Origin of the sequence: Mycobacterium stomatepiae, from assembly GCF_010731715.1 — a bacterium.
Lineage (GTDB): Bacteria > Actinomycetota > Actinomycetes > Mycobacteriales > Mycobacteriaceae > Mycobacterium > Mycobacterium stomatepiae.
Window position 1 is genome coordinate 113,370 of the sequence record NZ_AP022587.1, and the last position, 112,596, is coordinate 225,965.

Sequence of the window (112,596 nt, forward strand, 5' to 3'; positions counted from 1 at the left end):
GACGGCGCCTACGGAGTGCTCGCGGCTGCGCACGCCGCAATTCGAGTCCAAGAGAGTTATCGGCGAACCGGCGCTCGCGCTGCGGCGAACATCGCCGTCGTGGACTGGTTCAACGAAGAGGGTTCGCGCTTTAAACCGGGCATGATGGGCAGTGCCGTCTTTACGGGAAAGCTGGACCTCGAAGACGCGCTGAACACGACCGACGAAGCGGGCGCCACTGTGCGCGCAGCGTTATCGGAAATCGGCGAGCTGGGGTTGACCGCCGTTGGCCTGGGGAGCGTAGTTGTCGCGGCCTACGTAGAGATCCACATTGAACAGGGCAAGGTTCTCGAAAAAGAAGCAAAAGATATTGGCCTGGTTGTGTCTACCTGGGCGGCGAATAAGTACGAGATTTCGGTGCTTGGCGCACAGGCGCATACGGGCACGACCGACATGGAAGACCGTCAGGACGCGCTATACGGCGCGGCACTGACGGTGACCGCCGTCCGCGAGGTCGCCGACATGTTTCCGGGACAGTTGCACAGCTCGTGCGGCCAGTTGACCGTGTTCCCGAATTCTCCCAACGTGGTTGCCGGCGAGGTCCATATGTACGTTGACCTACGCTCCTCCGACGATGCAATCCTGGTTGAGGCTGAAGAGATCCTGCGACAACAGTGCGCAGCTATTGAGGTCAAAGCCAACGTCAAAATCGAGAAACGACGCTCGCATAGCTGGTCGGCGAATTACTACCAACCCGAAGGCGTTGAACTCGCTCGCCGAACTGTTGAAGATCTGGGCCTCAGCCACGTTGAGATCCGCACCCGAGCCGGGCACGACTCAACCAATATGAAGGATCTGGTCCCCACGGTGATGTTGTTCATTCCCAGTGTTGGCGGAATCTCACACAGCGAACTGGAGTACACGGCCGACCCGGACCTGTGCAACGGAGTGACGCTAGTCGCCGAACTGCTTGCACGCCTTACTACCGGCGAACTCTCCAGCGCCGCCGGACAGCCCCCGGTCAGCACGCTATGCCGCTGACCTCAAATACGTAACGCGCCTTCATATCTCGGACAGTACAGCACAACGATAGGAGGTCCCGCGTGGTCACACAATGCCCCACGACGACGGCACCCAGGGACGTCCGCCGCGCACGCCAAGTCACCGTGGCGGCACTGATAGGCACGACTCTGGAATGGTACGACTTCTTCATCTTCGGAACCGCCGCGGCTTTGGTGTTCAATAAGCAATTCTTCGTTAGCAACGACCCGATCGTCGGCGTCCTTGCCTCGTTCGCAACTCTTGCTGTCGGCTTCGGCGCCCGCCCGATCGGAGGCCTCATCTTCGGTCGGCTTGGCGATCGAATCGGACGTCGCACGACCGTGCTGATCACCATCGGATTGATCGGTCTTGTGACTGGGTTGATCGGGGTACTGCCGAATTACAGATCGATCGGGGTATGGGCACCAGTTGCCTTGGTTGCCTTGCGACTCACTCAAGGCCTGGCGCTCGGTGGCGAGTGGAGCGGGGCCGTCGTCATGACCGGCGAACATGCGCCGTCACACCGTCGGGCTCTCTACACTGCGATTCCGTTGATCGGATCTCCGCTCGGCACTCTGCTGTCATCAGGTGCGTTTCTTGCAGTCGCCGCTCTTCCCGGCGAGTCATTCAATGCCTGGGGATGGCGTCTGCCGTTCCTCGCGGCGTTCCCAATGCTGCTGATTGCCCTTTACATACGGTGGAAGCTCGACGAGTCACCGGATTTTCGAGCGCTCGTAGAGTCCAGGTTTGTGGAAAAGTCGCCGGTGTCAACGGTTCTGCGATCGATGTATAGGCAGCTGTTAGCGGGCGCCGCAGCGTCTCTCATTGGAATGGGCGGGTTCTATTTGGTGACAACGTTTGTCATCAGCTACGGAACGCGTGTACTCCATCTCTCCCGATCGCTCCTGCTTTCGGCGACCCTGTTCGGCGCGGTGGCCGAGAGCGGAGTCCTTATCACTGCGGGATACCTGGCACTTCGTTATGGCGTTTACAAGGTCGCGGCCGTCGGCGGAATGCTCAGCATGTTAGTGGCGTGGCCGGTGTTTTTGGCCATCGATTCTCGCCAGCCTGTTGTGGTTGTCATCGCGATCGTCGTGGCGATCATCGCCCTCAACATCTCGTACGGAGTGTGCGGCACCCTGATGGCCGGTCTGTTTCCGGCACCACTGCGCTATACGGGAGTTGCTCTGGCATCGAACACCGCCGCGACCTTCTCGGGAGCGGTGCCGCTGCTCGCCACCTACTTCTCGACTCTTAGTGGCAACCAATCCTGGCCCAACGCTGCGCTCTTCGCGGCTATGGGTGCCATCACTACCCTTGGTGCGCTCAGGGCTCGGTCGCTTGCCGCTGATCCGCATGCCCCAACCCAGCACGCTCCCTTGATCGCTGCCGGCGACAGGCAATCTCTCGGGCATGTGGCCAATGCCGCCACCTCCTGACGCAGGCCTGCCCCTGGGCGGTGGCGGTGTCAACCTCGATTTTCCCCACGCTGCCCGACGCAGCGGCTGCGCACCGCGACGACGCGTGGTGACGCGGTCCCACGCGAGGAATTAGTCCTCCGGTCAGCAGTTCGAAACAGGCTGTCCCGAGAGCGATTCCAGCACATTTTGGCGTCGCATCACGACGTTACTCAGTTGGAATTTCGCAATCCGGAATACATCTTTCGCTGTTCGGATGACGGCCAACAGATGGAGAATGCCGGCGTACCATCTTGATATGCCGTCGGTCGGCGGCAATGCGATTGCCGGGCATAGCATCCTGCGACTGCCGGGAGGCGTTGGGATGAGCGAGGTCTACCTCACCTATCATTCTCGTTTGCCCTGCGGCAAAGCGCTCAACGGCCAACTTCTCGTGACAGAGACGGATCAGGCGGGCGGCCTAATTCCCCTGAATGTGCTGTGCGTCAACGACCGTGGCGAGCTCAACCGACAATCACCCGTTTCGACGCGCGTTGCGGACGCAGCCGCGACGTGCGCTCCACCTTCTCCAGCGACCTGTCCATCAGGAGCCTTTGTTGGGGCGCGCTGGGCCGGCAGGCGATCACACCTACGACGTATGTGATTATCCGAAGTCCGTACGGGGACGGACTCTTGAAGAACGGAAGTCCTCTCATGTCTACCCGCAGCACCAGATTCACCGGCATCACCAGCAAGGTCAGTATTCTGACCACCGCCATTGTATTCCTAAGTGGCGCTGCGACTTTGCGTGGCGGCGCAGCGATCGCCGACTCAAACGAGGACCATTTCCTCACACTGCTTGCTAGCGAAGACATTCCCGCACTCGAAGGTGTGCCCAGCCTGATCGACACGGCCCATAAAGTCTGTCACGCACTGGATACCGGCACGCCAGCGAACCGCGTAGTGGACGCGTTGGTCGACTATGCGGTGAGCAATGATCCGAGCGAGCGCCAATACGCCCCTGGCCGCCTCACGCGGACCGAGGCGCGATTCGTCCTTGCGGCAGTGGGGGCCTACTGCCCATACGATCAGAGCAAGCTCGCTGTCCTCGTCACGCGTCCCTCGTCCAGGAGCGAGCCGACCCACCCGGCGGCGAAGGAAATTCGCCTGTCGGACTTCGAGGTACACGCCACAACGCTCGCCTCGGTCATCGAAGCGACGCCCCCGGCGGGGATCACCGACCCCGACCCGCCGCAGATTCCGCCACCATCGCCGCCGGTGGGACATCTCCGGACTCCGCCCCTGCCGGTCGCGGCACCGCCTAGGCCGCAACAGTCGCCGGCTCGGCCACAGCAGCCGCCCATAGCGCCCCCGCCCGCAGCGCCTGCTCCGGTTGCGCCGCCGCCCGCGGCACCGGCCCCGGTTGCGCCGCCGCCTGCTGCGCCCGCACCGGTACCGCCACCCCCCGCCCCACCGGCGTCATCAGCGCCCCCCATGGCGCCGGGGTTCGTCAAGCTTGCACCCTGAGATGCAACGATGCCCACCGCGTCTAGCAGCTCGTTTTATTCAACGAGGTCTCCGGCGGGCGGTCGCACCACGGCCGTCTCGAAGACCGGCAGCAGCGGCGCGGCGTCTCCGTCCCAAGGCAGGGCCGACAACTGTCGGTGGCTGCGTCGTCCGCCGAAGGCGCGCAGCGCCTCGAAATCGCTGAGCTCAACCGCGACTTGGGCGGGCGCTTTAGCGGCGTCGCCGAGCTGAGTGGTTCCGGTCGTCGGGGTCGTCAACTGCAGGCACGGATGCGCATTGCGCCGGATGGTCCGGTCGGTCATCGTGGTCAAGAATCCGACGGCCACCGCGAACGCCGGATCGGCCGTGCGGGAACCGGGTTCGCCGAGGGCGCCGCGGATGTCGTGTTCGTGGGTCAGCGCGTCGAGAACCGATTGAGCACCAACGAGTTTCGGGCTGTTCGCCAAGAATTCGGCGACCGTCTCGGTGGCCGTTGCCCACAGGTCGAGGACCGCGTCGAGGGTGTGGTCGCCAAGACGGTCGAGCTGGGCCCGGGTCCATTCGTCGGTACCCGCATTGTCGAGGTTGGTCCCCACCAAGTCCTGGGCGGTGCCGGCCAGGTGGCACACCGTCTGCCGAATCGACCACTGTGGGCAGGCCGGCACGCTGCGCTCGCACTCGCCGACGCGGCCCCGCAGCAGGGCATCGACACGGCCCTGCACCGTGCGGTACGCCGCGGCGGCGTCGGCCCCGGAGCGCAGGTGGCGCCGCGCGCCGGTCGCGATCGCTTCGGTCATGGCCGACACACTACACAGATATTAAGAGAATAGTAAGAACGACTGATGGTGTCGGCGCGGCGCCAAACGGGGCGACTGTCGGTGGGTTCGCCGCCGGCGGCACTATGAATGCGTGAAGCCGTTTCGAATCGACGTTCCCGACGACGTACTCGATGATCTGCGCTCGCGCCTGGCGCGCACCCGATGGCCGGAAGCCGAGTGTGTGGACGACTGGAGTCAGGGCATTCCGCTGGCCTACACCCGTGAGGTGGCCGACTACTGGGCCAACGACTACGACTGGCGACCGCGTGAGGCCGCGCTCAACCGCTTCGACCAGTTCGTCACCGGCATCGACGGGCTGGACATCCATTTCATCCATCAGCGATCCCCGCACCCCGACGCCTTCCCGCTGGTGATCACGCACGGCTGGCCGGGCTCAATTGTGGAGTTCCACAAGGTGATCGAGCCGCTGACCAATCCGGCGTCCGGGCGCGACGAGGACGCCTTTCACGTGGTGTGTCCGTCGCTACCGGGCTACGGCTTCTCCGGCAAGCCCACCCACACCGGGTGGGGCGTGGAGAAGATCGCCGAGGCGTGGGAGCAGCTGATGCTTCGCCTCGGCTACGAGCGCTACGGCGCCCAGGGCGGCGACTGGGGCGCGGCGGTCACGACCCAGATCGGCCGCAACGGCGGGCACTGCGCGGGCATTCATCTGAACATGCCGATCGGCCGGCCGGGGAATCTGGACAACCCGACCGAGGAGGAGCAGGCGGCCCTGGCCAGTCTGTCCGAACACCAGAAGTGGGGCATGGGGTATTCCACCCAGCAGTCCACCCGGCCACAAACGCTGGGTTACGGCCTGGTCGATTCGCCGGCAGGACAACTGGCGTGGATCGTCGAAAAGTTTTGGGCTTGGGCGGATTGCGACGGCCACCCCGAAAACGCGCTCAGCCGAGACGAACTACTCGACAACGTGATGGTCTATTGGGTGACCGGCACCGCCGCGTCCTCGGCTCGTCTGTACTGGGAAAGCTTCCGGGTCTGGCGCGGCGGGGACCGCGTCGAATTGCCCACCGGCGTCGCCGCTTTCCCCGGCGAGCTGTTGAAGCCGCCGCGGAACTGGTGCGAGACGAGCTACAACATCACGCACTGGACAAAGATGCCGCGCGGCGGTCACTTCGCCGCGTTCGAACAACCCGAACTGTTCGTCGACGACGTGCGCGCATTTTTCGCCACGGTGCGCTGAGGCGTCACTCGGGAAGCGCGAAGAACTCCAACGCAATACCGTCGGGATCGCGGAAACTCAGCCCCGTGCCGTAGGGCGCTTCGACGAGGCCGCCGTGCTCGATCCCGAGCTCGTTCAGCCGCGCCGCCCAGCCTTCGAGCTCGGCACGGTCGGCGCAGCCGAAGCCGACATGGTCGAGACCGACGCGGTGCTCGCTGAATTTCTCGTCGGGCGCCTCGTGATCGTGCTGGTGGATGCCGAACACCGTGCCGCCCTGCAGCAGCCACACCTGGTGACGGAATCCGGCGTCGGTGTGTTCGTCCAGCATGGGATCGGTCCCGAGCAGTTTGCGATACCAGGGGCCGCTGACGGCGATGTCACGCACCGTGACCGCGACGTGGTTGAGGGCGGGGAAGGTCATGTCTTGCACGCTAGTCCGCTCGGCGCGCCCGGCCCAGCATCGGGCCGCCGGCCGAGTACCCGCCGTCGCCGGCCGGCGCGACGCCGGTGACGATGGCGACGTTGCCCTCCAGACGGCCCGTGCGACGGCCGGCGAATCGTCTAGTGTCGCGCGTCTGAAGCTTGTTTACGGGTGTGGGGCAGGATTTCTCCTGCGGTCTTGGTCCATAGGAACGGGCGGCAGCGTTGGTTCCAACCGTCGATGAATGCGGCGATGGCTGCCATGAGTTCTTTGACGCTGTCGAAGGAACCACGCCGGATCGCCTGGCGGGTGATGATCGAGAAGAACACCTCGACCAGGTTGAGCCACGATCCTGACGACGGGGTGAAATGCAGTGTCATACGTGGGTTCTTGACGAGCCACGCGTTGATGTCGGCGTGCTTGTGGGGGTGGTAGTTGTCGCACACCACGTGCAATCGGCGCCGTGGATAGGCCCGGGCGTAGTGTCGCGGCGATGATCACCGCGTCATCGACGCTCCTAGGCCGCCCACTGCGGGCCTCGTTGTCATGCCCGGCAATCCCGTTGGCCGCGTACCGGTCCCGCCACTTGATCACCGTCGGCCGCGACACCCCCACCATCCGCGCCGCACTCGAGTTGTCGACCCCATCAGCCACCACCAACACGCTCGACATGGCCGGCAGACACCGTCGAGGACCGATTCCACGACTCCAACGTCACACGATCGTCAGAACTGATCACCAGCGCAGAGACGGCATACACCAACATCCCACACCGTAAACTGATTAATAACGCAGAATACTAGATAGCGGGCACGAAATGTGTCGGTGGCGGACACGGTCTCCTACCGCTCCGTGTTGGGCGACTAAACGTTGTGGCCGGCGTCAAGAGACCGCAAAGGTCACTGCGATCGCAAAGCGGCGCTTGTAAGGTCTGCGTATGCACGCCGCGGATATCGTCGAAGAGTTCCCGGTGATCACCACTGACGCGGACTCGCTTGAAGCCGTCCGCATGATTGCCGAACAAAGTTTGCCCGGGATATTGGTCGTTGATGGGTCTGGCGGACCGTTTGCGGTGTTGCCTGCCTCGCAAGTCGTCCGGTTCATCGTGCCCCGCTACGTGCAGGACGATCCATTGCTAGCAGGGGTACTGAGCGAATCGGTTGCCGACCACGTCGCAGAGCGGTTGAACGGTAAGGTGGTTGGCGCCATGCTGCCCGAACACCTGGTCGACGTGCCGCCTGCCGATTTCGACGACACCATCCTCGAGGTGGCCGCAAAGATGGCGCGCCTGCGGACCCCGCTGATTCCGGTCGTCAAGGACGGGAAGCTGTTGGGAGTGATCACGGCATCCCGCCTGCTCGCTGCGGTATTGAAGTTGTGATCGCCGGCTAGATGAGCACCGCCTACGCCATTTATGCGACCACGATATTCGTGGTCGCATTCGTGTTGATCGCCACCGAACGCCTCAACAAGACGCTGGTGGCGCTCGGTGGCGCGACCGCGATGTTCGTACTGCCGGTGATCAATTCCCACGAGGTTTTCTACTCGGAAGAAACCGGCGTCGACTGGGACGTCATATTTTTGCTCCTGGGGATGATGATCATCGTCAGCGTTGTGCGCCAGACCGGGGTGTTCGAATACGTCGCGATCTGGGCGGCCAAGCGCGCCAAGGGTTCTCCGCTGCGGATCATGGTGTTCCTGTTGCTTGTGACCGCCGTCGGCTCCGCCTTCTTGGACAACGTCACCACCGTCCTGTTGATCGCACCCGTCACCCTGTTGGTTTGCGAGCGGCTGGGCATCGGCCCAGCACCATTTCTTCTCGCCGAAGCGTTCGCGGCCAACATTGGTGGCGCCGCGACGCTCGTCGGTGACCCGACGTCGATGATCATCGGCACCGCAGCGCAACTCAGCCTCGTCTCCTTCCTGGCGAATATGGCCCCCGCGGTAATCCTCGTTTTTTGCGCACTGGTCGCCCTGGTCCCGCGCTTGTTCCCGCAGGCATTCAGCGTCGATGCCGAGCGCATCGCCGATGTCATGTCGCTCGACGAGAACGAGGCGATCCGCAATCGTCGCCTGCTGGTCCAGTGCGGAATCGTCCTCCTCGCAGTATTCGCCGGTTTTGTTGCGCACAAACAGATCCACATGGAGCCGTCCTTGGTGGCGATGACCGGGGCGGGCATCCTGATCGTGATATCCAGACTGGGCCGTGAGTTCTACCTGTCCAGTGTGGAATGGGAGACGTTGCTGTTCTTCGCAGGACTGTTCGTGATGGTCGGGGCGTTGGTGCGGACCGGAGTCATGGACAAATTGGCCCACGCGGCAGGCAACGCGATCGGCAACAATGGCCTGGTGACGGTGATGGCCGTCCTCGTCCTGTCCTTCCTCATCAGCGGGACCGTCGACAACGTCCCCTATGCGGCCACGATGACGCCGATCGTCGCTCACCTGGCTGCCTCGGAGCACCAGCTGCACGATCCCACGGTGCTGTGGTGGGCGCTGATCTTGGGGACCGTCCTCGGAGGCAACCTCAGCGCGCTAGGCGCCAGTGCAAATGTCGTCGTCGTCGGGATCGCCAAGCGCGCCGGAAGTCCGATCTCTTTCTGGGACTTCGCCCGAAAAGGGGTGGTGGTGACCGCAGTGTCACTGGCGATCTCGGCGGGTTACCTCTGGGTACGTTATTTCCTGCTGGCGTAACGCGGGAAGGCCGTCAGCTCGCCAGGATTTCGGAGGGCAACGGCTGCGTATCTGCGTGGATCAAAGCCACTACCGCCTCGTATCGGCGGGACACGTCATTGCGATCTCCCGAGTCGGGCACCGTTTCGAGGTTCAATTTCTGGATTGCGTCGGCTTGCCGCATGAGCACCGTTCGCCGGCTGCGGTCGGATGTTTGTTCAATGATCTTCGCCAAGGCGTCGAGTTGGCGAATCATGATTGCGGGCATTCCTACTGCCGCCTGACGGATTGTGTCGAACGCTCTCTGCACAAGCCGCTCGAAATCGGGCTGGTAGGCGATGACGCGTATCTCGCCCTGGGGGTCGCGGCGGACCCGTTGTGGATGCCAAGAGCGAGAAATCCGGCAGAGCCCGTCGGCGATCCAGTCGACGCACGTCATACCAGTGAAGGTGTCGTTCACCGCGGGCGACAGTGCGCGTAGCGCGATCTCAACAAGTTGATCGACACCAAACGAAATATCCTGGGGGAGTGTCCGGTATGCGCCTGCGATATGACCGAAGTCCAGACTTTCCTGCACCGCGGCCGCGGCGCTGGCCGGCCACACTCGCGCCATCACCTGGCCCGCGACGAAGAAATGTCCTGGACGATAAGGCAACTCGATGACCGCGTTGGCCTTCGACGCCACCTTCACCAACTTTTCCATCCTGATTACTTGCAGATAGCCGCTGCGCGGCGTGCGGATAGGGGCGCCAGACTCGGCCAGCCGCAACAACAACTCTTGGCAAGGCGGTCCGACGGCGAGCCCTTTGGCTGTTGTGGCACCACGATTTTGTGCCTCGATCTCTGAGTTCAGGTTTTTGGCGATGGCTGCGATGACCACGGGGAGCTGAATCATCACGGCGACGTGGTTGAGAAAGTAAATCAGCACACCCACATTCGCCATGGTGAGCACCAACGCCACAGTGATCGACAGATGCGGAACAAAGTCGCCCTTGTCGCCGCCACCGACCGAGACCAGGGTGATCATCGTGTAACAGAACGTTGCGACGAACGCCCCGAGAGCCAGTTGTGTTCCCAAATCGCGCACGCAATTGCGTAGCATTCTCGGCCCGAATTGAGTCGAAGCGAGAGTCAGGACGACGATCGTAATCGAGAAGACGATGCCAATGACGGTGATGATTGCCGCGGCGATCGTGGTCAAGATGACTCGTGCCGTATCGGCCGTCCCGTTCAGCACCCATTCCGGGAAGTGAATGGCGCCGTCGTAGGCAGCGCGGTCCGCTGCGTAGGTGGCGACGAAAAGGACTGTTATCACCAATGTTTCCAGTACCGGAACAACCCATAGATTTGTTCTCAGGGCTTCCCGACGCCAATCGGCCTCGAGATAAGCGGAGCCGAACATCACAGCACCAGCATTCTTAGAAGACGCGGGCGGCGGTGGCGGATCTCATGAACCGTTGTAAATGACATCGCTTTTCATCGTGCAATCCTGTACTCAACCATTTGGGGTGACGGCATTGCCGAACCGGCTGACCGTGGCCGGTTGGGCATAGGCTCGGCCGGCCGAGGGTGCCCGGATACGGTAGCGATTTCATCCGCCCCGCGCGAGCCGCTGTTATTTGGGATTCGACGTCGAAGGCCACGATCTGCGCGCTTGCCCGGGAAATCCGGCTGACGATTCGTGCGATCCTATCGGCGGTGCGATCGTGGAGTAGCCGGCCTACCAAGGCGGAGTATGTCCTCCGCGGTAGCAGCACAGTCACTTTGGAGTCCGGATGGTCATCGAGAGTTTGCGATACCAACCCGTAGGCTGCTGAACCCAGCCGGCGGTCTGGGCACTCGACCATCTGCAGTGCCGTGTCGTGTTCGAACCGGTCCCAAAATTTTTGCAACAATTCGGCTCGACTCGGATCCAGGACGAAATGCACTGCGGTCAGCACCTCGGCGTGCAGACTCTTCGCGTAGCGCATCGCCTCGATTTCGGCGAGGTCGATCGAATCGACGAACACGAAAACCCGATGTTGCGGATAACTGTCAAAGCAGGGCTGTTCGGTGGCACACAGGTCTAGGACCGCGGCTTCGGCGCGGTACTGGCGATTGAGTCGGATCAGTATGATCACCAGGACCGGGAACACAACGACGATGAGCCAGGCGCCCTCGTTGAATTTGGCTACCGCAAAAATTCCCACGACGAGCGTGGATAGGATTCTCGCGGACACGTTGACCGTCAGCTTGCGGCGCCAACCGCGATCGCGGCGCTTCAGATGGTGTTTGGTCATTCCGAATCCGGCCATCGCAAAGGCACTGAATACGCCCATCGTGAACAGGGGCACCAGCGCGTTGACCGACCCACCCGTTGCCAGCAGGAGGATCAGTGCGAGGGCCGTCAAGACGATGATCGCATTCGAAAACACCAGACGGTGACCACGTTTCATCAGCGGTCGGGGCAAGAACCGATCTTCGGCAACAAAATTGGCGAGTGCAGGAAACCCGTTGAAGCTGGTGTTGGCGCCGTTGTAGAGGATGGCTGCGCTCGCAGCCTGCAAGAGGAAGTACAAGACATGGCCGACCGCTCCGTTGCCAAACACCGCACGGCCGATCTCAGAAAGCATGGACGGATATCCGGCAACGAACGGAGTGGCGTGCGTGACGTAAGCAAGCCAGGCGACGCCAGCCAACAGGAAACCCAGAATCCAAGCCATAATGGTGAGGGCTCGTCGTGCATTGATCCCCTGCGGTGGGTGAAACAGGTTGACAGTGCTAGAAATTGCTTCGACACCCGTCAGGGACGAGCCGCCATTGGCAAATGCTCGCAATATCACGAGCACGGTCGCACCCATGATCAGTCCGTTGCCCTGGTGGACCGGCACGGCACCATCAAGTTGATGCGGGTCGTAAATAGGTAAGCCCCAGAAGATCTCGCGAATAAGGCCGGCAACGACCATCAGCGAGAGCATGAAGATCAAAGCGTAGGTCGGTACAGCGAATGTTCGGCCCGCCTCGCGTAACCCGCGCAGGTTGGCCAGGGAAAAGACCAGCACAGCGGTGACCGTGATTTCTAAACTGTAGGGCCCCAACACCGGTATCGCGGACACCACCGCGACTGTGCCGGCGGCACACTGGATTGCGACGGTGACCACGTAGTCGATCAGGAGGGCGGCGGCGGCGACCTGCGCCACCCGCGGCCCGAAGTTGTCTCGGGCGACGATGTACGAGCCGCCGGCCCTTGTGTAGGTCATGACGACTTGGCGGTACGACCCAGCGACCAGCGCTAGGATCAACAGAATCACGCCGGTAATCGGAAGCAGTAAGGCGAAGGCGGCCATGCCCGCGGCGGGCAGCAGCTCCACCATGATCTGCTCGGGGCCATAAGCGGTCGACGAGATCGCATCCGGCGAAAGAGCACCGAGTGCCACGGCATTTGACAGTTTCTCGTGTTCCAGGTCGCTGGTGATCTTCGGTTTCCCAAGCAAGAGTCGTTTGCAGACGTCGGAAACCGAAGGGCTTATCGCCTGCTGGTCAGTTTGGCCAGTCATGGCTCATCCTAGCCCAAGGCGAGTGTTGGTGGCGTCTTCCTTAACGGAAACTTGACGGACCCTCCGCGTTACAACGATAACGGGTGTAATGTTTTGCGTGGCCGAAAGCGTCCCGCGAGCGAACAGAGTCCATCACGTGGTGTTTGCGGTGCCAGGGGACAGCTCGCCGAAGTGTCGCAGTTCTTCTCGGACTTGGGTTTTCGATTCCAAACCGTCGAGCTCGAAGGCGTAAGCCTGCTGATGCTGCTGGGCTGGGACGGCGGCGCCGAGCCGGTGAGCCTAGCGTTGGTTTCCGTCGTGTCGGGCCCCTAGCGAAGCGATGCGCGCAACGCGCATGTGAGACGCTGCCGAAGTGCCAGCGACACGGACCCGGATCGTCGGCGTACTGGTCGGGTTTTTCGCCGACCTCGCGCTGAGCGATCCGAAAAGAGGCCATCCCGTCGCGGCATTCGGCCGGGCCGCCGCCGAGCTCGAGCAGTTCACCTACCGCGACGCGAAGATTGCCGGCGCGTTGCAGGTGGGTCTCGCGGTTGGCGCGGTGGGGCTGATCGGCACGGCCGTGCAGCGGGCCGCCTCGCGTAACAGCCCGCTTCGGTCCGTTGCCGCCACCGCCGCGGCCACCTGGGTCGCCCTGGGCGGAACGTCGTTGGCGCGCACCGGCCTGCAGATGGCGCAGCTGCTCGACCGCGATGACATCGGCGCCGCGCGGCGACTGCTGCCGTCGCTGTGCGGGCGCGATCCGGCCGGGCTGGACGGCTCGGGGCTGACCCGCGCGGCGCTGGAATCCGTCGCGGAGAACACCTCCGACGCCCAGGTGGCACCGCTGCTGTGGGCAGCCGCCGGTGGGGTGCCCGCCGTGCTGGTGTACCGCGCGATCAACACCCTGGACGCGATGATCGGCCACCGCTCGCCCCGGTACATCCGATTTGGTTGGGCCGCAGCACGATTGGACGATGCGGCTAACTATGTCCCGGCTCGGGTGACCGCGGTGCTGGTAGTCGCGTGCGCGCCGCTGGTCGGCGGGTCGCTGGCGGGTGCGGCCAGGGCCTGGCGCCGCGACGCGGTCCGTCATCCCAGTCCCAACGCCGGTGTGGTCGAGGCGGCCTTCGCCGGGGCGCTGGGCGTGCGGCTGGGAGGGCCCACGCAGTATCACCACGAGCTGCAGATCCGCCCCACCCTCGGCGACGGGCGGGCGCCCACCGTGGCCGATCTGCGCCGCGCGGTGGCGCTGTCACGGATAGTGCAGCTGGGGGCCGCCGCGTTGCTGGCCGCTGCCGTGTCTCGTGCGCGCTGCCGGCGTTGAGTGTGCTCAGCGTCGACGGCCGTAGCGGTCGGCGAGCTTCTCTTCGATGGTCATCGGGGTTTCGGGTGCCTTCGCCTGCTTTTCCTGGCGCCTGATCCGGATCTCCGAGTAGGCGAAATAGCCCAGCCCGATCGGGGCCAGGATGCCGAACGAAATCCACTGGATGCCATAGGACAGAAACGGGCCGGCGTCGAGGTGCGGCACGCCGATCAGGCCGAGCCCCCCGGGCTGATTCTCGACCAGTTGAAGATACGACCCGGCCAGCGGAATCTTGGTCAGCACGGAGACCTGGTCGGTATTGATCGAATACACTTGCTGCACACCGTCTCTGGAGAACGGCTCCTTGTCCGCAAGCGCCGGTTCGGAATCGCGCAGCCGCGCGGTCAGCGTCACCGTATCCTGCGGCGGGCGGGGGATCGGTGGGACGTGCGAGCCGGGCAGGGGGCGCACGTAGCCGCGGTCGACGAGAACAGTCGGCCCGCCGTCGACGACGAACGGGGCCAGCACCTCGAAGGCCTGATCTCCCTCAACGACTCGCAGCCGCGCCAGCACCTCGACGTCGGGTAGGTAATGCCCGGTTGCGGTCACCCTGCGCCACTGCGCGTTCGGTGCCGACGAATCCTGCTGCGGCAACGGGGTTTGCAACGGTACCGGCGCGGTATTCAGGGAGTTCTCGATCTGGTGATTCTCCCGCGACGTGCGGGCATTCTTTCCGAGCTGCCACGGCGCGAGCACCATGAAACACAGGTAGGTGAAGGCGATCACCACCAGGATTAGCGCGATCCAGCCTGGTCGTAGCAGGAATGCCAAGCGGCGCATCAACCGTGCCCGTTTTGCGCTAGTTGCTCGTCGACCCAGTCGTGCAGGCCGGGCAATGCGGCCTCAATGACGGTCAGCACCTCTTCGAAATCAGCCTGATTGCCGTAGTAGGGATCCTCGACGTCGAGTGCGTGGGCGCCCGAGCGCGGGTCGAACGAGCGCAGCATCCTGATCCGGTCGTCGTCGACACCGAGTTGCTGCAGCATCCGAAGATGGTTGCGGCCCAAGGCCACCACCAGGTCGGCGCCCAGGTGCTCGTCGTCGACCTGCGCGGCGCGGTGATCGGTGGAGTAGCCGTGGGCCCGGAGCACCTTGGCCGCCCGCTCATCGGCGCTACTGCCGACGTGCCAGTTGCCGGTGCCGGCACTGGTGACGCGGACCGCGTCGCCCAGGCCACGCTGCCGCAGCTGGTCGGCGAACATCTTCTCGGCCATCGGCGAGCGGCAGATGTTGCCGCTGCAGACAAAGGTCACGTGCAACTCAGACACCCAGCGCCCTCCGCAGCTCGGCGACCGTGGCCGCATGCGTCACGCCGGTGACGGCGTAGCCGTCGGCGAAATCGGCTTTGCCGTAACCCCAGCCGACGACGACGGTGTCGATGCCGTGTGCGGCCGCGCCATCGACGTCGTGGCTGCGGTCGCCGACCATCAGCACTCGCTCGGGCAGCGGCTGCAGCTGGGCCAATGCATGTGCCAGTACGTCCTCCTTGTTCCGGCGGGTGCCATCGGGCAGTGCGCCGGCGATGACCTCGAAGTGGTGGTCGAGGTCGAAGTGGGCAAGGACGCGCCGTGCCGTCGGCTCCAGCTTGGAGGTGGCCACGGCCAGCCGTACCCCGGCGGCACGCAGATCGGCGAGCAGTGGCTCGATGCCGTCGAACAAGCTGTTGTTCGACCAGCCCCGAGCGCCATACTCCGCCCGGAACACAGCGAACGCCGCGTCGGCGTCCTCGCCGAGCATCAGCTGGAACGTTTCGTCCATGGGCGGGCCGACGATCTGCGCGGCCAGGTCACCCTCGGGCACCGTGGCGCCGACATGCTCGAGCGCGTGGGTGAAGCTGGCGACGATCCCCGCCGCGGAATCGGTCAGGGTGCCGTCGAGGTCGAAGATCACCAGCTGGGGCGCCTGCCCGTGGGCCGAAACTGCTCCTGTCACGTCACCATTCTTGTCGATGGCGCGCAATGCGGGATCGAGGGCCTGGCTGGAGATGCGCTCAGTTCGCTTCTGGGGGATTCTTACTCTGGCTGACAACAGTTTTCGTTGCCTACCGGTTTTGCCAGCGTTGCGATTCCGGAAGGAAACACATGGCCAGCACCACCACCGAGTGGGAAAAGGCGGAGATCAACAAAGCCAACGCTTCGGGGCTGACTCCGGTGGTGTTCGTGCACGGCCTCTGGCTGCTGTCCAGCAGCTGGCAACGCTGGCGCGAGTTGTTCGAAGCCAACGGCTACACGACGATCGCCCCGGGCTGGCTCGACGATCCGGCCAGCGTCGCCGAGGCGTTCGAGCGCCCAGAAGTGTTCGCCCACAAGAAGGTTCAAGCCGTCACCGATCACTATCTGGAAGCCATCGGGCAGCTGACGAAGAAACCCGCGGTCGTCGGGCACTCCTTCGGTGGCTTGATCTCCCAGAAGATCGCGGGCACCGGCGCGTCGGTGGCGACCGTGTCGATCGACAACGCCCCGTTCAGAGGGATTCTGCCGCTGCCGTTCTCGGCGCTGCGCTCGTCGTTCCCGGTGCTGGGTAATCCCGCCAACTACGGCAAGGCCGTGGCCCTGACCTTCGATCAGTTCAAGTACGGATGGGCGAACAACCTCGACGAGGCCGAGGCCAGGGAGTTGCACGAGACCTATCACGTGCCGGCGCCAGGCCTGCCGCTGTTTCAGGCGGCGATCTCGAACTTCAATCCGGCCAGCGAGACCAAGGTGAACTCCAAGAATCCTGACCGCGGCCCGCTGTTGATCATCGCGGGGGAGAACGACAACACCGTGCCGCTGGCGGTCACCGAGGCCACTTTCAAACTTCAGTCCAAGCACAACCCGGGCGTGACCGAGATCGAACGGATTCCCGCCCGGGGCCACTCCCTGGTCATCGACAGCGGCTGGAAGGAAGTCGCCGACGTCTCCGTAAAGTTCATCCAGCGCTTCACCTGATTTTCGCGTCGCGCTGAACGCGACCGACGGTCCGCGCTGAGCGCGACGAGCCGGGCTATGCTTCGTTGACCACGGGGGCTGAAGGGTGATCAACGCATGCGCCGATTAACTGTCGGAGTCGCCATCGCTGTCACGATCCTCGTCGCCGGCTGCGGCGGCGGCAACGGAAACGCCCCAGCCTCGTCGACCACAACCGCGACCGCGACGTCGCCATCGAAGCCCCCGATCGCGCAGGCCGCGCTGTCGGGTCTGTTGCTCACGCCGGCCGAGATCGACACCCTGCTGGGCGTCACGGGATCGGCGAGCAAGGACAAAATCGACAAGCTGCAGGATGACTCGACCAAGCAGCCGCCGGGACCGCCGGGCTGGAAGTTTCCCGACGAGTGCGTTTACACGATGGGTCCCGCGGAGGCACCCGTATACGCGGGCAGCGGCAACACCGCGGTCAGCGGGGACGCCGACTCCACGTCGCTGGGAAGCGACCAGGACGTCATGGTGGGCCAGGTGGTGGTGTTGTTCCCCTCTGCCAAGGAGGCGAATGACTTCTTCACCACCTCCGCCCAGCGCTGGCCTGCCTGTGCGGACCGTCAAATCAACGTGCCTGGCAAAGACGACGGCGCCCAGATGACATTCAAGATGGGTCCGTTCGCCAACACGAACCGAATCTTGAGCATCACCCAGACGACGACGATGACCGTGAGTGGTCAACCCGACGCGATGACCGTCACCGTTCAGCGGGCGCTGACGGCGCGCAACAACGTCGTTGTCGACGTCGTCCTGATGCGCAAGGACCCGGCGGACTTGGGCGTCAAGGTCGCAGCTCAGATCGCCGCCAAGATCGACAAGCAGCAGTAGCCTTACCCGGGCGGTGCCCGGGCCCGACAGCGCGCACTAGTGTTTGTCGGATGGCGAGTCCGGAATCGATGGCGCGCTATCACGGTGATCAGGCCGCGGCGCCGGGGATCCTCGATTTCGCGGTCAACGTCCGCCACGCGCACCCACCGCACTGGCTGATCGAGCGGCTGAGCGCGCGGCTGCCGGATCTGGCCCGCTATCCCAGCCTTGACGACCAGCACCGGGCGCAAGACGTGGTCGCGCGGCGGCATGGCCGGACGCGCGACGAGGTGCTGCCGCTGGCCGGCGGCGCCGAGGGGTTCGCGTTGCTGCCCAACCTGCGCCCGGCGCTGGCGGCGCTGGTCGCGCCCTCGTTCACCGAGCCGGCCGTGGCGTTGAGCGCGGCCGGAGTACCGGTGCACCACGTCGTCGTCGACCCCCCGTTCGGCCTCGACGGCGTCTTGGAAGTACCGGAGGACGCCGACCTCGTCGTGGTGGGCAATCCGACCAACCCCACCTCGGTGCTGCATCGCCGCGAGCAGTTGCTCGCCCTGCGCCGGCCCGGGCGGATCCTGGTGGTCGACGAGGCGTTCGCGGATTCGATTCCCGGCGAGCCGGAGTCGCTCGCGGCCGACTCGCTGGCCGACGTGCTGGTGCTGCGCAGTCTGACCAAGACCTGGGCGTTGGCCGGACTGCGGGTCGGCTACGCTCTGGGCGCCCCGGACGTGTTGGCGCGGTTGACCGCCGAGCGCCCGCACTGGCCGGTCGGCACTTTGCAACTCACGGCGCTGGCCGCGTGCTGTGCCCCCCACGCGGTCGCCGACGCCGAAGCCGATGCGGTGCGGCTGGCGCAGCTGCGCACCGAGATGGCGGTCGGTCTGACGTCGGTGGGCGCCGACGTGGTCGACGGCCAGGCTCCGTTCCTGCTGTTGCGCGTCCCCGACGCCGTTAGGGTCCGAAACAGTTTGCACGACAAGGGGATTGCCGTGCGCCGCTGTGACACGTTCGTCGGCCTGGATGAGAGCTATCTGCGCGCCGCGGTGCGCCGGGAGTGGCCGCTGCTGGCCCAGGCGATCTCGGAGGCCAGGCCCGTCGCGAACAGCGGGAGGAATCGGTGAGCGCACGGTTGTCCGACGTGATCGCAGTCCTGGACGACGCGTATCCGCCGCGGCTTGCCCAATCATGGGATTCGGTCGGGCTGGTGTGCGGCGACCCTGGTGACGTGCTCGACTCGGTCACGATCGCGGTGGACGCGACGCCGGCGGTGGTGGACGAAGTTCCCGAGGGCGGCCTGCTGCTGGCTCATCATCCGCTGCTGTTGCGTGGGGTGGACACGGTCGCGGCCAGCACGCCCAAGGGTGCGCTGGTGCATCGCCTGATCCGAGGTGGGCGCTCCCTTTTCACCGCACACACCAACGCCGACTCGGCCTCGCCGGGTGTGTCGGACGCGCTGGCGACCGCCCTCGGCCTCACCGTCGAATCGGTGCTCGAACCGCGGTCGGAGCCGGCCGATCTCGACAAGTGGGTGATCTACGTGCCGCGCGCGAACGCCGAAGCGGTGCAGGCGGCCGTGTTCGAGGCCGGCGCCGGACACATCGGCGACTACTCGCACTGCAGCTGGAGCGTCAGCGGTATCGGGCAGTTCCTGCCGCACGACGGCGCCACGCCCGCGGTGGGCAGCGTCGGAACCGTCGAGCGGGTGGAGGAAGACCGGTTCGAGGTCATCGCGCCCGCGCGAGCCCGCGCCGCGCTGCTGGCCGCGATGCGCGCCGCCCACCCCTACGAGGAGCCCGCATTTGACATCTTCGCCCTGGTGCCTGTGCCCGGCGATGCGGGCTTGGGCCGTATCGGCACCCTTGCACAACCAGAATCGTTGCGCGCCTTCGTCTCCCGCGTCGGTGCCGCGCTGCCGCAGACGTCCTGGGGTGTGCGTGCCGCCGGCGACCCCGACCGGGTCGTCTCGCGGGTCGCGGTGTGTGGCGGCGCCGGGGATTCGCTGTTGAGTACCGCGGCCCGCGCCGATGTGGACGCCTACGTGACCGCCGACCTGCGCCACCATCCGGCCGACGAGCATCGCCGGGCCTCCGAGGTGGCGCTGATCGACGTCGCGCACTGGGCCAGCGAATTCCCCTGGTGCGGCCAAGCCGCCGAGATGTTGCGGTCCCGGTTCGGTACGGACCTGCGGGTGCACGTGTCCGCCACTCGTACCGACCCGTGGAATATGGGGCATCTCGGCCACCAAACACGGGGAGATCAATTATGAAAGCCGAAGCAGCACAGCAACGTTCGCTCTTGGAGTTGTCCGAGCTGGACGCGGAACTGTCCCGGATCGCGCATCGGGCCACCCGGCTGCCGCAACGCGAGGCGATCGAACGGATGCGCAGCGAGCACGACGCCGCCAATGACCGGCTAGGTGCGATGCGAATCGCATTGGAGGACTTGGACACCCAGGTGTCGCGGTACGAGTCGGAGATCGCGGCGGTGCGCCAGCGCGAAGACCGCGACCGGTCGTTGCTCGAATCGGGGGCTACCGATGTCAAGCGGTTGGCGGACCTGCAGCACGAACTGGAGACCCTGACCCGCCGTCGGGGCAGCCTGGAAGATTCGCTGCTGGAAGTCATGGAACGCCGGGAGGAGTTGCAGGCCCAGATGACCGCCGAGCAGGAAGCGATGGAGAAGCTGCAGGCGGACCTGGCCGGCGCGCAGCAGGGCCTCGATGCCGCACTGGCCGAAATCGACGAGACTCGCCAGACGCACGCGCAGCAACGCGACAGGCTGGCCGCGGCCCTGAACCCCGAGTTGTCCGCGCTCTACGAGCGGCAGCGCGCCGAGGGAGGGCCGGGTGCCGGACCGCTACTGGGACATCGCTGTGGCGCGTGCCGGATCGAGATCGACCGGGGAGAGCTGGCCCGCATCTCGGCGGCGGCCGACGACGACGTGGTGCGCTGCCCGGAGTGTGGCGCGATCCTGCTGCGGGTCAAGGGGCTTGGTCAGTGAAGGTTGTCATCGAAGCCGACGGCGGGTCCCGCGGCAATCCCGGGCCGGCCGGATACGGCGCGGTGGTGCACACCGCCGACCGCGCGACCGTGCTGGCCGAAAGCAAGCAGGCCATCGGCCATGCGACCAACAATGTCGCCGAATACCGCGGGCTGATAGCCGGTTTGGAAGATGCCGTGCGGGTTGGGGCCAGCGAGGCCGCCGTCTTCATGGATTCCAAGCTGGTGGTCGAGCAGATGTCGGGGCGGTGGAAAGTCAAGCACCCGGATCTGATTGAGCTGCACGCCGAGGCGCGAAAGCTCGCGGTGCGCTTCGACCGGATCAGCTACACGTGGATGCCGCGCGAACGTAACAAGCATGCCGATCGGCTGGCCAACGAAGCGATGGACGCCGCGGCCGAGGTTGACGCCGAGATTTCCGCCCCGGGGATTGCCGAACCCGCGACCGCCCCGGGGGTTGGCGAACCCGCGACCGACCCGGGGGCTCCGGTCGCGAAATCTGCTGCGACGCAATCATCGTCGGCGCCCGGCTGGACCGGCGCGCGGGGCACCCCGACCAGGCTGCTGTTGCTGCGCCACGGGCAGACCGCGCTGTCGGTGCAGCGCCGCTATTCCGGGCGCGGCAACCCGGAACTCACCGACCTGGGACGCCAGCAGGCGAAGGCGGCGGCACGGTATCTGGCCGAACGGGGCGGTATTGCCGCGGTGATCTCCTCGCCACTGCTACGGGCCCACGACACGGCGGGCGTGGCCGCCAAGGCGCTGGGCCTGGACGTGACCGTGGACGACGACCTGATCGAGACCGATTTCGGAGGCTGGGAGGGGTTGACGTTCGCCGAGGCTGCCGAACGCGATCCCGAACTGCACACCCGTTGGTTGCGCGACACCAGCACGGAGCCGCCGGGCGGCGAGAGTTTCGATGCCGCACTGCGGCGGGTGCTGCAGGCGCGCGAACGCATCATCGCCACCTATCAGGGCGCCACGGTGCTGGTCGTCTCCCATGTCACGCCGATCAAGATGCTGCTGCGCCTGGCCCTGGATGCCGGGCCCGGCATCCTGTACAGATTGCATCTTGACCTGGCATCCTTGAGCATCGGCGAGTTCTATTCAGACGGGGCATCTTCGGTGCGACTCGTGAATCAGACCGGCTATCTCTAGCCGCTAGGAGCAGTAGATGTCGCCGGATCAAGCACCGGACGAATCGTCGGGCGGAGTTCCGCCAGATATTCGGGCGCAGGTGATGCCGGCGGTGCTCGACGAGCTGGCCCGCTGGGGCGTCGAGCGGTTCAGCGTCGAGGCACTTGCCGAGCGGCACCGTCTCGACGCGGCGATGATTTACCGGCACTGGGGCGATCGTCAACGGCTGATCGTCGATGCGGCGCTGGCCGATCTCGAGGCGTGGGACGTGCAAACGGATACCGGCTCGTTGCGCGGGGACCTGGAGTCATTGGCCCGCAATGTGACCGCGCGAATCAACACCGAGATCGGCCGAACCTTTCTGCGCGCGTTGGTGATGGGGCACGGCGGACGTCACGACGAAGAGACCCGGATGATGTTCTGGCGAGCTCGTTTTGCCGTGGCACGCAGGCTCATCGACCGGGCCAAGGAGCGCGGCGAAGTGCGTGACGGCGTCAGCACCCTGGCCGCGGTGCAGATTGTGTTGGCGCCGATCAACATTCGCGCACTGTATTCGGACGCGACGATCGACGACGAATACTGCACGGCGGTCATCGACATGGCCTACCACGCGATCGCCCGCAAGTAGCCGCTCAAACAGAGGGAAGGATCCGCCCACCACCTGCTGGACCGTCAGGCTGCGTTGGCGTGCTTTGCTGACTGACCAGCCGGTAGGGCAGGCGGCGCAGCGTGGTGCCGTCAATGCTGACGGCGAATGTGTACGACCCGAGCTTGTCGAACGCGAGAATCGGCACGTTGACGGCCAACGCGACATTCTGGCTTGTGCCGGCTTCGAGTTGGGATGGACGGCCGAGGTTGAATCGGAGATCGATGCTGAACGCTTGAGGATCGGTCGAATTCGTCTTCACCTCAACCGGATTGCCATCAGCGTCCAGCAGAGCGATGCGGACCGCATGATCTCTGTTCGTCTCCGCCCAAGAGACGTCAATGACGAGTCCCAACGACAGTGACACCGACCATGGGCCGGGTTGGCCCGCCGGAATAACGGATTGGTCGATCCCGCCTCCCAACACGTAGAGCCGGTTGTTCTGAACCTCCGCGTGGTTGCATAGCAGGGCCGCCAATTCCATAGTCGATCGCCTACTTCTAATCAATCTGATGTCCAGTACGGTAGCAAGTTTCAGCTCGACAACGTGATCGCTTGCTCCGGGCAGTTTTTCTCCCCGACGACCGCCTGCTCCTCCATCTCACCCAAGACGTCCTCGATGAGGATCACACAGTGGCCTACCTCGTCGGCGTCGAAGACGTCGGGCGCCAGGCTGTAGCAGCGGCCGTGGCCGGTGCACAGGTCGGGGTCGACCGAGACCCGACTCACGACACTCCGAAGATCAGCGGCAGCGATTCCACCGATCTCAGCGCGGCCGTATAGGTCAGCTGGGTGCCGGGCTTGATCTCGTAATCCGGTATGCAACGGTGGAATTCGCGCAACGCCACCCGCAACTCCATGCGGGCCAGATGCGAGCCAAGGCAGCGGTGTGGTCCGCCACCGAAGGCGCGGTGGCGGTTGGGGCTGCGGCGGAAGTCGACCAACTCCGGGTCGGGAAATTCGGTGGGGTCGGTGTTGGCCGCGCCGACCAACGGACTGACCCGCTCACCCTTGGCGATCGGGCACCCGCCCACTTCGACGTCTTGCATAGCGACCCGCACTACACCGGGAACCGGTGTCTCCCAACGCAATAACTCCTCGATCGCGTGCGGCAGGATGTCGGGTTCGACGACCAGCTGATGCCGGTGGTCGGGGTGCTGCGCGAGGTAGACGAAGAAACAATCGAGCGAGTCGGTGACCGTATCCAGCCCGGCGATCAGGAACAGGAAGCAGATATCGAGCAGCTCGTCGCGCGACAGGGGTTGCCCGTCGACCTGGGCCGCGATCATCGCGGACAGCACGTCGTCACGAGGGCTGGCGATGTGGTCGTCGATGGCGCGGTCGAAGTACTTGTAAATCTGTTGCGCCACCGGCGCCGCGGATTCGTGGCGGCGGTCATAGCCGGAGTCGCCTTCGGGGCGGATCACCCCGTCCTTCCACAACAGGAACTGGTCGAGGTCCTCCAACGGCAGCCCGAGCAACTGCAGGAAGACGGTGCACGGCAACGGCACCGCGAACTCCTCGTGGAAGTCGCATTCGCCGCGGTCGGCGAATCGGTCGATCATCTCGTTCACCAGCGCGGCGACGTGCGGCTCGCGCCGCGCCATCTCCCGGGGAGTGAACAGGGGATCGAGGATGCGGCGGTACTTCGCGTGCTCGGGCGGATCGATTTGCAGCGGAATCAGCGGTCGGACGTTACCCAGATCGACCGCGTCCATGTTCGACGAGAACAGCTCGGTGCGCTTGAGCGCCATCTCGATATCGGCCAGCCGGCTGAGCACCACCGCCTGGGGCGAGCGGAACACCGGACTCGACTCGCGCAGCGCCTTGTACATCGGCTGGGGCTCGGCGATGCCCGCTACCGCCTGATCGACGTAAGCATCGGCTTCTGTCATCTCGACAGCGTGACACCAAACGTCCTTATTGGGCAATGGTCGAATAAGCCCGGGAGGGGTCGCTGGCCAGGAGATTGACCAGCGAGTACCGTGTTCGTGCGGACGAGTTGGCTGGGCGGCCGCGGCTCGCGCCCATGCGGCGACGAGTCGAGGAAAGTCCGGACTTCACAGAGCAGGGTGATTGCTAACAGCAATCCGAGGCGACTCGCGGGAAAGTGCCACAGAAAACAAACCGCCACCTTCGCGGTGGTAAGGGTGAAACGGTGCGGTAAGAGCGCACCAGCACCCCGGGTGACCGGGGTGGCTCGGCAAACCCCACCCGAAGCAAGGTCAAGAAGGCCGCACCGAAAGGTGTGGCCGCGCAGGCGCTTGAGGGTAGCTCGCCCGAGCCTGCGGGTAGGCCGCTTGAGGCACCCGGCAACGGTGTGTCCAGATGGATGGTCGCCGCCGTGCCGCCGTTGCTTACGCCGCGGCGGTGGGGAACAGAATCCGGCTTACAGGCCAACTCGCCCGCCCCGCCCGCGCGGGACAAGGTTGAGTCAGTGCGCTTTTTTGACCGATTTGTCGAGCTTGCGCAGCGCCTCGTCGAGCTGCTGACGGCAGCTCTCGGCCAGGTCGGACTCCTGCTGGTAGAGCAGGCCGTAGGTGAAGGTGTCTTCGCCCGCGGCGTGCGCCGCGTCGGCCTGCTGGATCAGATGGTCGCGGCTGACCACGCTGTCTTGATGATCGCCGAGCAACGTCTGGATGGCCTTGGCCTGCTTGGAGACGTCGTCCGCGCCGGTCGCCGCTGCGGTATAGCGAAGTCGCTTGGCGCGCTTGCGAATTACATGCAGCGCCTCGTCGCGATCGTGCTCTTCGTCGTCGTCGTGGTCCGCGTCGGTGGCCGGCTCGGCGTGTTCCTCGTGGGCGGCCTGGTCGGCTTCGGCGGCGGCCTTGGCGGCCTTGCGCACCTTCTTGTAAGCGGCGTCGATGGTGACCGGGGGTGGCTGCTCGCCGGCCGCGGTGACCGGGCTTTCGGCCACGATCGAATCGAGCGCGTCTAGCAGCCGGAAGTAGCGCTGCGTCCACATCGCGAGCAACGACCGTCGCCAGCCCGCGTGATAGCGGCGTTTGGCGCCCTCGACCAGGCGTTCGCGCACCGGTCCACGCACCAGTTCGGGTGCCAGCCGGTCGAGCTCCTGCTCGTAGCGCTGCGCGAGCACCTCGGCATCGCGTGCCACACCCAACACCGCGGCGAGCTCGCGCAGTTCGTCGAGGACCCAGGCGTGGGTGTCGTCGGACAATCCGGCCTGGGCGTCCTTCAGTAGGCTGCGGATCTTGCGGGTGGTGACCCGCATCTGGTGCACGGAGTCGAAGACGTCGGCGCGCACCGCGCGATCCCATACCACCAGCTCGCGGACCTGCTCGGCGACCGCCCGCTGTACCGGATCTTCCGGCGGCTTGGACCCGTTGGACGGCACCGTCGTCCCGAGCACCCGGGCCAGCTTCGACGCGTGATTGGCGGGTTCACCGCCGGCGTCCAGCAGCCGATTGCTCAGCCGGCTAAGCAGCTCGGTGTCGTTGGCCCCACGCGATTCGTCGAGCTCGAGTTCCCACTCGCGCCACTCCTGCACCACGGGCTCCGCGTCGGGGCTGTCGGTCGCATTCGCCGCCCAGGCCCGGACGTGGTCGTTGCTGAACTCCGCGAAAGGAGCGCCCTGGATGCCGTAGAGCACCTGGCTTTCTCGTTGGGTCGTGATTCGGGCGACCGGTCGCAGCGGCCGGTCGCGCACGATCGCCAGCACCACGTCCAGCAATTCGCCCGGGACGGTGTCGTCGTCCGCGGAGCCCAGCGGGCTGCGGATCTCGGTGCGGGCGTCGGGCCCGGCCGGCAGCTTGAGGTGCCAGCCGGCGTCGTGGCCACCGGTGCGGCGACGCAACGTGATCTTGTTGCGGGCGAGGTCCTGCGTCTGGGTGTCGAAGTATGTCGCGTCCAGCGATTGCGTCGGCAACGTCTCGACCCGGGCCACCGTCGCGATGCCTTCGAACGACGGTGTGACCGTCGAATCGGGGACGTCGAACTTGCGCTCCACCTCCAGATGGCGCGAGGGTTCTGGCATTATTTTTCGGCTCCGTAAGGGCGGCGCCGACGCGGCATTACGCGGTCATCGACGCTCGTAAATGGTTACCCATAGGGTGCCACACCGCGGTTGCACCGCCGGCAGTGATCGGTTGCTGCGGCGTGTCCACCGCACGATCGGCTACGGGGGCGGGGGAGGCGGCGGCGTGGTGTCTTCCGGCATCGGCGCGTAATCCGCCGGCGGCGGCACGTAGCGCTGGATGGCGTCGCCGATGTTGGCGCAACCGCTGACCGAGACGCGTCGGCCGGCGCCGACACAGACGGAGGCTTCCGCCTGACCGTCGGATCCCGTCGCGATAACGATTCCGGGAATCGAGCTGAACGCCAACACGGCCAACAATGTCTTGATCCAGCGCCGCCGATTCATTTCGCAAGCATATCGATTCCGGCGGCCACCGAGGCGGGGTTTTGCTTGTTCGCCACATAAATGAATTTGGTCCATAAGATCGCCGAAACCGCTTATGGTTTGCCTGCCGGTACGTTTCGGATACCTGATGGAGGAGCTACCGATGTTTGTCGCACTCACCACGTCGCGCGCGGTCGTCGGCGGAATTGCCGCCGGCGCTGTCAGCGGCGCAATGCTTTTCGCCGCAGCAGGCTTGGCTCAAGCGGACCCCGAGCCGCCGCCACCGAACTGCACGGCGGCCGACCTCGCCCAGGTTTCGGCGGGTGTCGCGGCGTCGACGTCGGTGTATCTGTTCAGCCATCCGGACGTCAACGCGTACTTCACCAGCTTGAAAGGCCAGCCCCGCAGCGAGATTGGCGATCAGATCAAGCAGTACATGGACGCCAACCCGCAGGCGCACGACGACCTGGAAGCAATTCGGCAGCCGCTGACCGATTTCAAGGGTCGCTGCGGAATGCAGTAGCTCAGAAGCAGTGTTCGTCGGCCGGGAAAACTCCGCCGGCCACTTCTTTCGCGTATTGGGTTGCGGCCCGGCGCAATTCGTCGCCGACGTTCGCGAATCGCTTGACGAATCGCGCCGACTTGCCACCGCTCATACCGGCCATGTCCTGCCAGACCAACACCTGCGCGTCGCAGTTCGGCCCGGCGCCGATCCCGACGGTCGGGATGGTCAGCTTGCCGGTGATCTGGGTGGCCAGCTCGGCGGGCACCATCTCCATCACAACGGAGAACGCGCCGGCTTCGGCGACGGCGATCGCATCGTGCACGGTCTGCTCCGCCGCGTCGCCGCGGCCCTGAACCTTGAAGCCGCCCAGGCTGTTGACGCTTTGCGGCGTGAAGCCGATGTGGGCCATCACCGGGATGCCGGCGGCGGTCAGGCAGGTGATCTGCTCGGCCACCCGCTCACCGCCCTCGAGCTTGACCGCGTGCGCGCCGCCTTCCTTCATGAACCGGGTGGCGGCGGCCAGAGCGGCGGTGGGGCCGGCCTCGTAGCTGCCGAACGGCAGGTCGGCGACCACCAGGGCATGCGGCGCACCCCGAACAACGCCGCGAACCAAGGGGATCAGCTCGTCGATCGAGACCGGCACCGTGGTGTCGTAGCCGTACACGACGTTGGCCGCCGAATCGCCGACCAGTAACACCGGGATGCCGGCCTCGTCGAACACCCGAGCGGTCGAATAGTCGTAAGCCGTGAGCATCGCCCACTTGTGGCCTTCGGCTTTCATTTTCTGGAGATGATGCGTGCGGATTTTGGTCCGGGGCGCTTGTGCAGCTTCAGCAGCTTCATGCGCCGCGTTTGCACCGTAAACGTTCTGCTCAGACATCATTGTCCCTAATGGGTGGTCGGGTCGATCCTCGTGGCCGCTAAAGGTCCCCGGGTTCGTCTGACTTTCTCCATTCTGCCATCTCTGCAGCGCGGTTGGAACGCCGCAAGGGTGTGAGACGTGCCATTGTGCGCATCCGTCGACATCGAATAAGTACTGGTCGGCGACGGGCGGTGGCCGCTCACGGAAGTCTCAGGTTGTCTCTGGCAGCATGTGTTGGCATGAGTCTGACTCGCCGCGACAAGTTCGCGCGCACGCTTCTGGCCTCGACAGCGGTTGCCGCCGTGGCGCTGGTGCTGGGGGGCTGCGTGCACGTTGTCGCCGGGCACCCGCTGATGGCGGGCCCCAAATTGGGGCAGCCGGTGGAGTGGACGCCATGCCGGGTCGCCAGTGGATCGGTGAAGCTTCCCAACGGCGCCATGTGCGGCAAGCTCGCCGTGCCCGTCGACTACGACCACCCCGGCGGTGACGTCGCGACCCTGGCGATGATTCGTTTCCCCGCGACCGGCGACAAACTCGGCTCGCTGGTGATCAACCCCGGTGGACCGGGTGAATCCGGTATCGAAGCCGCGCTCGGCGTCGTTCAGTCGCTGCCCAAGCGGGTCCGTGAGCGGTTCGACCTGGTCGGGTTCGACCCGCGCGGCGTCGGGTCGTCGCGCCCGGCGATCTGGTGTAACTCCGACGCCGACAACGACCGGCTGCGCACCGAGCCGAGCGTCGACTACAGCCCGGCCGGCGTCGCTCACATGGAGGACGAGACTAAACAGTTCATCGGCCGCTGCGTCGACAAGATGGGCAAGGACTTTCTGGCCAACGTCGGAACCGTCAACGTCGCCAAGGATCTGGACACCATCCGTGCGGCACTCGGTGACGACAAGCTGACCTACCTGGGCTACTCGTACGGCACCCGGATCGGGGCCGCCTACGCCGAGGCGTTCCCGCACAACGTGCGGGCGATGATCCTGGACGGCGCCGTCGACCCCAACGCCGACCCGATCGAAGCAGATCTGCGTCAGGCCAAGGGATTTCAGGACGCGTTCAACGACTACGCCGCCGACTGCGCCAAGAAGTCGAGCTGCCCGCTGGGCACCGACCCGTCCAAGGCCGTCGACGTCTACCACAGCCTGATCGATCCGATGGTCGACCCGAACAACCAATTGGTCGGCAAGCCGATACCGACCAAGGACCCGCGCGGGTTGAGCTACAGCGACGCCGTTGTGGGCACGATCATGGCGCTCTACTCGCCGACGCTGTGGCATCACCTCGCCGACGGCCTGACGGAGCTGACCGACAACCACGGCGACACCCTGCTTGCGCTGGCCGATATGTACATGCGTCGCGACCCGCACGGCCACTACACGAACGCCACCGACGCGCGGGTGGCGATCAACTGCGTCGATCAGCCGCCAATTACCGACCGCGCCAAGGTAATTGACGAAGATCGCCGCTCCCGCGAGATCGCCCCGTTCATGAGCTACGGCAAGTTCACCGGTGACGCGCCGCTGGGCACCTGCGCCTTTTGGCCCGTGCCGCCGACCAGCAAGCCGCACGCGGTGTCGGCGCCGGGCCTGGCCCCGACCGTCGTGGTGTCGACCACGCACGATCCGGCGACGCCGTACAAGGCCGGCGTCGATCTGGCGGGTCAGTTGCACGGCTCGCTGCTGACCTTCGATGGCACTCAGCACACGGTCGTCTTCCAGGGCGACAGTTGCGTCGACGACTACGTCACGGCGTATCTGATCGGCGGCACCACGCCGCCCAACGGCGCAAAGTGCTAACTGCACCCGAAGGCTGAGTTGCCGTGGCGACGCGCCGGGCCCGAGACCAAGGCGTGACCGATTCGCGCCATCACAGGTACCGGAGCCTGCGACGATTGACAGCCATGTCGCGCCTGAGAATGTTGAGCTCGGCGCTGCTGTCGTTAGGCCTGTTGGTTGCCCTGCAACCGGCACTGCCCCTAGCTGGCGCAACCCCGGAACCCGGTGAGGGTCAGGGCCCGAACCCGGCGGCACCGGCAGCGGTGCCGCCGCCGAGCTGGGGCAGCTGCAGCCAAGTTCTCTCCGACAGCAGCGACGTTCCGACCGCACAGTGCACCACCGTGTCGGTCCCGGTTGATTACAACAATCCCGCTGGGGCGCAAGCGAAGTTGGCGGTAATCAAGGTGCCGGCCACCGGCCAGCGGATCGGGTCACTGTTGATCAATCCGGGCGGGCCCGGCGGATCGGCCGTCGACATGGTGGCCGGCATGGCGCCCGATCTGCAGAACACCGACATCACCCGCCACTTCGATCTGGTCGGGTTCGATCCGCGCGGCGTCGGACACTCCACCCCGTCGCTGCGCTGCCGCACCGATGCCGAATTCGACGCGTACCGGACTGAGCCGATGGTCGACTACAGCCAGACGGGCGTGGCACACATCGAGCAGATCTACCGCCAGCTGGCGCAGGAATGCGTGAGTCGGATGGGCAAGGCCTTCCTGGCCAACGCCGGTACCGCGTCCGTCGCACGCGACATGGACATGGTGCGTCGGGCGCTCGGTGACGAGCAGATCAACTACCTCGGCTACAGCTACGGCACCGAGCTCGGCACCGCGTACCTGGAACACTTCGCCGACCACGTGCGGACGATGGTGCTCGACGGCGCCATCGACCCGACCGTCGACCCGATTCAGGAAAACATCAGTCAGACAGCGGGATTCCAAACCGCGTTCAACGACTACGCCGCCGACTGCGCGCACTCTCCGGCCTGTCCGCTGGGCACCGACCCGGCTCAGTTCGTCAACCGCTACCACGCATTGGTCGACCCGCTTGTCGCCAAGCCGGGCCGCACCTCGGACCCGCGCGGCCTGAGCTACGCCGACGCGACCACCGGCACGATCAATGCGCTTTACACCCCGCAGCATTGGAAGTACCTGACGAGCGGCCTGCTCGGGTTGCAGCGCGGCGCCGACGCGGGCGACCTGCTGCTGCTGGCCGACGACTACCAAGGCCGTGACAAGCACGGGCATTACGACAACGACCAAGACGCGTTCAACGCCGTCCGGTGTGTCGACGCGCCGGCACCGTCGGATCCGGCGGCCTGGATCTCCGCCGATCAGCAGATCCGCCAGGCCGCGCCGTTCCTGAGCTACGGGCAGTTCACCGGCGACGCGCCCCGCGATCTGTGCGCATTGTGGCCGGTGCCGGCGACGTCGGCGCCGCACACCACGGCGCCGGTGGCGCTCGGGAAGGTCGTCGTGGTCTCCACGACGCACGACCCGGCGACCCCGTATCAGGCGGGAGTCAGCTTGGCCCGCCAGCTAGGCGCCCCGCTGATCACCTTCGACGGGACCCAGCACACCGCGACGTTCGGTGGAAACCAGTGCGTGGATGGCGCGGTCATGCGCTACTTCATGACGGGTACACCGCCGCCGGCGTTGCATTGCCAGCCCTGAGCCGACCTGCGATTGGCCGACTTTCCGGGCGCAGGCCGGGCTGCTACGAATTGAATTCAAATAGCTCGCCGACCCTCGACACCCCGGCGAAATCCCTGGGTTCCCAGTGTCACCTGGTCAAGGCGTCCTGCAGACCCTGATTGATCCGGTCTTGCGTCGTCTGGCCGGGGGCCGGGGGCGGCGTTTGGCAGGTGCAGGTGAGGTCGCTGAAGGCGGGGTCGGCCACGACGGGCTTGGCTTGTGAGACGGGTTGCGCGATCGCAACACCGAGACCGATTGCCCCGACGGCGAGAAGTTTGGTGATCACGTCCAGTACCTCCTGGTAAAGCGTCCTGCGTGGCGTAACCACTTTAGTAGGTTACGCATTTCCGACCGAAACCGGTAGCCGCACGAGTCGGTTACGGGATTGGTGTGCCGGGTTCGCGTCGTCGGCGAGCGGTGCGCGTTCGGGCTGGCGCCGGGTTCCAGACCGCGCTTAACGATTACGGCAAGGACTGTGTCTGCTCGCCGGGTAGCCCGTTGGAGGGGTGGTGTCCGGCGGTGCGGATGACCTTCTGCGACAACGCACCGCCGACAGCAAGTCCCGCCTGTCCGACGAGACGGGCCATCTGGCGGGGGTTCTTGAGGTAGTTGATGCTGCGGCAACGCCACCAGTAGTTAATCGACATGTTTTGGTCGATGCCGCAGACCGCGTGCCACCAGCAGCTGGGGATGAAGAGCATGTCACCGGGGCCCAGCTCGACGAGAGCACGCTTAGCGTCGGACCAGGCCGGGAACCGGGTCAGATCGGGGTTGGCGACGTCGACCTGCGAGATGTGGTTGCCAAGGTAGCCGAACGGAAAAGGGTAGACGCGGGCGATCTCCCGGGGCGGGCAGAGGACCACTTGTTTTCGGCCGCGGACTTGGGTGAGCAGATTGTTAGGGAGGTCGTAATGCAGCGGCGTGACGTTGTTGCCCGGGCCGATCCACAAATTGACGGCGGAGTACTTCTGCTCGTCCACGAAGGTCGGAAAACGAACATCGGGCCAGAGCTCGGGCAGGCTGGTCTTGATGGGTAACTGGACGGCGTAGAGCTGGCCATCGGAGAGATCACCGCCTGCAAGTAGCTCGACGTAGTCGGCCAGTTTCATCGACGGCGCCGTGACGACGATCGCCTTCTTCGGTTTCGCATGGAGGTGCCTGCCGTCGTCGTTGGCTTTGGAGGGTTGGATCGTGCGCGCGCCCACTTTCTCGGTGAGGTAGTCGTTGGTCCATCGCTCGCGCGCGGGCCAACCCTCTGTGGCACCGGAAACGACCACCGGGCGCTGCGGGAACAGGAAACGCTGCTCGAATTCCCGGCGGCTTGGACGCTCCACCCGCGGAACCTCGAATGTGCCTTTGACGTGGAACATGGTTGGCTCCTCCTGATGAGCAAACAGTAGCCAAGGCGGCCAGCGTTCCCTGCTGAGTCGTGGCGGTGCGGTCGGCGGGCACCCATCTCCTGGCCTGCGTGTCTTTAACCTGGGTGCGCGCTAATCAGCACTCGCGTAACACCGTATTAACAGCAATTGCCTACTGTTCGTCGTATGGATCGACAGAAGGAATTCGTCCTCCGCACGCTGGAGGAACGGGACATTCGCTTCGTCCGGCTCTGGTTCACGGACGTGCTGGGTTACCTCAAGTCGGTCGCCATCGCCCCGGCCGAACTCGAGGGCGCTTTCGAAGAGGGCATCGGCTTCGACGGATCCTCGATCGAGGGCTTCTCCCGCGTCTCGGAATCCGACACCGTCGCCAACCCGGACCCGTCGACCTTTCAAGTGCTGCCCTGGGCCTCGCCCGGCGGCCACCACCACTCGGCGCGGATGTTCTGCGACATCACCATGCCGGACGGCTCGCCGTCCTGGGCCGATCCCCGGCACGTGCTGCGCCGTCAGCTGCAGAAGGCCAACGACCTCGGTTTCTCCTGCTACGTGCACCCCGAAATTGAATTCTTCCTGCTCAAGCCCGGTCCCATCGACGGCACACCGCCCATCCCGGTCGACAACGCCGGCTACTTCGACCAGGCGATCCACGACTCCGCGTCCAACTTTCGCCGGCACGCCATCGAGGCGCTCGAATTCATGGGCATCTCGGTGGAGTTCAGCCATCACGAGGGAGCGCCCGGACAGCAGGAGATCGACCTGCGTTTCGCCGACGCGCTGTCGATGGCCGACAACGTGATGACGTTCCGGTACGTCATTAAAGAAGTCGCGATTGAAAATGGCGCGCGGGCGTCGTTCATGCCCAAGCCGTTCGGCGAACACCCGGGCTCGGCCATGCACACCCACATGAGCCTGTTCGAGGGCGACGTCAACGCCTTCCACAGTCCCGACGACCCGCTGCAGCTTTCCGATGTGGGCAAGTCGTTCATCGCCGGGATCCTGGAGCACGCCTCCGAGATTAGCGCGGTCACCAACCAATGGGTCAATTCCTACAAGCGCCTGGTGCACGGCGGCGAGGCGCCGACCGCGGCGTCCTGGGGTGCGGCCAACCGGTCCGCCCTGGTGCGGGTGCCGATGTACACCCCGCACAAGACGTCGTCGCGGCGCATCGAAGTCCGCAGCCCCGACTCGGCGTGCAACCCCTACCTGGCGTTCGCCGTGCTGCTGGCCGCCGGACTGCGCGGGGTGGAGAAAGGCTACGTGCTGGGGCCGCAGGCCGAGGACAACGTCTGGGATCTCACCCCCGAAGAGCGCCGCACGATGGGCTACCGCGAACTGCCCACCAGCCTCGACAGTGCGTTGCACGCCATGGAGGCCTCCGAGCTGGTCGCGGAAACGTTGGGGGAGCACGTGTTTGACTTCTTCCTGCGCAACAAGCGCACGGAGTGGGCGAACTACCGCAGTCACGTCACGCCCTACGAGCTGAGCACCTACCTGTCGCTCTGACGCGCGCGGGGTGCCGGCTGATCCAAGAGATCGGCCGGTTGCGCTACCGTTTGGTCGTGACTCGACCCACGACTGAGCGCCCGAAGCTGCCCAGCGTCGGGCGGCTCGGGTTGGTCGATCCCCCCGCGAGTCAGCGTCTGGGGCAACTGGGCTGGACGGCCCAGGATGACAAGGCGCACGTCGACCTGTTGTGGGCGTTGTCGCGGGCGCCCGATCCGGACGCCGCGCTGCGGGCGCTGGTTCGGCTCGCCGAGAACCCGGACACCGGATGGGACGAGCTCAACGCCGCGTTGCTCAACGAGCGCCCGTTGCGCGGGCGACTGTTCTCGGTGCTGGGTTCGTCGCTGACCCTTGGCGATCATCTGGTCGCCAACCCGAAGTCCTGGAAACTGCTGCGGGGCAAGGTCAAACTACCGACCCGCGACGAGCTGCACCAGGCATTCATCGACTGCGTGACCGACGCCTTGGCCGAGCCGAATTCGGTGGTGCCGCGGTTGGGCGCGCTGTACCGCGACCACCTGCTGGTGCTGGCGGCCCTCGACCTGGCCGCGACGGTCGAGGACGAGCCGGTGCTGCCGTTCGTCGAGGTCGGCGCCCAGCTCTCGGACATGGCCGACGCGGTGCTGGCGGCGTCGCTGCGGGCGGCCGAGGCCACCGTCTGCGGCGACCGGACGCCGCCGCGGCTGGCGGTCATCGCGATGGGCAAATGCGGTGCGCGCGAATTGAACTACGTCAGCGACGTCGACATCATCTTCGTCGCCGAGCAGGCCGACACGCTGTCGACTCGGGTGGCCACCGAGATGATGCGGGTGGCGTCGACGGCGTGCTTCCAAGTGGACGCCGGGCTGCGGCCGGAGGGCCGCAGCGGTGAGCTGGTCCGCACGGTCGAATCGCACGTCGCCTACTACAAGCGCTGGGCGAAAACCTGGGAGTTCCAGGCGTTGCTGAAAGCCCGCGCCGCCGTCGGCGACGCGGAACTCGGTAAGCGCTATCTCGACGAGCTGATGCCGATGGTCTGGATCGCCTGCGAGCGCGAGGACTTCGTGGGCGAAGTGCAGGCCATGCGGCGCCGGGTCGAGCAGCTGGTGCCCTCCGAGGTCCGTAACCGCGAACTCAAGCTCGGTAGTGGTGGATTGCGGGATGTGGAGTTCGCCGTGCAGCTGCTGCAGTTGGTGCACGGCCGCAGCGACGCGTCCCTGCACGTGGCGTCGACGGTCGATGCGCTGGCCGCCCTGGGTGCGGGCGGCTACGTCGGCCGGGAGGACGCCGCGAACCTCACTGCGTCGTATGAGTTTCTGCGATTGCTCGAGCACCGGCTGCAGCTGCAGCGACTCAAGCGCACCCATCTGTTGCCGGAGGCCGACGACGAGGAGGCGGTGCGCTGGCTGGCCCGCGCGGCCCACATCCGTCCGGACGGTCGCCACGATGCGGCCGGGGTGCTGCGCGAGGAGCTCAAGCACCAGAACGTGCGGGTGTCCCAGCTGCACGCCAAGCTCTTCTATCAGCCGCTGCTGGAGTCGATCGGGCCGCCCGGCCTGGAAATCTCGCACGGCATGACGCCGGAAGCCGCCGAGCGCCAGCTGGCTGCGCTGGGCTACGAGGGGCCACAGACCGCGCTGAACCACATGTCGGCGTTGGTCAACCAGAGCGGCCGTCGCGGGCGTGTGCAGTCGGTGCTGCTGCCCAGGCTGCTGAACTGGATGTCGTACACGCCGGATTCCGATGCCGGGTTGCTGGCCTACCGGCGCCTGTCCGAGGCGCTGGCGTCGGAGACCTGGTACCTGGCCACGCTGCGCGACAAGCCCGCGGTGGCTCGCCGGCTGATGAACGTGCTGGGGACATCCGCGTACGTTCCGGACCTATTGATGCGCGCCCCCAGGGTGATTCAGGACTACGGCGACGCGCCGGCCGGCCCGAAGCTGATCGAGACGGAGCCCGCCGTGGTGGCTCGCGGGCTGATCGCGTCGGCGGCCCGGCACCAGGACCCGGTGCGGGCCATCGCCGCCGCCCGCACGCTTCGCCGCCGCGAACTGGCCCGCATCGGGTCGGCGGACCTGCTCGGCATGCTCGAGGTCCGCGACGTGTGCAAGGCGCTCACGTCCGTGTGGGTGGCGGTGCTACAGGCGGCATTGGACGCGCTGACCCGGGCCAACCTACCCGAGGACGGCAAGGCGCCGGCGGTGATCTCGGTCATCGGGATGGGCCGGTTGGGCGGCGCCGAGCTGGGCTACGGTTCCGACGCCGACGTGATGTTCGTCTGCGAACCGGCCAGCGGCGTCGAGGATTCCGCCGCGGTCAAGTGGTCGACGACAATCGCCGAGCAGGTGCGCACTCTGCTGGGGACGCCGAGCGTCGACCCGCCTCTGGAGGTGGACGCGAACCTGCGACCCGAGGGCCGCAGCGGCGCGTTGGTCCGCACCCTGGGGTCGTACGCCGCCTACTACGAACAGTGGGCACAGCCGTGGGAGATCCAGGCGCTGCTGCGCGCACACGCGGTCGCCGGTGACGCGGAATTGGGACAGCGGTTCTTGCTGATGGCCGACACGACCCGGTACCCGGCCGACGGGGTGTCCGCCGAGGCGGTGCAGGAGATTCGCCGGATCAAAGCCCGCGTCGAGTCCGAACGGCTGCCGCGCGGCGCCGATCCCAAAACCCATACCAAGCTCGGTCGCGGGGGACTGGCCGACGTCGAGTGGACGGTGCAGCTGCTGCAACTGCAGCACGCGCACGAGATCCCGGCGCTGCACAACACCTCGACACTGGAATCGCTCGACGTGATCGCCGAGACCGGGCTGGCGCCCGAGGACGAGGTGGACCTGCTGCGCCAGGCCTGGCTGACCGCAACGCGAGCCCGCAACGCGCTGGTGCTGGTGCGGGGCAAGCCGACCGACCAGCTACCGGGTCCCGGACGTCAGCTCAATGCGGTCGCGGTCGCGGCGGGCTGGCACAACGACGACGGAAGTGAGTTCTTGGACAACTATCTGCGGGTAACGCGGCGTGCAAAAGCGGTGGTGCGCAAGGTGTTCGGGACTTGAGTCAGGGAGCAGGCGCGTTCGACGCGATGTTCGAGGTGCTCAGCGCCGCAGAAGCTGATCGAGTGACGGGGCTCTACGCTCCGTTGGCCGACGCGGTTCGCGAACTCATCGACGCCACCATCCGGACCGAGGCCGACGACGAGATCGTCCACCAGGCGCGTGCCCAGATCGAGGCGGTCACTGCGCAGCTGCGTCAACGGATCCGGCCGGTCGGAGTCACCTTTCGGCTCGGCGATCGTCCGCTGCCGTTGGGTAACGCCGCGATCGGGTTGTGCAATCCGATCGCCCCGCCGGTCGTCGTCCACCACGACGGTGACGGGCGCTGCTGCAGTGAGTTCGTGCTCGGCTCGGCCTACGAGGGCCCGCCCGGCCGGGTGCACGGCGGCGTCAGCGCGCTGGTCCTCGACCACATGCTCGGCGAGGCGGCCAGCGAGGGACTGTCCAGGGCCCGTTTCACCGGAGCTATCACCGTGAAGTACCTGCGCGGCACTCCGTTGGGCCCGCTTCGTTGCGACGCCTGGATCGACCGCACCGAAGGCGCGAAAGCCTTTGCTAAGGGCAGCATTTCGGATGCGGAAGGGGTGACCGTGGAGGCAGAGGGCGTCTTCATCGAACCGGCGTGGGCGCGAGATATCCGATGAAGTTCTACATCAGCAGCGCGTTCCTCAACACCCGGGAGATCATCGAGATCGCCAAGGCCGCAGACGAACTCGGCTACGACGGCATCGGTATACCCGATCATGTGGTGAACCTGGAGACTCTCGACACGCCGTACCCGTACACCAAAGACGGGGCACGCCGCTGGCAGCCTTTCACCGACTGGCCCGACCCCTGGGTGCTGGCCGGTGCCCTGGCCCAGGTCACCAGCCGGCTGCGGTTCGTCACCACGGTCTACATTCCCGCGATGCGCAACCCCTACTCGGCAGCCAAAGCCATTGGCACCGCGGCGGTTTTGGCGTCCGGACGCATCGAGCTCGGCGTCGGCGTCGGCTGGTGCCGCGAGGAATTCGCGCTGATGACCGAACAGTTCGACGCTCGCGGCAAGCGCACCGACGAGATGATCGAGCTGATGCGGGCACTGTGGGCGCCGGGCTGGACGGAGTTCGACGGCGAGTTCTACCAGACGCCGCGGCTGGAGATGCAGCCGACGCCGCCGCCGATTCCCGTCTACGTCGGTGGGCTCAGCGATGCCGCGTTGCGCCGCGCCGCTCGGAACGACGGCTGGATCGGCGACCTGATCAAGACCGAACACGCCATCGAGGCGGTGGGCAAGCTGCGCGAGCTGCGCGCTCAAAAGGGTTTGACCATGGACGATTTCACCATCCTGACGCCGCTGACCGATGCCTTCACCACCGCCGACTATCGGCGTGCCGCGGATGCCGGTATCACGGGCATCATCACGATGCCGTGGATGTTCTACTCCGGACCCGATGCGACGCTGGACGACAAGATCGACGGCATGCAGCGCTTCCGTAAGGATCTCGCGCTAGACGGGTAGACGGGTCGCGGCCATACTCGAACGCATGCCCTTCACGGTTGTGTTCAGCAACGGCGAACCGCGCGACTACGGCGCATTCGACAAGTACCAAGTCACGGATGCGGGCGTGTTGATCATCGACATGCATCGCGAGGACGTCAACCGGCACTACATCGCTCCCGGCAGTTGGCTGGAGGTTGTCGATATGGCCGACGCGCAGCCCGCCGGCGCCTCACGGGGGATTCTGGCCGTTAGACCCGTTCGCTAGATCCGCCCGAAGATCGTCAACAGGGGCGCGGTACCGAAGCCCCCGCCTGCACGCCGCATCACTAATCGGTATAGTCATACCGTATCGGAATACCGGTAATGAGTGAGAGGGATCGGGCGATGGAATCGTGGCGAAACAATCTTTCCGAACTACGGGGCCTGCTGCGGGGGCCTGTCTTCACGCCTGACGACGCGGGATACGACCGCGAGGTAGCGGTGTTCAATATGGCGGTGCGGCACCGGCCCGCGCTCGTGGTCGGCGCTACCGGCGCTGCGGACGTATCCGAAGCGGTCAGGTTCGCGGCACGCAACGGCCTCAATGTCGCCGTCCTTAACACCGGTCACGGACCGACCGTGGGCGCCGAGGCCGACACGTTGATGATCACGATGAGACGCATGTCGGGAATCACTATCGATGCCGAAAGATATTGGGCGCGAGTCGATGCCCGAGTTCGTTTCGGACAGTTGGTCGATTCTGCCGCACTGTACGGGCTGGCTCCGCTGCCCGGTTCCTCGTCAGGGGTGGGCGTCGTCGGCTACACGCTGGCCGGCGGGGCGAGTTCGACGATGGGGCGCAAGTACGGCTGGGCGGCCGATCATGTCACTGCCATGGATGTGCTGACTGCAGACGGCGAATTACGTTGTGTGTCACCAGAATCTGAATCCGATCTGTTCGGCGCGTTACTGGGTGGCAAAAGCAACTTTGGGGTTGTCGTCGCGATGGAGTTCACACTCTTTCCGGTGACCCAGCTGTATGCCGGAGCGCTCTTTTACTCCGGGCAGTACACGCGGCAGGTGCTGCAGGCTTACCGAGAACTCACCGCGTCGGCGCCCGACGAGCTGACGACTGGATTCGCGCTGCTGAATCTTCCTCCGTTACCCAGCCCGCCGCCATTTATGCAGGGGCAGTTGACCGTATCGGTACGAGTCTCCTATGTCGGTGACGCACACACCGGCTCGGCTCTGATCGACCCACTGCGCCAGGCGGCCCCCGCGCTGGGCGATGCTGTAACCAGCATGCCGTACACCCAGTTCGCCAGCATCAGCAACGACCCGACCGATCCCGCCCCGCCGTCGAGCATTTCGGGCTGCTTCGAGAACTGACCGATGACACGATCAACTCGATCGTCGACACGGTCGGCCCCAATTCCGGTAGCACGATCAATATCGTCGATATCCGGCATCTACAAGGAGCTTTCAGCGAGCCGGCGCCATTCCCCAACGCAATCGGCGCCCGCGACGCGGCGTTCGCCATGTTCGGCCTGACCGTGGTGCCGCCCGGACAAGAAGTGGCGGACTATCGCGACTCGGGCCGTGAACTCCTTGGGGCACTGCGTCCTTGGCTGCACGACATGACCAACCCAAGCTTCGTGGGCCCAGCCGACACGCTCGACGATCGCGTCAAGCGGGTCTATGAGCCCGCGGTTTACGACACATTGCAAACGGTCAAGGAGCGCTACGACCCGCACAACAGGTTCCGGCTCAACCACAACATCCCGCCGCGTTTCGCCGCGTAGGGCCGAGGGTGAGTGGCTTGATCGGTATCGGTTTTTTCGTACCATATCGAAATGGCCGTTGAACGTCGAACCCGACGAGCCGGTGGTGCACGCCGCACCGCGGCGGTCGAGGCGGCCGCCGCGGTGCTGGCGGAGCGGGGGTACGAGAACGCCCGCTTCGCCGATGTCGCGCAAGCAAGCGGCACGGCGATCAGCACGCTGCAGAACTACTTCGGCTCGCGCGAGGACATGCTGATCGAGGCGATGCGATACACCACCGAGGCCGAGGTGAACGCCTTCGAGACGGTGGCCGATGCCGAGAGCGACCCATGGAATCGTCTGGTAGCCATGATCGACCGGAACCTGAACACCCCGGTTCGTAATCACCAGTTGCTGCTCGAGTTCTGGCGCTCGGGCATCCGCGATCCGGAGTTGCGCGATTACGGCGAAGAGGGCTGGGCCCGCTACCGGGCGCCGTTCGTGCGGACCGTGATCGAGGGTCGCGACGCCGGTGTCTTTGCGCCGGTGGTCGCGCCCGAGGACGCCGTCGATCTGCTGTTTGCCACGCTCGTCGGCGCCATGATTCCGCGGGCGTTGCGCTTTCCCAGCCCGTCGGCCGACCGCTTCCGGACCGCGTTGCTGCGGCAGCTCGCGGCAACGCTCGGGCGCCCCGGGTACGAGTAGGCCGCGGGTCCGGTCCGCTCCAAGGCAACGGCTCCGGCCCCGGTAGTGGGGCTTTCGCTAGTTCGTGGCGTTCGATTGGACGGCGTCGACCAGGGCGGTGGCGGCGAGGTGCCCTAGGTTGTTCGACGCCAGGGGGCTGTCACCGGTGAGCAGCTTGCGGTCCTGATGGACTTTGCCGGTCATGTCGTCGTTGACGACGGTCAACCCCTGCTTGCGGAGTGTGTCGGCGACCAGCCACTGCATATGCCCTGGGAGGTAACCGATGTCGACGTTGAATCCCTCGTCCAACGCATCGGGGAACACGCAGAGCGAGTATCCCTTGAACGGTGACTCTGTTTTCGCCCCGGCTAACGGACAGCAATGCCGCGGGACCGTGACACGAAACCACCCGCGCGGAAATCCGTGCGGGTGGTTTCGTCTGCTGTGCGTTTACACGTCGTAGTACAGCGCGAACTCGTACGGGTGCGGCCGAACCTGAACCGGCAGGATCTCGTTTTCGCGCTTGAAGCTGATCCACGTCTCGATCAAGTCGGGCGTGAAAACGCCTCCCTCAGTGAGGTATTCGTGGTCCTCTTCCAGGCGGTCGATCACCGCGGACAGCTGAACCGGCGCCTGCGGGATGTTGGCGGCCTCTTCGGGCGGCAGCTCGTAGAGGTCCTTGTCGACCGGCGCCTGCGGCTCGATCTTGTTCTTGATCCCGTCCAGCCCGGCCATCAGCATGGCCGCGAACGCCAGGTACGGGTTGCCCGACGAGTCGGGGCAACGGAATTCGAGCCGCTTGGCCTTCGGGTTGCTGCCGGTGATCGGGATACGCACACACGCCGAGCGGTTGCGCTGGCTGTAGACCAGGTTGATCGGGGCCTCGAAGCCGGGCACCAGGCGCTTGTACGAGTTGACCGTCGGGTTGGTGAACGCCAGCAGCGACGGCGCGTGGTGCAGCAGGCCGCCGATGTAGTGGCGGGCGGTGTCCGACAGGCCGGCGTACCCGGTCTCGTCGTACATCAACGGGTTGCCGTCTTTCCACAGCGACTGGTGGGTGTGCATGCCGGAGCCGTTGTCGCCGAACAGCGGCTTGGGCATGAACGTGACGGTTTTGCCCGCCTGCCACGCGGTGTTCTTGACGATGTACTTGTACAGCTGCATGTCGTCGGCCGCGTGCAGCAGGGTGTTGAACTTGTAGTTGATCTCGGCCTGACCACCGGTGCCCACCTCGTGGTGGCCCTTCTCCAGGCTGAAGCCGGCCTTGATCAGGTTCTGCAGCATCCTGCTGCGCAGGTCGACGTAATGGTCGACCGGCGCGACCGGGAAGTAGCCACCCTTGGGGCGCACCTTGTAACCGCGGTTGGGGCTGCCGTCCTCTTCGGTGGGCGAGCCGGTGTTCCACCAACCCGAGATCGCGTCGACCTCGTAGAACGAGCCGTTGGTGCGCGAGTCGAAGCTCACCGAGTCGAAGATGTAGAACTCGGCCTCGGCACCGAAGTAGGCGGTGTCAGCGACGCCGGTGCTCTTCAGGTAGTTCTCCGCCTTGCGCGCGACGTTGCGCGGGTCGCGTGAGTACGCCTCGAGGGTGAAGGGGTCGTGCACGAAGAAGTTGAGGTTCAGCGTCTTGGCTTCAGTGAACAGGTCGATCTGCGCGGTCGCCGGGTCCGGCAGCAGCAACATGTCCGACTCGTGGATCGACTGGAAACCGCGAATCGACGAGCCGTCGAACGCCAAGCCATCGTCGAAAACGCTTTGGTCGAAGAACGAAATCGGGATCGTGAAGTGTTGCATGATGCCGGGCAGGTCACAGAACCGCACATCGACAAATTCGACGTTTTCGTCCTTGGCGAGCTTGAAGACGTCGTCGGGCGTCTTTTCCGTCACTGAAAGCTCCTTTGCTTGATAATCCGCGGCCTGACGCTATGGAGATGATGTTGCCCGCTCATCAACCCCGTGTTGCGCGGAGGTTACTTGACCACGCGTCCCACAATTCGAGGTGGTGCATCGGCGGGTTCTATTGTGAGACCCATGGACCGCAAAATCGTATCTGGTCGGCCCTGCGGGCGCAGCAGCCTGTCCCGGCCTTTTGCCGCGACGAACTGATGTCGGATTCGCGCCCGGCATACCCCGGCGAGACGCTCGGCTTGCCGCAGAGCGGCCCCGGATCGTTGGCGTCGATGGGACGCCGGCTGGCGGCATTGGCGATCGACTGGCTGATTGCCTACGGTCTGGCGGCACTGGCCATGGCGTTCGGCATGTTCTCCGAACGAATGCTGTCGACGGCGGTGTTGGTGATCTGGTTTCTGCTCGGCGTTGTGGCGGTGCGGCTGTACGGATTCACGCCCGGTCAGCTGGCGCTCGGCGTGCGGGTGGTCGCGCTGGACGGACGGCTCGGCGTGGGCCGCGTGGCGGCGCGCGGGCTGCTGGTCGCCCTGGTGGTCCCGGCGTTATTCAGCGACTGGGACGGGCGGGGGATTCAGGACCGGGTGACCAACACCGCGGTGGTACGCCGCTGAATCTGATGGCGTCGACCCGCCGCGCCCGGCTTCGCCGCGCTTACGATCGCCGCTGATTACTTGCGGCGCACGGTGCGCTGCACGCCGCGCATCTTGCCGGCGTTGGGCATCGGCCCCTTGGGCATGACGGCGGCACCGGCCCGCGACCCCAGCGCGGCCAACCGCGACTCCAGCGTGTCCATCTGCTTGACGCTGATGTTGGCCGGAAGCCGGGTCAGATGCCGCTCCAGCTTGGACAGCGGAATTTCGCCGTCACCGTTGCCGACGACGATGTCGTAGATCGGTATGTCGCCGACCAGCCGCGCGGTGCGCTTCTTCTCTTGGGCCAGAAGCGGTTTGACGCGGGTCGTCGATCCCTCTCCGACGAAGATGACGCCCGGTCGGCCGATCACCCGATGCACCGCGTCGAAGTGGCCGGTGGCCGCGACCCCCGGCGTCACCCGCCACTTGCCGCGCAGGTTGTCCAGCACCCAGGCCGCCGCGCCGGTCTGCCCCTCGGCCTGGCGGTAGATCGATTTCTGGGCCCGCCGGCCGAAGATGATGAACGCCACCAGCGCGCCCAGCATCACGCCGAGCGGGATCAGGGTGAACATCGTGAACCCACCAACCAGCACGCCCACCGTCACGGAGACCGCCACGATCAGGACGAAGGCACCGATCATGTACGGGAGCAGGCGCTTGTCCTGTTTGCGCTGAACATTGAACGCCTGCCACAGCTGGCCGCGGCGCTCCTTGGCCGCCGCCTTGCGTTCGGATGCCGCCGCTGCCCGGGCGGCCTTGTTCTCGGCGGTACTGCGGGGTTTAGCCATAATCACCAAGGATACGAGGCGGCCGCCCCAATTACCCCAGGGCGTCCGAAGCGCGGCTGCGTACGACCTGCTCGTAGAGCCGCCCGGCCCGATACGACGAGCGCACCAACGGCCCGGCCAGCACGCCCGCGAAGCCCAGACCCTCGGCGTACTGCGCGAACTCGTCGAACTCCTCGGGCTTCACCCAGCGCTGCACCGGGTGGTGGCGCGCCGACGGGCGCAGGTACTGGGTGATGGTGACGATGTCGCAGCCGGCGTCGTGCAGGTCGGCCAGGGCGGTGCGCACCTCGTCGGTGGTCTCGCCCATGCCGAGGATCAGGTTGCTCTTGGTGACCAGCTCGGCCTCGCGCGCCGCGGTGAGCACCCCCAGGCTGCGTTGGTAGGTGAACGCGGGCCGGATTCGCTTGAAGATGCGCGGCACCGTTTCGACGTTGTGCGCCAACACTTCCGGGCGCGATTCGAAAACCTCCGCGAGCCGGGCCGGCTCGCCGTTGAAATCGGGGACCAGCAGCTCGACACCGGTCGACGGGTTGAGTTCCTTGATGGCGCGCACGGTTTCGGCGTACAGCCACGCCCCGCCGTCGGGCAGGTCGTCGCGGGCGACGCCGGTGACGGTGGCGTACCGCAACCCCATCGTCTGCACGCTCTCGGCGACCCGCCGGGGCTCGTCGCGGTCCAGCTCGGCGGGCTTACCGGTGCCGATCTGGCAGAAGTCGCAGCGGCGGGTGCACTGGTCGCCGCCGATCAGGAAAGTGGCTTCCCGGTCTTCCCAGCACTCGAAGATGTTGGGGCAGCCGGCCTCTTCGCAGACGGTGTGCAGACCCTCGCGCTTGACCAGGCTTTTGAGCTCGGTGTACTCCGGTCCCATCCGGACCCGTGTCTTGATCCAGGGTGGCTTGCGCTCGATCGGGGTCTGCGCGTTGCGCACTTCCAGCCGCAGCAATTTGCGGCCTTCGGGAGCGACAGTCACATCGCTGATGCTACGCGGGTGGTGTCGTGTGCCCCCACCGGTAAGACGCCGTCGAGGGCGTCGCACACGGCCGCCGCGACAGCCGGGCGGACCTCGTCGACGGTAACGGTGCGCCCGAGTTCGGCGGACAACGACGTCACCCCGGCGTCGGTGATGCCGCACGGCACGATCGCGGCGTAGGCGCCCAGGTCGCAGTCGCAGTTGAGCGCGAACCCGTGCAGCGCGGTCGCCCGGGAGACCCGGACGCCGATCGCGGCGATCTTGCGGGCGGGCCGCCCGGGCAGCCACACGCCGGAGCGGCCGTCGACCCGGCCCGCGTCCAGGCCCACATCGCGGCACACCTTGATCAGCGATTCCTCAAGGCGCCGAACGTAATTCACCACATCGAGGGGTTCGGCTAGCCCGATGATGGGGTAGCCGACCAATTGCCCCGGGCCGTGCCAGGTGATCTTGCCACCGCGGTCGGTGTCGACGACAGGCGTACCGTCCGCGGGTCGCTCGTGCGGCTCGGTGCGCCGTCCGGCGGTGTAGACAGCGGGGTGCTCGAGCAGCAGCAGGGTGTCGCTGCCGCCGGCGACACGGGCGTCGGCCAGGTCGCGCTGCAGCTGCCAGGCGGTGCGATATTCGACCGTCCGCAGTTGACGGACGTCGATCGCGGCGGTCTGCGACCGGATAGAGCTCATGACCGCGAGATTACTCGGGTGCTGCCCAGCGGCCCGATCGGCCGGATAGGGATGCGTCTATATGCCCGCCTTTGAGCGACAATCGCCATCAGTGCACACTCGTGAAATCCCTTGTGTCACTTATGTTTCAGTGGTCTCGCGGCGAAGGTTTCTGTCGGTGGCCGGGTCTAGTTTCGGGGTATGAGTTCGATTGTCATCGCCGACGCGCCAGCTTTCACGGCGGCTTTTGATGTGGTCGACACAGTGCTGAAATCCATCGTCGAAGGCAACACGGCGATGTTGTGCACCGAAGAGCGACTCGAGGCTTTGCGACGCTACGAAAACGTGCGACGTACTCTCTCCGCCGGCGAACACCCGTTGATCAATGAATTGCAGCAGGAGGCCACGCCGGCGGAGTTGGGCGGCAAACTGTCGCATGCGATCGCCGACGCGACTTTAATCAGCCGCGCCGACGCCGGCAGGCGGGTCCGCGAAGCCGCCGACCTCGGTGAGCGGCGCGCTTTGACCGGTGAACCGTTGCCACCGGTGTTGGCCGCGACTGCTACCGCGCAGCGAGCCGGAAAGCTGGGTCGTGAGCATGTGGCGGTGATTCGGCGCTTCTACCATCAGCTCCCGGGCTGGATCGACATCGAGACCCGCACCGCCGCCGAAGCCGACCTCGCCCGACTAGCCACCCAATACCGCCCCGACCAGCTGACCGGGTTCGCCGAACACATCGCCGATCTGCTCAACCCCGACGGCAACTACAGCGACGACGACCGGGCACATCGCCGCGGCCTCACCCTGGGCAACCAGCAAGCCGACGGCATGTCCGCACTCAGCGGCTGGTTGACCCCGGAACTGCGCGCGACTGTGGAGGCGGTGTTGGCGAAGCTCGCCGCGCCGGGCATGTGCAATCCCGCCGACGAGACTCCGTGCGTGGATGGTGCGCCTTCCCAGGACGCCATTGATCACGATCCCCGTAGCGCCGCGCAGCGCAATCACGACGCCCTCAATGCCGCGCTACGTGCGCTCTTAGCGTCGGGGGAGTTGGGTCAGCACAACGGACTACCGGCGTCGATCATCGTGTCCACCACCCTGGCCGAACTGGAAGCCGTCGCCGGAAATGGCATCACCGGCGGCGGGACGAGACTGCCCATCTCCGACGTCATTCGCCTGGCCCGCCACGCCCACCATTACCTCGCCGTGTTCGACAACGCCAAACCCGTGGCTCTTTATCACTCCAAACGCCTGGCTTCAGCGGGGCAACGAATCGTGTTGTACGCCAAGGATCGTGGCTGCAGCGCACCCGGCTGCGACGTCGGCGGCTACTACTGCGAAGTCCACCACGTCACCGACTACTCCGTCTGCCACACCACCGGCATCGACAACCTCACCATGGCCTGCGGAACCCACCACCGGCATCGACAACCTCACCATGGCCTGCGGAACCCACCACCGGCTCCTACAACCGAGCGGCTGGACCACCCGAAAACGCGCCAATGGCGACACCGAATGGATCCCGCCACCCCACCTCGATAGCGGCCAACCCCGCACGAACGCCTACCACGACCCCCACAAACTCCTACGCAACTAAGACGACCAGGCGACGTAGGGATCAACTTCCGGGCGCGGCGGGCCGCTGGCATGCCTACCGCTACGCGAACAGCTGGGGATTTGCCGCGACGTACTGCTCGACGCTCAGTGCGGGCTGGCCGGTGATGCGCTCGACGTCGTCGGTGGCGCGTGCATTGTCGTGGTGCACCATCGCGCGCACCTGTGCTCCCCGGGAGCGCAACTCCTCGACCACGGATCGGCTGACGCTGCCGATACCCCCACCCGCCCCGGTAATCAGGTACATGTTCAGTCCTGGTCGCGCTGAGCCGTGGCGTAGGCCAGCGCTTCGCCAATGGTGTTGTGGTGGAACTGGAAACCGGCGCGCTCCAGCGCCGACGGGATGGCGCGCTGGCCCGTCAGCAGCCCCTCGTCGGCGAATTCTCCGAGTGCGGCCCGTATCGCGAAGGCCGGCAGCATCATCGGGGTCGGACGGTTGACCGCGCTGCCGAAGGCGGTGGTGAACTCGGCGTTGGTGACGGGCGCGGGCCCGGTCATGTTCACCGGGCCGGACAGCGACGGGTGTGAAATCGCGAACAACAAGGCCCGTACCTCGTCCTCGAGGCTGATCCACGACATGTACTGACGACCGCTGCCCAGCCGGGCGCCCAGACCCACCGCGAACAGCGGGCGCATCCGGCGCAGGGCACCGCCCGCCGCGGCGATCACCAGGCCGGTGCGGGCCAGCACCACGCGGGCACCGCGGTATTGGGCCGGCAGCGTCGCGGCCTCCCAGTCTTCGCAGAGCCGGGCGAGGAAACCCGTTCCCGCCCGGTCGTTTTCGTCGACCACGCGGTCTTTGGTGTTGCCGTAGTAGCCCACGGCGCTGGCGTTGATCAGGGTCTCGACGCCGGCGTCGGCGATCGCGGTGGCCAGCACCTCGGTCGGAGTGATGCGGCTGTCGCGCAGGCTCTGCTTGAACGCGCCCGACCACCGGCGCCGCCCGACGTTGACGCCGCACAGGTTGACGACGGCGTCGACCTCGGTGAGTGCGTCGGGATCAAAATCCCCACTCTCCGGATTCCAGTGCAGCTCATCGGGATTCGACGGGGTGCGGCGCACGATGCGCAATACCCGATGGTCGGCGGCGCGCAGAGCCGCAGCCAAGGCGGAGCCGATCAGGCCGGAGGAACCCGCAATCGCGACGACGGGCTTGGCCAATTCGCTAAGCCTCTCTACAGCCCTAGGTCGGCCTCGAACGCTCCCTCTTCAAGCCGGTGCTTGATCGTGGTGAGGAATCGTCCGGCATCGGCCCCGTCGATCAGACGGTGGTCGTAGGTCAGCGGCAGGTAGCAGATCGAGCGCACCCCGATGGATTCGTTGCCGCCGTCGTCGACCACCACGCGTGGTCGCTTGACGATCGACCCGGTGCCCAGCATCGCGGCCTGCGGCGGGACCAGGATTGGGGTGTCGAACAACGCGCCCTGGCTGCCGATGTTGGTGATCGTGAAGGTGCCGCCGGACAGCTCGTCCGGTTTCAGGTTGCCCGTACGGGCGCGCTCGGCGATGTCGGCGATCGCGCGGGCCAGCCCGGCCAGCGACAGGTCGCCTGCGTTGTGGACCACGGGGGAGAGCAGACCCTGATCGGTGTCGACGGCGAAACCGAGGTGCTCGGCGTCGTAGTAGGTGATCTCCTTGGAGTCCTCGTTGTAGCTGGCGTTGACGTTCGGGTGAATCTTCAGCGCGTCGATCACCGCCTTGGCGATGAACGGCAGGTAGGTCAGATTCACGCCCTCGCGCTCGGCGAACGACGTCTTGGCCTTGGCACGCAGCCCGACGATCTTGGTCATGTCGACCTCGTGGGTCTGGGTGAGCTGCGCGGTGGCTTGCAGGGATTCGCGGGTCTTCTTCGCGGTGATCTGACGGATCCGGTTGGCCTTCTGCGTGGTGCCACGCAGGTGAGCCAGCGCAGGCGCCGGACTCGGAGCCGCGGCAGCCTTGGCGGCTGGAGCCGCAGGAGCAGGCGCGGCCGGAGCGGGCGGCTTCGCGGCCTCCTTTTTCTTCTCGGCTGCGGCTAGCACGTCCTGCTTACGGATGCGGCCACCGACGCCGGTGCCTGTTACCGCGGCAAGGTCGATGTTGTTTTCGTTGGCCAGCTTCCGTACCAGCGGCGTCACGTACGGGCTGCCGTCACTCTGGGCCTCGGCCTTGGGCTGGGCCGGTGCTTGCGGAGCCGGCGTCGGCTCGGGCGTGGGTTGCGGGTTGGGAGCAGGCGGGGCCTCCGGAGCGGGTGTGGGGGCCGGCGGGGCCTCGGCCTTGGGCTGGGGCGCCGGTTCGGGCTTCGGTTCGGGCTTGGGAGCCGGCGGCGGGGCGGCCGCAGCGGAGCCGGAGCCGATCCGGGCCAGCTCGCCGCCGACCGGCACGGTCGCGTCCTCGTCGGCGGTGATGCTGAGCAGGACTCCGGCCACCGGTGACGGGATCTCGGTGTCCACCTTGTCCGTGGACACTTCCACCAGCGCCTCGTCGACCTGAACCGAATCGCCGACCTTCTTGAGCCAGCGGGTGACGGTGCCCTCGGTGACCGATTCGCCGAGTTCGGGCATCAGGACCGGGGTCGCGCTGCCATCGCCCTGCGGGGCGGTCTGGGCGGGCGGTTCGGGCTCCGGCTGGGCCTCGGGCTCGGGCTCCGGGGCGGCCTCCGCCGCCGGTTGGCTGGGCGCTTCGGCGGGCGGTTCCGAGGCGCCGTTCTCGGAGGCGTCGCCGATGACGGCCAGCTCACCGCCGACCTCGACGGTGTCGTCTTCCTGGGCGACGATCTTGGTCAGCACACCCGCGGCGGGCGACGGGATTTCGGTATCGACCTTGTCGGTCGACACCTCGACAAGCGGTTCGTCGAGCTCGACCGTGTCGCCTTCCTGCTTTAGCCAGCGGGTGACCGTCCCCTCGGTCACGCTCTCACCGAGTGCCGGCATTTGGACGGAGAAGGCCATCTCTATTGACTCCTCGATTGCTCGTGGGTCCGCGCAGGTCGACATCTGACTTACCACACGGCGGTGTACTGCAAGTTGATGTCAAAACTATCCTGTCATTGCCTCGGCGCCGGCACGCAGCCAGGGCTGACCCGCTTGCTACGGTGTGCCGAATTGCCACGGGCGATCAGCGCCCGATCGCGGGGAGGCGGAGGTCGATGCCGGCAACACAGCGGTTCGTCGTCAGCGCGGACGGTGTCCGCATCGCCGTCTACGAGGAAGGCAACCCGGACGGTCCCACGGTCGTGCTGGTGCACGGCTGGCCCGATTCGCACGTGCTGTGGGATGGCGTCGTCCCGCTGCTGGCCGAGCGGTTCCGGATCCTGCGCTACGACAACCGCGGCGTCGGACTGTCGGGGGCGCCCAAGAAAGTCTCGTCGTACGCGATGGCTCGCTTCGCCGACGACTTCGCGGCGGTGACAAGCGAACTGAGCCCCGCCCAGCCGGTGCATGTGCTGGCCCACGACTGGGGTTCGGTGGGCATCTGGGAGTACCTGAAACGCGCGGGCGCAGGTGACCGGGTCGCGTCGTTCACGTCGGTGTCCGGCCCGAGCCACGAGCAGCTGGTCGAGTACATCTTCGCCGGCCTTCGCCAGCCGTGGCGGCCCCGCCGGTTTGCCCGCTCGATCAGTCAGGCACTGCGGCTGACCTACATGGTGTTCTTCTCGGTCCCGCTGCTGGCGCCGCTGCTGATTTGGGCGGCTTTCTCGGTGCGCGCACTGCGGCGCCGTGTCGTCGATAACATTCCCGACGAGCAGATCCGTCACTCCGCCAACATCGCCGCGGACGCGGCCACCTCGGTTAAAACCTATCCCGCCAACTACTTTCGTTCATTCTCCGTGCGCGGCCAGCCCATCGGTGTCGTCGACGTGCCGGTGCAGCTGATCGTCAACACCCGCGACCGCTACGTCCGGCCGTACGGCTACGACGAGACCGCGCGCTGGGTGCCGCGGCTGTGGCGGCGCGACATCAGGGCCGGCCACTTTTCGCCGATGTCGCACCCGCAGGTGATGGCCGCCGCGGTGGGTGACTTCGCGGACCTCGCCGCCGGCAATCCGCCCAGCCGCGCGTTGCTGCGCGCGCAGGTGGGCCGCCCGCGCGGGGCCTTTGGCGACACCCTGGTGTCGGTCACCGGCGCCGGCAGCGGAATCGGGCGCGAGACCGCGTACGCCTTCGCTCGGGAAGGCGCCGAGCTGGTCGTCAGCGACATCGACGAGGCCGCCGTCAAGGAGACCGCCGCCCAGATCGCCGCGCGCGGCGGGATCGCGCACGCCTACGTGCTCGACGTGTCCGACACCGACGCGGTCGAGGCCTTCGCGGAGCGGGTCAGCACCGAACACGGTGTGCCGGACGTCGTGGTCAACAACGCGGGCATCGGTCAGGCCGGGCAGTTCCTGGACACCCCGGCCGAACAGTTCGACCGGGTGCTCGACGTCAACCTCGGCGGCGTGGTGAACGGCAGCCGGGCGTTCGGGCGGCGCCTGGTCGAGCGCGGCACGGGCGGGCACATCGTCAACGTGTCGTCGATGGCCGCCTACGCCCCGCTGCAGTCACTGAACGCCTACTGCACCTCCAAGGCGGCGACCTACATGTTCTCCGACTGTCTGCGCGCCGAACTCGACGCCGCCGGCGTCGGGCTGACCACGATCTGTCCGGGTCTGATCGACACCAACATCGTCAACGCCACCCGGTTCGACGCGCCCGCCGGCAAGCAGGACGGGCAGGTCGACGACCGGCGAGGTCAGCTGGGCAAGATGTTCGCGCTGCGCCGCTACGGGCCCGACAAGGTCGCCGACGCGATCCTGTCCTCGGTCCAGAAGAACAAGGCGATTCGACCGGTGGCGCCGGAAGCCTACGCGCTCTACGGAGTGTCGCGGCTGCTGCCGCAAGCGCTACGCAGCACCGCGCGCTTCCGCGTGATCTGAGCTCGCTGGGGTCGCGAGTGCTAGCTCACGTTGCCTGCGCACCAACAGCGCGCCGGCGATACCGATCGTTCCCAGCAACGCCAGCGGCACGGTCCAGATGCGCCGGTTCGTCACCGACGTATCGCAGAGCACGCTGTAGTCGGTGCGTGGGACGAATTGCTGGACGATCGGCATGCGCGCCGCGCGCATGTCTGTCGCGCGCATCGCCGCCGTCTCATCGGTGGCGACGGCGTTTCCACACCCAATCGATCCGCCGCCATCCGACACCGATATCGGCACCAGGAGCCCGACGACGCCGGCCAGCAAAAGCGCGGCGCCCACGGCAACAATCATCCATCGTGACATCACGGTTTCCCCCCGTTGAGTACAGAAGTTTCCCCAAGTCGAGTAAAGACGCCGGAGGCCTACCGCGTCAATGTTTTTTCGAATCTAAATTAGAAGAAGGGGACGCATTTTCGGCGATGAATTAGAAGACGGCGCGGTTTCCGAATCTGAGCGGCCACGGCGAGAAATAACCTTCGCACCGTTATGACGCGCCTCGCGTCGATCAGCGATTGCCGGAGAGGCTATCCGGGACGTGAGCGCGCTAAACGCGCGCCGTTTCAGCCGTTTTCGGCGATATCTTCCAGCACCGCGAACATCGTCCGGGTGGGCACGCCGGTGGAACCCTTCGGCGAGTACCCCCACGGACTGCCGGTGTTGAAGGCCGGGCCGGCCACATCGATGTGTGCCCAATCCACGCCGTCGGCGACGAACTCGCGCAGAAACACCCCGGCCACCAGCATGCCGGCGAAGCGCTGCCCGCTGATGTTGGACAGGTCGGCGACCGTGGACTTCAGGTCGTCCTTGAGCTCGTCGGGCAGCGGCATCGGCCAGCCGTTTTCGCCGACCCGCTGCGAGATCGCGGCGACGCGGTCGCGGAACTCGTCGCTGCCCATCACCCCGGGGATGCGGGCGCCCAGCGCCACCGTCTGCGCGCCGGTCAGGGTCGACGTCTCGATCAGGTAGTCCGGCTCGTCCTCACACGCCCGCACGATCGCGTCGGCCAAAATGAGCCGGCCCTCGGCGTCGGTGTTCTGCACCTCGACCGTGATGCCGCCGTACTGGGTGAGCACGTCGCCCGGGCGCTGCGCCGTCGCCGACGGCATGTTCTCGGCCATCGGCACGGTGGCGATCACGTCGATCGGCAGTTCGAGCTGCGCGGCCAGCGTGACGGTCGCGATCACCGCGGCGGCACCGCCCATGTCCGAGGTCATGTGATGCATCGAGGCGGCCGGCTTGATCGAGATGCCGCCGGTGTCGAACGTGACGCCCTTGCCGACCAGGGCCACTCGCTTTGCCTGCTTCGGTTTCTTGGCCAGCTTGGCACCGCGGTGGATCAGCCGGACCAGTCGCGGGGGCCGCGACGAGCCCTGTCCGACGCCGACAATGCCGCCGTAGCCGCCCTTTTGCAGCGCCTTGTCGTCGAGCACCTCTACCTCGAGGCCGACGGACTCGCCCAAAGCCCTTGCGCGCTTGGCGAATTCGGCGGGGAACAAGGCGTTGGGCGGTGTGTTGACGAAGTCGCGCGCGGTGGCGACCGCGGTCGCGACGGCCGCACCGTGCGCGGCCTGCTTCTTGGCCTCCTTCGCCCCCGCAGTTTCCGAGGCCAGTACGGTGATCTTGCTCAGCCCTTTGTCTTTGGGCGCGGTCTTGTCGCTGCGGAACGCGGTGAACCGGTAGCTGCCCAGGATCAGCCCCTCGACCGCGGCGGCGACGCCCTCGCCGGGCAGCTCGGCCAGCGTGGTGATCACCGCTTCGGCCTTGCCCAGCGAGCGTGCGGCCACCCCGGCGGCGCGCCGGATGACGTCGGCAGACCATTCGGATTGCGGCTTGCCCAGACCGATCGTGAGCACGCTGGCCACCGGCAACGACGAGACCACCAGCCGGTGTACCTGCTCACTGCCGCCGGTGGCGTCCAGCGCTCGCAGGCCGGTCAGGATCTCGGCGACCGTCTCCTCGGACAGGAAGGGCTCGACGCCCACGACGGAGGCGCCCGGCCGGTCTTCGTCACCGGTCGAGACGACCGGCACGATCAATACCGACGAACCCACCCCACGTTTGGGCAGCGATGTGGCGACAGTGACAGCAGGGGCCTGGTAACCCGGTTCGGTACTCACGCGTAAACACCCTAGTCACCGGGGGCGGCGTCAGCTCGGCAGTGCCCCCGCACTCAGGTCGAACGCGGTGACGGGCTCCTCAAAACCCTTGAGCGTCAACGGGCTCTGGGCGACCGCGGGCCGGTCGGGCAACTTGTCGTGCAGCTCGGCGGTGGCCAGGATCTGTTCCGGCGCCGCCGCGGCCACCAGTCGGGCTGCCAGGTTGACCGGGTTGCCGAAGTAGTCGCCGTTGATGGCCACGACCGTGCCCCACGCCAGGCCGGCGCGGACCTGCAGTCCCTCCTCGCGCGCCGCGGGATGCTCGACGAGGTCGACCGCCGCCCGCAGCAGCGCCTCGGGCGCCGAACTCACCCACATCACCTCGTCGCCGATGAACTTAACGATTCGGCCGCCGTCGGCATGCACCACGTCGGAGACCGTGCCGGCGAACTCGTTGAGCATGTGCGACAACTCCGCGGGCGTTAGCGCCTGCGTCAAGGCGGTGAAGCCGGACAGATCGGCGAAACCCACGCCGCACACCACCGCCGACGACGTGTCGCGAAGGACACCCTCGAAGTGCGTTCGCGCGCTGATCAGGTGATGGCGGTGCACGATGTCGATCAGTGCCCCGAGCCGCGGGATGATCTCCGCGACCGAGCGGTACGCCTGGGCTGTGGCGAGCTCGTCGTGGGTGTGGTTCATCTGGATGTCCGGCGTTCCGGCGCGGATCATTGTCGCTTCCGCTTCGGCCAGCCGGGCCATCGCGGCCCCGAGCACCCGCAGCAGGCCGAACGCGCCGTCCGCGCCGACCACCGTCTTGAGCGCGAGCCAGGTCGCCAGGGCGTCGACGTCGGCCGGGCTGAGCACCGGAATATCGGCGCCGGCGACGGTCAGGCCGAGCAAGGTCCAGGCACGCGCGACGTCCTCGGCCGCTACCCCGAGTTCCTCCGCCGCGGTCTGCAGTGTGTAGATCGGGCGGCCCGACCAGGACAGCACATCGCCGGCCAGGCCGAACAGCCGGCCGCGGAGCTCGGCTTCGGCCATCTCGTCGGTCGTGAAGCCAAGGCCGTCCAGGTACTTGATCAGGTCAGCCCGCTCGCGGGCGTTGACCACCCCGGCGGCTTCCAGCGCCTCGAAGTCCGGGAAATCGACCACCCACCTGAGTGTGCCAGGCAGGGGTGACGATTAGGGTCGGATCTCGTGAGCGATGCGCCGGAGCTACTCAAGGGACCATTGGAAGACCGTCATCGCGAGTTGGGCGCCAGTTTTGCCGAATTCGGCGGCTGGCTGATGCCGGTGTCTTATGCGGGCACCGTCAGCGAGCACAACGCGACGCGAAATGCGGTGGGCCTGTTCGACGTCAGCCACCTCGGAAAGGCGTCGGTGCGCGGTTCCGGTGCCGCGCAGTTCGTCAACTCCGCGCTGACCAACGACCTCGGCCGCATCGAGCCGGGCAAGGCGCAATACACGTTGTGCTGCACCGAATCTGGTGGCGTCATCGACGACCTGATCGCCTACTACGTCGGCGACGACGAGATCTTCCTGGTGCCCAACGCCGCCAACACCGCGGCGGTCGTAGAGGCGCTGCAGGCGACCGCTGAGGCCGGTTTGGGGGCCGGCCTGACGATCACCAACTTGCACCGCGACTACGCGGTGCTGGCGGTGCAGGGGCCGCGATCGTCCGACGTGCTGGCCGAGCTGGGCCTGCCGACCGACATGGATTACATGGCCTACGCCGACGCGTCGTTCTCGGGGGTGCCGGTGCGGGTGTGCCGCACCGGGTACACCGGCGAACACGGCTATGAACTGCTGCCGCCCTGGAACACCGCGGGTGTGGTGTTCGACGCGATGGTGACGGCGGTGTCCAACGCCGGCGGCGAACCGGCCGGCCTGGGCGCCCGCGACACGTTGCGCACCGAGATGGGTTATCCGCTGCACGGGCACGAGCTGTCGCTCGACATTTCGCCGCTGCAGGCGCGATGCGGCTGGGCGATCGGCTGGAAGAAGGACGCGTTCTTCGGCCGTGACGCGCTGCTGGCCGAGAAGGCGGCCGGACCGCGACGGCTGCTGCGAGGTCTGCGGATGACGAGCCGCGGGGTATTGCGGCCCGGGCTGACCGTGCTGGCCGGGGATAAACCGGTCGGGCTCACCACATCCGGCACATTTTCGCCGACCCTGCAGGCCGGCATCGCGCTGGCGTTGATCGACACCGACGCCGGTGTCGACGACGGTCAGCAAGTCACCGTCGACGTGCGGGGTCGGGCCGCGGAGTGCGAAGTAGTCCGCCCGCCGTTCGTCGAGCTGAAAACCCGTTAGCCAGCGCTGCTTCACGAGGTAAAACCCATTGGTGCGCGCATATACAATCGGCGCATGACGAGCGGCCTTCTCGAGTTCACCGTTCAACGCGCGTCTAATCCCGCGAGTGAGGTAACACGCGACTCCATCCTGGCCGACCCGGGTTTTGGGAAGTTCTTCACCGACCACATGGTTTCGGTCGACTACGACGGGACAGTTCAAGGACAGGGCTGGCACAACGCGCGGGTAATTCCGTACGGCCCGATCCAGCTGGACCCGTCGGCGATCGTGCTGCACTACGCGCAGGAAGTGTTCGAGGGGCTCAAGGCTTACCGCTGGGTCGACGGCTCGGTGGTGTCATTTCGGCCGGACGCCAACGCCGCCCGAATGCGCGCGTCGGCCCGGCGGATCGCGATCCCCGAGCTGCCCGACGAGCTCTTCCTCGAATCTCTGCGCCAGCTTATCGCCGTCGACAACGCGTGGGTGCCCAAAGCGGGCGGCGAAGAAGCGCTGTATCTGCGGCCTTTCGTCTTCGCGACGGAGCCCGGGCTGGGAGTGCGGCCGGCCAAGCACTACCGGTACCTGCTGATCGGTTCGCCGGCCGGTGCGTATTTCAAAAACGGCATCAACCCCGTCGACGTCTGGGTGTCAACGGATTACGTGCGGGCTTGCCCGGGCGGTACCGGCGCGGCCAAGTTCGGCGGCAACTATGCCGCGTCGCTGGTGGCTCAGGCCGAGGCCGCGGAAAACGGTTGCGACCAAGTGGTTTGGCTCGATGCCGCCGAGCGTCGCTTCGTCGAAGAGATGGGCGGCATGAACCTGTTCTTCGTGTTCGGCAGCGGCGGCACCTCGCGGCTGGTCACCCCGGAGCTGTCCGGTTCGCTGCTGCCCGGCATCACGCGGGATTCGTTGCTGCAGTTGGCACTTGATGCCGGATTCGCCGTGGAAGAACGCAAGATCGATATCGACGAGTGGCAGAAGAAGGCCGCCGCGGGGGAGATCACCGAGGTATTCGCCTGCGGCACTGCGGCCGTCATCACCCCGGTTGGGCGGGTGAAGCACGCCGACAGCGAGTTCACCATCGGCGACGGCCAGCCGGGCGAAGTGACGATGGCGCTGCGCGACACGCTGACCCGTATTCAGCGGGGGACCTTCGCCGACACGCACGGCTGGATGACCCGGCTCGGCTAGTCTGCACGCCCGTTCGGGCCCGACAGTAACCGGCTAGCAGCGGACCAGTGCCGCAAGCGTGACCGCGCTGACCGTTGTGGTCAGCTCGATTGCGGCGCCCAGCACGTCGCCGCTGATGCCGCCGAAACGGCGCACGCAGTGTCCGACCAACACCGCGGCGCAGCACAATGCCAACGCCACGGCCGCCGGTCCCTGCCACGGTCGCGGGCCGGCCGCCAGCGAAACCGCGAGCAGCACCACGACCCAGCCGGCGACGACGCCGGCGGGTTGGGTACCGGCGACCTGGATGCCCAGCGCGCTACCGTCGGCCGTCGGCACCGAGCGGCGGCAGGCCAGCACGGCGCTGACCCGGCCGGCGGCGACCGCGACGACGATCGCGACAAGCCCATGGCGCCAGGTTGCGCCGAGCGCCGAAAAAGCCAAGCCTTGCAAGACGATCACCAGCACGACGGCCGCGACGCCGAAGGGTCCCGTCGACCCGTCGCGCATCACCGCCAGTGCGCGCGGCGGCGGCCCGTAGCAGCCCAGCCCGTCGGCGGTATCGGCGACGCCGTCGATGTGCAGCCCCCTCGTCGCGAGCAAAAGTGCTGCCACCGCAAGCAATCCCGGCAGCGGACTGGACGCGCCGAAGGCCAGCGAGCCGCCCCAGGCGATGCCCGCGGCCACGGCTCCCAGCGCCGCTCCGACCACCGGCAGCGCGGTCATGGCGCCGCGGTCCAGCGGAGCGTCGTTCGGCATGGGCAAGACCGTCGAGAATGCGAAAGCCGTTGCCAGCGAACGAATCATGGCGAAGGCGCGGCGTCGTCGCGCCGGTTGGAGACACCGGCCCCGGTGAACGTCGCCATCGACGACAGCGTGGCCACCGCGGCGCGCAATACCGGCAGGGCCAGCGTCGCGCCGCTGCCCTCGCCCAGCCGCATCCGTAGATCCAGGATCGGGTCCAGGTCGAGCGCCGTCAGGGCCAGCGCGTGACCCGGCTCGGTGGAGCGGTGCCCTGCCTGCCACCACTGCCGCGCGCCCGGCGCCAGGCGTTCGGCGACCAGCGCGGCGGCCGTCACCGCCATGCCGTCGAGCAGCAGCGGGGTGTGCCGCACCGCGGCTTGTGCGCAAAAGCCGGCCATCGCGGCCAGATCCGCGCCGCCACACGAGCGCAGCAACGCGACCGGGTCGGGCAGCACCGGCCGCGTCCGGAACAACGCGTCGCGGACCGCGGCCGTCTTGCGGGCCCAGCCGGCGTCGTCGATGCCGGATCCGAAGCCGACCACCGCGACCGGCTCGGCGTTCGTCAGCGCCGCGACCAGAACCGCCGCCGCGGTGGTGTTTCCGATGCCCATGTCGCCGGCGATCAGCAGGTCGGCACCCGCGTCGACCTCTTCGTCGGCGATGCGCCGGCCCGCCGCGATCGCGCGGGCGGTCTCTTCGTCGGTCAGCGCATCGTGGCTGGCGATGTCGCCGCTGGCGCGCCGTACCTTGTGGGCGCCGATCTGCTCCGAGAGCGGCTCGGCGTCCACCGCCACATCGACGACGCGCACCGTCGCGTCCGCGATCGCCGCCAGCGTGTTGATCGCCGCGCCGCCGGCGTCGATGTTGGCGACCATCTGGGCGGTGACTTCCGGCGGGTATGCCGACACCCCGGATTTGGCGACACCGTGATCGCCGGCGAACACCACCACCCGGGCACGTTCGAATTGCCTTGGTGGGCAATGGCCTTGGCACGACGCGACCCAGACGGACAGGTCCTCGAGACGGCCCAGTGCGCCGCGTGGCTTGGTCAGGGTGTCCTGGCGGGCGCGGGCGGCCGCGGCGGCCTCGGCGTCGGGCGAGACGATCGGCGCGAATTCCATCATGTCCCCGACGGTTTGATCGATACTGGCTGACCGGCCACCACCAACACCACTCGCTCGCACAGTGCCGCGACGCGCTGGTTGAGCGAGCCCAGCTCGTCGGCGAACCGGCGCCCGGACGCGGTGGCGGGCACCACGGACAACCCGACCTCGGGACTGACGAGCACCAGCGTGGATTCGAACGCGCCGATGGCGTCGAGCATCTCGTGGACCGGGCCGGCCACCGTTGCGTTCTCCCACGCCTGGTGGCGATCCAGTGTGCCGGTCAGCCAGGCGCCGAGGTCGTCTACGAGGGTCGGAGTATCCGGTGACTGACGCAATTCGGTTGTGATGTCCTGAGTTTCGATCGTCGACCAATGCGCGGGCCGACGGTCGCGATGTTTGGCGATCCGGTGTGCCCAGTCCGCATCGTCGTCGCCGCCCGGCCCGGACGCCAGGTAACGAACCGGCTGACCCGGTGGCACGGACGTGGCGATGGCCCGTTCGGCCCACTCGGATTTGCCCGACCTGATCCCGCCGAGCACCAGCGTGCGCACTGGGTCAGGAGGCTTTCCGGCAACGGTTAGTCGACACTGCTGCCGCGCTCGACTTGGGGCCGCGGTGCCCGCATCCGGCGCATCTGGGAAGCCCTGCCAGCGGCGTAAAGGCCTAGCTTCCACCGACTTTCGGTGTTGCTCGGGAATTTCGCGTCGACCAGTCGGCTGACCTTGCGGCCCAAGACCACGCCGTCGATGCCCATGATTAACGTGATCACCAACATTGCCGGAGAGATGAAGAGCTGCAGCTGGGGGACCGCGAACATGACGAACAGCAGTGCCAGCGTCGACGGCATGAACAGGCCGAGCACATTGCGCCGCGAATCCACCACGTCGCGCACATACCGGCGGATCGGGCCCTGGTCGCGCGGCAGCAGGTACGCCTCTTCGCCGGCCATCATGCGTTCCCGGCCGGCGGTGCGCTCGGCTTTGCGCTCCTCGCGGCTGAGTTTCGGGCCGGCCAGCGTTTTGCGGCGGGCCCGCGCCTCGGCTGCGGTCTTGGGAGCCGGGGCGACGGGGCCCTTCTTCGCGTTGCGGCGAGCGGCTTCGCGCTTGGGTGTGGGCCGGCCCTTGGGGTCGGTTCGGCGTGATCCGCGCGACACCGCGTCCAAGGCTTCGTCGGATGCAACAGGTGTCACAAGGTTGCCATCCGGGACTTCCGCATGGGTTTTCTTACGGCCCAACAACTTCACAACCGCCAGGTTACTTCGCGGCCGGTCCGGTTCGGCCAATGGCCCCGTCAGGCATCGCGATAGCTCTGCGGCGGCACGTTATTTAGACCTACCCTTAACTGTGATGAACGGCTACGGGTGATGGACAACGGCTCGATGGCCTCGGACGATGTTGCCACTGGTCTTTCTCCGGGTCGTTTGCAATTGCCGGCTATGCGGGTGTTGGTGGCCCCGGACTGCTACGGCGACAGTCTTTCGGCGCTGGAGGCTGCCGCCGCCATCGCGACCGGCTGGACCCGGTCCCGCCCGGGCGACCAGTTCATCGTTGCTCCGCAGTCCGACGGCGGCCCGGGTTTCATCGAGGTGCTGGCCAACCGGATCGGGGAGAAGCGGCGAGTCGAGGTCGTCGGGCCGCTGGACACCACGGTGGAGGCCGAGTGGGTCTGGGACCCGGAGACGGCGACCGCTTACCTGGAAATCGCTCAAGCCTGCGGCCTGGGACTGCTGGGCCGGCCGGCCGACCCCGAGACCGCGCTGGCGGCGCACAGCAGGGGAGTCGGACAGTTGATCGCCGAGGCGTTGCAGGCCGGGGCGAGACGGATCGTGGTCGGGCTGGGCGGCAGCGCGTGCACCGACGGCGGCCAAGGCATGATCGCCGAGCTGGGCGGCCTGGAAGTCGCCCGGCACCAGCTGGCCGATGTCGAGCTGATCGCCGCCTCGGACACCGAATATCCGCTGGTGGGGCCCTGGGGCGCGGCGCGGGTGTTCGGACCGCAGAAGGGTGCGGACACGGCGAGCGTCGCGGCGCTGGAAGTTCGCCTCGAGGCATGGGCGCTGCAACTGGAGGCGGTGGCCGGACGCGACGTGAGCTCCGAACCCGGGGCCGCCGCGGCCGGCGGCATCGGCGCAGGCCTGCTCGCGCTCGGCGGCCGCTGCGAGTCGGGCGCGGCGATCATCGCCGAGCACACGCATCTGGCCGACGACCTCGACATCGCCGAGCTGATCGTCACCGGCGAAGGCAAGCTCGACGAGCAATCCCTGCACGGGAAGGTGGTCGGTTCGCTCGCGGCGGCGGCCGGGCCACTGGGAATTCCGGTGATCGTGCTGGCCGGGCAGGTCGGGCTGGAGAAAACCGCGGTGCGGACCGCGGGCATCATGTCCGCGCTGTCGATGGCGGAGTACGCCGGCTCGGTGGGATTGGCGCTGGCCGATGCGGCAAACCAGCTGATGGGATTAGCGTCACAGGTGGCGGCGCGACTCGGGAATAGCGGTCCCGCGAGGTACCGTTGACGCATTGGGTTCTACCCGAGGGGCTCGGGTGCCCGGGCACCTACCCAACAACAGGCATGTAGGAGAAGTAATGACGGTGCAAAACGAGTCGAGCGCCACGACCACTCACGGCGTAATCCTGACCGAGGCCGCCGCCACCAAGGCGAAGTCCCTGCTGGACCAAGAGGGACGCGACGACCTGGCGCTGCGTATCGCGGTTCAGCCGGGCGGGTGCGCCGGCCTGCGCTACAACCTGTTCTTCGACGACCGTGCGCTGGACGGCGACCTGACCGCGGACTTCGGTGGTGTGAAGCTGACGGTGGACCGGATGAGTGCTCCCTACGTGGAAGGCGCGTCGATCGACTTCGTGGACACCATCGAGAAGCAGGGCTTCACCATCGACAACCCGAACGCCACGGGTTCGTGCGCCTGCGGGGACTCCTTCAACTGACCTTCAGCGGTTAGGTACCGGGGGCTAGTACGAGCCCCCGGCGCGCAGCACGTATGAGCACACCAGGATGTCGCCGCGCTGAAACAGCAGCTGCGCGACGCCCTGGACCTGGCCGCGCAACGGGCCGCCGGTCGCGGGTGAGACCTGCATCGTGAACAGCGCCTGCGCCTGGTACTGCGACAGGTAGACGATCTTGTCGATTGAGGTCAGCTGGACCTGCGAAAACTGTTTACGGAACGCGTCGCTGCTCAGCTTGGCCAGCGCCTGGTCGGATCTGCGGTCCTTCACGCCGTCGTAGAGGCCACAGAGCGCGCTGCGGGCAACTTCTTCGGTGTTGCGGTTCTCCAGCGCGTCCAGATAGCCCTGAATCGCCGCTTTGGCCGTCGCCTCGGAGAACGCGGCACCGGTGTTGGCCCCGTTGGTGCGCACGCCGTAGACGATCGCCGCCGTCATCCCGGCGACCAGGGCGATCGCCACCAGCACCCCGATGATCACCCGCCGCGTTGACCGACGCTTCGGGTAGCCGGGCGGCGGCGGGCCGGGGTAGGCGCCGGGCGCCGGTTCGTGGGCTGGCCCGGGCGCGTAGGGCGTCTCGCCGGCCGGGGGATCGTGCGGGAAGTCGACCGGCTCGGTGTAGGGCACAGGTGCGTCGCCGCCGACGGGGTGGTTCGGCGAGTGCGGACCGCCCATTGTGGTTCTCCTACGGTGGTAGACACCGACCTCGAGCGGGCACCGCCCGGGTATTCGGTCCCGGCGACTTAGGTGAGTTCCCTAGGGAGGCTAGCGCACCCCCTCTCGCCGACTGCGGACGCAACGGCCGTCGAAACGCGTGGGTAGGCTGGACGCGCTTACCAATGAAGGGTGGAGATTTCGTGACGATCGCGGTGACCGGTTCGATTGCGACCGACAATCTGATGCGTTTTCCTGGCCGGTTTTCCGAGCACCTGCTGGCCGAGCATCTGCAGAAGGTTTCGCTCAGCTTCCTGGTCGACGACCTGGTGATTCATCGCGGCGGCGTGGCGGGCAACATTGCCTTCGCCATCGGCGTGCTCGGCGGTGACGTCGCGCTGGTCGGTGCGGCCGGCGACGACTTCGGCGAATACCGCGAATGGCTGGAGCGCCACGGCGTGAACTGCGAGAACGTGCTGATCTCCGAGACCGCGCACACCGCCCGGTTCACCTGCACCACCGACGAGGACATGGCCCAGATAGCGTCGTTCTACCCGGGTGCGATGTCGGAGGCCCGCAACATCAAGCTCGCCGACGTCGTGTCGTCCGTCGGCAAGCCCGACCTGGTCATCATCGGGGCCAACGATCCCGACGCGATGGTGGTGCACACCGAGGAGTGCCGCAAGCTTGGCCTGGACTTCGCCGCCGACCCGTCCCAGCAGCTGCCCCGCCTGTCCGGGGAAGAGATCGACAAGCTGATCGACGGGGCCGCGTACTTGTTCACCAACGACTACGAGTGGGAGCTGCTGCTCAACAAGACCGGCTGGTCGGAGAACGACGTGCTGGGCAAGGTCGGTCTGCGGGTGACAACGCTGGGCGCCAAGGGCGTGGACATCGTCGATCGCGACGGCACGACGACGCATGTCGGCGTGGTGCCGGAGAACAGCCTCACCGACCCGACCGGCGTCGGTGACGCGTTCCGGGCCGGCTTCCTGACCGGTCGCAGCGCCGGGCTGAGTCTGGAGCGCTCGGCGCAGCTGGGCTCGCTGGTCGCCGTGCTGGTGCTGGAGTCGACCGGCACCCAGGAGTGGACGTGGGACCCCGCCGTCGCCAAGACGCGGCTGACCGATGCCTACGGCGACGAGGCGGCTGCCGAGATCGCCGCGGTGCTGGTCTAGCCGGCGTCACGTCGTCGAGTGTGAACTCGCGGCGGCGAGTGTGCAGGCGGTTTCCAGGAGTCACACTCGACGCGCCGGGCAGCACCTAGAGCTGGACGGGGTACACCGGCTCGCTGATCTGCGGCACCACGGTGTGCTCGACGAAGATCGCGTGCCAGAGCATCAAGATCAGCACCGTCCACAGCCGGCGGCTGTGATCGCTGACGCCGCTTCGGTGTTCGTCGAGCATCCGGCGCACGGCGGCGGTGTCGACGAGATAGCCGGCCTGCGAGGCGTCCACCATCGCGTGCGCCCACTCCAGCAATTCGCCGGCGCGCAGCCAATGCCGGATGGGCACCGGGAACCCGAGCTTGGGCCGGTGCAGCACGTGCGCCGGAACGATCGGTTCCAGCGCTCGCCGCAGCGCGTACTTGGTGGTGGTGCGGGTGATCTTCGCCTCGACGGGCAACCGGGACGCGACGGCGAACACCTCGGGGTCCAGGAACGGCACCCGCAGCTCCAGCGAGTTGGCCATCGTCACCTTGTCGGCCTTGACCAGAATGTCGCCTCGCAGCCAGGTGAACAGGTCGATGTGCTGCATGCGGGCCACCGGGTCCCAGCCCGCCGATTCTGCGTACAGCGGGGCCGTCACGTCGGTATGCGTCCACTCCTCGCGGAACCCGGCCAGCACGTCGCGCAGCTGCGCGTCCGAGAAGCTGCGGGCGTTGCCGTAGTAACGCTCCTCGAGGGTCAGCGACCCGCGATGCAGCAGGCTCTTGCCGCGCATCCCCTGGGGCAGTGGCCGCGACATCTTGCCCATCGAGCGTCGAACCGGCCGTGGCAGATAATCAAAGGGCTTGAGCGACAACGGTTCCCGATAGATGGTGTAGCCGCCGAACAGCTCGTCGGCGCCCTCGCCGGACAGCACCACCTTGACGTGCTTGCGGGCTTCGCGCGCGATGAAGTACAGCGGCACCAGCGCCGGGTCGGCGACCGGCTCGTCGAGGTACCAGACGATCTCGGGCAGGGCGGCGACGAACTCGGCCTGGTTGACCACCCTCGTCACATGCCGCGCGCCGATCGCCTCGGCCGAGGCCACCGCGACGTCGACCTCGGAGAATCCCTCGCGCTCGAATCCGGTGGTGAACGTGATCAGCCGCGGGTTGTGCCGGATCGCCAGCGCCGCGATCGCGGTGGAGTCGATGCCGCCGGACAGGAACGCCCCGACGGTGACGTCGGCCCGCATGTGCTTGGCCACCGAGTCCTCGAGTACCGCGGTGATCTCGTCGTAGCGCGCCTGCTCGCTATCGCGGGTCAGCGGCACCGCGGCGAACCGCGGCACGAAGTACCGGGTGACCTCAGGTCGCTGTCCAGGGCGGATACGGGCGTAGCAGCCCGATTCCAGCCGGCGCACCCCGCGATGCAGCGTCTCGGGCTCGGGCACGTACTGCAGCACGGTGTAGTGCTGCACGGCGCGGCTGTCGATCGCGGTGTCGAACCCGACCAGGTCGACGAGATCCAGCAGGCACTTCTTCTCACTGGCCACCGCCGTGCCGCCGGTGCTGGTCGCCATGAACAGCGGCTTGATGCCGAAAGGGTCACGGGCGCAGAGCAATTCGCGGGTCACAGTGTCCCACAGCGCGAAGGCGAACATGCCGCGCAGCCGGGTCAGCACGTCGGTGCCCCAGTGGTGGTAGCCGGCGACGATGGCCTCGCCGTCACCGTCGGTGGCGAAGGCGGCGCCGTGCCGCGCGCTCAGTTCGTCGCGTAGCTCGAGGTAGTTGTAGATCTCGCCGTTGAAGACCAGGACATAGCGGTCGGGCGCCTCGGGCGGCCCCCAGCGCAGCGGCTGATGCGAATGCGCGATATCGATGAACGACAGCCGGTTGAAGCCGAAGACAACGGCTCCGTCGGCGTCCGGGTCGAACAGGCCACCGGGCTCGTCGGGCCCGCGGTGGCGCATCAGGTGCAGCGAGCGGGTTATCGCGCCGCCGGCCCGCGCCGCGTCCGTCTCGACGCCGGCCGGGTCGGCGAGAAAGGCCAGCAGTCCACACACGGCCACCAATATGCCGTACTTCGGCGAGGCTTGGGGGTGCCGCACCGGCCGATCTCGACGACGCGACGGCCGACCGGCCGGGGTTTAGTCGCCGGGCGCAGCGGCGTGGTCTACGCTGCGTAGTATTCGACGTTCGAGCAGGAGGCGCCAACGTGACACCCGGCGGGCAGTTCCGTTCGCAGCGTTTGTCGCAGGGCATATTTCAGCGCCGTTCGCCAGACGCACCTAGGGGTCTTTCCCGTCGTTTTCGACCGCTGGCACTGGCCGCGACGCTGGGCGTGCTGGCGGTTACCCTCAGCGGATGCAGCTGGCAGACGGTGTTTGCTCTCGGCTGGCCCGAGGGCATCACCCCGCAGGCTCACCTCAACCGGGAGCTGTGGATCGGCGCGGTGATCGCTTCGCTGGTCGTCGGTGTCATCGTGTGGGGCCTGATCTTCTGGTCGGCGGCCTTCCATCGGAAGAAGGCGACGGACACCGAACTGCCCCGGCAGTTCGGCTACAACATGCCGCTCGAACTGGTGCTGACGGTGACGCCGTTCCTGATCATCTCGGTGCTCTTCTACTTCACCGTCGTGGTGCAGGAGAAGATGCTGCACCTGGACAAGAACCCCGAGGTTGTGATCGACGTCACGGCCTTCCAGTGGAACTGGAAATTCGGCTATCAGAAGGTCGATTTCAAGGACGGCACGCTGAGCTATGACGGTGCCGATGAGGCCCGCAAGAAGGCGATGGTCTCCAAGCCCGAGGGCAAGGACGAGCACGGCGAGGAGCGCGTCGGCCCGGTGCGCGGAATCAACACCGAGGACCGGACCTACCTGAACTTCGACAAGGTCGAGACCCTCGGAACCCCGCAGGAAATTCCGGTGCTGGTGTTACCGGCCGGCAAACGCATCGAATTCGTATTGAATTCGGCCGATGTCATCCACGCTTTCTGGGTTCCGGAATTCCTCTTCAAGCGCGACGTGATGGCGTACCCCAAGCAAAACAACTCGGTCAACGTCTTCCAGGTCGAAGAGATCACCAAGACCGGGGCATTTGTCGGCCACTGCGCGGAGATGTGCGGCACGTATCACTCGATGATGAACTTCGAGGTCCGCGTCGTTGAGCCCAACGACTTCAAGGCTTATTTGCAGCAACGGATCGACGGAAAGACGAACGCCCAAGCGTTGCAGGCGATCGCTCAGTCCCCGCTAGCGGTGACCACCCATCCGTTTGACACTCGCCGCGGCGAACTGACCCAACCAGTAGGTTAGGACACGCAATGCATATCGAAGCGAGGCTGTTCGAATTCTGCGCGGCGTTCTTCGTCCTGTGCGCGGTGCTCTACGGGGTACTGACCGCGCTGTACGCCACCGGCGGCGAGGAGTGGGCCGGTACCACCGCGTTGGCGCTGACTGGGGGCTTGGCACTGATCACGGCCACCTTCTTCCGCTTCGTGGCGCGTCGCCTCGATACCCGGCCCGAGGACTACGAGGGCGCTGAAATCAGCGACGGTGCAGGGGAATTGGGATTCTTCGCACCGCACAGCTGGTGGCCGCTGATGCTCGCGTTGTCGGGCTCGGTCGCCGCGGTCGGCATTGCGCTGTGGCTGCCCTGGCTGATCGTCGCGGGCGTGGTGTTTATCCTTGCTTCCGCGGCCGGACTGGTCTTTGAGTACTACGTAGGCCCCGAGAAGCACTGATTTGCGTCTCAAAGGTAACAATCCGGGCATCAGTTGAGCCGTCGCCCGTTTGCCAAGACTTCTTTGCGCTACCCGGTTCGGTAGGGTTTGCGCAGGCACATGAGAATCCCCCGAGCACGTGCGACACGAGGTACCCCTGATGTCCCGTGCACAGGCGATGCAGTTGGACAGGGCAGGCAGACATGAGCGGGCCGAAACCCCCGGGATGGGAACCCGACCAATCCGATTCCGACGATGAGTTCCACCAGGAACCGAATTCCGGCACCGAGCCCAGCGACGAATTTGACGAGCCCGACGACGAATTGGACGAATTGGCTGCCGGCGGGGAACTCGAACCCTTCGAAGACAGCGGCGCAATACCGGCAGAGCAGACCGGCGAGACGGACGCCTATTCGCGTGCCTACTCCGCACCCGAGTCCGAGCATTTCATCGGCGGTGCGTATGTGCCTGCCGATCTGAGGCTCTACGACTACGAAAGCTACGACGACTCATCCGACGACGACGATGACGACGACGGCACCCCGCGCTGGCCGTGGGTGGTCGGCGTCGCCGCCATCGTGGCCGCGATCGCGCTGGTCGTCTCGGTGTCGCTGCTGTTCGCGCGCACCGACACCAATCAACTCGCCAATCCGGGCACCAGCACGTCGTCGACGCCGCCGGTGCAGGACGAGATCACCACGACCAAGCCGCCGCCCCCGCCGACCACCACCGAACCGCCGCCACCACCCCCACCGCCCCCGACAGCTACGGAGACCCAGACAGTGACGGTGACGCCACCGCCTCCTCCGCCACCACCACCGCCCGCGCCGACCACCGCGCCGCCGGCCAGCACGTCGGCAACCGCGGCCCCGCCTCCGCCACCACCACCGACCACCCCCGCCGGTCCGCGCCAGGTCACCTATTCGGTGACCGGAACCAAGGCGCCGGGCGACATCATCTCGGTGACCTATGTCGACGCGTCCGGCCGCTCACGCACCCAGCACAATGTCTACATCCCGTGGTCGATGACGGTCACCCCGATCTCGCAATCCGACGTCGGCTCCGTCCAGGCGTCCAGCCTTTTCCGGGTCAGCCGGCTCAATTGCTCGATCACCACCAGCGACGGAACGGTGTTGTCGTCGAACAACACCGACCAGCCGCAGACGGCTTGCTGATGGTCAGCAGATACTCCGCGTATCGGCGCGGGTCCGACACCGTTCCGCCCGACGTCATCGATCGACTCCTGCTGGGCACGTGCGCCGTGATCTGGCTGCTGCTGCTGGGCGTCAGCGTGGCCGCTGCCGTCGCGCTGGCCGATCTGGGCCGGGGCTTCCACAGCGCGGCCCGCAATGCGCACAGCACGCCGTGGGTGTTGTACACCGTCATCATCGTGTCCGCGTTGATCATCGCCGGGGCCGTTCCGGTGCTGCTGCGCGCTCGCCGGATGACCAAGGCCGAGCCGCCGATCGTTCGGTCGACGGCCCTGCAGGGACGTCCACCGGTCCGGCAGTCGGCCACCCGGACCGTGGTCGAACGGGTGCGTCCGCAGCGGGCCCAGACGGCCGGCGCGGCCGGGGAGTGGTCCGGCGAGGCCGTGGACCGGATCTTTTTGCGCGGCGCTGTTGTCCTGAGCGGCACGATGGGCATCGCGCTGATTGCCGTTGCCGCCGCGACCTATTCGATGGCCGTCGGCCATGACGGTCCATCGTGGGTCGGCTACGGGCTGGCCGGTGCCGTCACCGCCGCGATGCCGGCGATCGAGTGGCTCTACGTTCGGCAGCTACGCCGCGAAGTCGCCGCGGCGAGTTAGTCGGTCGCGGCGCCCGACGGTTTCACGATGCTTTGGCGTACCGGCGAACCAGCTCGTCGTCCCGGAAGGTGCTGGTGTGCTGCAGGCCCTTGGCGTCACGGCAGAAGAATGTCCACTTTCCCGGACTCTTCTGCGGCGCACTGATCAACTTGACCGTGTATTGCAGACCGGTGGGTAAAAGCGTGCCGATGACGTCGCCAACCCGGATCTCGGAGGGACGAATCTCGGGCGCGTCACTCCAGTTTTGTGTCGCCATGGTTGGCATCCCCACTTCCGTTGCCCCAACCCTACGTGGGATGTGCGATGTATATCCGTTATCGATGGTGCTGGTGGTAACCGTCTGCCCGTGGCGTAGCCTCAACCGTGAGTTGTTCTCTTTGTCAGCGGTGGTACGCCGCATCGGCGCGGATGACACCTAGCTCTGCCGCTCACAATCGTGAGGCGGTGCCGATAGCGAAGGGAACCGCGTGAATCGTGTAGTCCTCAGCGTCGCTGGCCGGCGACGTCCGCGATGACCCGTCCGTTCCGTGCCGATCCCGTCCGGTTGTCGGTGGCGCGCAAGCTCGGGCGCGTCATCGACGGAGCCTGGTGGCCGCGCGCAGACCGCATCACCAACGAATTGCCTGCCGTTGTCGCGATGCTGACGCCCTTGTTGGGGGACATCACTGCGATCAACGTCAATTGGCAACCGCTGCAACGGCCACCCGACATCAACTGGCCGGGCCCGGAACAAAAGCGCCACCACGTCATGACCATCAGCGGCGAAGACGCTCACGCCAACCTGCTGATCATCCCGTACGCTACCAACAGCCCGCTCGCGCTGATGGTGCTGCGCTGCGCGGCCAACCTGCCGGTCGGAGCCGCCGACCGCGAGAAGTCCACGTATGTGACCGCGGGCTCGATCCTGCGGGCCGCAGAACAGCAGCGCGCCGCCAGCTGACGCGGGCTAGTGCTCGCCGTTCGAGGAACCGTTGGTCTCTTGGCGCTCCCGCAGCGCGGTCAGCGCGCGCTGCTCGGAGGCGTGGGCCGCCTCGCGCAACGCCGCATCCTCGGACGGCGGGTCGGCGAACAAGAAGCTGCCGCTACCCGGCGAACCGGCCGAGCCCAGCTTGTTCATCTTGTTGGGCACCGGCGCCCCCTGGTACTCCAGCGGGAGCGGGTGGCCGTGGTCGTCGACCGGGCCGAGCGGCTGGTGCAGCTCGATGTAGGCACCGTGCGGCAGCCGCTTGATGATGCCGGTCTCGACGCCGTGCTCGAGCAGCGCGCGGTCGCTGCGCTGCAGCCCAACGCACCATCGATAGCTGATGAAGAAGACGAGCGGCGGCAGGATCACCATGCCGATACGCCCGATCCACGTCGTCGCGTTCAGCGAGATGTGGAACGTGAACGCGATGATGTCGTTCATCGCGCACAGCGTCAGCAGCATGTAGAACGCGATCGCCATCGCGCCGATCGAAGTCCGCACCGGGACGTCGCGCGGGCGCTGCAGCAGGTTGTGGTGGGCCTTGTCGCCGCTGAACCGTTTCTCCAGGAACGGGTAGACGACCAGCAGCCCGAAGACGCCGCCCATGATCAGCGCCACCCAGACCGCCGCGGGGATGGTGTGGTGCCAGAAGTAGAACTCCCACGGCGGCCAGATACGAGCCAGGCCTTCCGTCCACATCATGTAGAAGTCAGGCTGCGAGCCGGCCGACACCTGAGAAGGCTTGTAGGGGCCCAGGTTCCAGATCGGGTTGATCTGTAGCAGGCCGCCCATCAGGCCCAGCACACCCACGATGGCGGCGAAGAACGCGCCGGACTTGACCGCGAACACCGGCATCACGCGCACGCCGACGACATTGGTCTCGGTGCGACCCGGGCCGGGGAACTGGGTGTGCTTCTGGAACCACACCATGGCCAGGTGCAACCCGATCAGGGCCAGGATGATGCCCGGAATCAACAGGATGTGCAGCGCGTACATGCGGGGGATCAGGATGGTGCCGGGGAAGTCGCCGCCGAAAAGTGCCCAGTGCAACCAGGTTCCGATGACCGGCATGCCCAGCGTGATCGACGAGAGCGCGGCGCGCAGACCGATACCGGAGAGCAGGTCGTCGGGCAGTGAGTAGCCGAAGTAACCCTCGAACATCGACAGGATCAGCAGCAGCGAGCCGATGACCCAGTTCGCCTCGCGGGGGCGGCGGAACGCGCCGGTGAAGAAGATGCGGGCCAGGTGCACCATGATCGAGGCGGAGAACATCAACGCGGCCCAGTGGTGGATCTGGCGGACGAACAGGCCACCGCGGACCTCGAACGAGATGTCGAGCGCGGACTGGTAGGCCCGCGACATCTCGACGCCGCGCAGCGGCTGGTACACGCCGTTGTAGGTGACGTCGACCATCGACGGGTCGAAGAACAGCGTCAGGTACACGCCGGTGATCAGCAGCACGAAGAAGCTGTACATCGCGATCTCACCGAGCAGGAACGACCAGTGCGTCGGGAAGACCTTGTTGAGCTGCCGGCGGACCGCGGCCGACGGGTGATACCGGGTGTCGATGTCCTCGCCTTGGCGGGCCAGGACATCACCGATCTTCGGGGGACTCAGCTTCGGACTCATGTTGTCGTCCTCTCCCAGAATGCAGGACCGACGGGCTCGATGAAGTCGCCGTTGGCAACCAGATACCCGTTTGAGTCGATGGTGATCGGCAGCTGCGCCAATGCACGCGCCGCCGGGCCGAAGATCGGCTTGGCGAAATGCAATGCGTCGAACTGCGACTGGTGGCAGGGGCACAGGATTCGGTAGGACTGCTGCTCGTACAGCGACGACGGGCAGCCCAGGTGCGAGCAGACCTTGGTGAAGGCGAAGAACTCGCCGAAGTTGAAGCTCTCCTGGTTCTGGCGCTTGACCACCCGCTGCATGTCGGTGGGTCGAATCCGGATGAGCATCACGGGATTACGGGCACCCATCTTGATGCCGATCAGCTTCTCGTGCGACTCCACCGTGGTGCCGTCGCCGTCGGACTCGCGCCATGGGAAGACGGTCTCCATGCCGCCGGCGTCGATGTCCTCGGGGCGCATCTTGACGAACGGCGCACCGTCGGTGGCACCGGTGGCGCGTGCCAGGTAGATGGTCTCGCCGTGGTAGCGCGGGGTCCAACCGGACGTCCACAACACCGCTTTCATGCCGTCGGCGGTCGGCACGACCGGCTTCCACGGGTTCTTGATCAGGCCGCCGGCAAAAGCCACCAAGGTGCCGAGCCCGAACGCGCCCATGCCCAGCCCGAACGATGCCCCGATCAGCTTGCGGCGCCCGATCGTCGACGTCTGGTAGGCGTCGGTCAGGTTGGCGACGACCGTCTTGCGGTCGATGTCGCGGGAGGCGCCGTCGTGGCGGTCCTGAATTGAAATCTCTTCCGGGATAAAGCGTTTCTGGTACAGGATCGCGCCGATGGCGATCGACAGGACGGACATCCCGAACGTGAAGCCGTACAGCGGGGTGGTCAGCGAGTACATGAAGTTACCCGCCTGCTCGTTCGACTTGTACTCCCACGGCCAGAACAAGAAGATCAGCAGCAGCGCCAGCCCGAAACCGCCGCCCAGCAAAAGCCACAGGGCGACGCCGCGCTCGGCACGCTTCTCGGCCTTGGTGCCCTCGACCGGCCAGCGCGGCTCCTTGAAGACGGTCTCGACGCCGTCGATCTTGCCGCCCAGTTCGAGCAGTTCCTGGTTGGACATCGCGGCCAGTGCGGCCTCGTCCGGCTCTTTACCGACGCCAGTGCTTTCCGAGCTCATGCTCGCGCCCCAATCCACAGTGCCAACGCGATGGCCGCGACCATCCCGATGATCCACGCCGCCATGCCCTCGGGCGCGGGTCCGAACCCGCCGAGGCCGTAGCCGCCCGGCGAGCGCTCCTCGGTGACGCTCTTGACGTAGCCGATGATGTCCTTCTTGGCTTCGAAGGACAGCTGGCGATCGGCGAACTTCGGCATGTTCTGCGGGCCGGTCAGCATCGCGGTCAGGATCTGCTGCTCGCTGGCCTCACCGAGGTCGGGCGCGAACTTGCCCGACGACAGCGCGCCGCCCTTACCGGTGAAGTTGTGGCACGAGGCGCAGTTGAGCCGGAACAGGTCACCGCCGCGACCGAGGTCCTCGCCGCGCAGCGAGTGCATCGCGATGGTGCCGTCGGGGTTGCGCACCACCGTGGGCCCGCCGCCGTTGGCCTGCACGTAGGCCCCGAGCGCGTCGGTCTGGGCCTCGTCGAAGATCGGCGCTTTACGCGGGGCCTGCGCCTCACCGCGCATGGCCGGCATGCGACCGCTGGACACCTGGAAGTAGACGGCGGCCTCGCCGACGCCGATCAGGCTGGGTCCGTGGTCGGGCACGCCCTGCAGGTTCGCGCCATGGCACGACACGCACGAGGTGTCGAACAGCTGTTTGCCGTTGCGCAGCAGCGCCGAGTTCGACTCGTCGGCGACGGCGACCTGGGGCGTGGGGGTCAGCACGGCGGCCAGCCCACCCGAGATGGTCAGCGCGATCATCAGCAGCAGGCCGCCGGACAGCCGGCGGCGAAGACGCCGCCGCGACTGCTCTTTCCGCGGTTGGCTCTGCGGCTTGCGGCCGCGGGATCGGGTGAATCCCAGTTTCTTCAACCGAGCACTCCTGTTCATTCCTCTTTGAAAGCGCCGGCCTTCAGCGGATGAAATAGATCACGGTGAACAGCGCGATCCACACGATGTCGACGAAATGCCAGTAGTAAGACACGACGATGCTGGCCGTCGCCTGCGCCGGGGTGAACTTGCTCATCCCGGTGCGGGCCAGCAGGAATATGAAAGCGATCAGCCCGCCGGTGACGTGCAGGCCATGGAAGCCGGTGGCCAGATAGAACACGCTGCCGTAGGCGCTGCCGTGGATGGTCGTCCCGTGGGTGGCCAGGTGGTAGTACTCGTAGGCCTGCCCGAGGACGAAGAACAGTCCCATCAGGAAGGTGATCACATACCAGCGGCGCAGGCCGAAGACGTCGCCGCGCTCGGCGGCGAACACGCCCATCTGGCAGGTGAACGACGACGCAATCAACACCAAAGTCACCGGCACGGCCTGATACAGGTTCAGCTCGGTGGGCGGCGGTGGCCAGTTCCCGCCGGCCTGCGCCCGCGCCGTGAAATAGAACGCGAACAGGCCAGCAAAGAACATAAGCTCGCTCGACAGCCACACTATGGTGCCGACACTGACCATGTTGGGCCGATTCAGCGAATGAACTCGCGACGTGATCGCGGTCCCCGAGGTCCCTACAGCACTCGTCACATCCCCAAGTATGACGCTTTGTAGTTGTTGAACTCTACCCGGGGCGGAAATTCGCCCCCGCGAGTCGTTTTGGCGGGAACTTTCAGCGCCCCGGAAACGACGGTTGGCCCGCGTGGGACCATCGGCGCGTGGCTGCATCATCTGAGGCTCTGGTGCCCCGGGCGTTTTCCGCGACGGCTCCCGGGGCCACGCCGACCTGGCCGCAGCTGCTGGGCCGGCTCACCGACGGGCAGAACCTGGCCCGCGGTCAGGCCGCGTGGGCGATGGACCAGATCATGACCGGCAACGCCCGTCCGGCCCAGATCGCGGCGTTCGCGGTCGCGATGAAGATGAAGGTGCCGACCGCCGCCGAGGTCAGCGAGCTGGCCGACGTGATGCTCAGCCACGCGCGCCGCATCCCCGCCGACGCGATCCGCGACGACGCTGTCGACATCGTCGGCACCGGCGGCGACGGCGTCAACACCGTCAACCTGTCCACGATGGCCGCCATCGTGGTCGCGGCCGCGGGGGTGCCGGTGGTCAAACACGGCAATCGCGCGGCGTCGTCGCTGTCCGGCGGCGCCGACACGCTCGAGGCTCTGGGTGTGCGCATCGACCTGGGACCCGACCAGGTCGCCCGCAGCCTCAGCGAGGTCGGCATCGGGTTCTGCTTCGCGCCGGCGTTCCATCCGTCCTACCGGCACGCGTCGGTGGTACGCCGCGAGATCGGCATACCGACGGTCTTCAATCTCCTTGGACCGCTGACCAATCCGGCGTTACCGCGGGCGGGGCTGATCGGTTGCGCGTTCGCCAACCTGGCGGAGGTGATGGCCGGGGTGTTCGCCGCGCGACGGGCCAGCGTGCTGGTCGTGCACGGCGACGACGGGCTGGACGAGCTGACCACCACCACCACGAGCACGATCTGGCGCGTGCAGGCGGGCACGGTGGACAAGCTGACGTTCGACCCCGCGGGATTCGGGTTCGCCCGCGCCGAACTCGACCAACTGCTGGGCGGCGACGCCTACGCCAACGCCGAGGAGGTGCGCGCGGTGCTGGGCGGTGTCAAGGGCGCCGTCCGCGACGCCGTCGTGCTCAACGCCGCCGGCGCGATCGTCGCCCATGCGGGCCTATCCAGCCGCGCTGAATGGCTGCCGGCGTGGGAGGACGGGCTGGAGCGCGCCACCGCGGCCATCGACTCCGGGGCCGCCGAAGAGCTGCTCGCGCGTTGGGTGCGGTTTAGCCAGCAGGTCTGAGCCCGATCCGCGCGCCTGCTCCGGGTCTTGCTGCGAGGCCAGCCGTGCCGAGCGGGCCGCCGCCGCCCATCCCGCCCAGGCGCCGGCCGATCCCAGCGGCGAGGCCCAGCCGATCTCGCCGGCGACCCGAACGATGCGTACTCCCGGGGCGACCAGCCAGCGCGCGATCAGCGCCGTCTCCTCGACCAGCGCGCCGCCGAGCGGTGCTGCCTCCGTCAAAATCGCTTGTGCGCCCGCATGAATCGCGTCGACGACCGGCATCGGCGGCACCCCGCGCCGGGCGGTGCCGGCCGCGGCGAGCTGGCCATAGCGGATGACGGCGAGGTGATAGCCGCCGCTGCCGTCCGGGGCCGCGGCGATCAGCTCGGGCAGCGCGGCCAGCGCCCGCAGCCGTTGGCCCCGCCACAGCACCTCGACGGCGGTGGCGATGCGGTCGCGCAACCGCGCCGCGCTCTCGAAGTGGCGATCGGAGGCCAGCGCGGTGACCTGGCCGACGGCGGCGTCCAACGCGCTGTGGTCGGCGCCGTCGATCAGGGCCGCGGCGCGCTGGGTGGCCTCGGCGTACTGTGCCGCGGTCAGATCGCGGGCGGCCGGGCAGGGCGACACCTCGACCTCGGGACAGGCCGGACCGTGGCGGGCCGAACGGCCGAGTCGCGCTGTGCAGGTGCGGATTCCGGTGAACCGTGCCAGCAGCCGCGCGGTATCGGCGGCGTCGGTGCGGGACCGAAACGGCCCGATCGCACGGTCGTGCCGAGGGGCCCGCACCACCGACAGCCGCGGGAACGCCTCGTCGCTCAGGGCCACCCACCACCAGCGCTGCGGGAACCTCGAGCGGCGGTTGTACGGCGGCGCGTGCGCGGCCAGCATCCGCAGCTCCCGCACGCCGGCCTCCAGCGCGTGGGCGCACTCGACGTGCTCGACCGCGCCGGCCAGGCTGACCATCTCCTTCATCCGGCCGCGGGGGTCGGCGCCGGTGAAGTACTGGCTCACCCGGCGGCGCAGGTCCACGGCGGTGCCGACGTAGAGCACCTCGCCCGACGGCCCGCGGAACAGATAAACCCCGGGCCGGTGCGGCAGGGGATCGGCGAGCACGCGCTTGCGGCGCTGGGCCGATGTCACGTTGGGCAGGTACGCGCGCAGGTCGGCGTAGGTGTGCACGCCCTGGTTGCCCACCCGCTCGATCAGCGCGTGTAACACGTCGACGGTGGCGCGGGCGTCGTCTAGCGCCCGGTGGGTGGGTTGGGTGGTGACGGCGAACAGCCGCGCCAGCTCGGCCAGCCGCACGCTGGGTGCCTCTTCACGGCTCAGCACGCGGCGCGCCAACCGGACCGTGCAGAGCACTTGCGGTCGTTGCCAACGGATTTCGCAGTGCTCGGCGGCGGCGCGCAGGAAACCGACGTCGAATCCCGCATTGTGCGCAACGAGCACCGCTCCGTGCTTCAAGCCGGCGAACTCCAAGAACATCGGCAGCACGGCGTCGATCGTCGGGGCGGCGCACACCATCGCCGTCGTGATGCCGGTGAGCTGCACGATCTGGGGCGGGATGCTGCGCCGCGGATCCACCAGGGTGCCGAATTCACCAAGAACGACGCCGCCGCGGACCTTGACCGCCCCGATCTCGGTGATGGCGTCGGCGGGTGCCCCGTCTTTCGCGCGGCTGCGTCCGCCGGTCGTCTCCAGGTCCACCACGACGAAGGTGGTCTCGCGCAGCGGGGTCTCGTCGGCGGGCGCCCAGGTGGAGTCCCCGCTCGTTTCGAGGTCGGCGAAACTCAGTTGAGTCCCACCAGTCACACCCATGGGCCTGACGTTAAGCATCGGGACCGACACCGGCGGTGCTCGGCCGCCGGGGTCGCGCTCGGCAAAAGCTGTCGGTGCCCGCGGTTAGCGTTCGGGTCAGCACGACCAAGCCGGATGAGAGGACCGATTCCGATGGCCCACAGCAGCGGACCCGACAGCAAAGACGCCGCGGCGTCGGCACCGGGCGCACCGGTGGTGATCGACTGCGACGACTGCGCGGCGCGCGGACCGGGATGCCGGGATTGCGTGGTCAGTGTGCTACTCGGGGTACCGGAAACTTTGTTGCACGACGAGAGGGCTGCACTCGAGGTGCTCGCGGAAGCCGGGCTGGCGCCGCGGTTGCGGTTGGTGCCGATTCATCGGAATCGTGGCTCCGGTGTAGCTTAATGACCCTGAGTATCAAAACCCCTGGCCGCCACTTGCCTGGTCACCTGACCGGTCTCGTTCACATAGCTATGACAGAAATCTTTCCAATTTCTTAACGATCTGGTTTGGACAAACGCCTTTATCGTTTCGTAACCTGTTTGAGACCTAAACCCAGCTCGACCTCGATTGTCGATGGAAGTTTAAGGAAGCAATACTTTGAGTTTCGGCTCCGCGCATTCGATCTCGCGTGTCATCACACGGTCAGTCATCGGGACGCTGGCAGGCCTCACGGTCTTATCGGGTGTCTGTGCCGCCAATGTGGCGGCCGATCCGGCCGACGATGCGCTGGCAAAGCTCAGTGAGCTGTCGCGGCAGGCCGAGCAGACCACCGAGGCCATGCACAGCGCGCAGCTCGACCTCAACGAGAAGCTCGCGGCCCAGCAGGCCGCCGACAAGAAGCACGCGGATGACCAGGCCGCGGTGGACGGGGCGCGGGCCCGGCTGGCGAGCTTCCAGAACGCCGTCAACAAACTCGCCGCCGCGACCTACATGGGTGGCCGCGTCGACGGCATGGAGGCCATGCTGACCGCGCAATCGCCGCAGGGCCTGATCGACAAGATGGCCGTCCAGCGCGTGATGGCGACCCAAATGTCTACGCAGATGGCGAGTTTCCGGGTTGCCGGTGAGCAGGCCGCCAAGGCCGAGCAGGAATCGGCCAAGTCCGCCGCCGACGCCAAGAGCGCGGCCGAGCAGGCCGCCGCGGTGCGGGCCAGCCTGCAGTCCAAGCAGAGCCAGCTGCAGGTTCAGATCGCCGTCGTGAAATCGCAGTACGTCTCCCTGTCTCCGCAGCAGCGCACCGCGCTGGCCGACCCCGGGCAGGTGCCTGCCGCAGCTCCGGCTCCCGGTGCGCCCCCGCCGGACGCGCTGCCGCCCGGTGCCCCGCCGGCGCCCGGCGCGCTACCGCCCGGTGACGCTCCGCCGCAGAATGCGATGTTCCCCGGACTGCCCGGAATGGCGCCCGGTGGTCCCAGTGGCATCGGCGGTGATCGCGCCAGCGTCGTGCAGGCTGCGCTGACCCAGGTCGGAACGCCGTACTCGTGGGGCGGCGCCGCACCGGGCGGGTTCGACTGCTCCGGACTGGTGATGTGGGCGTTCCAGCAGGCCGGCATCTCGCTGCCGCACTCCAGCCAGGCGCAGGCGCATGGCGGCCAGCCGGTGGCACTGTCGGACCTGCAGCCCGGCGATGTGCTGACCTTCTATTCCGACGCGTCACATAGCGGCATCTACATCGGCGACGGGATGATGATTCACTCGTCGACCTACGGCGTGCCGGTACGGGTGGTGCCGATGAACTCGTCCGGCCCGATCTACGACGCCCGCCGTTACTGATCGTTCTCAGCGCAGCCAGTACCTTCGGCACCGCCGGTGGCTCCCGATCCTGCTGGCCTGGGTCTTCGTTGTTGAGTTCGTTGCGGCCGCCGCGGTGCCGCTGGATGCCCGCGACGGCCCGATAAGACGCGCACGGCTCGTCGCGCCCGCTCAAAGCCACCGGGACGCCGTGCGGGCACCCCTGACCGTCGGCGACCGCGAGGTCGGATTGATCGGCCTCGGTGGCCCTGCCGCCGACCGCCTGCTGGCCCGCATCGCATCGGAGCTGCCCGCCGCGATCACCAAGGTGGAGGCGTTCTGGGGGACCGACTGGGCGCGTGACATCTCAATCGTGGTGGCCGGTTCCGACGACCAGTTTCGCGACGCGGCCGGCGGTGGACCGCCGGCGCAGTGGGTCGATATCGCGGCGGTGACCGTCGCCGATCGCGTCGATCCCGAACATCGGGTGGTGGTCGGCGAGCGCATCGTGTTCGCGCCGGGTGCGGCGGGCATGAGTGACTCGGCATTGCGAATCGTGTTGACCCATGAGCTTTTTCACTATGCGTCGCGCGCGGACACCGCGCTCGACGCGCCGCAGTGGCTGGCCGAGGGCGTCGCCGATTTCATCGCCCGGCCCACCACGCCCGTCCCGGCCGAGGCGCGCTCGCAGCCTGCGTCGGTGCCGTTGGACCTCGAGTTGGCCAGCCCCGGGCCGCAGCGCTCGCTGGCCTACGACCGCGCATGGTGGTTCGCCCGCTTCGTCGCCGATACCTTCGGCACGCCCAAGCTGCGGGCCTACTATCTCGCCGTCTGCGGCGTCGCGCACGCCGACCCGTTCAACGCCGCCCGCGACGTACTGGGCGTCGACCGGGCCGGCCTGCTCGCCCGGTGGCAGCAATGGCTGGTCGACGGGGCTTGATTGCCCGCCTCCCGTCAGACCGCGTCGCGGTCCGCATAGCCGCCACGCTAGCCTGACCCTAGTGAGCCGGGTCCTGCTGGTAACCAACGACTTTCCGCCGCGGCGCGGCGGCATCCAGTCCTACCTGGCCGAGTTCGTCGGCCGGCTGGTGAACACCGGGTCGCATGCGGTGCTGGTGTACGCGCCGCAGTGGAAGGGCGCCGACGTGTTCGACGCGGAAGCGGCCGGCTACCGGGTGGTGCGCCATCCGGGCACGCTGATGCTGCCCGGGCCGGCGGTCGACGCCCGGATGCGCCGGCTGATCGGCGACCACGGCATCGACACCGTCTGGTTCGGCGCGGCCGCACCGCTGGCGCTGCTGGCGGCGCGGGCGCGGCAGGCTGGGGCGACCCGGGTGCTGGCCAGCACGCACGGCCACGAGGTGGGCTGGTCGATGCTCCCGGGGGCGCGGTCGGTGCTGCGGCGCATCGGCAACGACACCGACGTCGTGACGTTCGTCAGCCGCTACACGCGGTCCCGGTTCGCGACGGCGTTCGGGCCCGCGGCATCGCTGGAGTACCTGCCGTCGGGGGTGGACACCGATCGGTTCCGGCCCGACCCGGCCGGACGTGCGGAGCTGCGCAACCGCTACGGACTGGGGGAGCGGCCCACCGTCGTGTGCCTGTCGCGGTTGGTGCCACGCAAGGGCCAGGACACGTTGATCAAGGCGCTGCCGTCGATACGGAAACGCATCGACGGCGCCGCCCTGGTGATCGTCGGCGGCGGCCCGTACCTGGACACCCTGCGCAAGCTGGCCTCCGACTGCTGCGTGGCCGACCACGTGACGTTCACCGGCGCGGTGCCCTCCGCCGAGCTGCCCGCTCACTACGCGCTGGCCGACGTGTTCGCGATGCCATGCCGCACCCGTGGCGCGGGCTTGGACGTCGAGGGCTTGGGCATCGTCTTCCTCGAGGCCTCGGCGACCGGCGTACCGGTGGTCGCCGGCGACTCGGGTGGAGCTCCGGAAGCGGTGCAGCACAATAAGACTGGCCTCGTCGTCGACGGGAATTCGGTGCGCAAGGTCGGCGACGCCGTCGCCGAGCTGCTGGCCGACCCGGCCCGGGCCGCCGCGATGGGCGCGGCCGGACGCGAATGGGTGACGTCGCAGTGGCGCTGGGACATTCTGGCCGCTCGGCTGGCCGGCCTGCTGCGAGCCGACGATGCGGGCCGGGCTGGGGGCACCGCACGCTCGCGGGGGACGGCCGGTTGAGGAGGCGAGCAATCGGATCCTGCGCGGCCACGCTGGCCTGACGGGAGGCTACTCCTTGTCGTAGAGCGCTTCGATATCGGAGGCGAACTTCTCGGCCACCACGTTGCGCTTGAGCTTCATCGTCGGGGTCAGCTCGCCGGTGTCCTCGGTGAAGTCGACCGGAAGAATGCGGAACTTGCGGATCGACTCCGCATGCGACACCGCCAGGTTGGCCTGCTTGACCGCGGCATCGACCTCGGCGACCAGATCCGGATCGGTGGCTAGATCGCCCACCGACGACCCCTCGGCCTTGCTGTTGCGTTGCTTCCAGCCACCGAAGGCCTCGGGGTCGATCGTGATCAGCGCGGCGACAAAGGGTTTGGCATCCCCGACCACCATCGCCTGACTGATCAAGGGGTGCGCCCGCAGCTGGTCTTCCAGCACGGCGGGGGCGACGTTCTTGCCGCCGGCGGTGACGATGATCTCCTTCTTGCGGCCGGTGATCTTCAGGAAGCCGTCTTCGTCGAGCGCGCCCAGATCGCCGGTCTTGAACCAGCCGTCGGAGAACGCCTCGGCGGTGGCCTGTTCGTTGTGCCAGTAGCCGCTGAACACCACGCCGCCGCGCACCAACAGTTCACCGTCGTCGGCGATGCGCATGCTGTTGCCCGGCAACAAGGTTCCGACAGTTCCGATCTTGACCCGGCCGACTTGGTTGACCGTGATGGCCGAGCTGGTCTCCGTCAGGCCGTAGCCCTCGTGGATGGTCAGGCCCACACCCCGGTAGAAGTGGCCGAGCCGGGCCCCTAGCGGTGCGCCGCCGGATACCGACGCGTGGCAGTCGCCGCCCAGCGCGGCGCGCAGCTTGTGGTAGACCAGCCGGTCGAACAGCGCGTGCTTGGCGCGCAGCAGCAGCCCGGGCCCGCGGTTGTCGTGCGCCTCGCTCCAGTCGACCGCGGTCTGCACGGCCCGCGCGAAGATCGCCCCCTTGCCGTCGTTGGCGGCGTTCTGCTCGGCCGTGTTGTAAACCTTCTCGAACACCCGCGGCACCGACACCACCACGGTCGGCTTGAACACCGCCAGCATCGGCAGCAGGTTCTTGATGTCGCTGGTGAACCCGCAGGTCACCTTGTTGGCAAACGCGGACAGGGTCAGCGAGCGGGCCAGCACGTGCGCCAGCGGGAGGAAGATCAGCAGCCGCTGCCCCTCGTTCAGCAGGGTGGGCAGGCACTCCTTGGCGCCTCGGGTTTCATACAGCAGGTTGGAATGCGTGAGTTGGCACCCCTTGGGACGTCCGGTGGTGCCCGACGTGTAGATCAGCGTCGCGGGATCTTCGGGGCGCAGCGCCGCGAGGCGGGCCTCCAACTCCGCCGGGTCGACCGCCGCGCCGGCCTCCTCGAGCTGCTCGAGCGCCTTGGGGCCCGCCCCGTCGATGTGCAGCACCCGGCGCAGGGCGGGGAGTTCGCCGGTGAGCTCGGTAACCGTCGCGGCGTGTGCGTCGGTTTCGGCGAATGCCACGACGGCTCCGGAGTCCTGCAGCACCCAGCGGACCTGCTCTGCCGACGAGGTCTCGTAGATCGGCACGGTGACGGCGCCGATCGAGAGGATGGCCAGGTCGAGGATCGCCCACTCGTAGCGGGTCGCGGAGAAGATTGACACCCGGTCGCCGGCCGCCACGCCCAGCGCGATCAGGCCCAGTGCCGCCGAACGAATTTGCTGGGCGGCCTCGGCGCACGTGACGTCGGTCCACACCCCGTCGATCTGACGTTGGTAGATGACAAAGCTGGGGTCGTCGCGCTCGTGCTCGAAGACCATGGCCGCGATGTTGTCGTGCTCACCGATAGAAAAGCGGGCGGGAACGCTGTACTCACGCACTGTTGACCTCTATTGATCGGGTGACCGGTGGCCGGGTTGCTATGACCCAGACTAATCGCGGCATTCGCGCAGCAACCAAGCGGTGGGTTGGGGCCGCGTCGTGATTGCGGCGACGGTCGCGCGGCGCCGCGGCCGGGTCCGGCTTGGCCTCGGCGGCGCACGGCGGATATTGATATGTGAAGCTGTTACGATGCACAGCATCCAGATCGCCGACCAGGCCTATGTCGCCGCCGACGGCGCATTGGTCGGCGCCGCGATCGGCGATCAGTTGAGCTGGCAACGATGGTGGCCAGATCTGCGGCTACAGGTCGTCGAGGATCGCGCCGAAAAAGGAATCCGCTGGGCGGTCACCGGCGCGCTGACCGGCACCATGGAGGTCTGGCTGGAGCCGTCGCTGGACGGGGTGGTGCTGCACTATTTCCTGCACGCCGAACCGACTGGGGTGGCGGCCTGGGAGCTGGCCAAACTGAACCTGGCGAAAATGACGCACCGCCGCCGGGTGGCGGGAAAGAAAATGGCTTTCGAGGTCAAGACGACACTGGAACGGTCACGTCCGGTCGGTGTTTCTCCGGTAGTTTAACTCCGGTCAAGGTTCGCCCGGAGAGTACCGTTTCGGTCCGAAGGCGGGGTACTACCGGAGATGACCGGGGGTGGACCCCCTTGCGGGAGAGAAGGTAGCGGCCAGGTGGCGGAGAAGACGACCCAGACCATTCACATCGAGGCGGATCCCGGCACCGTGCTGGAGGTGATCGCCGACATCGATTCGTACCCGGACTGGATCTCGGAGTACAAGGAAGCCGAAGTGCAAGAGCGCGGCGCCGACGGCTACCCGAAGACCGTGCGATTCGTGATGGACGCGGGCATCATCAAGGACACCATGGTCATGTCCTACCAGTGGCCGGCGGATCACAAGTCGCTGAGCTGGACCCTGGTCTCCAGCTCGTTGCTGCGGTCGTTGGAAGGCTCATACCGGTTGGCGGCCAAGGGTTCTGGAACCGATGTCACCTATGAACTCTCGGTCGATCTGGCTCTCCCGATGATCGGGTTGCTCAAACGCAAGGCCGAGCGCCGGCTGACCGATACCGCTCTAAAGGATCTGAAGAAACGAGTCGAGGCTGAGTGAGTCCGGTTCATCTACCCCTCCCCTTTCGGAGTCTTCTTCCGAGTCTTTTTCGGAGTCTTTTTCGAAGTCCTCTGCTAAGGCCCGAATCAGTCTCTTTGTTGGGAAGGGCGGGGTAGGAAAATCCACCCTCGCTTCTGCCACCGCGGTCTGTGACGCGATCGTGGGGCAGCGCGTGCTGGTGGTCTCAACCGACCAGGCGCACTCGCTGGGCGACGTGCTTGGCATCCCGGTCCCGCCGAGCGGTCGGGGCGAGCCGGTCCGGGTGCTGGCCGGCCTGGAAACCGGCGAGGCCACCGAGACGGGCAGCGGCTCGCTCGACGCGATGGCGCTCGACACCCTGGCCCTGCTCGAGGCCCGCTGGCACGAGGTGGTCACCGCACTGGAGCGCCGGTTTCCCGAGTCCGAGCTGAGCAGCATTGCGCCCGAAGAACTCTCGGCGTTGCCGGGCATTCAGGAAGTGCTCGGTCTGCACGCCGTCGGCGAGCTCGCGGCTTCCGGACGCTGGGATCGGGTGGTCGTCGACTGCGCCTCCACCGCGGACGCGCTGCGCATGCTCACCCTGCCCGCCACGTTCGGCCTCTATGTCGAGCGCGCGTGGCCGCGCCATCGCCGGCTGTCCATCACCGCCGACGACGCCCGCTCGGCCGCGGTGGTGGAGCTGATCGAACGCATCAGCTCCAGCGTCGAGCGGCTCAGCGCACTGCTGACCGACGGCGAGACGGTGAGCGCGCACCTGGTGATGACACCCGAGCGAGTGGTGGCCGCCGAGGCGGTCCGGACGCTGGGCTCGCTGTCGCTGATGGGGGTGCGCGTCGAGGAGCTGATCATCAATCAGGTTCTCGTGGAAGACGAGTCGTATGAGTACCGCAACCTGCCCGAGCACCCGGCGTTCTACTGGTACGGCGAGCGCATCTCCGAGCAGCGCGCGGTGCTCGAGGAGCTCGATGCCACGATCGGTGACGTGGCGCTCGTGATGACCCCACACTTGGCGGGCGAGCCGATCGGCCCGAAGGCGCTGGGCGGGTTGCTTGACAGTGCCCGTCTTCGGCGTGGAGCGGCGCCACCAGGACCGTTGCATCCTATTTTGGATCTCGAATCGGGGTCGGGACTTGGGTCGATATACCGGATGCGGTTAACGTTGCCCCAGCTCGACCCCGGATCGCTGTCGCTGGGTCGGGTGGACGACGACCTGATCATCAGCGCCGGCGGGTTGCGGCGCAGGGTTCGGCTGGCGTCCGTACTACGGCGCTGCACGGTGCTCGACGCGCATCTGCGGGGCGGTGAGCTGACAGTTCGTTTTCGACCAGATCCGGAGGTGTGGCCTAGGTGAGCAAGGCACACCCCGATATCGGTCCGGAACTGCGCAAGCTCGCCGAGACGATTCTGAACGGGATCGACCCCGCCGTGCGCATGGCGGCTTCCTTGACCGGTGGCGATGGCCCCGGGACCGGCAAGTGCCAGCAGGTCTGGTGCCCGGTGTGCGCGCTGGCCGCGCTGGCGACCGGTGATCAGCATCCGCTGCTGACCGTGATCGCTGACCACAGCATCGCGTTGCTGGAGGTGATTCGCGCGATCGTCAGTGACGTCGCTGACATCGACCGGTCGGCCCAGCCGCCTCCGGACGATCCGCCCGGCGGCGGCGCGCCGGCTGAGGACGGCTCGGCGGGCGCCGACGCCGTGCGCACTCGCTACCAGCCGATCCCCGTGACAATTGAAGAATGATCCACAGGGGTTGAAAGTGGTCCGCTGGATCGCGGATGGGTACAGTTGGCGCAGAACACCGGCGGGTTTCGGGCGAAAGGGAGGGCCATGTGGTACTGGCTGTTCAAGTACATCCTCCTCGGCCCGTTGCTGCAATTGCTGGGGCGGCCGAAAGTCGAAGGCCTGCAACACCTTCCAACCAACGGTCCGGCGATCCTGGCCAGTAACCACCTGGCGGTGATGGACAGCTTCTACTTGCCGTTGGTGGTGCGGCGGCGAATCACCTTCCTGGCGAAGTCCGAATATTTCACCGGCACCGGAATCAAGGGCTGGTTCAGCCGCTGGTTCTTCACCGCCGTCGGCCAGGTTCCGATCGACCGCGCCAACGCCGACGCCGCGCAGGCCGCATTGGACACCGCCCGGCGGGTGCTTAGCGCGGGCAAGCTGCTGGGCATGTATCCCGAGGGCACCCGCTCGCCGGACGGCCGCCTGTACAAGGGCAAGACCGGCCTGGCCCGGCTGGCGCTGGAGACCGGCGTCCCGGTGATTCCGGTCGCGATGATCGGCACCGACGTCGTCAATCCGCCGGGCACCACGATGCTGCGCTTCGGCAAGGTGACGGTCCGGTTCGGCAAACCGATGGACTTCTCCCGGTTCGACGGGCTGGCCGGCAACCGCTTCATCGAACGAGCCGTCGCCGACGAGGTCATCTACGAGCTGATGGGCCTGTCCGGTCAGGAGTACGTCGACGTGTACGCCGCAACCGTCAAGAACCGCGGCAACGACTCGAACGGTCAGGGACCGGACGACGACGCCACTCGGATCCCCGAGACCGCTGCCGGCTAGGTCGCGACGTTCGCGTCGCGCAGCAGCCGACGGCCGGCGTCGGACTCATTGCCCCCCTGGGCATCCCGAGTTCCGGCCCGCCCGGTGACCGTGAGTCCGGCCGTGACGATCACGGCCAGCGCCCACCATACGTAGGACATCCCGAGCAGTTGATGCCACCAATTGGCGGTTTCCTCGTGGTGCTTGGGCATCAGCTCGAGCGGTGTCCAGTCGATCTCCAGCACCGCCACCCCGACGAGGGTGACCAGGGCCAGCGCGATGTTGCGGCGCCGCCAGCTCAGGATCATCGTCACCAGCAGCGTCGGCAGCACCCACACCCAATGGTGTGACCACGACACCGGCGACACCATCAACCCGAACAGGGCGACGCAGACGACCGCGAGCGTCGTTTCACCGACCCGCAACACCCGTCGCATCGCCCAGACGGTCAACGCGAGGACGGCCAGGCATAGGCCCAGCCACAGCAGGAAACGCAGGTGCTCGGAGAGCCCGATCCGGGCCAGCGCGCCCGCGATGTTCTGGTCGGTGTTCAGCGCCGCGGAACCGATCCGATCGGTGTGGTGCACGGTGTGCGTCCAGTACTCCCACGAGTCGCTCCACGCCAGGATGAAGCCGAGCAGCGTCGCCGAGGCGAACGAGATCACGGCCGTCAACGCAGTGCGGAAGTCGCGACGCACCAGGAAATAGAGCAGGAACACCGCAGGGGTGAGTTTGAGCGCGATGCCCAACCCCAGCAGCAGCCCGCGGGGCCAGGGCGTGCGGCGCGGCACGCAGTCGGCGATCACCAACGTCATCAGCACGACGTTGATCTGGCCGAAGGCGAAGTTCGAGGCGATGGGCTCCAGCCAGATCGAGGCCTGCGCGACGACGACCACCGCCAACCACCACCGCCTCAACCAGGCCGGACCGGGCACCACCGTCGAGGTGTTCCACACGTCGAGGCGGGTTAGCACGATCACCGTCGAGACGATCAGCAGCACCAGGGTCAGCACCGTGATCGCCACGCTGGCCGCCGGCATGTGCAGCCAGGCGAACGGGCAGAACACGATCGCGGCCAGCGGGGGATAGGTGAACGGCAGATTCAGCCCGATGGGTGTGTGGAACAACACGTCACCGGTGTAGAGCGGACGCCCGTCCAGCCAGGTCTGCCCGCCCATTTGATAGATGTCGATATCGATGCGGTACGGCGTGTGCGCAAACAGGCCGCAGGCCGTGTAACCCAGCGCCGCGGCGGCCACCAGCCACAACAAACACCACAACAACGCCCGCCCCGGTCGGCTGCCCACAACGGGCGCCTGCGAAATACTCATGTCGCAGAACAGCGTAATCGGTGTTCGCGACCGCCCGGCGCCGCAGCGCGGCTCCCGCGTCGCGGACAGGTGCGGGCGTAGGTTGCAAGCGTGTTGGGATGGTTCGCGCACAGAGTGGCCCACTGGTTCTCGCATGACATCGTCCACGGCGGCCGGCTTCCCCTGCTCTGCTGCCTGGTCGCCTTCATCCTCACCTTCTTCGTCACGCGAACTTTCGTGCGCTTCACCCGCCACCGTGTCGCCGCCGGACGCTCCGCCAGGTGGTGGCAGCCGCGCAATGTCCACATCGGGGGACTGCACATCCACCACGTGACGTTCGGGGTGGTGCTGGTGATGATCTCCGGGCTGACGCTGGTGACGCTGTCGGTCAACGGCAATGAGCCCGAAAACACAGTTGCTGCAATACTTTTCGGTATCGGTGCCGCGCTGGTGTTCGACGAGTATGCGCTGATCCTGCACCTGTCCGACGTCTACTGGGAGCAGGACGGCCGTACCTCGGTGGACGCGGTATTCGCGGCCGTGGCGGTGGCCGGTCTGCTGATCATGGGGCTGCACCCGTTGATGTTTCTCTTCCCGTTCGCCCCCGGGGCGGTGTCGTCCACCTGGCACGCCGTGGTGGTCGGCGCGCTGGTGATGACGCTGCCGCTGGCGGTGGTGGTGCTGCTCAAGGGCAAAGTATGGACCGGCCTGCTCGGCATGTTCATCGTGGTCTTGCTGGTCATCGGGGCGATCCGGCTGTCGCGCCCGCACGCCCCGTGGGCCCGCTGGCGATACACCCGCCAGCCGGACAAGATGCGGCGCGCGCTGGCGCGGGAACGCAAATGGCGCCGGCCCGTCGTGCAGGCCAAACTGTGGCTGCAGTGCGCGATCGCCGGCACGCCGCGCCTGCCCGACGACCGCCTGGTCGATGCCCAGCTCGACCACGACGTCCATCCGGCGCCGCCACCCGAGGGAACCGAGCCCATCCTGAACGGCGGCTAGCCTAGGCTTTATCGGTGCGGTACTTCTACGACACCGAGTTCATCGAGGACGGCCGCACCATTGAGCTGGTCTCGATCGGGGTGGTCGCCGAAGACGGCCGCGAGTACTACGCCGTGTCCACCGAATTCGATCCGGAGCGCGCCGGAGCCTGGGTGCGCGCCAACGTTTTGCCCAAGCTGCCGCCGCCCGCCTCCCAACTGTGGCGCTCGCGCAAGCAGATTCGCCACGACCTGGAGGATTTCTTCGGCATCTCCGGCGGCCAGGCCGCCGAGCCGATCGAGCTCTGGGCCTGGGTGGCGGCCTACGACCACGTTGCGTTGTGCCAACTGTGGGGGCCGATGCCGGGACTGCCGAAGGCGATACCGCGCTTCACCCGGGAGCTGCGCCAACTCTGGGAGGACCGGGGCTCGCCGCGGTTGCCGCCGCGGCACCGCGACGTCCACGACGCGCTGGTCGATGCCCGCGATCAGATGCGCCGATTCAGGCTGATAGTGTCCGGCGACGATGCGGGCGCGCAAGCGACCCGTTAAGCAGCCCCGGCCCGAGCCGGGGTGCCGGCCCGGGGTGCATGACGAATGGCATTGGCCCAGGCTGGCCACGGATATCATGGACCGATGAACTGGACCGTCGACATACCGATCGACCAGCTGCCGGCACTGCCGCCGCTGCCCGCTGACCTGCGGACGCGGCTGGACGCTGCTCTGGCCAAGCCGGCCGCTGAGCAACCGTCCTGGCCCGAGGAACAGGCCGCGGCGATGCGTACGGTCCTCGAGAGCGTCCCGCCGGTGACGGTGCCGTCCGAAATCGCCCGGCTGCAAGACCAACTCGCCCAGGTCGCCAAGGGCGAGGCATTCCTGCTGCAGGGCGGCGACTGCGCCGAGACGTTCGTCGACAACACCGAGCCGCACATCCGCGGCAACGTCCGGGCCCTGCTGCAGATGGCGGTGGTGCTCACCTACGGTGCCAGCCTGCCGGTGGTCAAGGTGGCCCGCATCGCCGGTCAGTACGCCAAGCCCCGGTCGGCCGACATCGACGCGCTGGGCCTGAAGTCCTATCGCGGCGACATGATCAACGGCTTCGCCCCGGATGGCGCTGCGCGCGAACATGATCCGTCGCGGCTGGTGCGCGCCTACGCCAACGCCAGCGCGGCGATGAACCTGATGCGGGCGCTGACGTCGTCGGGCCTGGCGTCGCTACACGGGGTGCACGACTGGAACCGGGAGTTCGTCCGGACCTCGCCGGCCGGCGCCCGCTACGAGGCATTGGCGGCCGAGATCGATCGCGCGCTGAGCTTCATGAGCGCGTGTGGCGTGGCCGACCGCAATCTGCAGACCGCCGAGATCTACGCCAGCCACGAGGCCCTGGTGCTCGACTACGAGCGCGCGATGCTGCGGCTGTCGGAAAGCGAAGACGGCAAGCCCCAGCTGTACGACCTGTCGGCGCACACCGTGTGGATCGGGGAGCGGACCCGCCAGCTCGACGGTGCCCACATCGCGTTCGCCGAGGTGATCGCGAACCCGATCGGCATCAAGCTCGGCCCGACGATGACGCCCGAGCTGGCGATGGAGTACGTCGAGCGCCTCGACCCGCAGAACAAGCCGGGCCGGCTCACGCTGGTCAGCCGGATGGGCAACAACAAGGTGCGCGACCTACTCCCGCCGATCATCGAGAAGGTGCAGGCCACCGGTCACCAGGTGATCTGGCAGTGCGACCCGATGCACGGCAACACCCACGAGTCGTCCACCGGGTACAAGACTCGCCACTTCGACCGCATCGTCGACGAGGTGCAGGGCTTCTTCGAGGTGCATCACGCGCTGGGCACGCATCCGGGCGGCATCCACGTCGAGATCACCGGCGAGGACGTCACCGAGTGTTTGGGTGGCGCACAAGACATTTCGGACCACGACCTGGGCGGCCGTTACGAGACTGCGTGCGACCCGCGGCTGAACACCCAGCAGTCGCTGGAGCTGGCGTTCCTGGTCGCCGAGATGCTGCGCGACTAGTTCCGCACGGTAAGCCGCTCGGGTTGCGGGGCGACCGCGGGTCCGGTTGCGCGCCGCGGCGACCGGGTGAACAGCGCCCGCAGATTGGCCAGCGCGATGCGCGGTATCAGGGCGGGATCCCGCAGCCGCGACGGCGGGTCGATGAAGTTGGAGACCCGGAAGAACCGCTCGGCCAGCACCGCATCGTGGGCGGCGGCGTGCAGCGTTGCCTCCGACATCCGGCGGGATAGCCGCTGCCGCATGGAATTCCGGTCGTGAGTCGGGGAAGTGACCCGCGACCTGGCTTGATTAGCGGCCCATGTTTGGCCGATGTAGTGCGCCGTCGCCCGGAAATACCGTTGCGCCAGGCCGGTTCTGCCCACGCCGAGGCATTCGCGCAGGGTCAGTGCTTCCAGCGCGGCGATCGTCATGCCCTGGCCGTAGGTCGGGTCGAGGCTGCACAACGCATCGCCGATCACCAACAGCCCCGCGGGGAATCGAGGCAGCTGGTCGTAGCGTCGCCAGACCGCGGCGGTGTGGCGATAGGTGACGGCCTCACCGAGGGGCTGGGCATTGCGCAGCCCCTCGGTGATCGCCGGGGGAAGACACTGCTCGGCTATCGCGAGCATTGAAGCGAAATCGGTTGGTGAATCACCGGTTTCGCTATCCTGGCCGATCGCCAGCATCCACATGTCGTGCTCGCAGGCGAGCAATAGGCCGCCGGGCCGGCCGCCTCCGGGGTTGAACACCACCAACCGCTGGGCGATGGATCCGTCGGGGATGCTCAGCTGTTGGCTCGAGTAGCTCAACCGGGCCACCGCCCGGGCTTCGGCCGGACGGTCGAAACCCAGCCTCTCCAAGAATGCGGGGGTCCGCGCGGCCCGGCCGGTGGCGTCCACCACCAGATCGGCATCCAGTGTCGTCAGAAACCCGTTGTAGCGCCGGACGATTCGCACGCCGTTGACGATGTTGGCGGTGGTGACGAATTCGGCCACGTCGTGCCCGTCGAGGAATGTCACGTTGGGCAGTGCCTTGACGCGCCGGCGCAGGTGAAACTCCACAAACGGCCGGCTCGCCATGTGAAGCGCCAGTGCGGCCGGATCCGTGAATCGGCCGGACGTTTTCATCTCGTGGCGCCCGAAGCGCACGTAGAAATTCGACAGCTCACCGTCGTCGACGACAACCGCCCCGGCCCTGGCCAGGTCGTCGAGCAGGCCGGGAAAGAGTTCGTCCAGCACCTGCAGGCCCCGGCTGTGCAAGTTGTGTACATGGCGTCCCTGGGGTATACCCCGGCGATGGCACGGGTAGTCGGGCAGCCTGTCCCGTTCGACCACGCTGACCGAATCGTAGAACTCCGAAAGTACGCGCGCAGCGAGCAAACCCGCGATTCCGGCTCCCAGCACGACGGCGTGTTCGCCGAGCCGGTGGGGCGAGTCGATGAGATGTGTTGTCGAACCCATGCAGCAGTACGCTACACCAAAATTAAGAAAATTAAGCGATTCGTGAGGCGATATTAAGAATCGTGTCGCGAGCGTGACCTCCTGTCGGCAGCTCGTCCCGGGGGAGTTATGCGGTGGTGGCGCCGGTCCGCCACCAGGGCGCGAAGCCGGGTCATGTCTTGGAGCCGATCCGCCGGCGCTGCTGTCACGCAGCGTTTACGTCCATTTGCTGGTTTCTGAATACTATCGGCGCTATTCTCTCGCTGTTGAAAAAATATTCAATGGCGGTTGAAATAAGCGCCGCCGTCCGTGAAGAGGGCTGACGACATGGACTTTGCGTTGCTACCTCCAGAGGTCAACTCCGGGCTCATGTATGCAGGACCCGGGGCAGGTCCGATGCTGGCAGCCGCCGCGGGTTGGGACGCGTTGGCCGCCCAGCTGGAGTCGACCGCCAGCGGCTACGCGGCCGAGCTGGCCGGATTGATCGGTCACGCGTGGTCCGGCCCGTCGTCGCAGCTGATGATCGCCGCGGCCACGCCGTATGTCGACTGGTTGTCTGCTGCGGCTGCGCAGACCGCACAGGCCGGGGTACAGGCCTACGCGGCGGCGGCGTCTTATGAGGTGGCGTTTGCGATGACGGTGCCCCCGCCGGTGATCGCGGCCAACCGGGCGCAGCTAATCGCGCTGATCGCTACCAATTTCTTCGGACAAAACACCCCGGCGATCGCGGCCACCGAAACGCAGTACATGCAGATGTGGGTGCAAGACGCCACCGCCATGTACGGCTATGCGGCCGACTCCGAAGTCGCCAGCACCCTGACCTCCTTTGACGAACCGCCACAGACCACCAACGCGGCAGGCCGCGACGCCCAGCCGCAGTCGGTGACGCAGGCCACCGGCAACGCCACACGGCAGCTGGCCTCGGCCGACGCCACGATGCACACTCTCAACTCCCCTAGCGCCGACTCGGCCGTGCCTGTCGCTCCGGGTCAAACTGTGGCCGCCCCGCCGGGCAGCACCATCGCCATCGGCACCGACACGGGCATGTACGTCAACAGTGGCTCGATCACGATTACCGGCCCCGGCACTAACCTCATCAGCTTCGGCAGCGTAATTGTCAACCCCGGCAGCACAATTCACACGATTATCGACTGTTCCGAGGGCGGTGTGCTGATCCCTGGCGGCGTCGACGTCACTGCCGACTCCAGCCCGCTCATCCTGACCCCCGGGTCCTTCCAGGAGGTTCTGGTCACCCTTGTCAACGGCTCCGCCACACTCCCCGTGGTGGGCGCGCAACAGGTCGCCGTCCAAACAATCGGGAACGCCGCCACCGCCATCGCCGGGCCCGCCGGCGCGTCCATCACCAACGTCTTCGGCGCGGTCACCGTCGCCACCGCTACTCCCATCCCAGGTTCGTCGAGCGCATTGGGGGCGCCTGCAATTGGGGGGCTGGCTGCGCCAGGCCTGGCGGGTGCCGCGGGAATTCAGCCGCAGCTCAACGTGGATGCGCTGATGGAGTGGGCACAAACCGCTTCCGGTTGAGAGATCGGGCGTATCGAACGCCTTGTTTGCGATGACTCACCGATGGCGAGAAGGCTCGCGCCCGATAGCTGAACGCCCGATCGATAGGGGTGTGCGGCCCGCTCGGCGCGGGGCACCGCAGGGCGAGCCAGGCGTTGGCTGCGCGCGATATACGAAGTCCCGCTTAGGCATTCGCCACGGCGCAGCCTTACCCGGCCGCGACCCCAAGGGGTGGTTCGACACTGGCCGCGGGAACGCATCCGGTCGCGGTTGCGGCGGTGAAGGCGAGGATCGCCGCGACGACGACCTTGGTGGCTAGGCGTGACATGACGACTCCGTTCATCTGGTCCTTTGGCAGAACTGTAGCCGGATCGCCCGACTATTTCAATAAGCATTGAAATAAGGAAAGTTTGCGGGCATAGTTGCCGCGTAGAGAGGCGACCGGTCGCGCAGCAGGACTGCCCGGGTGAGCAAGTATCTTTAGGCGCGTCGGCGCCCAGCGTGGCGACGATGAGCGAGAAAGAAAGTAGGTAGTCACTTGACGTCTAAGGTCCCGCCGACCGCGGTTGTGCGAGCCGTTGAACGGGCGCGCCAACAGCTTTCGCGGCTGCGCCAACGCTTCGCTCCGCCTCCGGCGGTGATGCTGGAATTGATACTGAATGCCTGGGTCGCTCAGGCGATCACGACCGCAGCGGATCTGGGCGTGGCGGACGCCCTGGCCGACGGCCCGCTGTCCGGCGATCAGTTGGCGGAGCGCGTCGGTGCCGATCCCGACGCCCTGCGGCGACTCATGCGCGCGTTGATCGGCATCGGGATTTTCCGCCGGCGCAGCGACGGGCGCTACACACTGACCCCGCTAGCCGACACGCTGCGCACCGATGCGCCCGTTTCGATGGCCGGGATGGCGCGATGGGTCGGGTCGCCACAGCATCGCGAGCACTGGAGCCACCTGACCGCCGCGGTCCGCAGCGGGAACGCTGTCATCCCCGAACTTCGTGGCAAACCGATTTTCGAATACCTGGCCGATCAGGCGGAGCTGGCTGGGATTTTCAACTCAGCCATGACCAATATTTCCGAGTTCGCGACCGTGCCGTTGACCGCGGCCTATGACTTCAGTGGGTTCGGCACGATCGTCGACGTCGGTGGCGGGCACGGTCATCTGCTGGCGGCGATCCTGCAGACGGCCCGTGATTCGCGCGGCGTGCTATTCGATCTCCCGGAGGTGGTGGCGGGCGCGCCGGAGTTGTTTCGCAAGTACGCGGTCGACGACCGCGTCCGGATCGAAGAGGGCTCGTTCTTCGATTCCGCCCCGGCGGGCGGTGACGCGTATGTGCTCAAGAACGTCATTCACGACTGGCCCGAGGAAGACGCGGTCCGCATCCTGGCGAACGTCCGTACCGCAGCCCGCACTGGCGCGCGATTGTTGCTCTGCGAGTTCGTCATTCCCGACCACGACCGCGATTTCCACGGCAAGTGGGTCGACCTCGAGATGCTGGTCGTCGCCGGCGCGCGGGAACGCACCGAGGACGAGTACGGCCGGCTGTTCGACCAAGCCGGTTTCCGGTTGAACCGCGTCGTCGACACCGTGTCACCACTGAGCATCATCGGGGCGACCGCGGTGTAGCCAAGGCGATTTCCTTGCCTACAGGGCTATTGCGACGGGAGGTCCAGCCCGAGCTCCTCGGCGGGGGCGACTAAGAATCGGTGCACGGCGGGCCCCACCAACCTGACCACCTCGTCGACCGTCAGCGACGACAGCGGGGGCACGTGCATGATGTAGCGCAGCATCGCGGTGCCGACGAGGTTGGTCGCGGCCAGCATCGCGCGCAGTTGCGCTTCCTCGCCGCCGCCCAGCACGCTGGACACCGCAGCGAGGAGGTAGTCGTGCACGAAACCGCGAAACGCGTCCTTGGCATCGCTGTTCGACGTCGCCGACTGCACCATCGAGGCCATGCTCGCGGCCGTATCGGGGTGCTCCCAGATCCCGAGGTAGGCCCGCACGATGCGGCAGCCTAAGTCGTCGCCTTTCTCGGCGAGCGCTGTTGTCAGTAACTCGGACGGCAGCACCAACTTCATCGATTCGCGAAACAACGCCGCCTTGGAGCCGAACAGATACAGGATCATCGACGGATCCACTCGCGCGTCATCCGCAATCGCCCGCAGGGGCGTCTTGTCATAGCCGTGCATGGCGAACTGGCGCTTTGCCGCGCGAAGGACCGCGTCGCGCGATACCGGCTCGCCTTGGCGTCTGCCCCGCCGCTTTATCGTTTTCCCAGGTGAGGGCACGGGCGAACCCTATCATTTCAACTCATATTGAAAAGGGATCTAGCAGTTGACGAAGGTCGCCGGCCGTCACAGCAGCCCGGTCAGATTGCTGCCGAGCGTCCAGCCCGCCGTCGCGGCCAGGCCGGCCAGCGCCAGCACCAGCGCCACCCAGATCAGCACCATGCGCCGGTTTTGCTGACGCGCGACGGCGAATTCGCTGAGCGCGATGCCGGCGAATTCGCCTGAGGCCGGCTGGTATTCGTATTCCTCGTCGCGTTCGGGGGCGGCCTGGGCCGGCGGCGCCGGCTCCGGCCAGTCCTCGGGTCCGCGCGTCAACTGACGGGTGGGCTGACGGACCGCAGGCTGCGCCGACGGTGGCGGCACCGTTGGGCGCGGCTCGCTGCGCCGGCTGTGGTGCAGCGCCGCCGAGCGGTGCTGGGCGGAGTTGCGTGGCGCCGGGACCCGGAAGTCGGGCAGGTCCAGTTCCTCGGCGATCGCCTCGACGTCGGCGAGCATCTCGATCGCGTCGGCGTAGCGCTCGGCGGGATCGCGCGCCGTCGCGCACGCCACGAAATCGTCGAATTGTGCGGGCACCCCCTCGATCACGCTGCCGGGACGCGGCACGTCGTGGTCCAGTCGCTGGTAGGCGACCGACAGCGGGGAGTCGCCGGTGAACGGGGCGCCGCCGGTCAGCAGCTCGTAGGTGAGGATCCCGGCAGAGTAGACATCGCTGCGCGGGCCGGCGTTGCCGTCGCGCACCTGCTCGGGCGACAGATAGGCCGCGGTGCCCAAAATGACACTGGTCGAGGTGATTCCGGCGGCCGCGACCGCGCGCACCAATCCGAAATCGGCGATTTTGACCTCGCCGTCATCGGAGATCAACACGTTCTCGGGTTTGACATCGCGGTGCACCAGCCCGGCGCGATGCGCGGCGGCCAGCCCGCCCAGCAGTGGGCGCAGCACCGCCGCCACGGCATGGGGCGGCATCGGCCCGCGTTCGACCAGCAGCTCGCGCAGCGTGCCGCCCTCGATGAGCTCCATCACCAGAAACGGGTGCCGCGCGTCCATGCCCTGGTCGTAGACCGCGACCAGCCCCGGGTTCTTCAGCCGGGCCACCGTGCGCGCCTCGAGCTGGAAGCGGGTCAGGAACTGACTGTCGCCCGCGTAGCGCGAATCCATCACCTTCAGCGCGACCGGGCGATCGAGCCGGACGTCCAGGCCGCGGTAGACCGTCGAGGTGCCGCCGCTGGCGATCTTGCCCTGGACCAGGTAGCGGCCATCCAGCAACGTGCTGTCCAGCGGGTCGCCCGCCCCGGGTCTGGTCACGGGGCCATCGTAGGTGCGGGTCGGGGATTGGCCGCGATTGGCGAGGACAACATCCGCTCAAGGCGGCTCCGTACCCGGTTACCACGGCCTACACTTGCGCCGTGGGCAGTATTCCGGCCGGCGACGACGTATTGGATCCCGACGAGCCAACCTACGACCTGCCCCGGGTCGCCGAGTTGCTCGGCGTGCCGGTGAGCAAGGTGCAGCAGCAGCTGCGAGAAGGTCACCTGCTTGCGGTGCGCCGCGCCGGGGGTGTGGTGATCCCGCAGGTCTTCTTCACCAACAGCGGTGAGGTCGTCAAAAGCCTGCCGGGGTTGCTGACCATCCTGCACGACGGCGGTTATCACGAGACCGAGATCGTGCGCTGGCTGTTCACTCCCGATGCGTCGCTGACGGTGACGCGCGACGGCAGCCGTGACGCTCTCTCCAACGCCCGTCCCGTCGACGCGTTGCACGCCCATCAGGCCCGCGAGGTGGTCCGCCGGGCCCAGGCGATGGCCTACTAACGGCGCACTAAGCGGCCAGCGGCTCTTCGGCCTGCTCGGCGGGTGCTACCGGGGCGCGGTACAGCGCACGCCAGGCGATCAGCGCGGCCGCCGTGGCCATCGAAAAGTGCAGCCACGAATACATGCCGTGCGATCCGTCCGGCTTGAAGATCACCATCGCCCAGGTCGAGAGCCCGCCGATGACAGCGATCGCCCGGCGCGACTGCGCCAGCGGCGACGCGACCGCCAGCGGCCAGGAGTAGTACCACGGCAGAGCGGCCGGCACGAACAGCACCACGATCAGCATCGAGCATGCCATACCGGTCAGCGCGCCCCGGTCGTCGCGCCGGAACCGCCACCACAACAGCGGTAGTGACACCGCGATGACCGCGATGCCGATCAACCGGGTGATCCGCAGCGTGGCGTAGAAGTTCACCGGCACAATCCCGTTGATGAGGAAGTGGATCACGTTCGCCGCAGCGGTCGGCACGGTCAGCCAGTTGATGATCTTCACCGATCCGGCCAACGCGGTCAGCCAGCCCAGTCCGACGCCGGCCGCCACCGACAAGACGCCGAACACCGCGACGAAGATCAGCAGGCCCATCGCGGTGGCCGCCGCGAATGCCCGCAACGGCCGATATCCGCGTCGGTCCCGTAGATGGCGCATCCATACCCAGACCAGAAACGGCAATGACAGTGCGGCGGTGGCTTTGACCGCGACCGCGACCGTCACGAGGGTGATGCCCAGACCGTGGCGGCGTGCGAAGGTCAGCGCGATCCCGGCGGTCATCAGACCCACCATCAGCATCTCGTTGTGCACCCCGCCCATCAGGTGGATCAGCACCAGCGGATTCAGCACACAGATCCACAACGCGGTGGCGCCGCTGGTGCCGATGTGATGGGCCAGTCGGGGAGCGGCCCAGATCAACAGCGCCAGCCCGGGCAGCATGCACAGTCGCAGCAGCATGGTCCCGGCGATCACGTGGTTGCCGGCCGCCACCGTGACCAGCTTGGCAATGAGAATAAACACCGGGCCATAGGGTGCGGTGGTAATCGTCCAAATCGGGCTGACGTTGTCCAACAACACATTCGGATTCGCTACCGGGCCCACGGCATAGGGGTCGAAGCCGTCGCGCAGCAGTGCGCCCTGGGCCAGATAGGAATAGGTGTCGCGGCTGAAAACCGGCACGGAGGCCAGCAGCGGCGCCAACCAGAAGCCGGTGGTGGCGCGCATCATGAACTCGGTGGTTTCGCCGGCGATGACGCGGCGGCCCAGCGTCAGCCATGCGACCAGCATCAGCGCCACGCCCGTCCACAGCAGAATCGACGACAGCACCAGCCCGTGGCCAAATCGCAGCCAGGACATGTGGAGCGACTCCAGCAGCGGGTCGTGCGGTTTGGTGCTCCCCGCGCCCAGGCCGCCGGCGGTGATCAGTACCGAACCCACGAATCCCAGCTTCGCCGGGCGGGCCTGCGGCGCGGCGGCGAACACCTTCAGCTCCGAAAGCCGCTGGGCGACAGATCGTTTCGAGCCGGCGTCGATCGATGCGGTCATCGACTCAGGCGGACCGGTCGGTGGCCATCCTGGCCAGTTCCAAGAGTCCGGCCTTGGCCGGCGCGGTGATGGGTGCGGCCGCGAGCGCGTCCAGCGCCCGCTGGGTCAGCTCCGCAATACGTTGCTCCGCCGCCGTCAGGGCGCCCACGGATTCGATGACGTCACGGAGCTCGGCCACCTGCGCGTCGGTCAACGGTTCGCCGATGGAGCTGCGTAACAGCTTGGCCGCCAAGGGATTTGACTTGTCCGCTAATTCCAGTGCCTCGGCCAGCAGCGCGGTGCGCTTGCCGGAACGCAGATCGTCGCCCGACGGCTTGCCCGTCACCGCCGGGTCTCCGAACACGCCCAGCACGTCGTCGCGGAGCTGGAACGCCACCCCGAGATCGGTCCCGAACTGCTGAAAGACCGCTTGCACATCCGGTCGGTCGGCGGCCGCGGCGGCCCCGAGCTGCAGCGGCCGCGTCACCGTGTAGCAGGCGGTCTTGAAGGTGTCGACGGTCATCGCCGACGCGATCGACTCCGCGGCGCTGGCCTCGGCGACGATGTCGAGGTATTGGCCGCCCAGCACCTCGGTGCGGATATCGGCCCAGACGCGGGTGACCCGTCGCCGCGCATCCGGGGGCAGGTCGGCGCCGAACACGATGTCGTCGGCCCAGGCCAGGGCCAGGTCGCCGAGCAGGATGGCCGCCGAAATCCCGAAGCGGTCCGCGGAGCCCCGCCAGTTGCGGTCGCGGTGCAGCGCGGCGAAGCGAACGTGCACCGTCGGCTTACCGCGCCGCGTCGAGGAGTCGTCGATGACGTCGTCGTGCACCAGCGCGAAGGCGTGTAGCAGCTCCAGGGCCGAAAACAGTTGCAGCACTGGCGCGTCGGGTTCGGAGTCGGCCACCGCGCGCCATCCCCAATATGCGAAAGCGGGCCGCAGCCGTTTGCCGCCAGTGAGCACGAAGTCTTCGAGGGCGGAGATCAACGTGGCGTACTCGCCACCGATGTAGGTGGTCTCGTCCCGCCGCGCGCGCAAGTACCGTCGAAGTTGCTCGGCAATCGCCCCGGTCAACTCGACGGTTGCCGCAGCTGCCGGAGTTTTCAGGCTCAGCGCGGCGCCCCTTTCTGCTCGGCATGCCCCGGTGTTATTTAGCCCGGCCAGTGTATTCGCCGCGACCGCGGCGGCCATTTCGACGTAGCCCGCCCGCCAACCTGGGCGGTAACCCCGCGCCCCTATGCTGGCGAGGTGCCGTTCGTCCGAGGGAGAGGAGCCGCGTGACTCTCAACACCGTCGCGCTCGAGCTGGTGCCGCCGAACGTGGACGAGGGTCGAGAGCGGGCACTGGACGAGGCGCACAAGGTATTGCGCTGCTCGGCGGAATCCGGCCTGGACGGGCGCATCCGTCACGTGATGATTCCCGGCATCATCGCCGAGGACGACGACCGTCCGATCGTGATGAAGCCCAAGTTCGACGTGCTGGACTTCTGGTCCGTCATCAAGCCCGAACTGCCCGGGATCAACGGCCTGTGCACCCAGGTCACGGCCTTCATGGACGAATCGACGCTGCGCGGGAGGCTCGCCCAGCTGACCGACGCCGGCATGGAAGGCGTGGTGTTCGTCGGCGTCCCGCGCACGATGAACGACGGCGAGGGCTCCGGTGTCGCGCCGACCGACGCCCTGTCGATCTATCGCGACCTAGTAGTTAATCGCGGCGTGATCCTGATTCCCACCCGCGACGGCGAGCACGGCCGGTTCAACTTCAAATGCGACCAGGGCGCCACCTACGGCATGACCCAGTTGCTGTACTCCGACGCGATCGTGGGCTTTTTGAGCGACTTCGCCAAGAACACCGATCACCGGCCCGAGATCCTGCTGTCGTTCGGCTTCGTACCGAAGATGGAGAGCAAGACCGGGCTGATCAACTGGCTGATCCAGGACCCGGGCAATGCCGCGGTGGCCCACGAGCAGGACTTTGTCAAAAAGCTGGCGGGCTGCGAACCGCCCCAGAAGCGCCGGATGATGCTCGACCTGTACAAGCGGGTGGTGGACGGTGTCGCCGAGCTCGGCTTCCCGCTGAGCGTCCACCTGGAGGCGACCTATGGGCTGTCCGGCCCGGCGTTCGCGACCTTCGCCGAGATGATCGACTACTGGTCGCCCGCCCAGCGTGTCTAACCCGTTCGGCGACGATGCGGGCCGGGACGGCCGCAGCGGCGCACCCCCGGCCGCGCGGCGGAGGCGAGTCGAGCAAATCTAACTGGGCGGCTGATTGCCCGGTGTTGTGAACCGCTCCGAGCGGTCCCGGCTCATCCACGCCAGTAGCGCGACCACACCCGCCGCCGCGAACGACGCGATGCCCAGCCACACCCCGGCGCCGGTGAAGGAGCGGGTGTTCGGATCGGTGTAACGCGCCTGAGCGGTCATCGTGCTCACCACACCCGGCTTGAGCTTCCACGACACCGCGTCCGGGTCGACGCGGTCGCCGTTGGTCGACGTCACGACGCCGGGGAAGGCGACGGTGAGCTCGACGTCGGCGTCCGGATCGGTCAGCGATGTCAGATCCGCACGGCCTTCCAGGATCACCACGTTGCCGTTGCGGCGCAGCGACACATTGACGCCGGCGGCATCGGAATTCATGTTGGCCAGCTGCGGCAATTCGCCGAACGTCAGATCGGAGAACACCGCCTGCGACCCGACGTAGCCGTCGCTGTCGTAGTTCGACACCGCGACCTTCTGGTTGAACGGAAGGTTGTTGGTGTCGAGCTGCGGACCGGTGTCCTTGGGAGTCTTCGGCTTGGCCGCCGCGATGATCTCCCCGGACACCAGGTCGTCGGCCGAGACGGTCAGCGAGGCCCTGGCCCGCAGGCATCCGGTCGCCAGGGGGACCAGCAGCATCAGCATGGCGATGGCTACCACACGAGTGGTTCGACGTGGGGGAGAGCTGGCGCGCACCAGGTCATCGTGCCAGATCCGGTGTCCGACTTGCCCGCGTCGTCGGATTGCGAGTCCGCCGTTCCTTGGTGTCGTCATGCAGCTAGAGCGGCAGCGGTCGGCCCAGGATCGCGAATGCCCGTGGGTCACCGGCGAAGTGGTAACGGCGGATGATGTCGGTGAAGCCCAACCGCCGGTACAACCGCCAGGCGCGATTGGCCTCGCCGTTGGTTTCCGGCGTCGAGAGCAGGACGTTGCGCTCGCAGCGGCCGGCCAGCAGCCGCCGCGCCAGCGCTTCGCCGATGCCGCGACCCTGGGCGCGCGGGTGAATGTGCAGCTCGGTCAGCTCGAAATAGCTGTTCATCAGCTGCGCGATCTCCTGGGGCGGCAGTCCGCCGCGTTGCATCCCCACCATCACCTGTTGCTGCCACCATTGCCCGGGCGCCCCCGGATAGCCGTAGGCCACCCCGAGCAACGGCGCATCGCTCAGTTCCTGCGCCGGCGGCACAGCACCGCCCTCGGCCGCGTCGGCCTCGACCGCGGCGGCCGCCTGCCACCCGCGCCGGCGAATGTGTTCGAGCCACATCGCGGCCCGCTGGTTCTCGGTGCCCCGGGGATAGCGCATCGCGTCGACGTAGACCCCGAGGGCGTCACTGAGCCGGCGCTCCATATCGTTCGGCGGCAGATCGATGAGGAATATCGCCAACTCGCGGTGTCCTCCTCGTAGCAGTGATCGGGCTCATGCTGTCATCGCCGTCAGCCCCGTGCCCGTATCGCCATTATCGGGTCCGAGGCCGATTGGCTGACGGGTGGTGGCGGCAATCGAGCCCACAACTCGCCGACACTCCGTCCGTTTCGGGAAGGGTGTTGTAACGCTTCGTCGTTGCGGCCCGATGATCGTCGGGCAGCAACGGAGATAGAATCGCGGACGAACCAGTGGTACGGGTCTGATTGACCTCGTATCATTTGACTTAGTTGCCCATACAATGGGCATCCGCGTGCTATCGATAGTTACGTGTCAGACTGTCGGCAAGGAGGGACGAATGCCACTCTCCGATCATGAGCAGCGGATGCTCGATCAGATCGAGAGCGCTCTCTACGCCGAGGATCCCAAGTTCGCTTCGAGCGTACGTGGTGGGGGATTCCGCGCACCGACCGCGCGGCGTCGTCTGCAGGGTGCGGCGCTTTTCGTTATCGGTCTGGCGATGCTGGTTTCCGGCGTGGCGTTCAAGGCCACGATGATTGGCAGCTTCCCGATTCTCAGCGTGGTTGGCTTCGTTGTGATGTTCGGTGGTGTGGTGTTCGCCATCACCGGTCCGCGAATGTCAGGGCGCCCGAACCAGTCCGGGCCGGCGCAGGGCGCGCGGCAACGGCGCAACAAGGGTGGCGGGGGCTCGTTCACGAGCCGCATGGAAGACCGATTCCGCCGCCGCTTCGACGAGTAACGAGACCTTCCCAGCACGGACGACCTTAAGGGGTAGCCGCACCGGCTGCCCCTTAATTTTTGGTGCCGCGGCCTGATTCGCTGGCCGAGTCGGCGGTGCGGACGCGAATCAGCGCGTATCCGCGCGGTGGTGCGCAGATTCGACGCCATCGTTGCAGACTCGGACCGACGAATGGGGGTATGAGTCCCCGCCGACTTCCATTCGGGTCCGAATCGAGGCCAATCCGAGCCCCACTGCGCCCCACTTGAGTGCCCCACTTCCCCCCACCGGCCGACTTGGGGTCCTGAAATGCGGTTTCCTGATCTCGCCCGCGAGGCCCGCGACGACCGTTTGCTGCCGCAGAGCGGGGTGTGGTGGCAAATCATTCGCGAAACACCCCGGCGACACCTCTTTTATGGGGCAAAGTGGGGGACTGTGGGGTATGGTGGCTGAAGTGTTTGGGCGAGCCGGGAGCCGGCCTCGACAGGAGGTGAGCAGGTGTTTCTCGGCACCTACACGCCCAAGCTCGACGACAAAGGGCGACTGACGTTGCCCGCCAAATTCCGCGACGCGCTGGCAGGGGGGTTGATGGTCACCAAGAGCCAAGACCACAGCCTCGCCGTCTACCCGCGGGCGGAATTCGAGGAACTGGCCCGCCGGGCCAGCAAGACCTCTCGCAGCAACCCGGAAGCCAGGGCGTTCCTGCGCAACCTGGCCGCCGGCACCGATGAACAGCACCCAGACGCCCAGGGGCGCATCACCTTGTCGGCCGACCATCGTCGTTACGCGAACCTATCCAAGGACTGCGTGGTGATCGGTGCGGTCGACTACCTGGAAATCTGGGATGCCCAGGCCTGGCAGGACTACCAGCAAGAGCACGAAGAGAACTTCTCCGCGGCCAGCGATGAAGCACTCGGCGACATCATCTGAGGCGCATGCCCGTGCATCGTGGCCTCTGCCCGAACCGACCCTGGCGTACTTCCCCAACGCCAGGTTCGTAGCTTCGGACAGGGACCTCGGTGCAGGGGCCTTCCTCAAGGCTGACGTGTTTCTCCAGACCCGGGGAGGTGTTGCGGTGGCGGACAGCGACTTCGGGCATGTGCCCGTGCTACTGGACCGCTGCGTCGAATTGCTCAAACCGGCGCTGACCCGCCACCGGTCCGACGGATCCGGTGCGGTGCTCGTTGATGCCACCCTCGGTGCGGGCGGGCATGCGGAACGATTCTTGACCGAACTTCCGGGCCTGCGGCTGGTCGGGCTCGACCGTGATCCGAGCGCCCTGGACATCGCCGGCTCCCGGCTGGCGCCGTTCGCCGACCGAATCACCTTGGTGCACAAGCGGTATGACGGCATCGTCGAGGCGCTGGCCGAATCCGGTTACGCCGCAACCGAATCGATCGACGGGGTGTTGTTCGACCTGGGTGTCTCGTCGATGCAGCTCGATCGCGCCGAGCGGGGCTTCGCGTATGCACAGGACGCCCCGCTGGACATGCGGATGGACCCGTCGTCGCCGCTGACCGCGGCCGACATCGTCAACACCTACGACGAAGCCGAGCTGGCGAGCATCCTGCACCGCTACGGCGAGGAGCGCTTCGCCCGCCGGATCGCCGCCCATATCGTCCGCCGGCGCGCCCGCGCGCCGTTCACCTCGACCGCCGAGCTGGTCGAGCTGCTGTACCAGGCGATTCCGGCCGCGGCCCGGCGCACCGGCGGGCATCCGGCCAAGCGCACCTTCCAGGCGCTGCGGATCGCGGTCAACGACGAGCTGGACACGCTGAGCCGCGCCATTCCGGCCGCATTGGACGCCCTGGCCGTCGCCGGGCGCATCGTGGTGATGGCCTATCAGTCGCTGGAAGACCGGATCGTCAAGCGCGAGTTCGCCGACGCGGTCGCCTCCCGCACGCCGGTGGATCTCCCGTTCGAGCTGCCCGGCCGCGGCCCGCGATTCCGGTCGCTGACCCGCGGTGCCGAGCGCGCCGACGCCGACGACATCGAACGTAACCCTCGCAGCACCGCCGTGCGACTACGGGCCCTGCAACGGCTGGAACACGAGGGACAACCACAACAGCGGGTGACCAAGAAGGGCGACTCATGAAAGCCAAGGCCAAGCGCGAGACGCCGAAACGCCGCGGCGACCGTCGCGGCGGGCGTGACGTTGCCGCCCGTAAGACCAGGCGCAACGCGGCGGACTCGACGGCGCGGCGCACCCGGCCGGCGCAGGCTACGACGACCGGGCGCGAGGCGCGGGCGTCCAAATCCGGTCCGCAAACCAGCCCCGTTGCCCGGCCGGTCGAGCGGACGTCTCGGGCCAAGAGCGGCGGCCAGGCCAGGGCGCGCGCCAAGGCGCGTAAGGCCAAGGCGCCCAAGGTTATTCGGCCTCGCTTGACCGAGCGGCTGGCGATCCGGCTGTCGTCGATCGACCTGCGGCCGCAGACCCTGCTGGCCAAGGTTCCGTTCGTCGTGCTGATCATCGGTGCGCTCGGCCTCGGGCTGGGGCTCACGCTGTGGCTGTCCACCGATTCCGCCGAACGGTCCTACAAATTGAGCCACGCTCGCGAGCAGACGCGATTGTTGCAGCAGCAGAAGGAGGCGCTGGAACGCGACGTGCGCGAGGCGGAGGCCGCGCCGGCGCTGGCCGAGGCGGCCCGCAAGCAGGGCATGATTCCGACGCGCGACACCGCTCACCTGGTCCAGGATCCGTCCGGAAGCTGGGTGGTGGTCGGCACGCCCAAGCCCGCCGACGGCGTTCCGCCGCCGCCACTGAACACCAAGCTGCCCGACGAAGGCGCGCAGCCGGCCCCCAAGCCGGCGGCGGCGCCGCCGGAGGTTCCGGTGCGCGTGCAACCGGATCCCGGTGCTGTTCTGGTGCCCGGCCGGGCCGGTGGGCCTGAAGCGCTGCTGCGCGCGCCGGATGGCTCGACGACGCTGGGCGGCCAGCATCTGCCGCCGGCCGCACCCCTGGTGCCCGGCGCGCCGGGCGTGCCAGGTGGCCCGGTTACCGGGCAATTCCCGGGTATGCTGCCGACGCCGGGGTTGCCGGCGCAAGGACTGCCGACCCAAGGACTTCCGGCACAGGCGCTGCCGGGTCAAGGGCTGCCCACGCCGGGCCTGCCGATGCCCGGGTTGCCCGCGCCGGGTGGCCCCGCGGCCGCTCCGGTGCCCGCCGAAGTGCCGATACCGGTTGGCGGACTGCCTCTTTCGGTACGGCAGCCCGCGCCGTTGCCCGCGGAGGTCTCGGTGCCGGTGCAGGCTGGTCGGGCTCCGCAAGCCGGTGTCCCGGTGGTGCCCGGACTGCCGGGGCCGCAGGTCGCTGCTCCCGCGTTCGCACCCAGTAATGGCGCGCCGTTCGCGCCGCCCGGCGCTGCGTTACCTGGGCCCGCCCGGTGAGTGCCGGCGACGACGGCCGGACACGGCGGTCGCGACCGACGCGCGGCCCGGGTAAACCGCAGGGAGTCAGGGACGTCCGTCAGCCTAGCCGCACCCGGAAGCCGGAGAAGGCCCAAAAGGGCCGAGATGAGCAGGAATCAAAGGGATTCCGCAAGGCCAAGAAGTCCGACGAGGCCGCGCTCGGCCATTCGGCCCGCCAGCGGCGCACCCGGCAAGTCGTCCCGTCGGGCAACCGCGGCGCGTCGTTTGTCTTCCGGCATCGCGCCGGCAATCTGGTCATCTTGGCGCTGACGGTGGTGGCGGCCGCCCAGCTGTTCGTCCTGCAGGTGACCAACGCGCCGAAACTGCGGGCCCAGGCCGCCGGCCAGCTCAAGGTCACCGACGTCTCAAAAGCCATCCGCGGCAGCATCGTTGACCGCAACAACCAGCAGCTGGCGTTCACCATCGAGTCGCGTGCCCTGACGTTTCAGCCGAAGAAGGTCCGCCAGCAGTTGGAAGAGGCCAAGAAGAAGAACCCGGCCGCCCCCGATCCGCAGGGCCGGCTCCGGGATATCGCCAAAGAGGTTTCCAGCCGGCTCAACAACAAGCCGGACTACGCGACCGTATTGAAGAAGCTGCAAACCGACGACAATTTCGCCTATTTGGCGCGTGCCGTCGACCCGGCCGTCGCCAGCGCGATCTCCGACAAGTACCCCGAGGTCGGCTCCGAGCGCCAAGATCTGCGCCAATATCCGGGCGGCTCGCTGGCGGCCAACATCGTCGGCGGTATCGACTGGGACGGTCATGGCTTGCTCGGACTCGAGGACAGCATGGACTCCGTGTTGTCGGGAACCGACGGCTCGGTCACCTACGACCGCGGCTCGGACGGCGTCGTCATTCCGGGTAGCTACCGCAACCGGCACAAGGCGGTCAACGGTTCGACCGTCCAGCTCACCCTCGACGACGACATCCAGTTCTACGTGCAGCAACAGGTCCAGCAGGCGAAGAATATGTCTGGGGCGCACAATGTTTCGGCCGTCGTGCTGGATGCCAAGACCGGTGACGTGCTGGCGATGGCCAACGACAACACTTTCGACCCGTCGCAGGATATCGGACGTCAGGGCGACCGGCAGCTGGGCAACCTGTCGGTGTCCTCGCCGTTCGAGCCGAGCTCGGTGAACAAGATCGTCACGGCGTCCTCGGTCATCGAGTACGGCCTGAGCAACCCCGACGAGGTGCTTCAGGTCCCGGGCTCCATCAACATGGGTGGTGTCACCATCCACGACGCGTGGGACCACGGTGTGATGCCCTACACCACCACCGGGGTGTTCGGGAAGTCGTCCAATGTCGGAACCCTGATGCTGGCCCAACGCGTTGGGCCGGAACGCTTTTACGACATGGTCCGCAAATTCGGGCTGGGGCAGCGCACCAACGTCGGGCTGCCCGGTGAGAGCGCCGGGCTGGTGCCGCCGATCGACCAGTGGTCGGGCAGCACGTTCTCCAACCTGCCTATCGGTCAAGGTCTTTCGATGACCCTGCTGCAGATGACGGACATGTACCAGACGATCGCGAATGACGGGGTGCGGATACCGCCGCGAATCATCAAGGCCACCATCGCTTCCGATGGAACCCGCACCGAAGAGGCGCGCCCGGAAGGCGTTCGGGTGGTGTCGGCGCAGACCGCGCAGACCGTTCGCCAGATGTTGCGGGCCGTCGTGCAACACGACCCGATGGGATACCAGCAGGGCACCGGCCCGGCGGCCGCGGTGCCCGGCTACCAGATGGCCGGCAAGACCGGCACCGCTCAGCAGATCAACCCGGGCTGCGGCTGCTACTTCGACAACGTCTACTGGATCACCTTTGCCGGGATGGCCACCGTCGACAATCCGCGCTACGTGATCGGAATCATGATGGACAACCCGGAGCGGAACGCGGACGGTACGCCCGGACACTCGGCTGCCCCGCTGTTCCACAACATCGCCGGCTGGCTGATGCAGCGTGAGAACGTCCCGCTGTCGCCCGACCCCGGCCCGCCGTTGACTCTGCAGGCCACCTGAGCGCCACCGGCGGTGCTACCGTCGGACTCGACAGCGTCTAGGGTTCCGGCGTGAAAGCGTGACTGGTCCGAGCGACGCCACCGCAGCTCCCGACGAGGTGCGGTCATCTGAACGGACAAAAGCCTGGAGGATCTGCGGCGGCGCGCCGCGCGTCGTCGAGAAGGTCCGTGATGCTCGCTTTGACCGTCCTGTTTCTCGTCGCGTTGGCTGCCGGTGCCCTCGGCGGTCTGGTGGGCACCGGCTCCTCGCTGGTGCTGTTGCCGATCCTGGTGACGATGTATGGACCACGAATTACGGTGCCCGTCATGGGTATTGCGGCGGTGATGGCCAACGTCGGCCGCGTCGCGGCCTGGTGGCGTCACATTCAATGGCGTCCCGTGCTCGTCTACGCCGTGCCGGGCACTCCCGCGGCCGTGCTGGGTGCGCACACGCTGCTGACCATTTCGCAGACCGTCGTCGACGCTGCGCTGGGCGCCTTCTTCCTGGCCATGGTGCCGTTGCGCCGCATCGTGGCGGCCCGGCAGTGGCGCGTGCGGCTGTGGCAGCTGGCTGTCGCGGGCGCGATCGTGGGCTTTCTCACCGGGCTGATCCTGTCGACCGGGCCGCTCAGTCTTCCGGTGTTCACCGGGTACGGCCTGAGCGGCGGCGCCTTCCTCGGATGCGAAGCGGCCAGCGCACTGGTGCTCTACCTGGGCAAGATGGCCACGTTCGGGCAGATGGGCGCGCTCACCGGGACGGTGGTGGTTCGGGGGCTGGCCATCGGAACGGCTCTGATGGTCGGCCCGTATCTGGTGCGCACGCTCGTGCGCCGGATTCGTTCACACACCTACGCCCGGGTGATCGACGTCGTTCTACTGGTGGCCGCCGCAGGGATGCTCATTGCGGCGTGTCGATGATCGGCCAGGCGATCTCGGTCTGCCATTCGGTGGAGTTGGTGGTGTGGCTGTGATCTCGGTGGTAGTACTTGCGTAGTTGCCAGCCGACGGTGAGTTCGTGCTCGGCGATGTACGAACCCAACTGCGCATAGGCGAGGTCGATGTCGTCGTGGGATCCGTGATGCGTGGTCACCGCCACCTCCGCGGCGGGGACCACCAGCGGTTTGATCCTGCCCAGGTGGCGTGGCGTGGTGACGGGGAGGTAAACGACGGCTTCGCCGGGTTCGTGCTGAAACAGGCATTCGTCGTACAGGCCGCCGGCCGGCCCGGTGACCCGCACGCCGGTCTGGTCGGCTGCGGCGCGTAATTCGTAAAGCGCATCACGCCACCAGTTTTCGATATCCGCTGGGTCGTGGATGTTGGTGGTGATAGCCATCGCCGGATAACTTGATTCGGTCCGCCGACGTACCGGATCGTGGCCGGGCGCGCTGTCGAGCAGGGTACGCAGCGAGTGCACGGCGGCCTGCGTTTTGACGAGCTCGGTCTCGAGCCGATCGATGTGAGCGGCGATCAGGGAGTCGCGCTCGCCGGTGCCGCCCGCGGCGATGACGGCGCGGACATCGGCGACGGGCATACGCAGATCACGAAGCCGGCGAATCAGCTGGGCGGTCGGAAGTTGCTCGAGGGCGTAGTAC

The 112,596-nt window shown here is 66.9% G+C and carries 107 protein-coding genes, 1 other RNA gene and 6 pseudogenes (2 of these 114 running past the window's edge); 63 read left to right on the forward strand and 51 right to left on the reverse strand.

What is annotated here, in order from left to right; translation table 11 throughout:
• On the forward strand, nucleotides 1-1,020 hold the 3' portion of the coding sequence (locus G6N54_RS00595; protein ID WP_163794357.1) for a M20 family metallo-hydrolase. 225 nt of this gene lie to the left of the window's left edge; the window shows 1,020 of its 1,245 coding nt (coding positions 226-1,245); its start codon lies beyond the left edge, outside the window; it ends in the stop codon at nucleotides 1,018-1,020.
• A 125-nt stretch (nucleotides 1,021-1,145) separates the two neighbouring features.
• Nucleotides 1,146-2,459: an MFS transporter gene (locus G6N54_RS00600; protein WP_163788091.1), complete on the forward strand. Its 1,314-nt coding sequence runs from the start codon at nucleotides 1,146-1,148 to the stop codon at nucleotides 2,457-2,459.
• Nucleotides 2,460-2,941: 482 nt separating this feature from the next.
• Here the strand turns inward: G6N54_RS00600 and G6N54_RS00605 are convergent, their stop codons facing one another.
• On the reverse strand, nucleotides 2,942-3,190 hold the full coding sequence (locus G6N54_RS00605; protein WP_163787986.1) for a hypothetical protein: 249 nt from the start codon (nucleotides 3,188-3,190) through the stop codon (nucleotides 2,942-2,944).
• Here G6N54_RS00605 and G6N54_RS31455 point away from each other — a divergent pair.
• A pseudogene (locus tag G6N54_RS31455) lies at nucleotides 3,132-3,488 on the forward strand (DUF732 domain-containing protein); the annotation flags it as partial. The gene G6N54_RS00605 and the pseudogene G6N54_RS31455 sit on opposite strands and share 59 nt — an antisense overlap.
• Nucleotides 3,489-3,738: 250 nt before the next feature.
• Here G6N54_RS31455 and G6N54_RS30045 read toward each other — a convergent pair.
• Nucleotides 3,739-3,879, reverse strand: coding sequence for a hypothetical protein (locus G6N54_RS30045; protein ID WP_232073851.1), 141 nt, complete (start codon nucleotides 3,877-3,879; stop codon nucleotides 3,739-3,741).
• A 100-nt stretch (nucleotides 3,880-3,979) separates the two neighbouring features.
• The gene (locus G6N54_RS00615) at nucleotides 3,980-4,720 is read right to left on the reverse strand and encodes a maleylpyruvate isomerase N-terminal domain-containing protein (protein WP_163788092.1); all 741 of its coding nucleotides are present in this window, start codon (nucleotides 4,718-4,720) and stop codon (nucleotides 3,980-3,982) included.
• 112 nt (nucleotides 4,721-4,832) lie between these two features.
• On the opposite strand from G6N54_RS00615, the gene G6N54_RS00620 reads away from it, so the two are divergent.
• The gene (locus G6N54_RS00620) at nucleotides 4,833-5,945 is read left to right on the forward strand and encodes an epoxide hydrolase family protein (RefSeq protein WP_163788093.1); all 1,113 of its coding nucleotides are present in this window, start codon (nucleotides 4,833-4,835) and stop codon (nucleotides 5,943-5,945) included.
• A gap of 4 nt (nucleotides 5,946-5,949) precedes the next feature.
• On the opposite strand, the gene G6N54_RS00625 is transcribed toward G6N54_RS00620, so the two are convergent.
• Entirely contained in the window at nucleotides 5,950-6,345 is a 396-nt protein-coding gene (locus G6N54_RS00625) for a VOC family protein (protein ID WP_163788094.1), read from the reverse strand.
• A gap of 140 nt (nucleotides 6,346-6,485) precedes the next feature.
• Nucleotides 6,486-7,111, reverse strand: a pseudogene (locus tag G6N54_RS00630) (helix-turn-helix domain-containing protein).
• A 171-nt stretch (nucleotides 7,112-7,282) separates the two neighbouring features.
• Here G6N54_RS00630 and G6N54_RS00635 point away from each other — a divergent pair.
• Both G6N54_RS00635 and G6N54_RS00640 read left to right on the forward strand, forming a co-directional pair.
• On the forward strand, nucleotides 7,283-7,726 hold the full coding sequence (locus tag G6N54_RS00635) for a CBS domain-containing protein (RefSeq protein WP_163788095.1): 444 nt from the start codon (nucleotides 7,283-7,285) through the stop codon (nucleotides 7,724-7,726).
• A gap of 11 nt (nucleotides 7,727-7,737) precedes the next feature.
• Nucleotides 7,738-9,039, forward strand: coding sequence for an ArsB/NhaD family transporter (locus tag G6N54_RS00640; protein ID WP_163788096.1), 1,302 nt, complete (start codon nucleotides 7,738-7,740; stop codon nucleotides 9,037-9,039).
• A gap of 13 nt (nucleotides 9,040-9,052) precedes the next feature.
• Here G6N54_RS00640 and G6N54_RS00645 read toward each other — a convergent pair whose 3' ends face one another.
• Together G6N54_RS00645 and G6N54_RS00650 are read right to left on the reverse strand one after the other, a co-directional pair.
• Nucleotides 9,053-10,420, reverse strand: coding sequence for a DUF2254 domain-containing protein (locus G6N54_RS00645; RefSeq protein WP_232073847.1), 1,368 nt, complete (start codon nucleotides 10,418-10,420; stop codon nucleotides 9,053-9,055).
• 205 nt (nucleotides 10,421-10,625) lie between these two features.
• A pseudogene (locus G6N54_RS00650) lies at nucleotides 10,626-12,554 on the reverse strand (APC family permease); the annotation flags it as partial.
• A gap of 171 nt (nucleotides 12,555-12,725) precedes the next feature.
• Here G6N54_RS00650 and G6N54_RS00655 point away from each other — a divergent pair.
• Nucleotides 12,726-12,866 carry a hypothetical protein gene (locus G6N54_RS00655; protein WP_163788099.1) on the forward strand — a complete coding sequence of 47 codons (141 nt, stop codon included), beginning with the start codon at nucleotides 12,726-12,728 and terminating at the stop codon, nucleotides 12,864-12,866.
• Between the two features lie 40 nt (nucleotides 12,867-12,906).
• The gene (locus G6N54_RS00660) at nucleotides 12,907-13,857 is read left to right on the forward strand and encodes a cobalamin biosynthesis protein (RefSeq protein ID WP_163788100.1); all 951 of its coding nucleotides are present in this window, start codon (nucleotides 12,907-12,909) and stop codon (nucleotides 13,855-13,857) included.
• A gap of 6 nt (nucleotides 13,858-13,863) precedes the next feature.
• Here G6N54_RS00660 and G6N54_RS00665 read toward each other — a convergent pair whose 3' ends face one another.
• Genes G6N54_RS00665 through G6N54_RS00675 form a run of 3 tightly spaced genes read right to left on the reverse strand, consistent with a single transcriptional unit; the run spans nucleotide 13,864 to nucleotide 15,828 of the window.
• Entirely contained in the window at nucleotides 13,864-14,676 is an 813-nt protein-coding gene (locus G6N54_RS00665; protein ID WP_163788101.1) for an SURF1 family cytochrome oxidase biogenesis protein, read from the reverse strand.
• A complete protein-coding gene (locus tag G6N54_RS00670) occupies nucleotides 14,676-15,164 on the reverse strand; it encodes a low molecular weight protein-tyrosine-phosphatase (RefSeq protein WP_264078306.1) in 489 nt (162 codons plus the stop codon). The genes G6N54_RS00665 and G6N54_RS00670 overlap by 1 nt, the downstream gene beginning before the upstream one ends.
• A complete protein-coding gene (locus tag G6N54_RS00675) occupies nucleotides 15,157-15,828 on the reverse strand; it encodes an HAD-IA family hydrolase (protein ID WP_179969138.1) in 672 nt (223 codons plus the stop codon). Before G6N54_RS00675 ends, G6N54_RS00670 begins: the two co-directional genes overlap by 8 nt.
• A 149-nt stretch (nucleotides 15,829-15,977) precedes the next feature.
• Here G6N54_RS00675 and G6N54_RS00680 point away from each other — a divergent pair, with 149 nt between their 5' ends.
• The 7 genes from G6N54_RS00680 to G6N54_RS00710 all read left to right on the forward strand — a co-directional run bounded on the left by G6N54_RS00680 (nucleotide 15,978) and on the right by G6N54_RS00710 (nucleotide 22,421).
• Nucleotides 15,978-16,826, forward strand: a complete 849-nt coding sequence (locus G6N54_RS00680) for an alpha/beta hydrolase (protein ID WP_163788103.1) — start codon at nucleotides 15,978-15,980, stop codon at nucleotides 16,824-16,826.
• Between the two features lie 96 nt (nucleotides 16,827-16,922).
• On the forward strand, nucleotides 16,923-17,681 hold the full coding sequence (locus tag G6N54_RS00685; RefSeq protein ID WP_163788104.1) for a sensor domain-containing protein: 759 nt from the start codon (nucleotides 16,923-16,925) through the stop codon (nucleotides 17,679-17,681).
• 50 nt (nucleotides 17,682-17,731) lie between these two features.
• Nucleotides 17,732-18,778 carry an Rv2231c family pyridoxal phosphate-dependent protein CobC gene (gene cobC, locus G6N54_RS00690; protein ID WP_163788105.1) on the forward strand — a complete coding sequence of 349 codons (1,047 nt, stop codon included), beginning with the start codon at nucleotides 17,732-17,734 and terminating at the stop codon, nucleotides 18,776-18,778.
• Nucleotides 18,775-19,923 carry a Nif3-like dinuclear metal center hexameric protein gene (locus tag G6N54_RS00695; RefSeq protein ID WP_163788106.1) on the forward strand — a complete coding sequence of 383 codons (1,149 nt, stop codon included), beginning with the start codon at nucleotides 18,775-18,777 and terminating at the stop codon, nucleotides 19,921-19,923. The genes cobC and G6N54_RS00695 overlap by 4 nt, the downstream gene beginning before the upstream one ends.
• Nucleotides 19,920-20,657 carry a zinc ribbon domain-containing protein gene (locus G6N54_RS00700; RefSeq protein ID WP_163788107.1) on the forward strand — a complete coding sequence of 246 codons (738 nt, stop codon included), beginning with the start codon at nucleotides 19,920-19,922 and terminating at the stop codon, nucleotides 20,655-20,657. The genes G6N54_RS00695 and G6N54_RS00700 overlap by 4 nt, the downstream gene beginning before the upstream one ends.
• On the forward strand, nucleotides 20,654-21,814 hold the full coding sequence (locus G6N54_RS00705) for a bifunctional RNase H/acid phosphatase (RefSeq protein ID WP_163788108.1): 1,161 nt from the start codon (nucleotides 20,654-20,656) through the stop codon (nucleotides 21,812-21,814). Before G6N54_RS00700 ends, G6N54_RS00705 begins: the two co-directional genes overlap by 4 nt.
• 16 nt (nucleotides 21,815-21,830) lie before the next feature.
• Complete coding sequence (locus G6N54_RS00710; RefSeq protein WP_163788109.1) at nucleotides 21,831-22,421, forward strand: TetR-like C-terminal domain-containing protein; 591 nt, start codon at nucleotides 21,831-21,833, stop codon at nucleotides 22,419-22,421.
• 4 nt (nucleotides 22,422-22,425) lie between these two features.
• Here G6N54_RS00710 and G6N54_RS00715 read toward each other — a convergent pair whose 3' ends face one another.
• From G6N54_RS00715 to G6N54_RS00725, 3 genes are read right to left on the reverse strand one after another with little or no spacing between them, the layout of a single operon-like run.
• Nucleotides 22,426-22,923 (reverse strand): DUF6941 family protein, encoded by a 498-nt coding sequence (locus G6N54_RS00715; RefSeq protein ID WP_163788110.1) that lies wholly within the window; start codon nucleotides 22,921-22,923, stop codon nucleotides 22,426-22,428.
• Between the two features lie 50 nt (nucleotides 22,924-22,973).
• Nucleotides 22,974-23,168 (reverse strand): ferredoxin, encoded by a 195-nt coding sequence (locus tag G6N54_RS00720; protein WP_163788111.1) that lies wholly within the window; start codon nucleotides 23,166-23,168, stop codon nucleotides 22,974-22,976.
• Nucleotides 23,165-24,334, reverse strand: coding sequence for a cytochrome P450 (locus G6N54_RS00725; protein ID WP_163788112.1), 1,170 nt, complete (start codon nucleotides 24,332-24,334; stop codon nucleotides 23,165-23,167). Before G6N54_RS00725 ends, G6N54_RS00720 begins: the two co-directional genes overlap by 4 nt.
• 103 nt (nucleotides 24,335-24,437) lie before the next feature.
• On the opposite strand from G6N54_RS00725, the gene rnpB reads away from it, so the two are divergent.
• Nucleotides 24,438-24,847: RNase P RNA component class A (rnpB, locus tag G6N54_RS00730), an RNA gene on the forward strand.
• A 26-nt stretch (nucleotides 24,848-24,873) separates the two neighbouring features.
• On the opposite strand, the gene G6N54_RS00735 is transcribed toward rnpB, so the two are convergent.
• Both G6N54_RS00735 and G6N54_RS00740 read right to left on the reverse strand, forming a co-directional pair.
• On the reverse strand, nucleotides 24,874-26,433 hold the full coding sequence (locus G6N54_RS00735) for a CYTH and CHAD domain-containing protein (RefSeq protein ID WP_163788113.1): 1,560 nt from the start codon (nucleotides 26,431-26,433) through the stop codon (nucleotides 24,874-24,876).
• 141 nt (nucleotides 26,434-26,574) lie between these two features.
• Nucleotides 26,575-26,820, reverse strand: coding sequence for a hypothetical protein (locus tag G6N54_RS00740; RefSeq protein ID WP_163788114.1), 246 nt, complete (start codon nucleotides 26,818-26,820; stop codon nucleotides 26,575-26,577).
• Nucleotides 26,821-26,947: 127 nt separating this feature from the next.
• Here G6N54_RS00740 and G6N54_RS00745 point away from each other — a divergent pair, with 127 nt between their 5' ends.
• A complete protein-coding gene (locus G6N54_RS00745) occupies nucleotides 26,948-27,322 on the forward strand; it encodes a heme-binding protein (RefSeq protein WP_372513269.1) in 375 nt (124 codons plus the stop codon).
• Nucleotide 27,323: 1 nt separating this feature from the next.
• Here the strand turns inward: G6N54_RS00745 and panB are convergent, their stop codons facing one another.
• The gene (gene panB, locus G6N54_RS00750) at nucleotides 27,324-28,184 is read right to left on the reverse strand and encodes a 3-methyl-2-oxobutanoate hydroxymethyltransferase (RefSeq protein WP_163788115.1); all 861 of its coding nucleotides are present in this window, start codon (nucleotides 28,182-28,184) and stop codon (nucleotides 27,324-27,326) included.
• A gap of 221 nt (nucleotides 28,185-28,405) precedes the next feature.
• Between panB and G6N54_RS00755 the strand changes: the two genes are divergently transcribed.
• Complete coding sequence (locus G6N54_RS00755) at nucleotides 28,406-29,962, forward strand: alpha/beta hydrolase (protein ID WP_163788116.1); 1,557 nt, start codon at nucleotides 28,406-28,408, stop codon at nucleotides 29,960-29,962.
• A 95-nt stretch (nucleotides 29,963-30,057) separates the two neighbouring features.
• Nucleotides 30,058-31,617 carry an alpha/beta hydrolase gene (locus G6N54_RS00760; protein ID WP_163788117.1) on the forward strand — a complete coding sequence of 520 codons (1,560 nt, stop codon included), beginning with the start codon at nucleotides 30,058-30,060 and terminating at the stop codon, nucleotides 31,615-31,617.
• 109 nt (nucleotides 31,618-31,726) lie between these two features.
• Here G6N54_RS00760 and G6N54_RS00765 read toward each other — a convergent pair whose 3' ends face one another.
• Both G6N54_RS00765 and G6N54_RS00770 read right to left on the reverse strand, forming a co-directional pair.
• On the reverse strand, nucleotides 31,727-31,966 hold the full coding sequence (locus G6N54_RS00765; protein ID WP_163788118.1) for a hypothetical protein: 240 nt from the start codon (nucleotides 31,964-31,966) through the stop codon (nucleotides 31,727-31,729).
• Between the two features lie 133 nt (nucleotides 31,967-32,099).
• Complete coding sequence (locus tag G6N54_RS00770; protein ID WP_163788119.1) at nucleotides 32,100-33,008, reverse strand: cupin-like domain-containing protein; 909 nt, start codon at nucleotides 33,006-33,008, stop codon at nucleotides 32,100-32,102.
• Between the two features lie 174 nt (nucleotides 33,009-33,182).
• Between G6N54_RS00770 and glnA (G6N54_RS00775) the strand changes: the two genes are divergently transcribed.
• The 8 genes from glnA (G6N54_RS00775) to G6N54_RS00810 all read left to right on the forward strand — a co-directional run bounded on the left by glnA (G6N54_RS00775) (nucleotide 33,183) and on the right by G6N54_RS00810 (nucleotide 41,482).
• Nucleotides 33,183-34,523: a type I glutamate--ammonia ligase gene (glnA, locus tag G6N54_RS00775; RefSeq protein ID WP_163788120.1), complete on the forward strand. Its 1,341-nt coding sequence runs from the start codon at nucleotides 33,183-33,185 to the stop codon at nucleotides 34,521-34,523.
• A gap of 50 nt (nucleotides 34,524-34,573) precedes the next feature.
• A complete protein-coding gene (locus G6N54_RS00780; RefSeq protein WP_163794362.1) occupies nucleotides 34,574-37,558 on the forward strand; it encodes a bifunctional [glutamine synthetase] adenylyltransferase/[glutamine synthetase]-adenylyl-L-tyrosine phosphorylase in 2,985 nt (994 codons plus the stop codon).
• A complete protein-coding gene (locus tag G6N54_RS00785) occupies nucleotides 37,555-38,199 on the forward strand; it encodes a PaaI family thioesterase (RefSeq protein ID WP_163788121.1) in 645 nt (214 codons plus the stop codon). The genes G6N54_RS00780 and G6N54_RS00785 overlap by 4 nt, the downstream gene beginning before the upstream one ends.
• Nucleotides 38,196-39,056, forward strand: coding sequence for a TIGR03619 family F420-dependent LLM class oxidoreductase (locus G6N54_RS00790; protein WP_163794364.1), 861 nt, complete (start codon nucleotides 38,196-38,198; stop codon nucleotides 39,054-39,056). Before G6N54_RS00785 ends, G6N54_RS00790 begins: the two co-directional genes overlap by 4 nt.
• Before the next feature lie 25 nt (nucleotides 39,057-39,081).
• On the forward strand, nucleotides 39,082-39,303 hold the full coding sequence (locus G6N54_RS00795) for a hypothetical protein (RefSeq protein WP_163788122.1): 222 nt from the start codon (nucleotides 39,082-39,084) through the stop codon (nucleotides 39,301-39,303).
• Nucleotides 39,304-39,422: 119 nt separating this feature from the next.
• On the forward strand, nucleotides 39,423-40,406 hold the full coding sequence (locus G6N54_RS00800) for an FAD-binding oxidoreductase (protein WP_163788123.1): 984 nt from the start codon (nucleotides 39,423-39,425) through the stop codon (nucleotides 40,404-40,406).
• A gap of 149 nt (nucleotides 40,407-40,555) precedes the next feature.
• Nucleotides 40,556-40,819, forward strand: a complete 264-nt coding sequence (locus tag G6N54_RS00805) for a BBE domain-containing protein (RefSeq protein WP_163788124.1) — start codon at nucleotides 40,556-40,558, stop codon at nucleotides 40,817-40,819.
• 51 nt (nucleotides 40,820-40,870) lie between these two features.
• Complete coding sequence (locus tag G6N54_RS00810; RefSeq protein ID WP_163788125.1) at nucleotides 40,871-41,482, forward strand: TetR/AcrR family transcriptional regulator; 612 nt, start codon at nucleotides 40,871-40,873, stop codon at nucleotides 41,480-41,482.
• 57 nt (nucleotides 41,483-41,539) lie between these two features.
• Here the strand turns inward: G6N54_RS00810 and G6N54_RS00815 are convergent.
• Together G6N54_RS00815 and glnA (G6N54_RS00820) are read right to left on the reverse strand one after the other, a co-directional pair.
• Nucleotides 41,540-41,870: pseudogene (locus G6N54_RS00815) on the reverse strand (glyoxalase III HchA); the annotation flags it as partial.
• A gap of 41 nt (nucleotides 41,871-41,911) precedes the next feature.
• Nucleotides 41,912-43,348 carry a type I glutamate--ammonia ligase gene (glnA, locus tag G6N54_RS00820; RefSeq protein WP_163788126.1) on the reverse strand — a complete coding sequence of 479 codons (1,437 nt, stop codon included), beginning with the start codon at nucleotides 43,346-43,348 and terminating at the stop codon, nucleotides 41,912-41,914.
• A 218-nt stretch (nucleotides 43,349-43,566) separates the two neighbouring features.
• Here glnA (G6N54_RS00820) and G6N54_RS00825 point away from each other — a divergent pair, with 218 nt between their 5' ends.
• Nucleotides 43,567-43,980 (forward strand): RDD family protein, encoded by a 414-nt coding sequence (locus G6N54_RS00825; RefSeq protein WP_372513270.1) that lies wholly within the window; start codon nucleotides 43,567-43,569, stop codon nucleotides 43,978-43,980.
• Nucleotides 43,981-44,036: 56 nt separating this feature from the next.
• Here the strand turns inward: G6N54_RS00825 and G6N54_RS00830 are convergent, their stop codons facing one another.
• Genes G6N54_RS00830 through lipB form a run of 3 tightly spaced genes read right to left on the reverse strand, consistent with a single transcriptional unit; the run spans nucleotide 44,037 to nucleotide 46,442 of the window.
• The gene (locus tag G6N54_RS00830) at nucleotides 44,037-44,789 is read right to left on the reverse strand and encodes a DUF4191 domain-containing protein (RefSeq protein ID WP_163788127.1); all 753 of its coding nucleotides are present in this window, start codon (nucleotides 44,787-44,789) and stop codon (nucleotides 44,037-44,039) included.
• A 31-nt stretch (nucleotides 44,790-44,820) separates the two neighbouring features.
• Complete coding sequence (lipA, locus tag G6N54_RS00835; protein ID WP_163788128.1) at nucleotides 44,821-45,759, reverse strand: lipoyl synthase; 939 nt, start codon at nucleotides 45,757-45,759, stop codon at nucleotides 44,821-44,823.
• Nucleotides 45,756-46,442, reverse strand: a complete 687-nt coding sequence (gene lipB / locus G6N54_RS00840) for a lipoyl(octanoyl) transferase LipB (RefSeq protein ID WP_163788129.1) — start codon at nucleotides 46,440-46,442, stop codon at nucleotides 45,756-45,758. Before lipB ends, lipA begins: the two co-directional genes overlap by 4 nt.
• 180 nt (nucleotides 46,443-46,622) lie before the next feature.
• Between lipB and G6N54_RS00845 the strand changes: the two are divergent.
• Nucleotides 46,623-48,018 (forward strand): annotated as a pseudogene (locus tag G6N54_RS00845) (HNH endonuclease signature motif containing protein).
• 60 nt (nucleotides 48,019-48,078) lie between these two features.
• Here G6N54_RS00845 and G6N54_RS29640 read toward each other — a convergent pair.
• The 3 genes from G6N54_RS29640 to sucB are packed head-to-tail and all read right to left on the reverse strand — an operon-like array spanning nucleotide 48,079 to nucleotide 50,965.
• The gene (locus G6N54_RS29640; protein WP_179969139.1) at nucleotides 48,079-48,282 is read right to left on the reverse strand and encodes a hypothetical protein; all 204 of its coding nucleotides are present in this window, start codon (nucleotides 48,280-48,282) and stop codon (nucleotides 48,079-48,081) included.
• Nucleotides 48,283-48,284: 2 nt separating this feature from the next.
• Entirely contained in the window at nucleotides 48,285-49,196 is a 912-nt protein-coding gene (locus G6N54_RS00855; protein ID WP_163788130.1) for a TIGR01777 family oxidoreductase, read from the reverse strand.
• Between the two features lie 14 nt (nucleotides 49,197-49,210).
• The gene (sucB, locus tag G6N54_RS00860; RefSeq protein WP_163788131.1) at nucleotides 49,211-50,965 is read right to left on the reverse strand and encodes a 2-oxoglutarate dehydrogenase, E2 component, dihydrolipoamide succinyltransferase; all 1,755 of its coding nucleotides are present in this window, start codon (nucleotides 50,963-50,965) and stop codon (nucleotides 49,211-49,213) included.
• Between the two features lie 197 nt (nucleotides 50,966-51,162).
• Between sucB and G6N54_RS00865 the strand changes: the two genes are divergently transcribed.
• Nucleotides 51,163-52,929 (forward strand): SDR family oxidoreductase, encoded by a 1,767-nt coding sequence (locus tag G6N54_RS00865; RefSeq protein WP_163788132.1) that lies wholly within the window; start codon nucleotides 51,163-51,165, stop codon nucleotides 52,927-52,929.
• Here G6N54_RS00865 and G6N54_RS00870 read toward each other — a convergent pair.
• The 3 genes from G6N54_RS00870 to G6N54_RS00880 form a co-directional block, all read right to left on the reverse strand.
• Entirely contained in the window at nucleotides 52,897-53,274 is a 378-nt protein-coding gene (locus G6N54_RS00870) for an aminopeptidase (RefSeq protein ID WP_372513271.1), read from the reverse strand. The genes G6N54_RS00865 and G6N54_RS00870 overlap by 33 nt on opposite strands.
• 257 nt (nucleotides 53,275-53,531) lie before the next feature.
• Nucleotides 53,532-55,088 (reverse strand): leucyl aminopeptidase, encoded by a 1,557-nt coding sequence (locus G6N54_RS00875; protein WP_163788134.1) that lies wholly within the window; start codon nucleotides 55,086-55,088, stop codon nucleotides 53,532-53,534.
• Between the two features lie 30 nt (nucleotides 55,089-55,118).
• Nucleotides 55,119-56,222 carry an adenylate/guanylate cyclase domain-containing protein gene (locus tag G6N54_RS00880; protein WP_163788135.1) on the reverse strand — a complete coding sequence of 368 codons (1,104 nt, stop codon included), beginning with the start codon at nucleotides 56,220-56,222 and terminating at the stop codon, nucleotides 55,119-55,121.
• A 45-nt stretch (nucleotides 56,223-56,267) separates the two neighbouring features.
• On the opposite strand from G6N54_RS00880, the gene gcvT reads away from it, so the two are divergent.
• Nucleotides 56,268-57,383 carry a glycine cleavage system aminomethyltransferase GcvT gene (gcvT, locus tag G6N54_RS00885; protein ID WP_163788136.1) on the forward strand — a complete coding sequence of 372 codons (1,116 nt, stop codon included), beginning with the start codon at nucleotides 56,268-56,270 and terminating at the stop codon, nucleotides 57,381-57,383.
• A gap of 54 nt (nucleotides 57,384-57,437) precedes the next feature.
• Nucleotides 57,438-58,553, forward strand: a complete 1,116-nt coding sequence (locus G6N54_RS00890) for a branched-chain amino acid aminotransferase (RefSeq protein ID WP_163788137.1) — start codon at nucleotides 57,438-57,440, stop codon at nucleotides 58,551-58,553.
• A gap of 33 nt (nucleotides 58,554-58,586) precedes the next feature.
• Here the strand turns inward: G6N54_RS00890 and G6N54_RS00895 are convergent, their stop codons facing one another.
• Genes G6N54_RS00895 through G6N54_RS00910 form a run of 4 tightly spaced genes read right to left on the reverse strand, consistent with a single transcriptional unit; the run spans nucleotide 58,587 to nucleotide 61,571 of the window.
• Nucleotides 58,587-59,339, reverse strand: coding sequence for an adenosylcobinamide-GDP ribazoletransferase (locus G6N54_RS00895; RefSeq protein ID WP_163788138.1), 753 nt, complete (start codon nucleotides 59,337-59,339; stop codon nucleotides 58,587-58,589).
• Nucleotides 59,336-60,400 carry a nicotinate-nucleotide--dimethylbenzimidazole phosphoribosyltransferase gene (gene cobT, locus G6N54_RS00900; protein ID WP_163788139.1) on the reverse strand — a complete coding sequence of 355 codons (1,065 nt, stop codon included), beginning with the start codon at nucleotides 60,398-60,400 and terminating at the stop codon, nucleotides 59,336-59,338. The genes G6N54_RS00895 and cobT overlap by 4 nt, the downstream gene beginning before the upstream one ends.
• Nucleotides 60,397-60,933 (reverse strand): bifunctional adenosylcobinamide kinase/adenosylcobinamide-phosphate guanylyltransferase, encoded by a 537-nt coding sequence (locus tag G6N54_RS00905; RefSeq protein WP_163788140.1) that lies wholly within the window; start codon nucleotides 60,931-60,933, stop codon nucleotides 60,397-60,399. Before G6N54_RS00905 ends, cobT begins: the two co-directional genes overlap by 4 nt.
• A 26-nt stretch (nucleotides 60,934-60,959) precedes the next feature.
• Entirely contained in the window at nucleotides 60,960-61,571 is a 612-nt protein-coding gene (locus G6N54_RS00910; protein WP_232073706.1) for a DUF3043 domain-containing protein, read from the reverse strand.
• Between the two features lie 246 nt (nucleotides 61,572-61,817).
• Here G6N54_RS00910 and G6N54_RS00915 point away from each other — a divergent pair, with 246 nt between their 5' ends.
• Both G6N54_RS00915 and G6N54_RS00920 read left to right on the forward strand, forming a co-directional pair.
• A complete protein-coding gene (locus G6N54_RS00915; protein WP_163788142.1) occupies nucleotides 61,818-62,894 on the forward strand; it encodes a glycerate kinase family protein in 1,077 nt (358 codons plus the stop codon).
• 70 nt (nucleotides 62,895-62,964) lie between these two features.
• The gene (locus tag G6N54_RS00920) at nucleotides 62,965-63,324 is read left to right on the forward strand and encodes a HesB/IscA family protein (protein ID WP_085220493.1); all 360 of its coding nucleotides are present in this window, start codon (nucleotides 62,965-62,967) and stop codon (nucleotides 63,322-63,324) included.
• Between the two features lie 24 nt (nucleotides 63,325-63,348).
• Here G6N54_RS00920 and G6N54_RS00925 read toward each other — a convergent pair whose 3' ends face one another.
• Nucleotides 63,349-64,014: an Rv0361 family membrane protein gene (locus G6N54_RS00925; protein ID WP_163788143.1), complete on the reverse strand. Its 666-nt coding sequence runs from the start codon at nucleotides 64,012-64,014 to the stop codon at nucleotides 63,349-63,351.
• A 182-nt stretch (nucleotides 64,015-64,196) separates the two neighbouring features.
• On the opposite strand from G6N54_RS00925, the gene G6N54_RS00930 reads away from it, so the two are divergent.
• The gene (locus G6N54_RS00930) at nucleotides 64,197-65,171 is read left to right on the forward strand and encodes a carbohydrate kinase family protein (protein ID WP_163794368.1); all 975 of its coding nucleotides are present in this window, start codon (nucleotides 64,197-64,199) and stop codon (nucleotides 65,169-65,171) included.
• An 85-nt stretch (nucleotides 65,172-65,256) separates the two neighbouring features.
• Here the strand turns inward: G6N54_RS00930 and asnB are convergent, their stop codons facing one another.
• The gene (gene asnB / locus G6N54_RS00935) at nucleotides 65,257-67,206 is read right to left on the reverse strand and encodes an asparagine synthase (glutamine-hydrolyzing) (protein ID WP_163794370.1); all 1,950 of its coding nucleotides are present in this window, start codon (nucleotides 67,204-67,206) and stop codon (nucleotides 65,257-65,259) included.
• 152 nt (nucleotides 67,207-67,358) lie between these two features.
• Between asnB and ctaC the strand changes: the two genes are divergently transcribed.
• The 4 genes from ctaC (at nucleotide 67,359) to G6N54_RS00955 (ending at nucleotide 70,676) form a co-directional block, all read left to right on the forward strand.
• Nucleotides 67,359-68,459, forward strand: coding sequence for an aa3-type cytochrome oxidase subunit II (gene ctaC / locus G6N54_RS00940; protein WP_163788144.1), 1,101 nt, complete (start codon nucleotides 67,359-67,361; stop codon nucleotides 68,457-68,459).
• Between the two features lie 8 nt (nucleotides 68,460-68,467).
• Complete coding sequence (locus G6N54_RS00945; RefSeq protein WP_163788145.1) at nucleotides 68,468-68,887, forward strand: cytochrome c oxidase subunit 4; 420 nt, start codon at nucleotides 68,468-68,470, stop codon at nucleotides 68,885-68,887.
• 182 nt (nucleotides 68,888-69,069) lie between these two features.
• Complete coding sequence (locus G6N54_RS00950; RefSeq protein ID WP_163788146.1) at nucleotides 69,070-70,041, forward strand: MmpS family transport accessory protein; 972 nt, start codon at nucleotides 69,070-69,072, stop codon at nucleotides 70,039-70,041.
• Nucleotides 70,041-70,676, forward strand: a complete 636-nt coding sequence (locus G6N54_RS00955) for a DUF2561 family protein (protein ID WP_163788147.1) — start codon at nucleotides 70,041-70,043, stop codon at nucleotides 70,674-70,676. The genes G6N54_RS00950 and G6N54_RS00955 overlap by 1 nt, the downstream gene beginning before the upstream one ends.
• 22 nt (nucleotides 70,677-70,698) lie before the next feature.
• On the opposite strand, the gene G6N54_RS00960 is transcribed toward G6N54_RS00955, so the two are convergent.
• Complete coding sequence (locus tag G6N54_RS00960) at nucleotides 70,699-70,932, reverse strand: hypothetical protein (RefSeq protein ID WP_163788148.1); 234 nt, start codon at nucleotides 70,930-70,932, stop codon at nucleotides 70,699-70,701.
• Between the two features lie 255 nt (nucleotides 70,933-71,187).
• On the opposite strand from G6N54_RS00960, the gene G6N54_RS00965 reads away from it, so the two are divergent.
• On the forward strand, nucleotides 71,188-71,616 hold the full coding sequence (locus G6N54_RS00965; protein ID WP_163788149.1) for a DUF5994 family protein: 429 nt from the start codon (nucleotides 71,188-71,190) through the stop codon (nucleotides 71,614-71,616).
• Nucleotides 71,617-71,622: 6 nt separating this feature from the next.
• On the opposite strand, the gene qcrB is transcribed toward G6N54_RS00965, so the two are convergent.
• Genes qcrB through ctaE form a run of 4 tightly spaced genes read right to left on the reverse strand, consistent with a single transcriptional unit; the run spans nucleotide 71,623 to nucleotide 75,953 of the window.
• On the reverse strand, nucleotides 71,623-73,269 hold the full coding sequence (gene qcrB, locus G6N54_RS00970; protein WP_163788150.1) for a cytochrome bc1 complex cytochrome b subunit: 1,647 nt from the start codon (nucleotides 73,267-73,269) through the stop codon (nucleotides 71,623-71,625).
• Complete coding sequence (gene qcrA, locus G6N54_RS00975) at nucleotides 73,266-74,444, reverse strand: cytochrome bc1 complex Rieske iron-sulfur subunit (RefSeq protein WP_163788151.1); 1,179 nt, start codon at nucleotides 74,442-74,444, stop codon at nucleotides 73,266-73,268. Before qcrA ends, qcrB begins: the two co-directional genes overlap by 4 nt.
• Nucleotides 74,441-75,301 carry a cytochrome bc1 complex diheme cytochrome c subunit gene (qcrC, locus tag G6N54_RS00980; RefSeq protein WP_232073199.1) on the reverse strand — a complete coding sequence of 287 codons (861 nt, stop codon included), beginning with the start codon at nucleotides 75,299-75,301 and terminating at the stop codon, nucleotides 74,441-74,443. The genes qcrA and qcrC overlap by 4 nt, the downstream gene beginning before the upstream one ends.
• 40 nt (nucleotides 75,302-75,341) lie before the next feature.
• Nucleotides 75,342-75,953 (reverse strand): aa3-type cytochrome oxidase subunit III, encoded by a 612-nt coding sequence (ctaE, locus tag G6N54_RS00985; RefSeq protein ID WP_096288648.1) that lies wholly within the window; start codon nucleotides 75,951-75,953, stop codon nucleotides 75,342-75,344.
• Nucleotides 75,954-76,102: 149 nt separating this feature from the next.
• Between ctaE and trpD the strand changes: the two genes are divergently transcribed.
• Nucleotides 76,103-77,185 (forward strand): anthranilate phosphoribosyltransferase, encoded by a 1,083-nt coding sequence (trpD, locus tag G6N54_RS30050; protein ID WP_276056811.1) that lies wholly within the window; start codon nucleotides 76,103-76,105, stop codon nucleotides 77,183-77,185.
• On the opposite strand, the pseudogene G6N54_RS00995 reads toward trpD, so the two are convergent.
• Nucleotides 77,123-79,000: pseudogene (locus G6N54_RS00995) on the reverse strand (DEDD exonuclease domain-containing protein); the annotation flags it as partial. The gene trpD and the pseudogene G6N54_RS00995 sit on opposite strands and share 63 nt — an antisense overlap.
• A gap of 114 nt (nucleotides 79,001-79,114) precedes the next feature.
• On the opposite strand from G6N54_RS00995, the gene G6N54_RS01000 reads away from it, so the two are divergent.
• From G6N54_RS01000 to pimB, 4 genes are all read left to right on the forward strand, one after another.
• Nucleotides 79,115-79,369: a hypothetical protein gene (locus G6N54_RS01000; protein WP_163788155.1), complete on the forward strand. Its 255-nt coding sequence runs from the start codon at nucleotides 79,115-79,117 to the stop codon at nucleotides 79,367-79,369.
• A 195-nt stretch (nucleotides 79,370-79,564) separates the two neighbouring features.
• The gene (ripC, locus tag G6N54_RS01005; RefSeq protein WP_163788156.1) at nucleotides 79,565-80,737 is read left to right on the forward strand and encodes a peptidoglycan hydrolase RipC; all 1,173 of its coding nucleotides are present in this window, start codon (nucleotides 79,565-79,567) and stop codon (nucleotides 80,735-80,737) included.
• 49 nt (nucleotides 80,738-80,786) lie between these two features.
• The gene (locus tag G6N54_RS01010) at nucleotides 80,787-81,635 is read left to right on the forward strand and encodes a hypothetical protein (RefSeq protein ID WP_163794372.1); all 849 of its coding nucleotides are present in this window, start codon (nucleotides 80,787-80,789) and stop codon (nucleotides 81,633-81,635) included.
• Nucleotides 81,636-81,696: 61 nt separating this feature from the next.
• Complete coding sequence (gene pimB / locus G6N54_RS01015) at nucleotides 81,697-82,884, forward strand: GDP-mannose-dependent alpha-(1-6)-phosphatidylinositol monomannoside mannosyltransferase (RefSeq protein WP_163788157.1); 1,188 nt, start codon at nucleotides 81,697-81,699, stop codon at nucleotides 82,882-82,884.
• 48 nt (nucleotides 82,885-82,932) lie between these two features.
• Here the strand turns inward: pimB and G6N54_RS01020 are convergent, their stop codons facing one another.
• Nucleotides 82,933-84,735 carry an AMP-dependent synthetase/ligase gene (locus tag G6N54_RS01020; protein ID WP_163788158.1) on the reverse strand — a complete coding sequence of 601 codons (1,803 nt, stop codon included), beginning with the start codon at nucleotides 84,733-84,735 and terminating at the stop codon, nucleotides 82,933-82,935.
• 190 nt (nucleotides 84,736-84,925) lie between these two features.
• Here G6N54_RS01020 and G6N54_RS01025 point away from each other — a divergent pair, with 190 nt between their 5' ends.
• From G6N54_RS01025 to G6N54_RS01045, 5 genes are all read left to right on the forward strand, one after another.
• Nucleotides 84,926-85,315: a polyketide cyclase / dehydrase and lipid transport gene (locus G6N54_RS01025; RefSeq protein WP_163788159.1), complete on the forward strand. Its 390-nt coding sequence runs from the start codon at nucleotides 84,926-84,928 to the stop codon at nucleotides 85,313-85,315.
• A gap of 105 nt (nucleotides 85,316-85,420) precedes the next feature.
• On the forward strand, nucleotides 85,421-85,858 hold the full coding sequence (locus tag G6N54_RS01030; RefSeq protein WP_163788161.1) for an SRPBCC family protein: 438 nt from the start codon (nucleotides 85,421-85,423) through the stop codon (nucleotides 85,856-85,858).
• Between the two features lie 85 nt (nucleotides 85,859-85,943).
• Nucleotides 85,944-87,188, forward strand: a complete 1,245-nt coding sequence (locus G6N54_RS01035) for an ArsA family ATPase (RefSeq protein WP_163794374.1) — start codon at nucleotides 85,944-85,946, stop codon at nucleotides 87,186-87,188.
• Complete coding sequence (locus G6N54_RS01040; protein WP_163788163.1) at nucleotides 87,185-87,580, forward strand: hypothetical protein; 396 nt, start codon at nucleotides 87,185-87,187, stop codon at nucleotides 87,578-87,580. Before G6N54_RS01035 ends, G6N54_RS01040 begins: the two co-directional genes overlap by 4 nt.
• Nucleotides 87,581-87,667: 87 nt before the next feature.
• Nucleotides 87,668-88,405, forward strand: coding sequence for a lysophospholipid acyltransferase family protein (locus G6N54_RS01045; protein ID WP_163788165.1), 738 nt, complete (start codon nucleotides 87,668-87,670; stop codon nucleotides 88,403-88,405).
• On the opposite strand, the gene G6N54_RS01050 is transcribed toward G6N54_RS01045, so the two are convergent.
• Nucleotides 88,402-89,715 (reverse strand): glycosyltransferase 87 family protein, encoded by a 1,314-nt coding sequence (locus G6N54_RS01050; RefSeq protein ID WP_163788166.1) that lies wholly within the window; start codon nucleotides 89,713-89,715, stop codon nucleotides 88,402-88,404. The two genes, G6N54_RS01045 and G6N54_RS01050, sit on opposite strands and share 4 nt — an antisense overlap.
• Nucleotides 89,716-89,829: 114 nt before the next feature.
• Here G6N54_RS01050 and G6N54_RS01055 point away from each other — a divergent pair, with 114 nt between their 5' ends.
• From G6N54_RS01055 to G6N54_RS01065, 3 genes are all read left to right on the forward strand, one after another.
• Nucleotides 89,830-90,696, forward strand: coding sequence for a hypothetical protein (locus G6N54_RS01055; RefSeq protein ID WP_163794376.1), 867 nt, complete (start codon nucleotides 89,830-89,832; stop codon nucleotides 90,694-90,696).
• A gap of 14 nt (nucleotides 90,697-90,710) precedes the next feature.
• A complete protein-coding gene (locus G6N54_RS01060; protein WP_163788168.1) occupies nucleotides 90,711-91,226 on the forward strand; it encodes a polyadenylate-specific 3'-exoribonuclease AS in 516 nt (171 codons plus the stop codon).
• Nucleotides 91,227-91,310: 84 nt separating this feature from the next.
• A complete protein-coding gene (locus G6N54_RS01065; protein ID WP_163788170.1) occupies nucleotides 91,311-92,699 on the forward strand; it encodes a class II 3-deoxy-7-phosphoheptulonate synthase in 1,389 nt (462 codons plus the stop codon).
• On the opposite strand, the gene G6N54_RS01070 is transcribed toward G6N54_RS01065, so the two are convergent.
• Entirely contained in the window at nucleotides 92,696-94,138 is a 1,443-nt protein-coding gene (locus G6N54_RS01070; protein ID WP_163788171.1) for an FAD-dependent oxidoreductase, read from the reverse strand. The two genes, G6N54_RS01065 and G6N54_RS01070, sit on opposite strands and share 4 nt — an antisense overlap.
• Nucleotides 94,139-94,444: 306 nt before the next feature.
• Here G6N54_RS01070 and G6N54_RS30950 point away from each other — a divergent pair, with 306 nt between their 5' ends.
• Both G6N54_RS30950 and G6N54_RS01080 read left to right on the forward strand, forming a co-directional pair.
• Complete coding sequence (locus G6N54_RS30950) at nucleotides 94,445-95,659, forward strand: PPE family protein (RefSeq protein ID WP_163788173.1); 1,215 nt, start codon at nucleotides 94,445-94,447, stop codon at nucleotides 95,657-95,659.
• Nucleotides 95,660-96,176: 517 nt separating this feature from the next.
• Nucleotides 96,177-97,262 (forward strand): methyltransferase, encoded by a 1,086-nt coding sequence (locus G6N54_RS01080; RefSeq protein ID WP_163788175.1) that lies wholly within the window; start codon nucleotides 96,177-96,179, stop codon nucleotides 97,260-97,262.
• Nucleotides 97,263-97,288: 26 nt separating this feature from the next.
• Here the strand turns inward: G6N54_RS01080 and G6N54_RS01085 are convergent, their stop codons facing one another.
• The gene (locus tag G6N54_RS01085; protein WP_163788177.1) at nucleotides 97,289-97,924 is read right to left on the reverse strand and encodes a TetR/AcrR family transcriptional regulator; all 636 of its coding nucleotides are present in this window, start codon (nucleotides 97,922-97,924) and stop codon (nucleotides 97,289-97,291) included.
• 66 nt (nucleotides 97,925-97,990) lie between these two features.
• Nucleotides 97,991-99,229, reverse strand: a complete 1,239-nt coding sequence (locus G6N54_RS01090; RefSeq protein ID WP_179969141.1) for a protein kinase domain-containing protein — start codon at nucleotides 99,227-99,229, stop codon at nucleotides 97,991-97,993.
• 101 nt (nucleotides 99,230-99,330) lie between these two features.
• Here G6N54_RS01090 and G6N54_RS01095 point away from each other — a divergent pair, with 101 nt between their 5' ends.
• The gene (locus G6N54_RS01095; protein ID WP_090603340.1) at nucleotides 99,331-99,735 is read left to right on the forward strand and encodes an Rv2175c family DNA-binding protein; all 405 of its coding nucleotides are present in this window, start codon (nucleotides 99,331-99,333) and stop codon (nucleotides 99,733-99,735) included.
• Nucleotides 99,736-99,742: 7 nt separating this feature from the next.
• Here G6N54_RS01095 and G6N54_RS01100 read toward each other — a convergent pair whose 3' ends face one another.
• The gene (locus G6N54_RS01100) at nucleotides 99,743-101,269 is read right to left on the reverse strand and encodes an alpha-(1->6)-mannopyranosyltransferase A (protein ID WP_163788179.1); all 1,527 of its coding nucleotides are present in this window, start codon (nucleotides 101,267-101,269) and stop codon (nucleotides 99,743-99,745) included.
• 4 nt (nucleotides 101,270-101,273) lie between these two features.
• Nucleotides 101,274-102,323, reverse strand: a complete 1,050-nt coding sequence (gene idsA2 / locus G6N54_RS01105; protein WP_163794380.1) for a bifunctional (2E,6E)-farnesyl/geranyl diphosphate synthase — start codon at nucleotides 102,321-102,323, stop codon at nucleotides 101,274-101,276.
• 203 nt (nucleotides 102,324-102,526) lie between these two features.
• On the opposite strand from idsA2, the gene G6N54_RS01110 reads away from it, so the two are divergent.
• On the forward strand, nucleotides 102,527-103,423 hold the full coding sequence (locus G6N54_RS01110; protein ID WP_163788181.1) for a mycobacterial-type methylenetetrahydrofolate reductase: 897 nt from the start codon (nucleotides 102,527-102,529) through the stop codon (nucleotides 103,421-103,423).
• A 78-nt stretch (nucleotides 103,424-103,501) separates the two neighbouring features.
• Here G6N54_RS01110 and G6N54_RS01115 read toward each other — a convergent pair whose 3' ends face one another.
• Together G6N54_RS01115 and G6N54_RS01120 are read right to left on the reverse strand one after the other, a co-directional pair.
• On the reverse strand, nucleotides 103,502-104,149 hold the full coding sequence (locus tag G6N54_RS01115; protein WP_163794382.1) for an LppM family (lipo)protein: 648 nt from the start codon (nucleotides 104,147-104,149) through the stop codon (nucleotides 103,502-103,504).
• Between the two features lie 133 nt (nucleotides 104,150-104,282).
• Nucleotides 104,283-104,885 carry a GNAT family N-acetyltransferase gene (locus G6N54_RS01120; protein WP_163788183.1) on the reverse strand — a complete coding sequence of 201 codons (603 nt, stop codon included), beginning with the start codon at nucleotides 104,883-104,885 and terminating at the stop codon, nucleotides 104,283-104,285.
• Nucleotides 104,886-105,222: 337 nt separating this feature from the next.
• On the opposite strand from G6N54_RS01120, the gene G6N54_RS01125 reads away from it, so the two are divergent.
• The 6 genes from G6N54_RS01125 (at nucleotide 105,223) to G6N54_RS01150 (ending at nucleotide 111,922) form a co-directional block, all read left to right on the forward strand.
• A complete protein-coding gene (locus G6N54_RS01125; RefSeq protein ID WP_163788184.1) occupies nucleotides 105,223-105,624 on the forward strand; it encodes a DUF3040 domain-containing protein in 402 nt (133 codons plus the stop codon).
• Nucleotides 105,625-106,101: 477 nt separating this feature from the next.
• Entirely contained in the window at nucleotides 106,102-106,533 is a 432-nt protein-coding gene (mraZ, locus tag G6N54_RS01130; protein WP_163788186.1) for a division/cell wall cluster transcriptional repressor MraZ, read from the forward strand.
• Nucleotides 106,508-107,698, forward strand: a complete 1,191-nt coding sequence (rsmH, locus tag G6N54_RS01135; protein ID WP_163788188.1) for a 16S rRNA (cytosine(1402)-N(4))-methyltransferase RsmH — start codon at nucleotides 106,508-106,510, stop codon at nucleotides 107,696-107,698. Before mraZ ends, rsmH begins: the two co-directional genes overlap by 26 nt.
• Nucleotides 107,695-108,990: a hypothetical protein gene (locus tag G6N54_RS01140; protein ID WP_163788189.1), complete on the forward strand. Its 1,296-nt coding sequence runs from the start codon at nucleotides 107,695-107,697 to the stop codon at nucleotides 108,988-108,990. Before rsmH ends, G6N54_RS01140 begins: the two co-directional genes overlap by 4 nt.
• Complete coding sequence (locus G6N54_RS01145; RefSeq protein ID WP_163788190.1) at nucleotides 108,987-111,026, forward strand: peptidoglycan D,D-transpeptidase FtsI family protein; 2,040 nt, start codon at nucleotides 108,987-108,989, stop codon at nucleotides 111,024-111,026. The genes G6N54_RS01140 and G6N54_RS01145 overlap by 4 nt, the downstream gene beginning before the upstream one ends.
• 170 nt (nucleotides 111,027-111,196) lie before the next feature.
• Nucleotides 111,197-111,922, forward strand: coding sequence for a sulfite exporter TauE/SafE family protein (locus G6N54_RS01150; RefSeq protein ID WP_163788192.1), 726 nt, complete (start codon nucleotides 111,197-111,199; stop codon nucleotides 111,920-111,922).
• On the opposite strand, the gene G6N54_RS01155 is transcribed toward G6N54_RS01150, so the two are convergent.
• Nucleotides 111,903-112,596, reverse strand: the 3' portion of a protein-coding gene (locus G6N54_RS01155; protein WP_163788194.1) for a MerR family transcriptional regulator. It continues 125 nt past the right edge of the window; 694 of the gene's 819 nt are visible here — the last part of the coding sequence; the start codon falls outside the window, past its right edge; its stop codon occupies nucleotides 111,903-111,905. The genes G6N54_RS01150 and G6N54_RS01155 overlap by 20 nt on opposite strands.

Excerpts from the sequence above, each read along its gene's own strand:
- G6N54_RS00615 (WP_163788092.1), bottom strand. The coding sequence starts at position 4,720 with ATGACCGAAGCGATCGCGACCGGCGCGCGGCGCCACCTGCGCTCCGGG.
- G6N54_RS00625 (WP_163788094.1), bottom strand. The coding sequence starts at position 6,345 with ATGACCTTCCCCGCCCTCAACCACGTCGCGGTCACGGTGCGTGACATC.
- G6N54_RS00635 (WP_163788095.1), top strand. The coding sequence starts at position 7,283 with ATGCACGCCGCGGATATCGTCGAAGAGTTCCCGGTGATCACCACTGAC.
- G6N54_RS00640 (WP_163788096.1), top strand. The coding sequence starts at position 7,738 with ATGAGCACCGCCTACGCCATTTATGCGACCACGATATTCGTGGTCGCA.
- G6N54_RS00645 (WP_232073847.1), bottom strand. The coding sequence starts at position 10,420 with ATGTTCGGCTCCGCTTATCTCGAGGCCGATTGGCGTCGGGAAGCCCTG.
- G6N54_RS00665 (WP_163788101.1), bottom strand. The coding sequence starts at position 14,676 with ATGCGCCGCTTGGCATTCCTGCTACGACCAGGCTGGATCGCGCTAATC.
- G6N54_RS00680 (WP_163788103.1), top strand. The coding sequence starts at position 15,978 with ATGGCCAGCACCACCACCGAGTGGGAAAAGGCGGAGATCAACAAAGCC.
- G6N54_RS00685 (WP_163788104.1), top strand. The coding sequence starts at position 16,923 with ATGCGCCGATTAACTGTCGGAGTCGCCATCGCTGTCACGATCCTCGTC.
- cobC (WP_163788105.1), top strand. The coding sequence starts at position 17,732 with ATGGCGAGTCCGGAATCGATGGCGCGCTATCACGGTGATCAGGCCGCG.
- G6N54_RS00700 (WP_163788107.1), top strand. The coding sequence starts at position 19,920 with ATGAAAGCCGAAGCAGCACAGCAACGTTCGCTCTTGGAGTTGTCCGAG.
- G6N54_RS00710 (WP_163788109.1), top strand. The coding sequence starts at position 21,831 with ATGTCGCCGGATCAAGCACCGGACGAATCGTCGGGCGGAGTTCCGCCA.
- G6N54_RS00715 (WP_163788110.1), bottom strand. The coding sequence starts at position 22,923 with ATGGAATTGGCGGCCCTGCTATGCAACCACGCGGAGGTTCAGAACAAC.
- G6N54_RS00725 (WP_163788112.1), bottom strand. The coding sequence starts at position 24,334 with ATGACAGAAGCCGATGCTTACGTCGATCAGGCGGTAGCGGGCATCGCC.
- G6N54_RS00735 (WP_163788113.1), bottom strand. The coding sequence starts at position 26,433 with ATGCCAGAACCCTCGCGCCATCTGGAGGTGGAGCGCAAGTTCGACGTC.
- G6N54_RS00740 (WP_163788114.1), bottom strand. The coding sequence starts at position 26,820 with ATGAATCGGCGGCGCTGGATCAAGACATTGTTGGCCGTGTTGGCGTTC.
- G6N54_RS00745 (WP_372513269.1), top strand. The coding sequence starts at position 26,948 with ATGGAGGAGCTACCGATGTTTGTCGCACTCACCACGTCGCGCGCGGTC.
- panB (WP_163788115.1), bottom strand. The coding sequence starts at position 28,184 with ATGTCTGAGCAGAACGTTTACGGTGCAAACGCGGCGCATGAAGCTGCT.
- G6N54_RS00755 (WP_163788116.1), top strand. The coding sequence starts at position 28,406 with ATGAGTCTGACTCGCCGCGACAAGTTCGCGCGCACGCTTCTGGCCTCG.
- G6N54_RS00770 (WP_163788119.1), bottom strand. The coding sequence starts at position 33,008 with ATGTTCCACGTCAAAGGCACATTCGAGGTTCCGCGGGTGGAGCGTCCA.
- glnA (WP_163788120.1), top strand. The coding sequence starts at position 33,183 with ATGGATCGACAGAAGGAATTCGTCCTCCGCACGCTGGAGGAACGGGAC.
- G6N54_RS00790 (WP_163794364.1), top strand. The coding sequence starts at position 38,196 with ATGAAGTTCTACATCAGCAGCGCGTTCCTCAACACCCGGGAGATCATC.
- G6N54_RS00795 (WP_163788122.1), top strand. The coding sequence starts at position 39,082 with ATGCCCTTCACGGTTGTGTTCAGCAACGGCGAACCGCGCGACTACGGC.
- G6N54_RS00800 (WP_163788123.1), top strand. The coding sequence starts at position 39,423 with ATGGAATCGTGGCGAAACAATCTTTCCGAACTACGGGGCCTGCTGCGG.
- G6N54_RS00805 (WP_163788124.1), top strand. The coding sequence starts at position 40,556 with ATGTTCGGCCTGACCGTGGTGCCGCCCGGACAAGAAGTGGCGGACTAT.
- G6N54_RS00810 (WP_163788125.1), top strand. The coding sequence starts at position 40,871 with ATGGCCGTTGAACGTCGAACCCGACGAGCCGGTGGTGCACGCCGCACC.
- G6N54_RS00825 (WP_372513270.1), top strand. The coding sequence starts at position 43,567 with ATGTCGGATTCGCGCCCGGCATACCCCGGCGAGACGCTCGGCTTGCCG.
- G6N54_RS00830 (WP_163788127.1), bottom strand. The coding sequence starts at position 44,789 with ATGGCTAAACCCCGCAGTACCGCCGAGAACAAGGCCGCCCGGGCAGCG.
- lipB (WP_163788129.1), bottom strand. The coding sequence starts at position 46,442 with ATGAGCTCTATCCGGTCGCAGACCGCCGCGATCGACGTCCGTCAACTG.
- G6N54_RS29640 (WP_179969139.1), bottom strand. The coding sequence starts at position 48,282 with ATGTACCTGATTACCGGGGCGGGTGGGGGTATCGGCAGCGTCAGCCGA.
- sucB (WP_163788131.1), bottom strand. The coding sequence starts at position 50,965 with ATGGCCTTCTCCGTCCAAATGCCGGCACTCGGTGAGAGCGTGACCGAG.
- G6N54_RS00865 (WP_163788132.1), top strand. The coding sequence starts at position 51,163 with ATGCCGGCAACACAGCGGTTCGTCGTCAGCGCGGACGGTGTCCGCATC.
- G6N54_RS00870 (WP_372513271.1), bottom strand. The coding sequence starts at position 53,274 with ATGTCACGATGGATGATTGTTGCCGTGGGCGCCGCGCTTTTGCTGGCC.
- G6N54_RS00890 (WP_163788137.1), top strand. The coding sequence starts at position 57,438 with ATGACGAGCGGCCTTCTCGAGTTCACCGTTCAACGCGCGTCTAATCCC.
- G6N54_RS00895 (WP_163788138.1), bottom strand. The coding sequence starts at position 59,339 with ATGATTCGTTCGCTGGCAACGGCTTTCGCATTCTCGACGGTCTTGCCC.
- cobT (WP_163788139.1), bottom strand. The coding sequence starts at position 60,400 with ATGATGGAATTCGCGCCGATCGTCTCGCCCGACGCCGAGGCCGCCGCG.
- G6N54_RS00915 (WP_163788142.1), top strand. The coding sequence starts at position 61,818 with ATGCGGGTGTTGGTGGCCCCGGACTGCTACGGCGACAGTCTTTCGGCG.
- G6N54_RS00920 (WP_085220493.1), top strand. The coding sequence starts at position 62,965 with ATGACGGTGCAAAACGAGTCGAGCGCCACGACCACTCACGGCGTAATC.
- G6N54_RS00925 (WP_163788143.1), bottom strand. The coding sequence starts at position 64,014 with ATGGGCGGTCCGCACTCGCCGAACCACCCCGTCGGCGGCGACGCACCT.
- G6N54_RS00945 (WP_163788145.1), top strand. The coding sequence starts at position 68,468 with ATGCATATCGAAGCGAGGCTGTTCGAATTCTGCGCGGCGTTCTTCGTC.
- G6N54_RS00950 (WP_163788146.1), top strand. The coding sequence starts at position 69,070 with ATGAGCGGGCCGAAACCCCCGGGATGGGAACCCGACCAATCCGATTCC.
- G6N54_RS00955 (WP_163788147.1), top strand. The coding sequence starts at position 70,041 with ATGGTCAGCAGATACTCCGCGTATCGGCGCGGGTCCGACACCGTTCCG.
- G6N54_RS00960 (WP_163788148.1), bottom strand. The coding sequence starts at position 70,932 with ATGGCGACACAAAACTGGAGTGACGCGCCCGAGATTCGTCCCTCCGAG.
- G6N54_RS00965 (WP_163788149.1), top strand. The coding sequence starts at position 71,188 with ATGACCCGTCCGTTCCGTGCCGATCCCGTCCGGTTGTCGGTGGCGCGC.
- qcrB (WP_163788150.1), bottom strand. The coding sequence starts at position 73,269 with ATGAGTCCGAAGCTGAGTCCCCCGAAGATCGGTGATGTCCTGGCCCGC.
- qcrA (WP_163788151.1), bottom strand. The coding sequence starts at position 74,444 with ATGAGCTCGGAAAGCACTGGCGTCGGTAAAGAGCCGGACGAGGCCGCA.
- G6N54_RS01000 (WP_163788155.1), top strand. The coding sequence starts at position 79,115 with ATGGCCCACAGCAGCGGACCCGACAGCAAAGACGCCGCGGCGTCGGCA.
- G6N54_RS01025 (WP_163788159.1), top strand. The coding sequence starts at position 84,926 with ATGCACAGCATCCAGATCGCCGACCAGGCCTATGTCGCCGCCGACGGC.
- G6N54_RS01045 (WP_163788165.1), top strand. The coding sequence starts at position 87,668 with ATGTGGTACTGGCTGTTCAAGTACATCCTCCTCGGCCCGTTGCTGCAA.
- G6N54_RS01050 (WP_163788166.1), bottom strand. The coding sequence starts at position 89,715 with ATGAGTATTTCGCAGGCGCCCGTTGTGGGCAGCCGACCGGGGCGGGCG.
- G6N54_RS01065 (WP_163788170.1), top strand. The coding sequence starts at position 91,311 with ATGAACTGGACCGTCGACATACCGATCGACCAGCTGCCGGCACTGCCG.
- G6N54_RS01070 (WP_163788171.1), bottom strand. The coding sequence starts at position 94,138 with ATGGGTTCGACAACACATCTCATCGACTCGCCCCACCGGCTCGGCGAA.
- G6N54_RS30950 (WP_163788173.1), top strand. The coding sequence starts at position 94,445 with ATGGACTTTGCGTTGCTACCTCCAGAGGTCAACTCCGGGCTCATGTAT.
- G6N54_RS01100 (WP_163788179.1), bottom strand. The coding sequence starts at position 101,269 with ATGACCGCATCGATCGACGCCGGCTCGAAACGATCTGTCGCCCAGCGG.
- G6N54_RS01115 (WP_163794382.1), bottom strand. The coding sequence starts at position 104,149 with ATGCTGATGCTGCTGGTCCCCCTGGCGACCGGATGCCTGCGGGCCAGG.
- G6N54_RS01125 (WP_163788184.1), top strand. The coding sequence starts at position 105,223 with ATGCCACTCTCCGATCATGAGCAGCGGATGCTCGATCAGATCGAGAGC.
- rsmH (WP_163788188.1), top strand. The coding sequence starts at position 106,508 with ATGAAGCACTCGGCGACATCATCTGAGGCGCATGCCCGTGCATCGTGG.
- G6N54_RS01140 (WP_163788189.1), top strand. The coding sequence starts at position 107,695 with ATGAAAGCCAAGGCCAAGCGCGAGACGCCGAAACGCCGCGGCGACCGT.
- G6N54_RS01150 (WP_163788192.1), top strand. The coding sequence starts at position 111,197 with ATGCTCGCTTTGACCGTCCTGTTTCTCGTCGCGTTGGCTGCCGGTGCC.